85 protein-coding genes, 1 tRNA gene and 2 pseudogenes (1 of these 88 only partly in view) are annotated in these 100,250 nt (G+C 68.0%); 44 read left to right on the plus strand and 44 right to left on the minus strand.

Translation table 11 applies throughout. The features are described 5' to 3' along the window. From AC1RVY_RS02835 to AC1RVY_RS02865, 7 genes are all read right to left on the minus strand, one after another. A protein-coding gene (locus tag AC1RVY_RS02835; RefSeq protein ID WP_492805215.1) for a hypothetical protein crosses the window boundary here: on the minus strand, positions 1 to 387 show its 5' portion. Its footprint begins 123 nt before the window's first position; the window shows 387 of its 510 coding nt (coding positions 1-387); the start codon lies at positions 385 to 387; its stop codon lies beyond the left edge, outside the window. Between the two features lie 58 nt (positions 388 to 445). After that, a complete protein-coding gene (locus AC1RVY_RS02840) occupies positions 446 to 1,042 on the minus strand; it encodes a DUF3299 domain-containing protein (protein ID WP_492805216.1) in 597 nt (198 codons plus the stop codon). A 223-nt stretch (positions 1,043 to 1,265) separates the two neighbouring features. Then, entirely contained in the window at positions 1,266 to 1,520 is a 255-nt protein-coding gene (locus AC1RVY_RS02845) for a hypothetical protein (RefSeq protein ID WP_218295037.1), read from the minus strand. Between the two features lie 37 nt (positions 1,521 to 1,557). Continuing rightward, positions 1,558 to 2,796 carry an ABC transporter permease gene (locus AC1RVY_RS02850; RefSeq protein WP_492245946.1) on the minus strand — a complete coding sequence of 413 codons (1,239 nt, stop codon included), beginning with the start codon at positions 2,794 to 2,796 and terminating at the stop codon, positions 1,558 to 1,560. Then, a complete protein-coding gene (locus AC1RVY_RS02855) occupies positions 2,793 to 3,473 on the minus strand; it encodes an ABC transporter ATP-binding protein (RefSeq protein WP_218295039.1) in 681 nt (226 codons plus the stop codon). Before AC1RVY_RS02855 ends, AC1RVY_RS02850 begins: the two co-directional genes overlap by 4 nt. Beyond that, positions 3,470 to 3,895 (minus strand): Fur family transcriptional regulator, encoded by a 426-nt coding sequence (locus AC1RVY_RS02860; protein WP_218295321.1) that lies wholly within the window; start codon positions 3,893 to 3,895, stop codon positions 3,470 to 3,472. Before AC1RVY_RS02860 ends, AC1RVY_RS02855 begins: the two co-directional genes overlap by 4 nt. A 219-nt stretch (positions 3,896 to 4,114) precedes the next feature. Further along, complete coding sequence (locus tag AC1RVY_RS02865; RefSeq protein ID WP_492253199.1) at positions 4,115 to 4,951, minus strand: DUF6597 domain-containing transcriptional factor; 837 nt, start codon at positions 4,949 to 4,951, stop codon at positions 4,115 to 4,117. A gap of 163 nt (positions 4,952 to 5,114) precedes the next feature. Between AC1RVY_RS02865 and AC1RVY_RS02870 the strand changes: the two genes are divergently transcribed. Next, complete coding sequence (locus tag AC1RVY_RS02870) at positions 5,115 to 6,089, plus strand: class I SAM-dependent methyltransferase (RefSeq protein ID WP_218338601.1); 975 nt, start codon at positions 5,115 to 5,117, stop codon at positions 6,087 to 6,089. 32 nt (positions 6,090 to 6,121) lie between these two features. Here AC1RVY_RS02870 and msrA read toward each other — a convergent pair whose 3' ends face one another. Continuing rightward, positions 6,122 to 6,661 carry a peptide-methionine (S)-S-oxide reductase MsrA gene (gene msrA / locus AC1RVY_RS02875; RefSeq protein ID WP_218295042.1) on the minus strand — a complete coding sequence of 180 codons (540 nt, stop codon included), beginning with the start codon at positions 6,659 to 6,661 and terminating at the stop codon, positions 6,122 to 6,124. A 93-nt stretch (positions 6,662 to 6,754) separates the two neighbouring features. Here msrA and AC1RVY_RS02880 point away from each other — a divergent pair, with 93 nt between their 5' ends. The 6 genes from AC1RVY_RS02880 to AC1RVY_RS02905 all read left to right on the plus strand — a co-directional run bounded on the left by AC1RVY_RS02880 (position 6,755) and on the right by AC1RVY_RS02905 (position 14,409). Then, positions 6,755 to 7,477 (plus strand): TetR/AcrR family transcriptional regulator, encoded by a 723-nt coding sequence (locus tag AC1RVY_RS02880; RefSeq protein WP_218295043.1) that lies wholly within the window; start codon positions 6,755 to 6,757, stop codon positions 7,475 to 7,477. Between the two features lie 2 nt (positions 7,478 to 7,479). Beyond that, positions 7,480 to 8,646 carry an efflux RND transporter periplasmic adaptor subunit gene (locus AC1RVY_RS02885; protein ID WP_218295044.1) on the plus strand — a complete coding sequence of 389 codons (1,167 nt, stop codon included), beginning with the start codon at positions 7,480 to 7,482 and terminating at the stop codon, positions 8,644 to 8,646. Between the two features lie 15 nt (positions 8,647 to 8,661). Then, the gene (locus AC1RVY_RS02890) at positions 8,662 to 11,862 is read left to right on the plus strand and encodes an efflux RND transporter permease subunit (RefSeq protein ID WP_369642438.1); all 3,201 of its coding nucleotides are present in this window, start codon (positions 8,662 to 8,664) and stop codon (positions 11,860 to 11,862) included. A 25-nt stretch (positions 11,863 to 11,887) separates the two neighbouring features. Further along, on the plus strand, positions 11,888 to 12,601 hold the full coding sequence (locus tag AC1RVY_RS02895) for a protein-L-isoaspartate O-methyltransferase family protein (protein WP_218295046.1): 714 nt from the start codon (positions 11,888 to 11,890) through the stop codon (positions 12,599 to 12,601). Positions 12,602 to 12,648: 47 nt separating this feature from the next. Beyond that, positions 12,649 to 12,990, plus strand: coding sequence for a rhodanese-like domain-containing protein (locus AC1RVY_RS02900; protein ID WP_218295047.1), 342 nt, complete (start codon positions 12,649 to 12,651; stop codon positions 12,988 to 12,990). An 84-nt stretch (positions 12,991 to 13,074) separates the two neighbouring features. Continuing rightward, the gene (locus tag AC1RVY_RS02905; RefSeq protein WP_218295048.1) at positions 13,075 to 14,409 is read left to right on the plus strand and encodes a TolC family outer membrane protein; all 1,335 of its coding nucleotides are present in this window, start codon (positions 13,075 to 13,077) and stop codon (positions 14,407 to 14,409) included. Here the strand turns inward: AC1RVY_RS02905 and AC1RVY_RS02910 are convergent. The 3 genes from AC1RVY_RS02910 to AC1RVY_RS02920 all read right to left on the minus strand — a co-directional run bounded on the left by AC1RVY_RS02910 (position 14,402) and on the right by AC1RVY_RS02920 (position 18,009). Further along, complete coding sequence (locus tag AC1RVY_RS02910; protein WP_369642437.1) at positions 14,402 to 15,763, minus strand: 3-deoxy-D-manno-octulosonic acid transferase; 1,362 nt, start codon at positions 15,761 to 15,763, stop codon at positions 14,402 to 14,404. The genes AC1RVY_RS02905 and AC1RVY_RS02910 overlap by 8 nt on opposite strands. Then, entirely contained in the window at positions 15,760 to 16,545 is a 786-nt protein-coding gene (locus AC1RVY_RS02915) for a carbon-nitrogen hydrolase family protein (protein WP_218338605.1), read from the minus strand. Before AC1RVY_RS02915 ends, AC1RVY_RS02910 begins: the two co-directional genes overlap by 4 nt. A gap of 75 nt (positions 16,546 to 16,620) precedes the next feature. Continuing rightward, entirely contained in the window at positions 16,621 to 18,009 is a 1,389-nt protein-coding gene (locus tag AC1RVY_RS02920) for a phosphomannomutase/phosphoglucomutase (protein ID WP_492805372.1), read from the minus strand. Positions 18,010 to 18,153: 144 nt separating this feature from the next. Here AC1RVY_RS02920 and AC1RVY_RS02925 point away from each other — a divergent pair, with 144 nt between their 5' ends. From AC1RVY_RS02925 to AC1RVY_RS02940, 4 genes are all read left to right on the plus strand, one after another. Continuing rightward, positions 18,154 to 19,743, plus strand: a complete 1,590-nt coding sequence (locus tag AC1RVY_RS02925; RefSeq protein WP_492805220.1) for a DNA-3-methyladenine glycosylase 2 family protein — start codon at positions 18,154 to 18,156, stop codon at positions 19,741 to 19,743. A gap of 62 nt (positions 19,744 to 19,805) precedes the next feature. Continuing rightward, positions 19,806 to 20,375: a methylated-DNA--[protein]-cysteine S-methyltransferase gene (locus AC1RVY_RS02930; protein ID WP_492245938.1), complete on the plus strand. Its 570-nt coding sequence runs from the start codon at positions 19,806 to 19,808 to the stop codon at positions 20,373 to 20,375. Further along, entirely contained in the window at positions 20,372 to 21,307 is a 936-nt protein-coding gene (locus AC1RVY_RS02935) for a DMT family transporter (protein ID WP_218295053.1), read from the plus strand. Before AC1RVY_RS02930 ends, AC1RVY_RS02935 begins: the two co-directional genes overlap by 4 nt. A gap of 163 nt (positions 21,308 to 21,470) precedes the next feature. Next, positions 21,471 to 25,325, plus strand: a complete 3,855-nt coding sequence (locus AC1RVY_RS02940; protein ID WP_492805222.1) for an EAL domain-containing protein — start codon at positions 21,471 to 21,473, stop codon at positions 25,323 to 25,325. Positions 25,326 to 25,420: 95 nt separating this feature from the next. On the opposite strand, the gene AC1RVY_RS02945 is transcribed toward AC1RVY_RS02940, so the two are convergent. Together AC1RVY_RS02945 and AC1RVY_RS02950 are read right to left on the minus strand one after the other, a co-directional pair. Next, the gene (locus AC1RVY_RS02945) at positions 25,421 to 26,587 is read right to left on the minus strand and encodes a pyridoxal phosphate-dependent aminotransferase (protein WP_492805223.1); all 1,167 of its coding nucleotides are present in this window, start codon (positions 26,585 to 26,587) and stop codon (positions 25,421 to 25,423) included. 215 nt (positions 26,588 to 26,802) lie between these two features. Beyond that, positions 26,803 to 28,698, minus strand: coding sequence for a propionate--CoA ligase (locus tag AC1RVY_RS02950; protein WP_492805224.1), 1,896 nt, complete (start codon positions 28,696 to 28,698; stop codon positions 26,803 to 26,805). Positions 28,699 to 29,037: 339 nt separating this feature from the next. Between AC1RVY_RS02950 and chrA the strand changes: the two genes are divergently transcribed. Next, positions 29,038 to 30,414 (plus strand): chromate efflux transporter, encoded by a 1,377-nt coding sequence (chrA, locus tag AC1RVY_RS02955; RefSeq protein WP_218338611.1) that lies wholly within the window; start codon positions 29,038 to 29,040, stop codon positions 30,412 to 30,414. 118 nt (positions 30,415 to 30,532) lie between these two features. On the opposite strand, the gene AC1RVY_RS02960 is transcribed toward chrA, so the two are convergent. Next, positions 30,533 to 31,138 carry an isochorismatase family protein gene (locus tag AC1RVY_RS02960; protein ID WP_218295058.1) on the minus strand — a complete coding sequence of 202 codons (606 nt, stop codon included), beginning with the start codon at positions 31,136 to 31,138 and terminating at the stop codon, positions 30,533 to 30,535. A 74-nt stretch (positions 31,139 to 31,212) separates the two neighbouring features. Continuing rightward, positions 31,213 to 32,352 carry a PQQ-dependent sugar dehydrogenase gene (locus AC1RVY_RS02965; RefSeq protein ID WP_492805226.1) on the minus strand — a complete coding sequence of 380 codons (1,140 nt, stop codon included), beginning with the start codon at positions 32,350 to 32,352 and terminating at the stop codon, positions 31,213 to 31,215. 218 nt (positions 32,353 to 32,570) lie between these two features. Between AC1RVY_RS02965 and AC1RVY_RS02970 the strand changes: the two genes are divergently transcribed. Next, positions 32,571 to 33,146 (plus strand): C40 family peptidase, encoded by a 576-nt coding sequence (locus AC1RVY_RS02970; RefSeq protein WP_218295060.1) that lies wholly within the window; start codon positions 32,571 to 32,573, stop codon positions 33,144 to 33,146. Between the two features lie 54 nt (positions 33,147 to 33,200). On the opposite strand, the gene AC1RVY_RS02975 is transcribed toward AC1RVY_RS02970, so the two are convergent. Further along, positions 33,201 to 33,587, minus strand: coding sequence for a hypothetical protein (locus tag AC1RVY_RS02975; RefSeq protein ID WP_492805228.1), 387 nt, complete (start codon positions 33,585 to 33,587; stop codon positions 33,201 to 33,203). A gap of 257 nt (positions 33,588 to 33,844) precedes the next feature. Between AC1RVY_RS02975 and AC1RVY_RS02980 the strand changes: the two genes are divergently transcribed. Both AC1RVY_RS02980 and AC1RVY_RS02985 read left to right on the plus strand, forming a co-directional pair. After that, entirely contained in the window at positions 33,845 to 34,096 is a 252-nt protein-coding gene (locus AC1RVY_RS02980; RefSeq protein WP_218295062.1) for a GlsB/YeaQ/YmgE family stress response membrane protein, read from the plus strand. 80 nt (positions 34,097 to 34,176) lie between these two features. After that, positions 34,177 to 34,677 carry a hypothetical protein gene (locus AC1RVY_RS02985; RefSeq protein ID WP_218295063.1) on the plus strand — a complete coding sequence of 167 codons (501 nt, stop codon included), beginning with the start codon at positions 34,177 to 34,179 and terminating at the stop codon, positions 34,675 to 34,677. Positions 34,678 to 34,693: 16 nt separating this feature from the next. On the opposite strand, the gene AC1RVY_RS02990 is transcribed toward AC1RVY_RS02985, so the two are convergent. The 3 genes from AC1RVY_RS02990 to AC1RVY_RS03000 form a co-directional block, all read right to left on the minus strand. Next, entirely contained in the window at positions 34,694 to 36,403 is a 1,710-nt protein-coding gene (locus AC1RVY_RS02990; RefSeq protein ID WP_492253190.1) for a tannase/feruloyl esterase family alpha/beta hydrolase, read from the minus strand. Positions 36,404 to 36,591: 188 nt separating this feature from the next. Continuing rightward, positions 36,592 to 37,611, minus strand: a complete 1,020-nt coding sequence (locus AC1RVY_RS02995; RefSeq protein ID WP_492805231.1) for a Bug family tripartite tricarboxylate transporter substrate binding protein — start codon at positions 37,609 to 37,611, stop codon at positions 36,592 to 36,594. A 68-nt stretch (positions 37,612 to 37,679) separates the two neighbouring features. Beyond that, a complete protein-coding gene (locus tag AC1RVY_RS03000; protein WP_218295066.1) occupies positions 37,680 to 38,156 on the minus strand; it encodes a DUF3237 domain-containing protein in 477 nt (158 codons plus the stop codon). Positions 38,157 to 38,303: 147 nt separating this feature from the next. On the opposite strand from AC1RVY_RS03000, the gene AC1RVY_RS03005 reads away from it, so the two are divergent. Then, complete coding sequence (locus AC1RVY_RS03005) at positions 38,304 to 39,236, plus strand: helix-turn-helix transcriptional regulator (RefSeq protein WP_492805233.1); 933 nt, start codon at positions 38,304 to 38,306, stop codon at positions 39,234 to 39,236. 26 nt (positions 39,237 to 39,262) lie between these two features. On the opposite strand, the gene AC1RVY_RS03010 is transcribed toward AC1RVY_RS03005, so the two are convergent. Continuing rightward, a complete protein-coding gene (locus AC1RVY_RS03010; protein ID WP_492805235.1) occupies positions 39,263 to 39,706 on the minus strand; it encodes an Lrp/AsnC family transcriptional regulator in 444 nt (147 codons plus the stop codon). A gap of 135 nt (positions 39,707 to 39,841) precedes the next feature. Between AC1RVY_RS03010 and AC1RVY_RS03015 the strand changes: the two genes are divergently transcribed. The 5 genes from AC1RVY_RS03015 (at position 39,842) to alkB (ending at position 46,602) form a co-directional block, all read left to right on the plus strand. Next, on the plus strand, positions 39,842 to 40,750 hold the full coding sequence (locus AC1RVY_RS03015) for a DMT family transporter (RefSeq protein ID WP_492805237.1): 909 nt from the start codon (positions 39,842 to 39,844) through the stop codon (positions 40,748 to 40,750). A 50-nt stretch (positions 40,751 to 40,800) separates the two neighbouring features. Next, positions 40,801 to 43,644 carry a DEAD/DEAH box helicase gene (locus tag AC1RVY_RS03020; RefSeq protein ID WP_492805238.1) on the plus strand — a complete coding sequence of 948 codons (2,844 nt, stop codon included), beginning with the start codon at positions 40,801 to 40,803 and terminating at the stop codon, positions 43,642 to 43,644. A 247-nt stretch (positions 43,645 to 43,891) separates the two neighbouring features. Further along, on the plus strand, positions 43,892 to 45,019 hold the full coding sequence (ada, locus tag AC1RVY_RS03025; RefSeq protein ID WP_492805240.1) for a bifunctional DNA-binding transcriptional regulator/O6-methylguanine-DNA methyltransferase Ada: 1,128 nt from the start codon (positions 43,892 to 43,894) through the stop codon (positions 45,017 to 45,019). Then, on the plus strand, positions 45,016 to 45,753 hold the full coding sequence (locus AC1RVY_RS03030) for a 2OG-Fe(II) oxygenase (RefSeq protein ID WP_218295070.1): 738 nt from the start codon (positions 45,016 to 45,018) through the stop codon (positions 45,751 to 45,753). The genes ada and AC1RVY_RS03030 overlap by 4 nt, the downstream gene beginning before the upstream one ends. Before the next feature lie 156 nt (positions 45,754 to 45,909). After that, positions 45,910 to 46,602, plus strand: a complete 693-nt coding sequence (gene alkB, locus AC1RVY_RS03035; protein WP_492805242.1) for a DNA oxidative demethylase AlkB — start codon at positions 45,910 to 45,912, stop codon at positions 46,600 to 46,602. On the opposite strand, the gene AC1RVY_RS03040 is transcribed toward alkB, so the two are convergent. Further along, positions 46,599 to 48,458: a DUF3592 domain-containing protein gene (locus AC1RVY_RS03040; RefSeq protein WP_492805244.1), complete on the minus strand. Its 1,860-nt coding sequence runs from the start codon at positions 48,456 to 48,458 to the stop codon at positions 46,599 to 46,601. The two genes, alkB and AC1RVY_RS03040, sit on opposite strands and share 4 nt — an antisense overlap. A 269-nt stretch (positions 48,459 to 48,727) precedes the next feature. On the opposite strand from AC1RVY_RS03040, the gene AC1RVY_RS03045 reads away from it, so the two are divergent. Continuing rightward, positions 48,728 to 49,240, plus strand: coding sequence for an EVE domain-containing protein (locus AC1RVY_RS03045; RefSeq protein ID WP_218295072.1), 513 nt, complete (start codon positions 48,728 to 48,730; stop codon positions 49,238 to 49,240). Positions 49,241 to 49,258: 18 nt separating this feature from the next. On the opposite strand, the gene AC1RVY_RS03050 is transcribed toward AC1RVY_RS03045, so the two are convergent. Continuing rightward, on the minus strand, positions 49,259 to 51,067 hold the full coding sequence (locus AC1RVY_RS03050; RefSeq protein WP_492805245.1) for a GGDEF domain-containing protein: 1,809 nt from the start codon (positions 51,065 to 51,067) through the stop codon (positions 49,259 to 49,261). A gap of 300 nt (positions 51,068 to 51,367) precedes the next feature. Between AC1RVY_RS03050 and AC1RVY_RS03055 the strand changes: the two genes are divergently transcribed. After that, positions 51,368 to 51,766 (plus strand): nuclear transport factor 2 family protein, encoded by a 399-nt coding sequence (locus AC1RVY_RS03055; RefSeq protein WP_218295074.1) that lies wholly within the window; start codon positions 51,368 to 51,370, stop codon positions 51,764 to 51,766. Between the two features lie 45 nt (positions 51,767 to 51,811). Here AC1RVY_RS03055 and AC1RVY_RS03060 read toward each other — a convergent pair whose 3' ends face one another. From AC1RVY_RS03060 to AC1RVY_RS03075, 4 genes are all read right to left on the minus strand, one after another. After that, positions 51,812 to 52,450 (minus strand): exosortase H-associated membrane protein, encoded by a 639-nt coding sequence (locus AC1RVY_RS03060; protein WP_492255349.1) that lies wholly within the window; start codon positions 52,448 to 52,450, stop codon positions 51,812 to 51,814. Beyond that, the gene (gene xrtH, locus AC1RVY_RS03065) at positions 52,440 to 52,961 is read right to left on the minus strand and encodes an exosortase H (RefSeq protein WP_218295076.1); all 522 of its coding nucleotides are present in this window, start codon (positions 52,959 to 52,961) and stop codon (positions 52,440 to 52,442) included. The genes AC1RVY_RS03060 and xrtH overlap by 11 nt, the downstream gene beginning before the upstream one ends. 185 nt (positions 52,962 to 53,146) lie before the next feature. After that, positions 53,147 to 54,100 (minus strand): class I SAM-dependent methyltransferase, encoded by a 954-nt coding sequence (locus AC1RVY_RS03070; protein ID WP_492805247.1) that lies wholly within the window; start codon positions 54,098 to 54,100, stop codon positions 53,147 to 53,149. A 165-nt stretch (positions 54,101 to 54,265) separates the two neighbouring features. Further along, positions 54,266 to 55,381 carry a helix-turn-helix domain-containing protein gene (locus tag AC1RVY_RS03075; protein WP_492805249.1) on the minus strand — a complete coding sequence of 372 codons (1,116 nt, stop codon included), beginning with the start codon at positions 55,379 to 55,381 and terminating at the stop codon, positions 54,266 to 54,268. 139 nt (positions 55,382 to 55,520) lie between these two features. Here AC1RVY_RS03075 and AC1RVY_RS03080 point away from each other — a divergent pair, with 139 nt between their 5' ends. Further along, positions 55,521 to 57,893 (plus strand): penicillin acylase family protein, encoded by a 2,373-nt coding sequence (locus tag AC1RVY_RS03080; protein ID WP_492805251.1) that lies wholly within the window; start codon positions 55,521 to 55,523, stop codon positions 57,891 to 57,893. 309 nt (positions 57,894 to 58,202) lie between these two features. Next, positions 58,203 to 58,454, plus strand: a complete 252-nt coding sequence (locus AC1RVY_RS03085; protein WP_218338630.1) for a GlsB/YeaQ/YmgE family stress response membrane protein — start codon at positions 58,203 to 58,205, stop codon at positions 58,452 to 58,454. 74 nt (positions 58,455 to 58,528) lie between these two features. Here the strand turns inward: AC1RVY_RS03085 and AC1RVY_RS03090 are convergent, their stop codons facing one another. After that, positions 58,529 to 59,161: an NUDIX domain-containing protein gene (locus tag AC1RVY_RS03090; protein WP_218338631.1), complete on the minus strand. Its 633-nt coding sequence runs from the start codon at positions 59,159 to 59,161 to the stop codon at positions 58,529 to 58,531. Further along, positions 59,158 to 59,568: a DUF4406 domain-containing protein gene (locus tag AC1RVY_RS03095; RefSeq protein WP_492805254.1), complete on the minus strand. Its 411-nt coding sequence runs from the start codon at positions 59,566 to 59,568 to the stop codon at positions 59,158 to 59,160. The genes AC1RVY_RS03090 and AC1RVY_RS03095 overlap by 4 nt, the downstream gene beginning before the upstream one ends. 63 nt (positions 59,569 to 59,631) lie before the next feature. Here AC1RVY_RS03095 and AC1RVY_RS03100 point away from each other — a divergent pair, with 63 nt between their 5' ends. Further along, positions 59,632 to 60,396, plus strand: a complete 765-nt coding sequence (locus AC1RVY_RS03100) for a DeoR/GlpR family DNA-binding transcription regulator (RefSeq protein WP_492805256.1) — start codon at positions 59,632 to 59,634, stop codon at positions 60,394 to 60,396. 5 nt (positions 60,397 to 60,401) lie between these two features. Here the strand turns inward: AC1RVY_RS03100 and AC1RVY_RS03105 are convergent, their stop codons facing one another. Continuing rightward, positions 60,402 to 61,304 carry a LysR family transcriptional regulator gene (locus AC1RVY_RS03105; RefSeq protein WP_218295085.1) on the minus strand — a complete coding sequence of 301 codons (903 nt, stop codon included), beginning with the start codon at positions 61,302 to 61,304 and terminating at the stop codon, positions 60,402 to 60,404. Positions 61,305 to 61,508: 204 nt separating this feature from the next. Between AC1RVY_RS03105 and AC1RVY_RS03110 the strand changes: the two genes are divergently transcribed. Both AC1RVY_RS03110 and AC1RVY_RS03115 read left to right on the plus strand, forming a co-directional pair. Further along, on the plus strand, positions 61,509 to 62,492 hold the full coding sequence (locus AC1RVY_RS03110; RefSeq protein WP_369642416.1) for a DMT family transporter: 984 nt from the start codon (positions 61,509 to 61,511) through the stop codon (positions 62,490 to 62,492). Positions 62,493 to 62,633: 141 nt separating this feature from the next. Beyond that, positions 62,634 to 63,116, plus strand: a complete 483-nt coding sequence (locus AC1RVY_RS03115) for a hypothetical protein (RefSeq protein ID WP_492805257.1) — start codon at positions 62,634 to 62,636, stop codon at positions 63,114 to 63,116. 302 nt (positions 63,117 to 63,418) lie between these two features. On the opposite strand, the pseudogene AC1RVY_RS03120 reads toward AC1RVY_RS03115, so the two are convergent. Next, a pseudogene (locus tag AC1RVY_RS03120) lies at positions 63,419 to 64,820 on the minus strand (IS1182 family transposase). Between the two features lie 1,698 nt (positions 64,821 to 66,518). Between AC1RVY_RS03120 and AC1RVY_RS03125 the strand changes: the two are divergent. The 3 genes and pseudogenes from AC1RVY_RS03125 to AC1RVY_RS03135 form a co-directional block, all read left to right on the plus strand. After that, a pseudogene (locus tag AC1RVY_RS03125) lies at positions 66,519 to 66,887 on the plus strand (hypothetical protein); the annotation flags it as partial. 345 nt (positions 66,888 to 67,232) lie between these two features. Next, entirely contained in the window at positions 67,233 to 70,214 is a 2,982-nt protein-coding gene (locus AC1RVY_RS03130; RefSeq protein WP_492805373.1) for an RHS repeat-associated core domain-containing protein, read from the plus strand. Positions 70,215 to 70,225: 11 nt separating this feature from the next. Next, complete coding sequence (locus AC1RVY_RS03135) at positions 70,226 to 70,690, plus strand: tetratricopeptide repeat protein (RefSeq protein WP_492805258.1); 465 nt, start codon at positions 70,226 to 70,228, stop codon at positions 70,688 to 70,690. Between the two features lie 295 nt (positions 70,691 to 70,985). Here AC1RVY_RS03135 and AC1RVY_RS03140 read toward each other — a convergent pair whose 3' ends face one another. Both AC1RVY_RS03140 and AC1RVY_RS03145 read right to left on the minus strand, forming a co-directional pair. Beyond that, positions 70,986 to 71,213, minus strand: coding sequence for a hypothetical protein (locus tag AC1RVY_RS03140; protein WP_492805259.1), 228 nt, complete (start codon positions 71,211 to 71,213; stop codon positions 70,986 to 70,988). Between the two features lie 252 nt (positions 71,214 to 71,465). Beyond that, entirely contained in the window at positions 71,466 to 72,533 is a 1,068-nt protein-coding gene (locus tag AC1RVY_RS03145) for a LacI family DNA-binding transcriptional regulator (protein WP_492805260.1), read from the minus strand. Positions 72,534 to 72,799: 266 nt separating this feature from the next. On the opposite strand from AC1RVY_RS03145, the gene AC1RVY_RS03150 reads away from it, so the two are divergent. The 7 genes from AC1RVY_RS03150 to AC1RVY_RS03180 all read left to right on the plus strand — a co-directional run bounded on the left by AC1RVY_RS03150 (position 72,800) and on the right by AC1RVY_RS03180 (position 79,167). Continuing rightward, positions 72,800 to 73,483 (plus strand): amino acid ABC transporter permease, encoded by a 684-nt coding sequence (locus AC1RVY_RS03150; RefSeq protein WP_492805261.1) that lies wholly within the window; start codon positions 72,800 to 72,802, stop codon positions 73,481 to 73,483. Further along, entirely contained in the window at positions 73,480 to 74,169 is a 690-nt protein-coding gene (locus tag AC1RVY_RS03155; RefSeq protein WP_492805263.1) for an amino acid ABC transporter permease, read from the plus strand. The genes AC1RVY_RS03150 and AC1RVY_RS03155 overlap by 4 nt, the downstream gene beginning before the upstream one ends. Positions 74,170 to 74,183: 14 nt before the next feature. Beyond that, positions 74,184 to 74,966: an amino acid ABC transporter ATP-binding protein gene (locus tag AC1RVY_RS03160; protein ID WP_492805264.1), complete on the plus strand. Its 783-nt coding sequence runs from the start codon at positions 74,184 to 74,186 to the stop codon at positions 74,964 to 74,966. Between the two features lie 62 nt (positions 74,967 to 75,028). Beyond that, a complete protein-coding gene (locus AC1RVY_RS03165; RefSeq protein WP_492805265.1) occupies positions 75,029 to 75,823 on the plus strand; it encodes a transporter substrate-binding domain-containing protein in 795 nt (264 codons plus the stop codon). Between the two features lie 87 nt (positions 75,824 to 75,910). Next, entirely contained in the window at positions 75,911 to 76,453 is a 543-nt protein-coding gene (locus AC1RVY_RS03170) for a VOC family protein (RefSeq protein WP_492805267.1), read from the plus strand. A 98-nt stretch (positions 76,454 to 76,551) separates the two neighbouring features. After that, a complete protein-coding gene (locus AC1RVY_RS03175; RefSeq protein WP_492805374.1) occupies positions 76,552 to 77,829 on the plus strand; it encodes a ribulose-bisphosphate carboxylase large subunit family protein in 1,278 nt (425 codons plus the stop codon). 3 nt (positions 77,830 to 77,832) lie between these two features. Continuing rightward, the gene (locus tag AC1RVY_RS03180) at positions 77,833 to 79,167 is read left to right on the plus strand and encodes a four-carbon acid sugar kinase family protein (protein WP_492805268.1); all 1,335 of its coding nucleotides are present in this window, start codon (positions 77,833 to 77,835) and stop codon (positions 79,165 to 79,167) included. An 85-nt stretch (positions 79,168 to 79,252) separates the two neighbouring features. Here AC1RVY_RS03180 and AC1RVY_RS03185 read toward each other — a convergent pair whose 3' ends face one another. From AC1RVY_RS03185 to aceE, 5 genes are all read right to left on the minus strand, one after another. After that, the gene (locus tag AC1RVY_RS03185) at positions 79,253 to 80,674 is read right to left on the minus strand and encodes an aspartate kinase (protein ID WP_369642409.1); all 1,422 of its coding nucleotides are present in this window, start codon (positions 80,672 to 80,674) and stop codon (positions 79,253 to 79,255) included. A 215-nt stretch (positions 80,675 to 80,889) separates the two neighbouring features. Then, positions 80,890 to 81,114, minus strand: a complete 225-nt coding sequence (locus AC1RVY_RS03190; RefSeq protein ID WP_492805270.1) for a DUF3079 domain-containing protein — start codon at positions 81,112 to 81,114, stop codon at positions 80,890 to 80,892. Positions 81,115 to 81,159: 45 nt separating this feature from the next. Beyond that, positions 81,160 to 83,019, minus strand: a complete 1,860-nt coding sequence (gene lpdA, locus AC1RVY_RS03195; protein WP_492805271.1) for a dihydrolipoyl dehydrogenase — start codon at positions 83,017 to 83,019, stop codon at positions 81,160 to 81,162. A gap of 19 nt (positions 83,020 to 83,038) precedes the next feature. Beyond that, complete coding sequence (gene aceF / locus AC1RVY_RS03200; RefSeq protein WP_492805273.1) at positions 83,039 to 84,724, minus strand: dihydrolipoyllysine-residue acetyltransferase; 1,686 nt, start codon at positions 84,722 to 84,724, stop codon at positions 83,039 to 83,041. 17 nt (positions 84,725 to 84,741) lie between these two features. Next, positions 84,742 to 87,465, minus strand: a complete 2,724-nt coding sequence (gene aceE, locus AC1RVY_RS03205) for a pyruvate dehydrogenase (acetyl-transferring), homodimeric type (protein WP_218338646.1) — start codon at positions 87,463 to 87,465, stop codon at positions 84,742 to 84,744. A 168-nt stretch (positions 87,466 to 87,633) separates the two neighbouring features. On the opposite strand from aceE, the gene AC1RVY_RS03210 reads away from it, so the two are divergent. From AC1RVY_RS03210 to AC1RVY_RS03230, 5 genes are all read left to right on the plus strand, one after another. After that, complete coding sequence (locus tag AC1RVY_RS03210) at positions 87,634 to 90,195, plus strand: PAS domain S-box protein (protein WP_218295104.1); 2,562 nt, start codon at positions 87,634 to 87,636, stop codon at positions 90,193 to 90,195. Further along, positions 90,192 to 90,818: a response regulator transcription factor gene (locus AC1RVY_RS03215; protein ID WP_218295105.1), complete on the plus strand. Its 627-nt coding sequence runs from the start codon at positions 90,192 to 90,194 to the stop codon at positions 90,816 to 90,818. Before AC1RVY_RS03210 ends, AC1RVY_RS03215 begins: the two co-directional genes overlap by 4 nt. Before the next feature lie 72 nt (positions 90,819 to 90,890). After that, on the plus strand, positions 90,891 to 91,745 hold the full coding sequence (gene folD / locus AC1RVY_RS03220; protein WP_218295106.1) for a bifunctional methylenetetrahydrofolate dehydrogenase/methenyltetrahydrofolate cyclohydrolase FolD: 855 nt from the start codon (positions 90,891 to 90,893) through the stop codon (positions 91,743 to 91,745). A 72-nt stretch (positions 91,746 to 91,817) separates the two neighbouring features. Beyond that, positions 91,818 to 93,863: a M3 family metallopeptidase gene (locus tag AC1RVY_RS03225; protein WP_492805276.1), complete on the plus strand. Its 2,046-nt coding sequence runs from the start codon at positions 91,818 to 91,820 to the stop codon at positions 93,861 to 93,863. Positions 93,864 to 93,936: 73 nt separating this feature from the next. After that, positions 93,937 to 94,596: a glutaredoxin domain-containing protein gene (locus AC1RVY_RS03230; RefSeq protein WP_369642402.1), complete on the plus strand. Its 660-nt coding sequence runs from the start codon at positions 93,937 to 93,939 to the stop codon at positions 94,594 to 94,596. Between the two features lie 115 nt (positions 94,597 to 94,711). Here the strand turns inward: AC1RVY_RS03230 and rpiA are convergent, their stop codons facing one another. Then, entirely contained in the window at positions 94,712 to 95,401 is a 690-nt protein-coding gene (rpiA, locus tag AC1RVY_RS03235; protein ID WP_218338650.1) for a ribose-5-phosphate isomerase RpiA, read from the minus strand. 37 nt (positions 95,402 to 95,438) lie between these two features. Here rpiA and AC1RVY_RS03240 point away from each other — a divergent pair, with 37 nt between their 5' ends. Further along, positions 95,439 to 96,491 (plus strand): quinone-dependent dihydroorotate dehydrogenase, encoded by a 1,053-nt coding sequence (locus AC1RVY_RS03240; protein ID WP_492805278.1) that lies wholly within the window; start codon positions 95,439 to 95,441, stop codon positions 96,489 to 96,491. Positions 96,492 to 96,614: 123 nt separating this feature from the next. On the opposite strand, the gene AC1RVY_RS03245 is transcribed toward AC1RVY_RS03240, so the two are convergent. The 6 genes from AC1RVY_RS03245 to AC1RVY_RS03270 form a co-directional block, all read right to left on the minus strand. Then, on the minus strand, positions 96,615 to 96,944 hold the full coding sequence (locus AC1RVY_RS03245) for a hypothetical protein (RefSeq protein ID WP_369642401.1): 330 nt from the start codon (positions 96,942 to 96,944) through the stop codon (positions 96,615 to 96,617). Then, positions 96,944 to 97,339, minus strand: coding sequence for a phage holin family protein (locus AC1RVY_RS03250; RefSeq protein ID WP_218295112.1), 396 nt, complete (start codon positions 97,337 to 97,339; stop codon positions 96,944 to 96,946). The genes AC1RVY_RS03245 and AC1RVY_RS03250 overlap by 1 nt, the downstream gene beginning before the upstream one ends. A gap of 42 nt (positions 97,340 to 97,381) precedes the next feature. Next, on the minus strand, positions 97,382 to 97,684 hold the full coding sequence (locus AC1RVY_RS03255; RefSeq protein ID WP_010458410.1) for a DUF883 family protein: 303 nt from the start codon (positions 97,682 to 97,684) through the stop codon (positions 97,382 to 97,384). Between the two features lie 141 nt (positions 97,685 to 97,825). Next, positions 97,826 to 98,923, minus strand: a complete 1,098-nt coding sequence (locus AC1RVY_RS03260; protein ID WP_492805280.1) for an NAD(P)/FAD-dependent oxidoreductase — start codon at positions 98,921 to 98,923, stop codon at positions 97,826 to 97,828. A 30-nt stretch (positions 98,924 to 98,953) separates the two neighbouring features. Next, entirely contained in the window at positions 98,954 to 99,991 is a 1,038-nt protein-coding gene (locus tag AC1RVY_RS03265; RefSeq protein WP_492255333.1) for a histone deacetylase family protein, read from the minus strand. Between the two features lie 182 nt (positions 99,992 to 100,173). After that, positions 100,174 to 100,248, minus strand: a tRNA-Val gene (locus AC1RVY_RS03270). Between the last annotated feature and the right edge of the window lie 2 nt (positions 100,249 to 100,250).

Here is a 100,250-nt window from a genome sequence, read left to right on the forward strand (position 1 = left end):
GTGCAGGGCATCGCCCAGCGCGAGCTGGTCGAGCACGAGGCAATCGACGGGAGCGTGGTGGCCCAGGAGCAGCGGCAGCAGCAGGCCGTGGCCGTGCCCGTCGCCGCTCGCCGAAGCGGCGGCCCCTGGTGCAATGGACGCCGCGGATGCGGCGGAAGACAGCGCCTGCCCCGCATGCACCCGGTCCAGCGCGCCGCCGTGCACCACCTGGTGCAGGCGCCCGAGCGTGGGCACGGCCACCAGGGCCAGCAGCAGCCAGGCCAGCGCCAGCCGCACCACCTGCGACGGCAGGCGGTGGCTCCCCCGCCCTTGCCCGCGCGCACCCTGCCCCGCGCCGCGCAGGGCATGCGGCCGCGTGGCTGGTCGGGGGCGGAAGGTGGAGGTCACGGTAAAAAAAATAGGGGGCGGGGGCGGCGCGGACAGGCAAAGCGCCGGCAACCTGCGATTATTTCACCGGCACGGCCTCGACCACGCGGTAGTACAGGCCGTACTGGTCGTTGTGGAGCACGGTGAACCTGCCTTCGACCACCACGGGCTCCAGCGAATAGCGCACGGGCGTCTTGGCCTTGACCTCGACCATGCTCTCGGGCCCGCCGGGCAGGCAGAACGAGCAGGTCAGCGGCACCGAGGTGAGCAGGAAGTGCGTCTGCGTGGCCTTGGCGTCCAGCGGCATCATGAAGCCCTGGATGCGCTGCGTGGTCTTGTCCATGCCCTTTTGCGCGTCGTTGAACACGGGCAGGATGCCGTCCTTGGTCGTTTTCTTGGTCAGGTCGGTCAGCACCGACCAGGGGACCACGTCATTGCGCTGCGGCAGCGGCGCGATGGGACTGTTCGGGCTGTGGTAGCCCGCACCGGAGCCCGACGGCACACCCGCCACCGGCGCACCCCCAGCCCCCGCCGGCAAGGGCGAACTGAGCGCAGGCGCCGCGGAAGGCTGGCCCTGTGCCAGGGCGGTGCCGGAGATGCCGACACCCAACGCCAGCGCCAAAGGCAGAGCGACAGAGCGCCCGGGCACAAACCGAGGCAACAAACGATGGTGCATAAAAATCCCCTTCCGTGAACGCCCCGTGCGCACAGGGCCAACTGTTCCATGACCGCATCAACGCCGTCGAGGAACCACTTGACTCCACCCGACCTTATTTGCGGCTGCGCCCGACAAAACCGGCGCGCCCCCATGCCAGTGCCCCCGTGGAACCGGCTCCGCCGGGCCACCGGGGGCGTCCCCCCCTCAGGGGGGAAGGCGCGCAGCGCCTCAGGGGGGAGCTTTAGTGCATGTGGCGCATGCCGCAGTATTTGCCAATGCCCAGACCCTTGCACGCGGCCTGGAGTTCCTTCTGGCAGGTGTCGTGGCCCTTGCCGGCCTCCAGGCACTTGGCGGCGGCCTCGTGCGCGGCGGCCATGGCGCGGTGGCGCTCGGCATCGGCCTTGGTTTCCTTGTCGGAATGCGCGCCCTGGGCATGCGCCAGCGCGCCCGCCAGCAGCAGGGGCGCCAGGGCCAGGGCGGTGAAGAGCTTCTTCATGGTGAACCTTTCGAATCGGTGGGTCGGAAATGGAAATTCAGGGTTGGCTCAGCAGGTCCGCGACCTCGGTGCGGTAGGCCTGCATCGCTGGCAGCAACGCCGCCAGGGCCGCCACGCCGGCGGCCAGCAGCGGCACGCCGGCCTCCGCGGGCAGCCACACCAGGCCGCTGACGGGCAGCAGGCCCTGTGCCTGCAGTGCCCAGCCCAGCGCGTGGGCCAGGCCGTGGCCCAGCAGCAGGCCCAGGGCGCAGGCCATGGCGGCCAGCCACAGGGCCTCCCACAGCACCAGCCCGGCCACGCGGCCCGGCGGCGCGCCCAGCATGCGCAGCATGGCCAGGTCGGCGCGGCGTTCGCGCACCGCGTTCCACAGCGCGATGAACACGCTGAGGGCCGCCACGGCCAGCAGCACGCCGCCAAAGGCGCGCAGCACATCGGCACCCACGCCCAGCAGGCGCAGCAGTCGCGTGACCTCGATGGCGGGCGCGGCCGCCTGCATGCCCGTGTCGGCATTGATCCGGCGCGGCAGCGTGACGGCGGCGAGCGGCGTGCGGTAGCGCACCAGGGCCACGGTGACCTCGCGGTCGTCCTTCAGCAGTTCCAGGTCCTCGTCATCGGTGGCCATGGCGCTCTCGTGCACCATCCAGACGGATTCGGTGCTGGTGAGGATGAGCCGGTCGAGCACGCAGCCGCAAGGCGCCAGCACACCGCTCACGCGGTAGGGGTGGTCGCCGTGCGCGTGCCCTCCCCCGCCCAGCCCGTGGCTGCCCACAAAGGTGGCGCCCACCAGCGGCGCACCGCCATGGCCGGCCCTGGCAATGCCGCGCACCACGGTGGCGCCCAGCACCGCATCCATGGGCTGGCGCCACAGCGCGCCTTCGGCCAGCGCGGCCTCGTAGTGCGCCACGTAGTCGGGCGTGGTGCCCACAATGCGAAAACCCTGGTAGCTGTCGCCCAGGCTGAGCGGGATGACCTGCGCCACCAGCGGGTTCTTCTGCAGCGCCTGCACCTCCTGCAGCGGAATGTTGCCCGTGGGCACGTCGATGTGGAACACCCCCGCCAGGATGAGCTGCAGCGGGCTGCCCTTGGCGCCCACCACGAGGTCGATGCCCGCGAGGTCGCGCTCGAACGCCTTGTCCAGCTGCGTGGCCACCAGCAGCACCAGCGTGATGGCCGCCAGGCCCAGCGTGAGCACCAGCAGGTTGAGCACGGCCGCCAGGGGGCGCGACCACAGGTAGCGCCAGGACAGGCGGGCCAGCTTGATTGCTACTGAATTCATAGCTTTTCGCGCTTGTCCTGCAAGCGCCCGGGGCCAATTTCGTTCAAATCCAGCATCTGCGCGCTGGCCAGGGCCTGCACCACGCGCTGGTCGTGCGTGGCAATCACCAGGCTGGCATCGCAGGCGGCGGCGCTTTGCCGCAGCAAGTCCAGCGCATCGGCGGCGGCCTCGTCGTCCAGGCTGGCCGTGGGCTCGTCGGCCAGCAGCAGCTCGGGCGACAGCAGCACGGCCCGCGCCAGCGCGACGCGCTGCGCCTGCCCGCCCGAGAGCTGGTGCGGCCGGCGCGTGGCGAGTTCGGCCACGCCCACCTGCGCCAAGGCACGGGTGATGGCGGCATCGTCGCGCGGCAGCCCGGCGGCAAAGTAGACCAGCGCCAGGTTGTCGGCCACCGTGAGCGCGCTGGAGAGGTACAGCTTCTGCGGCAAAAAGCCGATGCTGCGCGCGCGCCAGGCGTCAATCTCGGCGCCCCGCTGCGTGCCCAGCTGGGTGCCCGCCACGAACAGATCGCCGCCGCTGGCACCCCGCAGGCCGGCGATGAGCGACAGCCAGGTGGACTTGCCGGTGCCCGAGCGCCCCCGCAGCAGCAGCGTGCCGCCCTGGCGCAGGTCCACATCGGGGAAGCGCAGCGGCGCGTCGCCGCCTGGGTAGGCATAGGAAAGGCCCCGGGTGCGGATCATGCGGCGGCGCCCTCGGCAGGGTGCGCGCAGCCCGCGCAGCGGCCGCGCACCGCGATGTCCACCGCCAGGCTCTCATGCCCCGCCGTGGCCAGTGCCTGCAGCACCTGCCTGAGCGCGGTCCGCACCTTGGCCGAGCCCTGCGACAGGCGGAACTGGCGGTGGCAGTCATCGCATTCAAAGCGCGGCGCCGCGCCGTCGTCGCCCTGCGGCGCGAGCGCGTAGCGCGTGACGCGGGCGGCATCCACCTGCTTGTGCAGCAGGCCCGCGGCGGCAAACCGGTCGAGCATGCGGTAGACGGTGACCTTGTTGACGGGGGCGCCAGCGCCAGCCAGCGCGGCTTCCACCTCTGCCTCGGACAACGCAGCCTCGGGGCGCGCCGCGTACAGCGCCGCCAGTGCCCGCGTGGCACGGGTGGCGCGCATGCCGGCGGGCAAGGTCCAGGTGGCGGCGGGCACTGTGGCGGGGGAGCGGCGGGGTGTGGGCATGGCGGGTGCGGGGCGGCGGCGCCTGTAACGCAATCAGCTTGCATTATGCAGGCAGCCGGCACCCCGCGGCGGCAATCACCGCCCGCTGGCACGGGCCATCCCGCCTCTTCAGTGCCTTCTGGCCGCCGCGCCAGCACCGTCCCGGGGCGCGAGGCCTCAGGACCAGAGGCGGTAAAGCCAGTAGCTTTCGTCCTCGGCCTGCACGCGCCGGGCCAGCTCGGAGGGGCTTTGTCCCGTGACGCGCTGCGTCTCGCGGCACAGGTGGGCCTGGTCGGCATAGCCCGCGCCCAGCGCCACGTCGTGCCAGCGTGGCGCGTGCCCCGACTGTTCGCTCTCCAGCCGGGCCCGCGTGAGCGCGGTTTCCGCCCGCGACAGCCAGCCAAGGCGCCGCAGCGACTGGCCGGCCCAGGTCCGCACGTGGCGCTCCAGGCTGCGCAGGCTGCCCCCCAGGCCCCGGGCGGCAGCGTGGGCCTGCAATTCGCGCATCCAGCGCACGGCCGCGGCGGCGCCCGCCGCAGGGGCCTCGGCATGCGCAGGTTCCTGGCTGGCCACGAAGTCCTCCAGCAGCGCCATCCGCTGCGCATCGCTGGCGGCCGCGCGCACGCCGTCGCACAGCGCGAGCCAGGCGGGCGACAGAACGTCCTGCACGGGCAGCAGTCCGTCTACCAGGGTGCTGATGTCCAGGCCCGTGAGCCGGTGGAATGCCTGCGGATGGAAGACCACGCCAAAGGTGCGCACCGGGCCGGGGTTGCGGGTCACCAGCGGCCGGGTCTGGGGCCCCAGCAGCAGCGTGGCCGGCAGCGCCCGCACCGCCTGCTGGCCGGGGCCGAGCTGCTCGGAGCTGCCCTCCAGGTACCAGGCGATGCCGCAGTACACCGAGGCCGGATAGCGGTTGAGCTGTGGGCCTTGCGCCGTGCCGTGCGCCCGGCGCGTGGTGTCCTTGGTGATGTACGCGCGGATGCACCCCGCCAGCGGCGCAGGCGGCAGGACCACGGTGGCAAAAGGGAGCTGGAACCGGATTCGCACAGGCACGCATCGTAAACAGGTCCGCCCCGGATCCCAACGCTGGACCACCAGGCGCCAGGCCTGCGGCACGCCGCGCCTGGCGAAAACGTTCAAGACGGCACCGCCGGTGCGCGCCAGAATCACCCGCACCATGACACCCACGACCCGCTCCGCCGCACCTGCCCCCTCCACCCCGCAGCAGCCGCTGCTGGCATCGGCGCGGCCCAGCCATACCGCCCTGCTGTGCGGCATCGCACGCGCCCGGCACCAGTTGATCGAGGGCGGCGAGATCTTCGCCGACCCGCTGGCGCTGGACATCCTGGGCCCCGCCGGGGCCGCGCAGGTGCGGCAGGCGCTTGAGGGCGATGGCCCCCAAGGCCTTGCGAGGGACGCGGGGAGCTTTTCGCAGGCCATGCGCGGCGCGCTGGCAGTGCGCAGCCGCATTGCCGAGGACACGCTGCGCGAGGCCGTGGCCGCCGGGGCCACCCAGTACGTGGTGCTGGGCGCGGGCCTGGACACCTTTGCCTTGCGCGGTGAATGGCCGCGCGGCCTGGCGCGCGTGTTCGAGGTGGACCACCCGTCCACCCAGGCATGGAAGCGGGGCCTGGCCGCTTCGGCGGGCTTGCGCATGCCTCCGGGGGCTGCCTATGTGCCGGTGGACTTCGAGCGCCAGGATTTCATGGAGCAGCTGGCGGCTCAGGGCCTGGACGCGGGCCAGCGCACGGTGTTCTCCTGGCTGGGCGTGACGATGTACCTCGCCCCCTCGGCCGTGCAGGCCACGCTCGCGCGCATCGGTGCCGGGGCGGCGCCGGGGAGCGTGCTGGTGTTTGACTACGTGCGCCGCCCGGGGGCGCTGCAATGGGGCCGCAAGCTGGCGCTGGGCCTGATGGCGCGGCGTTTCGGCCGCATGGGCGAACCCTGGCGGTGTTTCCTGCGCGATGCCGAGCTGCGGGCCCTGCTGGCGGGCCATGGCTTCGAGCCCGCCGAGTTCATCACGCCCGCCATGATCCGCAGCACGCTGCTGGCCCACCGGCCCAGCACGCGGCGCCAGCGGGTGCTGGGCGGGCTGCTGGGTGGCGTCGTGCGGGTGCGTGTGGGTGCGCGGGCCCCCGCGGCGGCCCGGTGACCACCGCCGCGGCCTGCGTCACCGCCGCTCCGTCACGCCGGCTTGAGATAGCGGGCGAAGGTCTTGCGGAACTTGTCCACCTTGGGGCCCACCACGAAGGCGCAGTAGCCCTGGTTCGGGTTGTTCGCGAAGTAGTCCTGGTGGTAGGCCTCGGCCGCGCTGTAGTTGGCCAGCGGCTTCACCTCGGTGGTGATGGGCGCGCCGAACAGCTTGTCCTGCGACATCTGGCGGATCATGCCGTGGGCGATGTCGCCGTGCGCGGGGTTGTCGTAGTAGATGCCGCTGCGGTACTGCGTGCCCACGTCGTTGCCCTGGCGGTTGAGGGTGGTCGGGTCGTGGGTATGGAAGAAGATCTCCAGGATCTCCTCCAGGCTGATCTCGTCGGCGTCGAACGTCAGGCGCACCACCTCGGCATGCCCGGTGTCGCCCCGGCAGATCTGCTCGTAGCTGGGGTTCAGCGTGTGGCCGTTGGTATAGCCGCTCTCCACGTCGGTGATGCCCCGCACGCGGTCGAACACGGCCTCGGTGCACCAGAAGCAGCCGCCGCCCAGAGTGATGGTTTGCAAGGTCATGGTGGTCCTTTGGTTGTGCTTTGCGATTATGAATTGACGCTCCGGCAGGTGCTTGCTACATTACTAACCGGTCAGTCATTAACAGAATTTCCCTTGTCCCCCACGCCCAACCCCTCTTCCGCCCCCCCGGGCACCAAGCGCGAGCGCCGCAAGGAAGCCCGTCCTGGCGAGCTGCTGGAAGCGGCGCTGGACCTTTTTGTCGAGAAGGGCTTCGCCGCGACCCGTGTGGATGAGGTGGCGGCGCGTGCCGGGGTTTCCAAGGGCACGCTGTTCCTGTATTTCCCCAGCAAGGAAGAACTCTTCAAGGCCGTGGTGCGGCACAACATCGCCGGCCGCTTCGAGGAGTGGACGCAGGAGCTGGAGACCTTCGAAGGCACCACCGCCGAGCTGCTGCGCTATTGCTACGAGGTGTGGTGGGAGCGTATCGGCTCCACCAAGGCCTCGGGCATCACCAAGCTGATGTTCAGCGAAGCCCAGAACTTCCCCGAGATCATGCAGTTCTACCAGCAGGAAGTGATCCAGCCGGGCCAGGGGCTGATCCGCCGCATCATCCAGCGCGGCATCGAGCGCGGCGAGTTCCGGCCGGTGGCGCTCGACTACATCGTGCACGTGGTGCTGGCCCCCATGATCTTCCTGATGATGTGGAAACACTCGCTGGCGGTCTGCATCCCCGACGGCCTGGGCCTGCAGCCCGAGCTGTTCATCCAGGCGCAGATCGACAACGTGCTGCATGGGCTGCTCGTGCGGCCCGATGCCCCCCCGTGCGCCCCTCCCTCCTCCTCCCCTTCTTCTTCTCCGCCCGTGCGCGGCGCCTGACCATGAAACGCTGGATTCCCTGGGTGGCGGCAGCCATCGTCGTTGTGTTGCTGGGCGGCGGCGCGTGGCGCGCCATGGCGGCCCGCCAGGCGCAGCAGAAGGCGCTGAGCGAGGCCAGCGCCCAGAAGGCGCAGGCGCCGCTGCAGCTGGCCGCGGACGAGATCGTCACCGTGCGGCGCCAGAGCCTCACGCTGGAAGTGCCGGTGTCGGGTTCGCTGCGGGCGGTCGAGTCGGCCATGGTCAAGGCCCGCGTGGGCGGGGAACTGCAGGGCCTCATCCTGCGCGAGGGCGACAGCGTCAGGGCCGGCCAGGAAATCGCCCGCATCGACCCCACCGAAGCCCGCGCACGGCTGCGCCAGGCGCAGCAGCAGGCCGATGCCGCCAAGTCCCAGGTGGACATCAACCAGCGGCAATACGCCAACAACCGCGCGCTGGTGGACCAGGGTTTCATTTCGCCCACGGCGCTGGTCACCTCGCAGGCCAGCCTGGAGGCGGCGCAGTCGAGCCACCAGGCCGCCGTCTCGGCCGCCGACGTGGCGCGCAAGGCGCTCGACGACACCGTGCTCAAGAGCCCGATCACCGGGCTGGTGGCCCAGCGCCTGGCCCAGCCCGGCGAGCGCGTGGCCGTGGACGCCCGCATCATCGAGGTGGTGGACCTCTCCCGCCTGGAGCTGGAGGCGCTGCTGAGCCCCGCCGATTCGCTGGCCGTGCGCGTGGGCCAGAAGGCCCTGCTCACCATGGAAGGCTCGGCCGTGCCCGTGCCCGCCACCGTGGCGCGCATCAACCCCAGCGCACAGGCCGGCAGCCGCACGGTGCCCGTCTACCTGCGGGTGGAGCAGGCCCGGGGCGAAACGCCGCTGCGCCAGGGCCTGTTCGTGCAGGGCACGCTCGACACCGGCCGCGCCGAGGTGCTGGCCGTGCCGCTGGATGCCGTGCGCACCGACAAGCCAGCGCCCTACCTGCAGACGCTCAAGGACGGCCGCGTGGCCTACGTGGAGGTCAAGACCGGTGCGCGGTCGGTGCTGAGCGGCCAGACCTGGGTCGCCATCGAGGGCGTGGCCGAGGGCACGCCCGTGATCGCCGGCCGCATCGGACAGCTGCGCGAGGGCACCGCCGTGGCGGCTGCCGCGCCCGCCGCCCCGGCCTCCGTGCCCCGCACCGCCCCCTGACCGCGCCGCACCGCCATGTGGTTCACCAAAGTCAGCCTCAAGAACCCCGTGTTCGCCACCATGGTGATGCTCGCCATCGTGGTGCTGGGCCTGTTCTCGTACCAGCGCCTGAAGGTCGATCAATTCCCCAACATCGACTTCCCGGTGGTGGTGGTCACCGTGGACTATCCCGGTGCGTCGCCGGAAATCGTCGAAAGCGAAGTCACCAAGAAGATCGAGGAAGGCGTCAACTCGATCGCCGGCATCAACGCCCTCACCTCGCGCAGCTATGAGGGCACGGCCGTCGTCATCATCGAGTTCCAGCTGCACATCGACGGCCGCAAGGCCGCCGAGGACGTGCGCGAGAAGGTGGCCACCGTGCGCCCCCTGCTGCGCACCGAGGTCAAGGAGCCGCGCGTGCTGCGCTTCGACCCCGCCAGCCGGGCCGTGTGGTCGCTGGCCGTGCTGCCGGACGACACGGCGGGCGCCACGGCCCGCAGTGCCGTGGAGCTGACCACCTGGGCCGAGCAGACGCTGAAGAAGCGCCTGGAGAACGTGCGCGGCGTGGGCGCCGTGAACCTGGTGGGCGCCACCAAGCGCGAGATCAACATCTACCTGAACCCGCAGGCGCTCGAAGCCTTCGGCGTGACGCCCGACCAGGTGGCCAGCGCCGTGCGCAACGAGAACCAGGACCTGCCCGTGGGCTCCATCCGGTCCCTCGCGCAGGAGCGCGTGGTGCAGATCGACGCACGCATGCAGCGCCCCGAGGACTTCGGCAGGATCATCGTCGCCCGCAAGAACGGTGCGCCCGTCCGCCTGGACCAGGTGGCCCGCGTGAACGACGGCGCGCAGGAAGTCGAAAGTCTGGCCCTGTACAACGGCCAGCGCACGCTGCTGCTGTCGGTGCAGAAGTCGCAGGGCGAGAACACCATCGAGGTAGTGGACGGCCTGACCGCCGCCGTGGCCGAACTCAAGAGCCAGTTGCCGCCCGGCGTGCGGCTGGAGACCATCGGCGACAGCGCCCGCCCCATCCGCGTGGCGGTGAACAACGTGCGCCAGACGCTGATCGAGGGCGCCATCCTCACGGTGCTCATCGTCTTCCTGTTCCTGAACTCCTGGCGCTCCACGGTGATCACGGGCCTCACCTTGCCCATCGCGCTGATCGGCACGTTCCTGTTCATGAACATGTTCGGCTTCACCATCAACATGATCACGCTGATGGCGCTGAGCCTGTGCGTGGGCCTGCTGATCGACGATGCCATCGTGGTGCGCGAGAACATCGTGCGCCACGTGCAGATGGGCAAGGGCGCTTACGACGCGGCGATGGACGGCACTCAGGAGATCGGCCTGGCGGTGCTGGCCACCACGCTGTCCATCGTGGCGGTGTTCATGCCCATCGGCTTCATGGGCGGCATCATCGGCAAGTTCTTTCACGAGTTCGGCATCACCATCGTCGCGGCGGTGATGATCTCGATGTTCGTGAGCTTCACGCTCGACCCCATGCTGTCGAGCATCTGGCACGACCCGAGCATCCACGCCCACGGGCAGCGCACCGAGCCGGTCACGTTCTACGACAAGACCATCGGCCGCGTCACGGGCTGGTTCGACCGGGCCACCGATGCGCTGGCCGAAGGCTACCAGCGCATCCTGCGCTGGTCGCTGGTGCACAAGCTGGCCACCATGGGCATTGCGCTGGCCATCTTCGTGCTGAGCATCTTCATGGTGCCGCTGCTGGGCACCGAGTTCGTGCCCAAGGCCGACTTCTCCGAAACCACCGTCAATTTCTACACGCCGGTGGGCTCCTCGCTGGAAGCGACCGAGGCCAAGGCCCGGCAGGTGGAAGGCATCCTGCGCGAGATGCCGGAAGTGCGCTACACCCTGGCCACCATCAACACCGGCAGCGCGCAAGGCAAGATGTACGCCAATCTGTACGTGCGCCTGGTGGACCGCAAGGACCGCAGCCGCAGCGTGGACCAGATGTCGGACGTGCTGCGCGAGCGCCTGAAGCAGGTGCCCGGCATCACGGTGACCCACGTGGGCCTGCTCGATGCCGTGGGCGGCCAGAAGCAGGTGGAGTTCTCGCTGCAGGGCCCCGACCTGCAGGAGCTGGAGCGCCTGACCAGGATCGTCACGGACAAGATCCGCGACATCCCGGGCCTGGTGGACCTGGACACCAGCGCCAAGCCCGACAAGCCGGTGATCGCCCTCGATGTGCGCCGCGAGGCCGCCTCCGACCTCGGCCTGGCCGTGGCCCCCATGGCCGCATCGCTGCGCACCTTGGTGGCAGGCACCACGGTGGGCAACTGGCGTGCTCCGGACGACCAGACGTATGACGTGAATGTGCGCCTGGCCCCCGAGGCCCGCACCGCCCCGGCCGACCTGGAGCGCCTGCCCTTCGCTCTGACGGCCGCCGACGGAACCACGCGCATCGTGCGCCTGAACCAGGTGGCCCGCGTGACCGAATCCACCGGCGCCAACCAGATCAACCGGCGCGACCTGACCCGCGAGGTGGCCGTGAACGCCAACGTGGCCCAGCGCTCGGCCGGCGAGGTGTCCAACGACATCAAGAAGGCGCTCGAGAGCGTGAGCTTCCCGCCCGGCTACCGCTACCAGTTCGGCGGCTCCACCAAGAACATGGCCGAGTCCTTCGGCTATGCCATCTCGGCCCTGGCCATGGCCATCATCTTCATCTACATGATCCTGGCGAGCCAGTTCAAGAGCTTTTTGCAGCCGCTGGCGCTCATGACCTCGCTGCCGCTCACGCTCATCGGCGTGGTGCTGGCGCTCCTGATGTTCCGCTCCACGCTGTCGATGTTCTCCATCATCGGCGTGGTGATGCTGATGGGCCTCGTGACCAAGAACGCCATCCTGCTGGTGGACTTCGCGATCCGCGCCCGCGAGGAACACGTGAACGACGAAGGCCGCACCGTGCCCGGCCTGCCCCGCGCCGACGCCCTGCTGCTGGCCGCGCGCGTGCGGCTGCGCCCCATCCTCATGACCACGCTGGCCATGATCTTCGGCATGGTGCCGCTCGCGTTCGCGCTGTCCGAGGGTTCCGAGCAGCGCGCGCCCATGGGCCAGGCGGTGATCGGGGGGGTGATCACCTCCTCGCTGCTCACGCTGGTGGTGGTGCCGGTGGTGTATTGCTACATGGACGATCTGGCGCAATGGGCCCTTCGCCGCATGGGCCGCGGCCGCCCCCTGGCCGGGGCCTCTAAAATCGAGGGTTTGTCCTGACCCACGCCTCCCCTGGAGAAATCCCATGAACATGCCTCTGAACACGTCCGCCAATACCAGCGACCCCGTCGCCCAGGCCCGCTACAACATGATCGAGCAGCAGATCCGCCCCTGGAACGTGCTGGACGCCGACGTGCTGGACCTGCTGGCGATCGTTCGCCGCGAAGATTTCGTGCCTCCGGCCTACCGCAACATGGCGTTCATGGACATTGAAGTGCCCCTGCTCGGCAACGACGCCGAAGAGGCCGTGCGCCTAGGCCACAGCATGCTGCAGCCGCGCGTCGAGGCGCGCATCCTGCAGGACCTGCAAATCAAGCCCACCGACCGCGTGCTGGAGATCGGCGCGGGCTCCGGCTACATGGCCGCCCTGCTCGCCCACCGCGCCGAGCGCGTGGTGTCCCTCGAGATCAACCCCGAGCTGGCCGAGATGGCCCGCGAGAACCTGCGCGACGCGGGCATCCAGAATGCCGACGTGCGCCAGGGCGACGGCGCCCGCGATGCCATCCCCGATGGCCCGTTCGACGTGATCGTGCTCAGCGGCTCGGTCGCCGAAGTCCCCACGGCCCTGCTGTCGCACCTGCGCGATGGCGGCCGCCTGGGCGCCATCGTCGGCGGCGAACCCGTCATGCGCTTCACCGTGACCCGCCGCGCCGGCGACCGTTTCGAGACGGTGTCGCCCTGGGACACCATCGCGCCGCGCCTCGTGAACTTCCCCGAGCCGTCCGGCTTCACGTTCTGACCCCGGCTCCCCGAGCCTTGCATCCTGAGTCCCCTTCGGAGTCCTGCATGATCGATCACGTCCGTCCCGCCCAGCTGTCCGCTTGGTTCGCCGCCGCCCCCGAAGGCGGCCAGCCCCTGGTGCTGGACGTGCGCGAGCCCTGGGAGCTGCAGACCGCCAGCGTGCGTGCGGACGGCTTCGAGCTGGCCGCCATCCCCATGGGCGAGTTGTCCGGGCGTCTGGCCGAGCTGAACCCCGCCCGCCCCATCGCCTGCCTGTGCCACCACGGCGCCCGCAGCCTGCGCGTGGCGGCCTTCCTGCAGCACCACGGTTTTGAGCAGGTGGCCAACATCACCGGCGGCATCGACGCCTGGTCGCAGGAAAGCGACCCCGCCGTGCCCCGCTATTGACGACGGCGGCGGCCGGACCGCCCGCAGCCACCGCGCCTGTTTTGCCCCATTTTCGACACGCAGACTCTTTTCCGAAGGACCTCCATGACACCGCTACGGCCCCTCTCCCTGTCCCTTCTGTCCCTGGCGCTCGGCGCGGCACTGTGTGCCCCGGCGCAAGCCCAGAGCCTGCTGGAACTGGTGGAATCGGCCCGCACCTATGACACGGCGTGGCAATCGGCCCGCGCCCAGCTCGATGCGGCGGCCCGCCGCGCCGACCAGGCCCGCGCGGGCCTGCTGCCCAGCGCCGGGCTCACGGCCGGGCTCAGCCGCGCCAATGTGGAGCTGAGCCGCCCGCCGGTGGAAAACACCGGCACCACGCAGACGCTGGGCGTGCAGGCCTCGCAGCCGCTGTACCGCCCCGCCAACCGCATCACCCTCGAACAGGGCCAGCGTGGCGTGGATGTCGCCCAGGCGCAGCTGGATGCGGCCACGCAGGACCTGCTGGTGCGTGTGAGCCAGGCTTACTTTGACGTGCTCGCGGCGCAGGACACCCTGGCCTTCGTGCAGGCGCAAAAGGCTGCAGTGTCGGAACAGCTTGCCTCCGCCAAGCGCAACTTCGAGGTGGGCACCACCACCGTCACCGACTCGCGCGAAGCCCAGGCCCGCTACGACCTGGTGGTGGCGCAGGAAATCGCCGCCGAAAACGACCTGCGGGTGAAGCGCCTGGCGCTGGACCAGCTCGTGGGCATCACCGGCACCACCCCCAAGCCCCTGGCGCTGCCCGTGCCGCTGCCCTCCGTGCAGCCCGACAACGTGACCACCTGGGTGGATACCGCGCGCGACCAGCAGCCCGGCGTGCGCCAGGCCGCGATCGCGCTGGACATCGCCCGCCTGGAAACCAGGAAGGCCGAAACCGGCCATCTGCCCACGGTGGACCTGCAGGCGGGATACAACATCACGCGCAACCCGAACGGCACCATCACGTCGCCCGGCGTGAACAACCGCACCAACAGCGCCAGCGTGGGCGTGGCGTTCAACCTGCCGCTGTTCGCCGGCTTCTCGGTGCAAAACCGCATCAGGGAAACCCTGGCCCTGGAAGAAAAGGCCACGGCCGACCTGGAAACCACCCGCCGCAACGTGGCCCAGGCCACGCGTGCTGCCTTCTTTGGCGTGCAGTCCGGCCAGGGCCAGGTGCAGGCCCTGGAAGCGGCCGAGGCCTCCAGCCAGAGCGCGCTGGACGCGAACAAGCTGGGCTACCAGGTGGGGGTGCGCATCAACATCGACGTGCTGAACGCCCAGAGCCAGCTCTTCCAGACCAAGCGCGACCTGGCCCAGGCCCGCTACAACGTGCTGCTGGGCACGCTCAAGCTGCGCCAGGCGGCGGGCACGCTGACGCAGCAGGACGTCGAGGCGATCAACGCGCTGCTCGTCAAGTAGAGGGAGACAGGGAAGCCCCGGCGGGCTGCACGATCGCGCGCACCGCCCGGGCCGTTGCCAGCGCGGCCCCGCGGTGGTCGCTGGCGAAACGGCCCGCACGTTCGCTGGCGGCCCGCTGGCGGCTGGCGTCCAGTGCCAGCGCCGCAGCGCACGCGATGCCGGCGGCCATGTCGGGCACGCGCTGCGCGGCGCCCGCCGCGCAGGCCAGCTCGGCCGCCTCCGCAAAATTGAAGGTGTGCGGCCCCAGCACCACCGGGCACCCGCCAGCGGCGGCCTCGATGAGGTTCTGGCCGCCCAGCGGCGCAAAGCTGCCCCCCAGCAAGGCCACGTCGGCCAGGCCGTAGTACAGCGCCATCTCGCCCAGCGAATCGCCCAGCCACACATCGGCCGCCTCGGGCCCGGCCGCCCAGGTGCTGCGGCGCGACACGCCGAGCCCGGCGCGCTGGAGCAGCTGGTGCACCTCGTCAAAACGCTGCGGGTGGCGCGGCACGATGAGCCACTGCACGTTACCTGCTTCGCTATTGATAGCTGCTGGCGCTTTGTCAGCAAGCGCTGGAGCCTGTTTTTGCCTGAAATTTTCCAGCCACATCGCCTCCTCGCCCTCACGGCTGCTGGCCAGCAGGACCACGGGGCGTCCCGCGCGCGCGCGCCAGGCGCGGCCCTGGGCGGTCTGGGCGGCGTCGGGCACCACATCGAACTTGAGGTTGCCAAACACGCCGCGCACCGGGGCGCCGATGGCCCGCAGGCGGGCCGCGTCGTCCTCGGTCTGGGCCCAGACGGCGGCCAGGCCGCCATAGGCCGGGCGCGCCAGCGGCGCCAGCCGCTGGGCCTTGCGCAGCGACGTGGCGTTGAAGCGCGCATTGGCCAGCACCAGGGGCACGCCGCGCCGCTGGCAGCCGGCCACCAGGTTGGGCCAGACCTCCGTCTCCATGAGGATGCCGATGGCCGGGCGGAACTTGCGCAGAAAACGTGCGACCGCGCCCGGCGTATCCCACGGTTGCCACACCTGCACGTCACCGGGGTGCAGCAGCCGCTCGCCCTCGGCCCGCCCCGTGGCCGTGCCGTGGGTGAGCAGCAGGCGCATGCCCGGCAGCTGTTCGCGCAGCTGCCCGAGCAGGATGCCGGCGGCGCGGGTTTCGCCCAGGGATACGGCATGGATCCAGACAAAGCGGCCGAGCGGGTCGGAGCTGCTGTGCGGCATGAGGCTGTCCATGGGCGCCGGGTAGCGGCCAAACCGCTCGCCCACCGCATGCCCATAGCCGGGCTCGGCCACCGCGCGGCGGCGCAGCTTGCGGCGCAGCAGCGGCTGCGCGCACCAGGTCACCAGCGAATACAGGGCCCGCGCGGCGTTCATACCGGAAGGGGCAGGTCCAGCACGCCGCCGCTCCAGCCGCTGTCGCCGCGCGCGGCCCAGACCAGGCAGGGCCGGTCGTGCGTGGCCGCGGCCACGCACCCGCCCCCAGGCTCCCAGACCGCGCTGCGGCCGGCGCTGGCGTAGCCGCCCGAGGCCCCGCTGTAGTTGGCCAGGAGCACGGCCATGCCGTGGTCCCGCGCATAGCCGCGCAGCAGGTCTGACTCGGGCCCGTAGCCTTTTTCGGAAATCAGCGCGCTGGCGGCATAGAGCACCGCGCCCGCCCCGTGCGCGGCGCGCGCATGCTCGGGGTGGGTGATGTCGGCGCAGATGGCCAGCCCCGTGGGTTCGCCGGCGAGCAGGTGCACCTGCGCGTCGTCCATTCCCGCGCTGGCGAATGACGCTTCGCTGGCATGCAGATGGCGCTTGCGGTACAGCGCCGCGCTGCCATCGGCGCCCAGCACCCATGCGCCGATGGAGGGCAGCAGCGCGCCCGGCGCCACGGGGGCCGCGGGCGCGCCCACCACCAGCGCCATGCCGTGGTCGCGCGCCGCCTGCCGCAGCGGCGCCAGCACACCATGGTCGGCATCCAGCACCTGGGCGGCCAGCACCGCCGGCTCGTAGCCCGTGAGCGACAGCTCCGGAAACACCAGCACCTGCACCCCGTGGTGCGCCGCCACCCGCGCAAAGGCCAGGTGCGTCTGCACGTTGCGCGCCACGTCCCCGGGCACGGACGGCGACTGCGCGGCAGCGATGCGCAGGGGGGTGGACAGGTGCGAATTCACGGTCGGCGGATGGGCGAAAGGGTCAGGGAAAGTCCGGCGGGGCGAATGCGCCGTGTGGGCATCATCGCGCCCGGCTCAATGGCTCGCGGCCCCCACGTGCGCACCAGGCTTCACGCGGTGCAGCAGGGCCAGCATGGCCGATTCGATGCGCGCCAGCGCCTCGCTCGTGTGGCCTTCGAAGCGCAGCACCAGCACGGGCGTGGTGTTGCTGGCACGGATCAGGCCAAAGCCGTCCGGCCAGTCCACGCGCAGCCCGTCGATGGTGCTGACCGTGGCGGGCGCCGCGAAGGTGCCGGCGGCCAGGGCCTGCAATTCGGCCGTCAGGCGGTGCGGCTCACCCTCGGCGCAGGCCACGTTCAGCTCGGGGGTGGAGAAACTCGTGGGCAGTGCGTTGAGCACGGCGCTCGGGTCGCTGCTCCTGCTCAGGATCTCCAGCAGGCGGCAGCCCGCATAGGTGCCGTCGTCGAAGCCGTACCAGCGCTCCTTGAAGAAGATGTGGCCGCTCATCTCGCCGCCCAGCGGGGAGTTGGTCTCCTTCATGCGGGCCTTGATGAGCGAATGACCGGTCTTGAACATCACCGGCACGCCGCCGGCGGCCGCAATGGCGGGCGCCAGGCGCTGGGTGCACTTCACGTCGAAGATGATCTCGCCGCCGGGCACGCGCGAGAGCACGTCCTGCGCGAAAAGCATCATCTGGCGGTCGGGGAAGATGTTGGTGCCGTCCTTGGTCACTATCCCTAAGCGGTCGCCATCGCCGTCGAAGGCCAGGCCCAGTTCTGCATCGCTGGCCTTCAGGGCCTCGATCAGGTCGCGCAGGTTCTCCGGCTTGCTCGGGTCGGGGTGGTGGTTGGGGAAGTTGCCGTCCACCTCGGAAAAGAGCTCGATCACCTCGCAGCCCAGCGCGCGGAAGATGGTCGGCGCCGACGCACCGGCGATGCCGTTGCCGCAGTCCACCACGACCTTGAGCGGACGGGCCAGCTTGATGTCGCCCACGATGCGCGCGGTGTAGGCCGGCAGCACGTCCACGTGGCGCACCGAACCGCCGGGCAGCAGCTGCCAGCTTTCCTGCTCCATGGTGCGGCGCAGGCCCTGGATCTCCTCGCCGTAGATGGCGCGGCCATTGAGCACCATCTTGAAGCCGTTGTAGTCCTTGGGGTTGTGGCTGCCCGTGACCTGGATACCGCTCGCGCACAGCGTGCTGGCTGCAAAGTAGAGCAGTGGCGTGGTGACCAGGCCCACGTCGATCACCTCGATGCCCGCCTCCACCAGCCCCTGGATCAGCGCGGCCGACATGGCCGGGCCCGACAGGCGCCCGTCGCGCCCCACGGCCACCGTGGTCTGCCCTTCGGCGCGGGCGGCGGTGCCAAAGGCCCGGCCCAGGCCCAGGGCCACTTCTTCATTCAGGGTGGACGGCACGATGCCGCGGATGTCGTAGGCTTTGAAAATGGCGGGCGTGGGCTGCACGTAGGGGCCTTTCACGAAGAGGGTTGAAACGTCCGCAGCATTGTAGGCGGCCCCTTCCGCCTCCTTGCGCACGCCGCCCGGGGGCGCCGAGGCACATGTCCGAAAACGGCCAGTGCACGCGCCGCCGGGGCCTATCATCCCGCCATGACCTCGCCCCACCTGCCCTCCTCCACGGACACCGACATGGCCTCGGACGAGGGCCGCTATCTCGCCGTGCTGGCCCGGGACGCGCGCTTTGACGGACGCTTCTTCACCGGCGTGACCTCCACCGGCATCTACTGCCGCCCGGTGTGCGCCGTGCGCACGCCGCGCCGCGAGAACTGCCGCTTCTTCAGCCTTGCCGCCCAGGCCGAGAGCGCGGGCTTCAGGCCCTGCCTGCGCTGCCGGCCGGAGCTGGCGCCGCAGGCGCTGGTGTGGTCGGTGCAGGATGCCAGCGGCATCCTGGTGCAGCAGGCCGTGCGGCTGCTGGATGCGCCCGACCTCTGGCCGGCCCGGCCCACGCGGGGCGACAGCGGCGCCACCGTCGCCCGGCTGGCCGAACGCCTGGGCGTGAGCGACCGCCACCTGCGCCGCATCTTCGAGGCCGCGCTGGGCGTGTCGCCCCTGCAGTACCTGCAGACCCGGCGGCTGCTCACGGCCAAGCAGCTGCTCACCGACACCCCGATGCCGGTCACGCAGGTGGCGCTGGCCAGCGGCTTCGCGAGCGTGCGGCGCTTCAATGCGGCGTTCGCGGGGCACTACGGGCTCAATCCCACCCAGCTGCGGCGCAGCGGCGCGGGCCCCCTCAAGGCGGACGCGTCCGGCACCGGCAGCACCTTGCGCCTGGCCTGGCGCCCGCCCTTCGACGTGGCGGCGCTGCTCGCGTTCTTCGAGCGGCGGCAGTTCCACGGCGTCGAATGGGTGCTGCCCCACGAGGCCACGCTGCGCCGCACCGTGCGCCTGCCGTCCGCCTGCACCGGCATGGCGCAGGAGACCACCGGCTGGTTCAGCGCGCGCTTCGACGTGGTCCGCCACCAGGTGCTGCTGCAGACCAGCGACAGCCTGTACCCGGTGCTGCCGCTCGTGATCCGCCGCGTGCGCGCCATGCTGGACCTGGACGCCGACCCGGCGGCCATCAACGCCGTGCTGCACCCGCGCTTCCCGGACGGCGACGGCCTGCGCGTGCCCGGTGCGTTCGACGGCTTCGAGCTGGCCGTGCGCGCCGTGCTGGGCCAGCAGATCACCGTGGCGGCCGCGCGCACGCTGGGGCAGCGGCTGGTGGAGCGGCTGGGCGAGCCCATCGCCACGCCCTGGCCCGGGCTGAACCGGCTGTTTCCCACGGCCGCCACGCTCGCCGTGGCCGACGGCGACACCCTGGGCCAGCTGGGCATCGTGCGCCAGCGCCAGGCCGCCATCGTGGCGCTGGCCCGCGCCGTGGACAGCGGGGGCCTGGCCCTGCATGCCGGCGCCGATGTGGCCGCGACCACGGCCGCCCTGTGCGCCCTGCCCGGCATTGGCGACTGGACGGCGCAGTACATCGCCATGCGCGTGCTGCGCTGGCCCGATGCCTTCCCTGCCGCCGACGTGGCGCTGCACAAGGCGCTGGGTGTCCAGGGCCAGAAGAACCCGGCGCGCGCCGCCAGCGCGGCGTCCGAGGCGTGGCGCCCGTGGCGCAGCTATGCGGTGCTGCGCGCCTGGGCGGCGGGCACGGCGGAGCCCGCCATCCCGGCGCCTGAAACACTATCAAAACAATAGCTTTTCGCGCTGATCCAGCAAGCGCTGGCGGCTTGTTTTATTCAAAATCACCGAGATTCCCCATGCAATACCACCCCCACACCGTGCAGGCGCGGGCCAGCACCGCCCTTGGGCCGGTGCGCCTGGCCGCATCGCCCGCCGGCCTCTGCGGCGTCTGGTTCGAAGGCCAGCGCCACGAACCCGCCAGCTTTCTCCACGGCGGGCACGCCTGGGCCGAGGCGGCCGGCCATCCCGTGCTGCAGGCCGCCGCCAGCCAGCTGCAGCAGTACCTGCGGGGCGATCGGCAGGACTTCGATCTGCCGCTGGATCTCTCGGGCGGCACGCCGTTCCAGCAGGCGGTGTGGCGCGCCCTGCTGGCCATCGGTCGCGGCGGCACCACCAGCTATGGGCGCCTGAGCCAGCAACTGGGCCGGCCGCTGGCCGTGCGCGCCGTGGGCGCGGCCGTGGGGCGCAACCCGCTGAGCGTGGTGGTGCCCTGCCACCGCGTGCTGGGCGCGGACGGCAGCCTGACAGGCTACGCGGGCGGGCTGGACCGCAAGACGGCCCTGCTGACCATGGAGAATGCGCTCTTCGCGCCCCCGCGGCCGCCCGTGCCGGCGGGCGCCCTGCCCCCAGAGAAAGGCCATGAATGAACAGCCCGAACAGCCCGGGAACCCAACCCGTCACCACCTGGATCGGCGAATTCATCCTGCTGGCGGCGCTCTGGGGCGCCTCGTTTCTTTTCATGCGGCTGGGGGCGTCCGAGTTCGGCCCGCTGCCCACCGCCGGGCTGCGCGTGGCGCTGGCCACGGTGTTCCTGTGGCCCATCATGCTGCGCCAGGGCCATGGGCCCGCGCTGCGCAGGCACTGGCGGCCCATCATGTTCGCCGGGGTCATCAATTCGGCGATTCCGTTCGCGCTGTTTTCCTGGGCGGTGCTGCACCTCGCCACGGGCCTGACCTCGATCCTGAATGCCACCGTGCCCCTGTTCGGCGCGCTGGTGGCCTGGCTCTGGCTGGGCGACCGCATCAACCGCCTGCGCTGGGCGGGCCTGGCCCTGGGCTTCGTGGGCGTGGCGCTGCTCGCGTGGCGCGCGCCGGCCGGCACGGGTTTCAAGAGCGACAGCGCCGAATGGGCGATCGCGGCGTGCCTGCTGGCATCATCCTTCTACGGCCTGTCGGCCAGCTTTGCGCGCCGTTTCCTCACGGGCATACCGCCCCTGGCCACCGCCACGGGCAGCCAGCTGGGCGCGGCGCTGGGCCTGGCCGTGCCCACCCTGTGGCTGTGGCCGGCGCAGATGCCGGGCCCCCGCGCCTGGGGCTGCATCGTCGCCATCGCGGTGCTGTGCACGGGCATCGCCTACATCCTGTACTTTCGCCTCATCGCCAGCGCGGGGCCCAGCCGGGCACTGGCCGTGACCTTCATCGCGCCCGTGTTCGCGGTGCTGTATGGCGCGATCTTCCTGGGCGAGCGCATCACGCCGTGGATGCTGGGCTGCGCGCTCGTCATCGTGTGCGGCACGATGCTGTCAACGGGGCTTATCAGGACACTGCGGCCGGGCCGGACGGCGCCGGAACAGCCATAAACTCGGGGAATGGTTTTTTCCCCGGGCCGCTGCGATCTGAGTCTTGCGTTGGACGGCGCGGGGCACCGCGCCGCCGCACACCACCCGGGCCGGTCGGCGCGGGCAGCGGTTTGCGCTGAAGCCGTCCCGGCCCCCTGGCCCTGCCTTTGCAGCGCGCTCCGCCATGGGTAACAACACGCTCCTGGCCGGCACGGTACTGATGACGCTGCTCCTGGTGCTGGAGTGGCTCCCGCCCCAGGAGGCGCTGCGGCCATCGCGGCGCACGCTCTGGCTGCTGGGCGTGGCGGGCGGCGCGGTGTCGGCGGTGTCGTTCACCGCGCTGCACTGGAATGCGCCCGAGCTGAGGCTGGTGGCCTATCCCACCGTGGCCGCCTTCATGGGACTTTATTTCGGCGGCCTGCCGGCCGCCATCACCGCCCTGGTGGCGCTGCTGGCCGTGGTCGCGACGGCCCCCTCCGCCACCCCGCCCGCCGTGCTGGTGCTGGGCGCCACGTGGCTGCTGGCATGGCTGTGGCGGCGCATGGCCCGGCGCCTGCCCCTGCGCCCGGCGGCATGGATCGCGCTGGTGGGCCTGGCCATCACCCTGCCCCTGGTGGTATCGGCCTGCCTCTGGCTCGCGAACCTCGCGCCGCCGGCCGGGGCACCGTGGCCGACAAGCCTTCCCTGGCACCATGGCGCGGGCGTTCTGATGCTGGGCGTGGGCCGCCTGCTGCTGGCCAGCAAGGCCCGCGCGGAGCTGGCGCGCACCAGCACCCAGCAAGCCCTGGTGCAGCGCGAACAGCAGTTGCAGCTGGCCATGGACTCCCTGGGCGGAGGCCGGTGGGAGTGGGACGTGGTCCAGCGCCAGTTCCGCTGCCACGGCCGGTTCTACGAGGCGTTTGGCATCAGCTGCGACGACGCGGACGCCCAGGGCCTGTGGGAGCGCTGGTATGCGCTGCGCCACCCCGCCGACGCCCAGCGCAACGCCTCCCGGCTGGCGCGGGCCATGGACGGGCTGGACGAGACGTACGAAGCCGAATTCCGCGTGATGGACACGCGCGGCCAGTGGCGCTGGCTGATGTCGCGCGGCGCCGTGGCCCGCCGCGATGCGGGCGGGCGCCCGCTCAGCCTGATCGGCATGGACGTGGACATCACGGCCCACCGCGAGGTGGAGGACGCTCTGCGCTCCTCGGAGGCCAAGTACACCACCTTCTACCAGACGCTCCCCGATCCCGCGGGCATCTCGCGCATCTCCGACGGGCGCTACATCGACGTGAACCCCGCCTTTTGCGAGGTGCTGGGCCGCCCGCGCGACGAGGTGATCGGCCGCACGTCCTCCGAGCTGAAGATCTGGGCCTCCGAGCAGGAGCGCGCACGGCTGGTGGACACCTTCCGCCGCGAGGGCAAGGTGGACCGCCTGCCCCTGGTGGCCCAGCGCGACGGAATCCGCATACCGGGGCTGATGTCGGCACGCTCCGTGCTTGTGGATGGCGAAAACTGTTTTGTCTTCGTTTTCCACGACATGACCGAAGCCCACCGCGCCAGCGACGAACTGCGCGCCCTCAACAGCCTGCTGCAGCAGGCGGGCCGCCTGGCCCGTCTGGGCGCCTGGGAGGACGAGCGCGGCAAGGGCCTGGTCTACTGGTCGGACGTGTGCTTCGACATCCATGGCCTGGCGCCTGGCTCCCCGCTGCCGCACGACTACATCGACCGCCACGTGGCCCCCGCCTACCGGGAACCCCTGCGCGACCGTTTCCGCCAGAGCATCCTCGAGCGCGCCGAGTGGAGCATGGAGATGGAGGTGCTGCACACCGACGGGCGGCTGGTCTGGGTGCGCGCGCGGGGCGAGCCCGTCATCGAGAACGGCCGGGTCACCCGCGTGCGCGGCGTGATGCAGGACATCGACGAGGCCAAGCGCGCCGAGCAGCGCCTGCGCCAGTCCGAGGAGCGCTTCTCGCGCATCTTTCACCTCATGCCCTACCCCATGGGCCTGTCGCGCCGCATGGACGGGCGCTACGTGGACATCAACCCCGCCTGGGTGGAGATGCTGGGCATGCCGCGCGAGGAGGCCATCGGCCGCACCGCCATCGAGCTGGGCATCTTCACCGCCGACGACCGCCAGCGCCTCATGGATGCGGTGGCGCGCTCCGGCCAGCTCAACAGCTACGAGGTGAAGCTGAACGTGCGCGGCGGCCCGCCGCGCACCGTGCTGCAGTCCATGCGGGCGACCGAATTCGACGGCGAACCCTGCTGGCTGTTCTCTGTGCACGACATCACCGACCGCAAGCGCGAGGAAGAGCAGGTGCGCGAACGCGAGGCGCTGCTCTCGCTCACCATCTCGGCCGCGTCGCTGGGCCTGTGGGACTGGAACCTGCAGACCGGCACCGTCACGGGCGACAGCCGCTGGCGCGCGATGCGCGGCCTGCCCGCATCGCAGGGCCCCTTCGGCGCCACGCAGTGGACCAGCGGCATCGCCCCCGACGACATCGACCGCATCACCACCGAGGTCGCCCGCCACACCGCCCACCCCGGCACGCCGTTTGACGCCACCTGGCGCGTCAACCAGAGCGAGGCCGGCGACGATGCCGTCCGCTGGGTGCGCAACCTGGGCAAGATCGTCGGCCTTGACGCCATGGGCCGCCCCGAACGCATGCTGGGCGTGGCGATCGACGTGACGCCCCAGCGCGAACAGGAAGTGCTGCTGCAGCGGCTGGCGCTGTTCGATGCCCTCACCGGCCTGCCCAACCGCGTGCTGCTGGCGCGCAAGCTGCAGGAATGCATGGACCAGGCGCGTGCAAACGGCACGCAGCTGGGCGTGGCCTACCTGGACCTGGACGGCTTCAAGCCCGTGAACGACCGGCTGGGCCACGGCGCGGGCGACCGCCTCCTGGTGGTGGTGGCCGGCCGGCTTACGCGCGCGCTGCGCCCGCTCGACTGCGTGGCCCGCCTGGGGGGCGACGAGTTCGTGATCCTCATGCCCGGGCTGGACTCGGCCAACGGCTGCGAAGCCATGCTCCACCGCGTGATGGAAAGCATCTCGGCCCCCTACACGCTCGACGCCGAGCGCGTGGTGGTCACGGCCAGCATCGGCTACACGGTGTTCCCGCAGGACGACGCCGATGCCGATGCCCTGCTGCGCCATGCCGACCAGGCCATGTACGCCGCCAAGCAGGCCGGGCGCAACCGCTTCCACCAGTTCGATGCCGCCCAGGAGCGCGCCCTGCAGCTGCTGCGCGCGCAGGGGCGCCACCTGCGCGACGCGCTGGCCGATGCCCAGTTCACCCTGTACCTGCAGCCCAAGGTGGACATGAAAAGCGGCGCCGTGGTGGGCGCCGAAGCCCTCGCGCGCTGGCAGCACCCGCAGCGCGGCCTGGTGCCGCCCGGCGAATTCCTGCCGCTGCTGGAGGGGACCGAGCTGGAGATCGGGTTCGGCGAATGGGTGGTCGAGGCCGCGCTCTCCATCCTGGAGGAGCTGCAGGCGCGCGGCATGGCCCTGCCGCTGAGCGTCAACATCGCCGCCCAGCACCTGCAGCGCCCCGACTTCGCCGACTGGATGGCCCGGTGCATCGCGCGCCACCCCGGCGTGCCCGGGCACCTGGTGGAAATCGAGATCACCGAAAGCGCCGCGCTGTACGACCTGGCGGCCGTGGCGCACACCCTGACCGCGCTGCGTGGGCTGGGGGTGGTGGTGTCGCTGGACGACTTCGGCACCGGCTACTCGTCGCTGACCTACCTGCGCCGTCTGCCCATGGACACGCTCAAGATCGACCAGAGCTTCGTGCACGGCATGATGGGCGATCCGGGCGATCTGGCCATCGTGCAGGGCGTGATCGGCCTGGCGCGCTCGTTTGGCTACCGCGTGATCGCCGAAGGCGTGGAAACCATCGAGCAGGGACAGATGCTGCTGCAGCTGGGCTGCACCCAGGCGCAGGGCTATTGCATCGCGCGGCCCATGCCGCTGGCGGACTTCACCGGCTGGGCGGCCCAGTGGCAGCTGCCCTCGGGCTGGCAGCGGCAGGCCCAGGGAAGTTTCAGGTAAAAACCGCGCAAGCGCTTTCCAGGCAAGCGCATGAAGCTATTAAAAATATAGCAAACTGCACTGGGCACGCTGCTGCCACGTGCACTCTGCCCCCATCAACCCCGGCTGGACCCCGCCAGCCAGGCCTGCAGGCGCTCCACGCCCGCCTCCAGCCGCGCGGGTTCCCTGGAGGCAAAACACCAGCGCAGCCAGCCCTGGGCCTCGGGCGCGAACGCATTGCCCGGCGCCAGGCCCAGGCCGGCCTCGCTCACCAGCCGCTGGGCGACCGCCAGCGAATCGTCAAAGCCGTGCAGGCGGAAGAAGGCGTACATGCCGCCGAGCGGGCTGGCCACCTCCACCTGCGGCAGCGCGGCCAGGCGGGGCAGCAGCGTGTCGCGGCAGCGGCGCATGCGCGCCACCAGGGGCGGCGTGAGCTCGCCCGCATGCTCCAGCGCCGCCAGGCCCGCGCGCTGGGTGAACACGCTGGCGCAGGAGGTGTTGAATTCGATCAGCTTGCCCACGGCGTCCACCAGCGCGGGCGGCAGCACGAGCCAGCCCAGGCGCCAGCCGGTCATCAGGAAGCTCTTGGAAAAGCTCTGCACCACGATGAGCCGGTCCTCGGGCGCGGCGATGTCCAGGAAACTCGGCGCGCAGCCGTGGGGGGTCGCCCCGTAGTACAGGCGTTCGTACACTTCGTCCGCCAGCACCCAGGTGCCGGTGCGCCGGCAATGGTCCAGGATGGCCTGCTGCTCCGCGCGCGTGAGCGTCCAGCCCGTGGGGTTGTTGGGTGCGTTGACGATGAGCAGTCGTGTGGCCGGCGTGATGGCGTCGAGCAGCACCTGCAGGTCCAGCGTCCAGGCGCCGCCCTCGGCGCGCAGCGGCACGCACCGCACACGGGCACCCAGCACGGCGGGCTGGGCCGTGAGGTTGGGCCACACGGGCGTGACGGCCACGACCTCGTCCCCCGCATCGAGCAGCGCCTGCATGGCCACCATCAGCGCGCTCACGCCCCCCGAGGTCACGGCGATCCGTTCCGCACCGATGGGGCCATGCAGCGCGCTGGCGTAGGCGGCTATCGCCTGGCGCAGCTCGGGCAGGCCGAGGTTGTGGGAGTAGAAGGTCTCGCCCCGCTGCAGGGACTCGATGGCCGCCTGGCGCACGGGCTCGGGCGTGACCTCGTCGCTTTCGCCGAACCAGAAGGCCAGGACGTCGGCCCGGCCCATGCCGGCGTTGGCGACTTCACGGATCTTGGAGGCTTCGAGGTTTTCTACGGCGAGGCGCATGGGGTGGTCCTTGGAAAGCGCAGGAGTGGCGATGGTCGAGCATAGCGCCAGCTGGAGCGGGGCGGCGCCTTGATGGGAGGCGGCTCGGGTGCAGGGGCGAAAGCCGGGATGTCGCCCCGGCCTCCGCCCTTAGCCCAGGCACACAGCCAGATCAGCACACAAACCCAGGCTCCGACAAGCTCAGCCCAAACAACCAGAAGAACCGTCGAGCCCGTTCACTCCCCCACCAGTTCCCGCACCTGCTGCAGCGCCGCCGGATCCTCCATCGTCGTCAGGTCCCCCGGATCCCTGCGCTCGGCCACCGCCTGCAACGCCCGCCGCAACAGCTTGCCGCTGCGCGTCTTGGGCAGCACGCTCACGAAGTACACGCGCGAGGGCCTCGCCACGGCGCCCAGCTGGCTGTCCACCTGCTTCATGACCTCGCCCTCGAGCTTCAGGCGCGCGGCATCGGTGTCGAGTCCGCTCGCATCGCGGGCCACGGCAAAGGCCATGGCCACCTGGCCCTTGAGCGCATCCGCCACGCCCACCACGGCCACTTCGGCGATGTTGGGGTGCGCGGCAATGCTCTCCTCGATCTCGCGCGTGCCCAGGCGGTGGCCCGCGACGTTGATCACGTCGTCGGTACGGCCCAGGATGAAGTGGTAGCCATCGGCATCGCGGATGCCCCAGTCGAAGGTGCTGTAGATCAGCCGGCCAGGGATGCTCTTCCAGTAGGTGTTGACGAATCGCGCGTCGTCGCGCCACACGGTCTGCATGCAGCCGGGGGGCAGCGGGCCCTCGATGGCGACCACGCCCTTCTGGTTCTCGCCCGCCAGCTCCTGGCCCGTGGCTTCGTCGATGAGCTTCACGTCATAGCCGTACATCGCCTTGCCCGGGCTGCCGAAGCGCGTGGTTTGGGGTTCCACGCCATTGGCCAGCGTCAGGATGGGCCAGCCGGTTTCGGTCTGCCAGTAGTTGTCGATGATGGGCACCGAGAGCGCGTCGCTGATCCACTGGGCCGTGGGCTCATCGAGCGGCTCGCCGGCCAGCCACAGGGCCTTGAGGCTTTTCACGCTGTATCTGGCCAGGTAGGCAGGGTCCTGCTTCTTGAGCACCCGCACCGCCGTGGGTGCCGAGAACATGTGGGTGACCTGGTACTTCTCGACAATGCTCCACCACACGCCCGCGTCGGGGCGCGTGGGCAGGCCCTCATACATGATGGTGGTCATGCCCGCGATGAGCGGGCCGTAGATGATGTAGCTGTGCCCCACCACCCAGCCGATGTCGCTGGTCGCGAAATACACCTCCCCCGCCTTCGCGTCAAAGATGTGCTTCATGCTGGCCGCCAGCGCCACCGTGTAGCCACCGGTGTCGCGCTGCACGCCCTTCGGCTTGCCCGTGGTGCCGCTGGTGTAGAGCGTGTAGCTGGGGTGCGTGGACTCGACCCATTCGCAGGGGACCACGGTGGCCAGGTGTTTTTCGCGCAGCGGCGCCCAGTCGTGGTCGCGGCCGGGCTGCAGGTGCATCGGCGCCAGGCCCCGGTTGACCATGAGCACGGCGGCGGGCTTGTGCCTGGAGAGCGCGATGGCCTCGTCCAGCAGCGGCTTGTAGGGCACGACCTTGCCGCCGCGCGAGCCCGCATCGGCGCTGACCACGGCCACGGGTTCGGCGTCCTCGATGCGCGAGGCCAGCGAGCCCGAGGCAAAACCGCCAAACACCACCGAATGCAGCGCGCCAATGCGCACGCAGGCGAGCATGGCGAACGCCGCCTCGGCGATCATGGGCATGTAGATGAGCACGCGGTCGCCCTTCTTCACGCCCAGCGACAGCAGCACGGCCGCCATGCGCTGCACCTCGGCGTGCAGCTCGGCAAAGCTGTAGCTGCGCTCTGTGCCGGTTTCGGTGGAGATGGCCACCAGCGCGGGCTGGCTGGCGCGCGTGGCGAGGTGGCGGTCGACCGCGTTGTGGCACAGGTTGGTGGTGCCGCCCACGAACCACCGGGCAAACGGCGGGTTGCTGTAGTCGCACACCTGCAGGGGCGGGGTCTGCCAGTCGATCAGCCGGACCTGCTCGGCCCAGAAGGCGTCGCGGTGATCAATGGACTGGCGGTAGAAATCGGCGTAGCGGCTCATCGTGGTGTCTCCTCGGCATCTCTTCCGGCCCGCCTGGATGGCAGGTTTTGAATTCATAATTATTCATGACGGGCTTGCGGCAAACTGACGCAACCGGCAGGGAACACCGCGCCACGCCCTGTGCACCCTCCCATCCAGGCCCCTCCCATCCGCTGTGCGCAGGGGTCAGGGCGCAGGAAGAACCCCTCGGCGGCAGGGACGGCGCGCCACCGAATGGCGGCGCGGAAACAACGGTGGGCCCCGGACCGTCATGGGTTGGGCGGATACTCGCGCGCTGCATGCATTCGCGCATGCAGCGCGCAACCCCCATCGAGACGTCCCGCCCAGAACTTTCATGCCATGACCTCCGCGCACCCTGCCCCGCCGCCGGACGAGACGGCCGCCACCAGCCCTGCCCCGGTTCCTTTCGCCGAGGCTTTCCGCTTCTGGCTCAAGCTGGGCTTCATCAGCTTTGGCGGGCCCGCCGGACAGATCGCGATCATGCACACCGAACTGGTGGAGCGGCGGCGCTGGATCAGCGAACAGCGCTTTCTGCACGCACTCAACTACTGCATGCTGCTGCCCGGCCCCGAGGCCCAGCAGCTGGCGACCTACATCGGCTGGCTCATGCACCGCACCTGGGGCGGCATCGTGGCGGGTGCGCTGTTCGTGCTGCCCTCGCTGTTCATTCTGGTGGCGCTGTCGTGGGTGTACCTGCGTTTTGGCGATGTGCCGGCGGTGGCGGGCGTGTTCTATGGCATCAAGCCCGCCGTGACGGCGCTGGTGCTGCATGCCGCGCACCGCATCGGCACCCGCGCGCTCAGGAACCGGTGGATGTGGGGCATCGCGGCTGCGTCCTTCGTGGCGATTTTTGCGTTCCACGCCCCCTTCCCCGCCATCGTCCTGGCGGCGGGCCTCATCGGCCACTTCGGTGCCCGGCGCTGGCCGGCGGTGTTCGCCCTGGGGGGCGGGCATGCGGGCGCGGCCAGGGGCTACGGCCCGGCCCTGATCGACGACGACACCCCGACACCGGCGCACGCCCGCTTCTCGCGCGGCCACCTGGCCAGGGTGCTGGGGGCGGGCCTGGCCCTGTGGCTGGCGGCCATGGCGGTGCTGGTGGCCACGCAGGGCTGGGAAGGCACGCTCACCCAGATGGGCTGGTTCTTCACCAAGGCCGCGCTGCTGACGTTTGGCGGCGCCTACGCCGTGCTGCCCTATGTGTACCAGGGCGCGGTCGAGCACTACCAGTGGCTCAATGGCCCGCAGATGATCGATGGCCTGGCGCTGGGCGAGACCACTCCGGGTCCGCTCATCATGGTGGTGGCCTTCGTCGGTTTCGTGGGAGGCTGGCTGCAGCAGGTGTGGGGGCCCGATGCGCTGTTCGCGGGCGCGGCGGCTGCGGCCGTGGTGGTGACCTTCGTCACCTTCCTGCCATCGTTCATCTTCATCCTGGCCGGCGGCCCGATGGTGGAGGCCACCCATGGCAGGCTGGGCTTCACCGCGCCGCTGTCCGCCATCACCGCCGCCGTGGTGGGCGTGATCCTGAACCTGGCGCTGTTCTTTGCCTACCACCTGCTGTGGCCCCAGGGCTTTGGCGGCGCGTTCGATGCGATCTCCGCCGTGATTGCCCTGGGAGCGGGGGTGGCGTTGTTCCGCTTCAAGGCCGGCGTGCTGCCATTGCTCGGCGGCTGCGCGGCGGTCGGGCTCGCGGTGACACTTCTCAAGCCGTGGCTGTGACCTGAGCCCATGGGAGGCTGGCGCGCCCCCGGCTTCGGCGCCGCTGATTTGCTATGTTTTTTATAGCTTCCGGCGCATGAAGGGAAAGCGCCAGCGCCCCAAAAGACCTGATGCCGGGCTACTTGATCAGACCGAGCACATCCTTGAAGGCCGGGTGCTCGCAGCTGCCCAGCCATTCAAACGCCACCATCTCGGTCGTCACCAGTTCCGCCCCCGCGCCGGCCAGGCGGTCGAAGGCCGCGTCGCGGTTGCGCTCCGTGCGCGAGCCGCAGGCATCGGTCACGACCCAGACCTCGAATTCGTCGTCGATCAGGTCCAGCGCGGTCTGCAGCAGGCAGACGTGCGCCTCGCACCCGGCGATGACGATGGTGCCGCGCTCGGCGCCCTGTGCGGTGGCGGGTTTCTGCAGGTGCTTGGGCAGGCTGCGCGCGTTGCCGCCCTGGGGCTTCGCGGGCGGGCGCAGCCATTCGCCCAGGCCTTCCTCGGCCGCGCTGAAATGCATCTTGGCCAGCGTTTTCTGGCACAGGGCGCGCAGCGCGGCATCATTGGCGCCCAGGCGTGAGGGATTCTGCTCCGTGCCCCACACGGGCACCTCCAGCATGCGCGCGATCTCGGCCAGGCGGCGGGCATTGGCCAGCACGGCAGGGCCCTCGAAGATCGCGGGCATCAGGCGCTCCTGGTAGTCGACCAGGACGAGTTGGGATTCAGTGGCGTCAAGCAGCATGGTGTGGACCGCTCCGGGCGGCCGGATTCTCTGGAAGTGGGGCATTGTCGCAGCCCCGCCGGCGCGCCCGCCGATCAGGAGGGCTGCAGGCGCAGCAGCTGGCCCTGCGGGCTGTCGGTCAGCAGGTAGATCAGGCCGTCTGGCCCCTGGCGCACGTCGCGGATGCGCTCGCCCTGGCCCTGCAGCAGCTTTTCCTCGCGCAAGACCTTGCCCGGGGCGACTTCCAGCCGGTGCAGGGTGCCGAACTTGAGAGACCCCACGAACAGGCTGCCCTGCCACGCCGCGCCGTAGCGCGCGCTGGTGAGGAACGCCATGCCCGAGGGCGCAATCGACGGCACCCAGTAGTGCAGCGGCTGCTCCATGCCCGCCTTGGCCGTGCCTTCACCCATCCTGCCGCCCCCGTAGTTCTCGCCGTAGGTGATCACGGGCCAGCCGTAGTTGCGGCCGGGCCGGGGCAGGTTGATCTCATCGCCCCCCTGGGGGCCGTGCTCGTGCATCCACAGCTGGCCGTCAGGGCCCAGGGTGGCGCCCTGGGGATTGCGGTGGCCGTAGCTCCAGATCTCCGGCAAGGCGCCCGCGCGCTGGCGAAACGGGTTGTCGGCCGGCACCGCGCCGTCCGGGGTGATGCGCACGATCTTGCCGTGGTGGTTGTCGAGCCTTTGCGCATCGTCCTTGCGCTGGTAGCGCTCGCCCAGCGCCAGGAACAGGTTGCCGTCCGCCGCCTGCACGATGCGGCAGCCGAAATGCTGGGCGCTGTCCACCTTGGGTTGCTGGCTGAAGAGGACCTTGACCTCCTGCAGGCTGCGCGCATCCGCGGACAGCGTGGCCCGTGCCAGCGCCGTGCTGTTGCCGGACGCGCCACCCGGGGCGGGCTCCGAAAAGCAGAAGAAGATGCGGCGGTTGCGGGCGAAGTCGGCATCGGTCACCACGTCCAGCAAGCCGCCCTGCCCGCCCGCGGCGACGGCCGGCACGCCCGCCAGCGCTGGCCCCACCTGCCCGCCCGCGCTGACCACCCGCATCCGGCCCCGCCGCTCGGTGACGAGAAACTGCCCTTCGGGCAGGAAGGCCACGGCCCAGGGGTGTTCCAGCCCCCGTGCCACGGTTGCCACGGACACGCCCGGCGGCGTGCCCTGGGCGGAAACACCGCCATGGTGGGCGCCCGCCACGGCCCAAAGCGCCGCCAGGCAGGCCCGCGCGGCCCGCGAAAGGGGCATTTTCCGTGTCCATTCCATCTCGTGGCGCTCCTGAAAAAGTTGAACACCATACCCCCAGAGCCGCCGCCCGGCCAGGCCTGGCACGGCGGCCCTCCACGGCGGTGCAGCCGCGGATTCCCTCCGGCGAATCCCTGTTCGGGATTTACTTGAACGAAATCAACGGCTTGCACAGGTGATTATTTTTGATAAGTAAGCATACCGTGGTACCCTTCGCCCCCATGTCCCGATGGCTTTGCACCCTCCTCCTGGTCTGCGCAACCTCTGCCCAGGCTGCGCCGCAAGCGGCAAACCCCGACGATATGGACCGGTTCATCACCGACAAAGGCCTGCTCACGCGGCTGGAGGATGTGAGCCACCGGGTAGCCGACAAGGCCCATACGGTGGCGGACCGCGCGTCCGGGCTCGTGGTGAACGCCATGGGATTCCTGGGCGTACCGTACAAGCGGGGCGGAAACAGCGCGGAAACCGGCTTCGACTGCAGCGGCTTCGTGCGGGCCATGTACGAGCAGACCGTGGGCCTGCTGCTACCCCGCCGGGCCGACCAGCAGGCTGCCGCCACCCAGGTCATTGACAAGAAGGAGCTTCAGCCCGGGGATCTGGTGTTCTTCAACACCATGCGCCGCAACTTCAGCCATGTGGGCATCTACGTGGGGGACAACAAGTTCATCCACGCTCCCCGCAGCGGAGCCGAAATCCGCGTGGAAGACATGGGCGTGGCTTACTGGGCACGCCGCTTCAACGGCGCCCGCCGCGTCGCGGGCTCCGGCAGCGACGACCTCGCGCAAGCCAAATAGCAACCACGCCGCTCGCCCGGCCAGGATGTCCCCTCGCAGGCGCCCTGCCTGCGGCTAGCGTTTGATCTCGTACACCGTCTCGGTGCTGCGGATCGGTCCCCCCACCACATTCACCGGGCCTATCGACGGGTCGCGCAGCATGGCCTTGGCCTTGGCCATATCGGCCTGGTACGTGGCGCGTGCCTGGGATTCGCAGCTGCGGCGGTCCGCCGAGGGCATGGCCCGGCATTCCTCCAGGCTCACCTTCAACCCACCGCCGGCTTCGCGGATGGCGGTCTGGTAGCGCTGCTGGGGCGTGGTGTCCGGTACCGCGCCGCGGGACAGCGAGGCCTCGTCGCCACTTTGGGCCGCGGCGGTCGTGGGCCCCGCCAATGCCGCCCCCAGCGCGAGCACCGCCACAAACACCAGGCGGAAGGAACGGGTCTTGAAATTTGTTGTCATCGGTCTTCCTTTCAGTGGAGACGCTTCACTGTACGGCGCCGCCGGTCCCGCAGGCGGCAAGTACCCGCCGCGCCGTGGTGTCGGACGGGACCCACAGCCGGCCCCTTCATGACGCCGGACCTCGCTTTCCACCCTCACCCGTGTCGGGAACGCGCGCCCCGCAATGGGACGCGCACAGTGCGCGTTGTCCGACAAGCTGGCGGCGCGCGCGCTCCTTAGAGTGGGCAGATCGCGTCGCAGCATGCAGGGGAAACATCATGGGAACATTGCTAGGAACATTGCTGGTGGGTTTGATGGTCGGGCTTCTGGCCCGTGCCCTGAAACCCGGGGAGGACAAACTCGGATGGATATTGACCGCGCTGCTGGGGGTGGCGGGCTCGTTTCTCGCCACCTATCTGGGTTTGGCGATGGGCTGGTATGCACAAGGGGAAGCCGCTGGCTGGATCGCGTCGGTCGTGGGGGCCATGCTGCTTCTGGCCGCGTTCACCCTCGTCAAGGGAAAAACCTGAAACGGCCGCTGAAGAATCTCCTTGCGCGGCCACGGGCGTTGCCCTTTGCCAACCACCACCGCATCAGGTACAACCCGCCCATGCCCACTTCCTTGCAAATGGCGGCCGGCAACGCGGCCCTCACCGCTGCCGTGCAGCGCAGCCGCAAATTGCTGCATCGGCGCGCATTGGTCGCGGCGGCCGCCAGTTCCCTGCCCGTGCCAGGGCTCGACTGGGCCGTGGACGCGGCGCTGCTGTCCCGCCTGCTTCCGCAGATCAACGCCGAGTTCGGCCTGTCCGCGCAGCAGATCGACCAGCTCGATCCGCACAAGCGCGAGCAGGTGCAGAAGGCCGTGGCCCTCGTGGGCTCCGTGCTGATCGGCAAGCTGGTGACGCGCGAGCTGGTCATCCGGGCCACTCAGACCGTGGGCGTGCGCCTGACCGCCAAGCAGGCGGCGAAGTACGTGCCGCTGGCGGGCCAGGCGGTGGCTGCGGGTATCGGCTATGCCACGCTGCGCTACCTGGGCGAGCAGCACCTGCGCGACTGCGTGCGCGTGGTGCGGGAGGTCGGCCTGCAGCTGCCCGCCCCCGCCCGCACCTAGCGTGGCCTGACCTCGCTTACTCCGCCGCGCAGACGAAGCTGCTGGCATCCTCCACGCTGCCCGAGCCCTTGTATTTGGCGAACTTCGGGTAGGCACACAAGGGCCGTGTGCGATTGGGCATGTCGGTACTGGCAGGCAGTGCCTTGGCGGCAAGGGTCTCGGGTGCCACGCCCTTCTCCACCCAGTCCACCATGGCCTGGATCGAATCGAAATTGTCCGTGGCCGGGCCGCCCGAGCAGTGGTTCATGCCGGGCACCAGGAACGTGCGCGCGAAACCCTGCGTGGCCGCGATACCTCCGTGGTGGGACGCCAGGCGCTCGTAGTAGTCCAGGGTGTCAAGCGCCGAGAAGATCGGGTCGGACATGCCATGGATGAACAGCATCTTGCCGCCGCGCTGCTTGAACGCGGCGAGCTTGTCGTCGCGGTACGTGTCGTAGATGGCCGAGTAGGCCTCCATGCGCGCGGGGTCGGTGTCGAAGTTGAACGTCAGCGGGTTGAACGTGAGGTCCGGCGGGGTGAGGAATTCGTTGACCAGAGCGTCCACCATCAGCGTGATGTAGCGCGCATCCGGCGTGGCGGTGGTGGAGCTGCCCAGCGTCCAGCTGCGCCAGCCCGGGGCGGCCAGGCCCGGGTCCCACGGCTGGCCCGCATACAGCGCCTGGCCGGCCGAGTTGCGCGGGCCCGCGAACACGCTCTTGAGCGCCCCGACCTGGGCGCTGCTCAGGCAGTCGGCCTGCTTGCCGCCGCGGCACTGGAGCACGGCGGGGTCGAACTGGCAGGCCTTGACGTTGTTCACCATGCCGTCGGCCACGCCATCGGCGGCATCGCACGACGCCTTCACGCCGTTGGCCACCAGCTGGAGGTCGGCATTGCTGAAGGCCTGCGACAGGATGCGCTTGCCCGCCGCGTCCTGCGGGGCGATGGCGTTGAACTGAATGGTGTTCCACATCGCCGCCACCGTGGCGCCGCTCGACACGCGCATGGCGGGCGCGCCGGCGGTGATGGCGTCGAAGTAGTCCGGGAACCGCTGCGAGAACATCATGCCCTGGCGCCCGCCGCCCGAGCAGCCCGAGAAGTACGAATGGTCGGGCCTGCGGCCATACAGGGTCGAGATCAGCGACTTGGCGGCCACGGCCGTCTTGTCGTAGGAGTTGTAGGCATGGTCGATGCGCGCTTGCGGGTCCGCCCCGAAGCTGGCCGAGGTGCCGCTGTGCCCCGCGTCGGTGGAGACCACCGCGAAGCCCTGCCCCAGCGGCGACGGCGTGCCGCCCGAGATGCTGGAGCTGAGGGAGGTGTCGCGCAGGATGCCGTCATTGCCGCCGCCACCGATGAACAGGAAACGCCCGTTCCATTGGTCCGGCAGGCTCAGCTGGAAGCCGATGGCGTAGTTCTTTCCATCGACGCCCACGCGGGGGTTGATGCTGCCCGTGACCACGCAGTGGCCGGGCAGGAAGGCGCCGGTGCTGGCGCCGCCCGGCCGCCTGGTGTCCGCCGCCACGTAGCTCGCCGTGAGCGTGGTGGCCGCGAGGCCCGCCTGGCTGGGCAGCGCAGCGCAGGCCGCCGCCGGGGTGGCGGGCTGGGCCGAGGCATCGCCATTGCCGCCGCCGCAGGCCGCCATCAACAAGGGCATGGCAAGCGCGGCGGGGACGACCTGGCGGCGCAGCCGGGATGGGCGCGCGGCCGTGGAGGCGGGTGGCAGGGCCCGCGAGGCATGGGCAAAAGGCATGGCGTATGTCTCCTGAGGTGGTGGGTGGGGTGTTTGTGCTGTGTGGCGCCGGAGATGCAGGGCGCAGCGCTGACAGGGCGCGGGTGCGCCGTGGCGCCGGCCGCCCGCGTGCGCAGGTGCAGGAGTGCTGGAGGTGGCCTGGGTTGGGGCCTGAGCGGCGTCAACCGCTCTGCCGCGCTGTCAGCCCATCAATCCGCCTTGAAGCCCGTGGCGGCCACGGCCTTGCCCCAGGTGACCGTGTCGGCGGCGATGGTGCGGGCAAAGTCCTGCTGGCTCGTGCCCGTCACGCGGAAACCCGCCTCCTCCATCTTGGCCCGGCCCTCGGGCGACTGCACGGCCTTGACGATGTCGGCATTGAGCCTGGCGATGATCTCCGGCGGCGTCTTGGCGGGTGCCACGATGCCGAACCACGAGGAGAACTCCAGGTTGGCGTAGCCCTGCTCCTTGATGGTGGGCACGTCCGGCAGCGTGTTGGTGCGGGTGGCGCCGGTGGTGCCCAGCGCGGCCAGCTTGCCGGCCTTCACGTTGGGGGCGGCCAGGCCCACGCTGGCGAACACCCCCTGCACGTCGCCGCTGAACAGCCCGCCCAGCGCATCGGCCGTGTTCTTGTAGTGCACCGGCTCGGGCTTGAGCTTGACCGCATCGCCGAACATGAAGGCGCCAAAGTGGCCGGGCGTGCCCGCGCCGAAGGTGGCCAGGAACAGGCCCTTTTGCTGCTTGGTCCAGTCCACGAACTCCTTCACGTTGCGCGCCGGCACCTTCTGTGGATTGACCAGCAGCACGAAGTCGGAGGTGACCACCTGGCTCACGGCCGTGAAGTCCTTGGCCGGGTCGTAGGGCAGCTTGTTGTAGCTGCTGGGCGCAATGCTGAGCTGGCCCGTTTCACCCAGCATCAGCGTGTAGCCGTCGGGCGCGGCACGCGCCGCTTCGCCCGCCGCGATCAGCCCGCCCGCGCCGGGCTTGTTGTCCACGATCACGCCCGCGTTGCCCCAGCCTTCGGACAACTTTTGCGCCAGTAGGCGCGCCACGATGTCCGGCCCCGTGCCCGCCGGAAAGCCCACGATGATGCGCACGGGCTTGCTGGGGTACGTGGCTGCCCCCTGCGCCTGGGCGCCGGCCCAGGGCATCAGCCCTGCGAGCATGGCGGCGGCCAGAAGGGCGCGGCGTGGCGTGGCGACGAAAGAGGTGGGCTTGGCAGTGGTCTTCATGGATGTCTCCAGGTTTCTTGTACGTTGGGAAGATTCAAAAATTCAGAAATTGCCCGGGGTGCCGGACGCTAGCGCAGCTCAAAAAAGCGCATGGCCACCGCATCCGGGTAGCGCGCGCCGGTGCCGACGAACATGCGCTCGGCGATCCAGGCCAGCGCCGGGGACGCGGTCTCGAAGCTCGGGCTGCAGCGGAAATAGACTTGCGCCGGGTCCACCGCCTCGCCGCGCACCAGGCGGGCGATCAGCTCGGCCGGGCCGGAGCGCACGGCCCGGTTTTGTACGTAGATGAGATCGCCACCATCGGTTTCGAGCACGTAGCGGGCGTCCAGCTCCGACAGCCGGTCGTTCACGATGAGCTGGAAGTCCGCACCGCCGGGCAGCACCCGTGCGCGCCAGCCGTCGCCAGAGGCGCTGCCGCCCAGGATGGGAATCAGCCGGCGCAGCCCGTGCACGGTGTGGCCCACCTCCTGGGGGGTGCCGACCTCCACGCGCAGGTCGGCAAAAAATCTGAATTGCGGGTCGGGCAAGGGGATGAGGTCAGGCATGGGACCTAGCGTAAGTCCCGTTGCCACCCAAGCCTGTCATCCCAGAGGATGACGGGATAACCCGGGCTTTCGGCAACGGAATCGGGGGCGTTTTCAGCGCACACTCCACGCTTTCGGCAACGAACACTCCAATTTCCGACTTTTCCCATGCGGCAGTGGCTCCCCCCTTCCCTGCAGAAAGCACCCGGCCGGCAGGTGCTGCAAAACCCCGCCAGCGAGACCCTGGCGAGCATGGTCCACCGCCTGGGCGGCAACGGCTTTGCCAAGGGGCTTCTGCAGGACCTGGAGCCCGTGCTGCCTGCAGCCTCGTGGTCGGTGTACCGGACGGGCCACCGCTGCAAGCCCACGCTGTTCATGTCGGCCAGCCGGGGCGTGCCCGACACCACGCAGGATTGCTGGTGGGCGTACCTCTCGGGCCCCTACCGCAGCGATAGCACCTGGGGCCGGGCTTTTGATGAAGCACCGTTTGCCCAGCCCGAGACGCGGCTGTGCCACGTCACGGCCACCGAGGTGGAGGGCGAACACCGTGCCCGGGTGTATGAGGCCCACGGCGTGGCCGAGCGCGTGTCGGTGGTCGAATACGAAAGCGATGGCTCGGTGTTCGCCGTCAACTTCTACCGCCACCAGCACCAGCGGGCGTTCAGCGACCGGCAGATCGGCGCGTTCGAGTCCGTGGCGCCCGTGCTGCTGGCCCTCACGCGCAAACACATTGTTCTGTCGCACCCGTTTCCACCCACAGCCACGGCTGCCTGGCGAACAGAGGACAGCCGCCCAGGCCCGGCAACGTTGACCGTGAATACATCGGGCGCCCCCGCACTCCTGCCAGCCGGCGCCGCACTCGCCCCGCTGGCCGCCGATGGGCTGCCGGTGCTGCGCATGCGCCTGGTGCGCCTGCAGGCCGAGCTGACCGACCGCGAACTGGACGTGTGTGCCCGGCTGCTGCAGGGCATGACGCACGAGGGCATCGCCAGCGACCTGGGCCTGAGCGTGCCCACCGTCAAGACCTACCGCAACCGCGCCTTCGCGCGCCTGGGCATCCACTTTCGCAACGAGCTGTTTGCGCGGGTGCTGGGCGGATAGAAAGGGCCTCCCCCGCTCTCAAAATCTCAGACGCCCGGCGACCATGGCGGTGGCCGCCGCCGGATGGTCTGCGCCTTCACGATGGCCGTGCTCGTCTGCGCCTTGTCGGCAATGCGGTCCAGCACGCCGTCGAGCTGCTCGATGGAACGCACATACACCCGGGCGACAAAGCAGTCGTCGCCGGTGACCTTGTCGCACTCGCAGAACTCCGGCGTCTCCTGGATCAACTTCTCCACCGCCGCCAGCTGGCCCGGCAGCGGCTTGATGCGCACGATGGCCTGCAGCTGATAGCCCAGCGCGCGCGGTTCGATGTCCACCGTGAACGCGCGGACCACCCCGCGCTCTTCCAGCCGCCGCAGCCGCTCGGACACGCTGGGTGACGACAGCCCCACGCGTTCGCCCAGCACCTTGAGCGAAGTCCGGGAGTCCTGGTGCAGCACGGTCATGATGGCCTGGTCGATGGAATCCATGGCAAGCAGCTCCTCAGAATCAATGGTTGCCTCAGATTATGAGGATTTATTGAGCAGATGCCTTTTTTCATCCATTCCACGCACGGGCCCGTTTTCCTATAGTCATTCCATCAACTCACGGATGGAATGACACCCATGGACAAGAAAACCCAAGGCACGCTGGAGATGGGCACCGCCATGGCGATCTCCGGCACGATCGGCTGGTTTGTCGTGGAATCCGGCCTGCCGGCACTGAACGTGGTGTTCTGGCGTTGCGTGTTCGGCGCGGCCACGCTGGCGGCCGTGTGCGCCGCCATGGGCCTGCTGCGGGGTGTGCTGACCTGGCGCACGGCAGCGTGGGCGGCCTTGGGCGGCGTGGCCATCGTGACCAACTGGCTCCTGCTGTTTGGGGCGTATTCGCACGCTTCCATTTCGATCGCCACGGCGGTCTACAACACCCAGCCCTTCATGCTGGTGGTGTTTGGCGCCCTGCTCTTTGGCGAGCGCATCACCCCGGCCAAGCTCGGCTGGCTGGCCCTGGCATTCGGCGGCATGCTGCTCATCGTGCAGGCCCGGCCCGGCGCGAGCCAGGGTGGCACACACTATGCGCTGGGCATCGCCATGGCGCTCGGGGCGGCCTTCTTCTGGGCCATAGCCTCGGTGATCGCCAAGCGGCTCACCGGCACGCCGCCCCACCTCATCGCCCTGGTCCAGGTCTGCATGGGCGTGCTCCTGCTGGCGCCGTTTGCCAACCTGGGCACGCCACCGCAGGATGCCCGCACCTGGCTGCTACTGGTCACGGTGGGCGTGGTGCACACGGGCCTCATGTACATCCTGCTGTACGGCGCGGTGCAGAAGCTGCCCACCTACCTGCAGGGCGCGCTGTCCTTCATCTATCCAGTGGTGGCGATTGGCGTGGACTTTGTCGCGTTTGGTCACCGGCTGCAGCCTGCCCAGTGGCTGGGAGCCGCCGCCATCCTGCTCGCTGCGGCCGCCATGCACCTGCAAGGCAGCCGGCCCCGGGCGACGACCGCCGCACAACCGGCGGCACAAGGGGCCAAATAGCGCCGCATCCCGCCAGGCCCAGCCCACGGGCACGGCACAATCACCGGCCAGTGACACACCCCGGTGACCTCCCTTCCCCCGCCGAGCCGCCCGCACCGCCGCGATCCGACCGCCAGGCGGTGATCGCCGCCTGGGTGACCGCCCTGCGCCGCCAGGCCAATGCAGTAGCGCTGAAGGCCCTGCCCCCGCTGACGGACGCCGAGGCCGCGCGCGTGATGGCGCTGATGCGGGGCGACGAGACCGACACAGAGACCGCCCCGCCGCCGGCCGGGCGCACCGCGCCACCGCCCGGCATCGCCACCGGGCACTTCCGCCCGCGCATCACGCTGATGACGCTGGGCCGGGGCGACGGCCTGCTGGGCCTCAAGCCCCAGGGCAAGATGGGGCCGCGTGGCGACAGCGTGACGCTGGCCCAGATCGACTGGACCTACCGCACCGACGACACACTCCCAGGCGCCATCGCCTGGCAGGCGCCTGCGCCCACGTCCATCCTCAACTCGCGCCCCGCCCCGCTGCAGGACCTGTACGACACCGGCGGTCCCGTGGTGCGCATGCAGCGCGATGTGGCGGCCGAGTCGGACGCCATGGACCTGGTGTGGGACCTGGGCCTGCTGCCCGTGGACGCCCGCTCGCTGCAATGGCGCAACCGCGATGCCGCAGCCAGCCTGGGCCCGCTGTGGACGCTGGCGCAGGAGGCCTTCTTTGGCGACTTCTGGGCCGAACAGATCCCCAAACTCCGCGCCAGAGGCTGGAGCGTGGTGGTGCAGCCCGGCTTTGCGCACGAAAGCGTGCCCGTGTTGCGCTGGAAGCTGCACATCGCCCCCGACACCGGCGAACTGCTGGGCAAGGAAGTGGATGGCCCACTCGGCCCACGCGAGCGCCCCGTGCAAAAACTGCAGCTGCCCGAGCGCGAAGGCGCCTGGTTGCTCAGCCTGGGTATCGAGATCGACGGCGAAACGCTGGACCTGGCCCCCATGCTGGCCGACCTGCTGCGCCGCGACGCGCGCTGGCTCAATGCCCGGCAGATGGCCGCCATTGACGACATTGCCATCATTTCGCTGCGCGCCCCGGGCGGCAAACGCATCGACGCGCCCGCCGGGCCGCTCAAAGCCATCGTGGGGGCCATGGTCGATCTGCTGACCGACCCGACCCGCAACCAGCGCAAGGACGGCGACCCGCTGCACCTGGGTGCGTGGGAGGCCCGCCGCATCGAGGCCCTGCGCGCCGGGCTGGTGCTGGCCCACCGCGTGGGCACGGTCAATGGCTGGAACAACGACTGGCAGCTGCAGGGCGACGTGGGCCTGGCCCAGCTCGCCAAGCGGTTGCGCACCATCGGCGCCCCGCAAGCGGTGGCTGCACCGCAAGGCCTGCAGGTGCAACTGCGCCCCTATCAACTGGAAGGCCTGGCCTGGCTGCAATACCTGCGCGCCCAAGGCCTGGGCGGCATCCTGGCCGACGACATGGGCCTGGGCAAGACCGCGCAGGCGCTGGCCCACGTGCTGGCCGAGAAGGAGGCCGGGCGCCTCACCCGCCCCGCCCTGGTGGTGCTGCCCACCTCGCTGCTCTTCAACTGGCAGGCCGAGGCCGCGCGCATGGCACCCGGCCTGCGCGTGCTGGCGCTGCATGGCGCCAGCCGAGGCCAGCGCTATCTGCAGATGGCCGACCACGACCTGGTGCTGACCACCTACCCGCTGCTCTGGCGCGACGTGGAGGCGCTGGCGGCACAGCCATTCCACCTGCTGATCCTGGACGAAGCGCAGATGGTGAAAAACGCCGGCAGCCGCAGCGCCCGCGCCCTGCGCCAGCTGCAGGCCCCGCACCTGCTGTGCCTGACGGGCACTCCGCTCGAAAACCACCTGGGCGAGCTGTGGGCCCAGTTCGACTTCCTGATGCCCGGCTTTCTGGGCGATGTGCGCAGCTTCAACGCCCGCTGGCGCAAGCCCATCGAAGAAAACGGCGAAACCCTGCGCGCCCAGCTCCTGTCGCAGCGCGTGCGCCCGTTCATCCTGCGCCGCCGCAAGCAGGACGTGGCCACTGAGCTGCCGCCACGCACCGAGGTCATCCAGCGCGTGCAGTTGCAAGGCAGGCAGCGCGAGCTGTACGAGGCCGTGCGCACCACGGCCGACAAGCAGGTGCGCCGCGCGCTCGAGCGCCAGAGCTTCGACGGCGCGCAGATCACCATCCTCGACGCCCTGCTCAAGCTGCGCCAGGTCTGCTGCGACCCCAGATTGGTCAAAGGCACCACAAAAACGGCGCAGACGATGGAACGCGCCAAGCTCGAACTGCTGGCCGACATGCTGCCCGCCCTGGTCGACGAAAGGCGCCGCGTGCTGGTGTTCTCCCAATTCACCGAAATGCTCGCGCTGGCGGCCGAGCTGCTCGACACCCTGGCCCTGCCCTACCTCACCCTCACGGGCCAGACACCGCCCCGCCAGCGCGGCGCGGTGGTGCGGCGGTTCCAGGCACGGGACGCAACCAGCGCCCCCATTCTGCTCGTCAGCCTCAAGGCCGGGGGCCTCGGCCTGAACCTCACCGCCGCCGACACCGTGATTCATCTCGACCCCTGGTGGAACCCCGCCGTGGAAGAGCAGGCCACCGCCCGCGCCCACCGCATCGGGCAGGACCAGCCGGTGTTTGTCTACAAGCTGGTGGTGGAAGGCAGCATCGAAGAACGCATGCTGGAACTGCAGGCCCGCAAGGCCGCGCTGGCCCAGGGTGTGCTGGGCCATGACGCCGAGGGCGCGGTCAAATTCAGCGAGGCCGACCTGCACGCCCTGCTGGCGCCCCTCTCCGAACCAGCCAACAACCCGCTGGGCATTCCGGGCGAGGACGCGCTGCGCTGGGGCGGCACGGGCAAACGGCGCCCCCGGCCGCTGCAGCCGCCCGAGGCTTGAAGGTTTTTGGCTGTCAGCGCTTTTCCAGCAAGCGCCAGCAGCTATCAAATTGAAAGCAGTCCGGGCCCTGTGCCTGCCTGCCCCGAAAAGTGCAGAATTCAAAAGCAAGCAACGGAGTGCGCCCCGCCCACCCCGTCCCTAGAGTGCATGGCATCGCAACCCACCTTGTGAGCCATCCGCCATGAATCCGAACTCCGCCCACCTCCACGCGAAAGCCCCGCCCCTGCGTTCCACCCGCGTTGCCACCATGCCCCACCGCGCAACACCCTCCGCCAAGGCCGCACAGGCCGCTGCCGCCACCCAGGCCGACCCGCGCTGGGCGGCGGTGGTGGCGCGCAGCGCGGCGGCGGACGGCAGCTTCTGGTACTCGGTGCAGACCACGGGCGTGTACTGCCGCCCCAGTTGCGCGGCGCGCACGCCCCGGCCCGAGAACGTGCGGTTCCATGCCAGCTGCGACGAGGCTGAAGCAGCCGGATTTCGCCCCTGCCAGCGCTGCAAGCCCCGGCAGCGCTCGGCGCTGGCACACCATGCCGAGCTGGTCACGCAGGCCTGCCGCATCATCGAAGCCGAAGAAGCCACCACGCTCGATGCGCTGGCGGCCCGCGTGGGGCTGAGCAGTTCGCACCTGCACCGCGTCTTCAAGCAGGCCACCGGCCTCACGCCCAAGGCCTACGCCGCCGCCCGGCGGGAGCAGCGTGTGCGCAGTGCCCTCAAGCAACAACCCACGGCCTCCGTGACAGACGCCATCTACGGCGCGGGCTACCAGTCGAGCAGCCGGTTCTATGAGAAATCCGCCCAGGTGCTGGGCATGACCCCCACGCGCTACCGCGCGGGCGGCGCGGCGCAGCGCATCCGCTTTGCGGTGGGGCAGTGCTCGCTGGGCGCGATCCTGGTGGCGCACAGCGGCCAGGGCCTGTGCGCCATCCTGCTGGGCGACGACCCCGAAGCCCTGGTGCACGACCTGCAGGACCGTTTTGCCCAGGCCCAGCTGGTGGGCGGCGATGCGCAATTCGAATCGCTCGTGGCCCAGGTCGTGGCCTTTGTCGAAGCGCCCGGCCTGGGCCTGGACTTGCCGCTGGACGTGCGGGGCACGGCCTTCCAGCAGCGCGTGTGGCAGGCGCTGCGTGCCATTCCCCCGGGGCAGACCGCCAGCTATGCCGACATCGCCCGGCGCATCGGCGCGCCCACCGCCACCCGCGCCGTGGCGCAGGCCTGTGGCGCCAACACGCTGGCGGTGGCCATACCGTGCCACCGGGTGGTGCGCAGCGACGGCGCGCTCTCGGGCTACCGCTGGGGCGTGGAGCGCAAGCGGGCGCTGCTGGACCGCGAAGCCGGCGCCGCCGAACCAGCACACGCGCGGGAGAAGGCCGCATGAGTGCCCTGCCCCAGGACACGCACCCCTGGCCTGCCCGCGTGGCGGCCCTCGACTGGGCCCAGGCCACCGACGACCTGCACACGCAGGGGCATGCGGTACTGCCTCGGCTGCTGGGCGAGCACGAATGCACAGCGCTCGCGGGGCTGTACCGCCACGCCGGCCCGCCCCTGTTCCGCAGCCGCGTGGTGATGCAGCGCCACGGTTTTGGCCTGGGCGAGTACCAGTACTTCAGCTACCCGCTGCCGGACGTGGTGGCCGGGCTGCGCGATGCGCTGTACCCCCATCTGTGCCCCATCGCCAACCACTGGAACGCCGCCATGGGCATCGATGCGCGCTACCCGCCGCGCCATGCCGACTTCATCGCGCGCTGCCATGCTGCGGGCCAGTTGCGCCCCACGCCGCTGCTGCTGCAGTACGCGAGCGGCGACTACAACTGCCTGCACCAGGACCTGTACGGCGAGCATGTGTTCCCGCTGCAGGTGGCCATCCTGCTGTCGGAGCCCGGCCGCGACTTCACCGGTGGCGAGTTCGTGCTGACCGAGCAGCGCCCGCGCATGCAGTCGCGCGCCGAGGTCGTCCCCCTGCGCCAGGGCGATGCCGTGGCCTTCGCCGTGCACCACCGCCCGGTGCAGGGCACGCGCGGCGCCTACCGCGTCCACATGCGCCACGGCGTGAGCCGCGTGCGCTCGGGGCAGCGGCACACGGCGGGCATCATCTTTCACGATGCTGCATAGCGATGCTCCCGCTGAGGCGCCTTCGGGGCCTTCACCCCTCTCTCGCTGCGCGGGAGGGCCGCGCCCGGTGGCCTGGCGGAGCCAGTTCCACGGGTGCGCTCGCCCGGATCGCGCCCGTTGCACCAGCCCGGGCCATCACGCTAGAACCATGAATCCATGAACCTCGGTCTTTTTGATGAACTGCCCGCCACGCCCCAGGCGCCCGAATGGCTGGAGCCAGGCGCCGTGGTGCTGCGCGGCTTTGCCCTGGCGCAGGCGGCGCAGCTGCTGCAGGCCGTCGAGGCGGTGGCGGCCCGCGCACCGTTCAGGCACCTGGTCACGCCCGGCGGCAAGCGCATGTCGGTGGCCATGACGAACTGCGGGCCGCTGGGGTGGATCAGCGACCGCAGCGGCTACCGCTACGGCCCCACGGACCCGCTGACGGGCGAACGGTGGCCGCCCATGCCGGAGGTTTTCCATGCGCTGGCCCGCGAGGCCGCCGGGGCGGCGGGCTACCCCGGCTTCGCGCCCGACGCCTGCCTCATCAACCGCTACAGCCCGGGCACGCGGCTGTCACTCCACCAGGACCGCGACGAGGGCAACTACGACCACCCCATCGTGTCCGTCAGCCTGGGCATCCCGGCGGTCTTCCTGTGGGGTGGCGCGCAGCGCACGGACAAGGCCCGCCGCGTGGGGCTGCTGCATGGCGACGTGGTCGTGTGGGGCGGCCCGGCGCGCCTGCGGTTCCATGGCGTGCTGCCGCTGGCCGAGGCCGCGCATGCGCTGACGGGCGCGCAGCGCATCAACCTCACCTTTCGCCGGGCGCGCCAGGAACCTGGGCCGGTCTCTTCAGCAGGCGGCGCTGCCTAGCGCGGGTACCCCGTCTGCGACGCGATGGAGGCCAGCAGGTGGTCGGCCGCCGCGCGCCCGCGCAGGCTGTCGGCCACGGTGAGCCGCTTGCCGTTGCGCAGCTCCACCTCGATGCGGTAGAAGGTCTCCTGCCGCGCCCCCGTCTGGGTGGAATAGCTTTCGGCCACCCGCAGCCGGGCGATGTCCGTGGCGGGCGCCTGGTGGTGGACCAGCATGAGCCCCAGGAGCCGCCGCTCGGTGCGGATGCCCCGGCCGTCCAGTTCCACGCTGAGGCTGTTGGCCACCGCGTAGAAGCCGCCCACCACCGCCGCCCCGCCCAGGCCGCCGAAGGCGATGAGGAAGAGCACCGGCACATCCTGGCCGCCCGCCAGCGCGGCAATGCCCACGAACACGGCCCCGGCGAGCATCCAGACGATGGTCTGCTTCCAGGCGCGCCCATACGGCAGGTACAGCCGCACCCCACCGGGAATGCGCTCCAGCTCGCTCACCGCGGCCACCTCGGCGTGGCGCATTTCCCGCAGCTGCGGATGCTGCGCCGCGTCCGCGCGCGCCCCGCGGGAAGCCGCGCCGGTGGCGTACACCGGCACGTCGAACACACGCAGGAACCTGAGCCCGGGATCGGCCGATTCCACCTGCAGCCGCCATGCGTGGTGTTCGCTGTCCACCGGCTCCGTGGCGGGCAGGCCCGCCGGCACCCGCAGGCGCAAACCCAGCTGGATGCCATCGCCCCGGGGCTCGACCTGGGCCACGCCCTGGCTCTGCCATACCGTGGTTTCGCGCGACTCGCTCTTGCCGCCAGTGCGGCTGCGGTAGTGCCGCACGCAGCTGAGCGTGACCGCGAAGTGTTGCTGCCCGGGCCGGTGCGCCACGGGCAGCGCGAGCGTGGCGCCAAAATCGCCGCCGATGGCGCCTGGAAACGGGTCCAGCACCAGCCGTACATCGCCAAAGCGCCAGGCATCCAGCGTGGCCCGCACGGCCCACACCAGCGTCGCGACAGCCGCCAGCAGCAGGGCCCCGAACACGGCCACCAGCAGGTACTGGGGGCCGTCCAGCGCCTCGTCCCGGTGGGCGATCGCGGACGGCCATGCGATCGCATTGCAGACCAGGGCAAATGTCCATGCGACCCACACCTCATAGCGCTTGTTCGACCGGATGCTGTTGCCCGCCCAGGCCGGCCGCCCCATCCAGGGCTGGGCCGATGCCTCCAGCGCCTGCGTGCCGCGCCCGGCGCGGGGGCCGCGCCATGCGCCATGGAGCATGCCCAGGCCCACGCCGCCGAACAGCACCACGAACAGCATCTTGAACAGCTGCATGCCCGGGCGCAGGCTGCGGTCCAGCACGGCCTCGTGGGGGTTCGACGGGTTCACCCAGGCCTGCACCGGCTGGCCCTGGCGCTGGGCGGCCTCCAGGCGTTCCCCCAGCTGCTCCTGGAAGTCGCCGATGTTGTCCGCGCCGGACCCAATCGCCACGCGCTGGCCTTGATAGTCCCGGCCCCCCACCTGGTAGCGGTAGCTGGCCGACACGCTGTAGGTGGTGGACTTGCTGCCACGCGAGGTCTCCAGACGCGCCGACACCAGCGTGGCCGGCACCGGCTGCCAGCCCTGCATGCGGCCCCAGTCGTACAGCGTGGGCAGCACGCCGAAAAGCAGCATGCCCACGCCCACGGCGGCAAAGGGCAGCGCGAACAGCGCCATCGCCCAGGTGCCGGACTTGCCCCCGCCCTTGCGCGCCTGGGACTCGCGGTGCTTCTTTCTCCGGGTGTTGCTGGTGGCCATCGGTGTGCTGATGAAGTGGCGCATGGTGGCCGGGGCCCTGCCCGCCACCGGCAGCGTGGCGGGCAATGCGCGGCCGGCCACGGCGTCACGTCCTCCTCCCTGTGTTCTTGTGTGCTGGAAAAATTTGCGCCTCCCGTGCGCTGGCAGGGCCTGGACGGGGGCAGGCCTGATTCTGCGACCCGCCGCGCGCACGCGCAATGCATGTGGGGTGGTTGTCGTTTTTTGAATCTTTCAGGGCCCTGGCGTTTCATGGATATGCGCCGATAGCTACATATTCAATAGCAAAAGTACCCCTGCCCCGGCAGCCCATCGGGGCACCAGGGCGAATCGGCCTTTGCCAGAATGGCGCCATGACCACGCCCACCGCATCCCACCGCGCGCCCCGCTACTGGCTCATGAAGTCCGAGCCGGACGAGTGCTCCATCGACGACGCCCTGGCCGCCCCGGACGCCACCGTGCCCTGGACCGGGGTGCGCAACTACCAGGCGCGCAATTTCATGCGCGACGAGATGCACATCGGCGATGGCGTGCTGTTCTACCATTCCAGCTGCCCGGAACCGGGCATCGCGGGCATTGCCCGCGTGGCGTCTTCCGTGCGGCCCGACCCCACCCAGTTCGATCCGCAATCGCCCTACCACGACCCCAAATCCCCGCCGGACAAGCCGCGCTGGCTGCTGCTGGACGTGCAGGCGGTGCGCAAGACACGGCTCGTCAACCTGGCGCAGCTGCGGGCGCGCCCCGAACTGGGGGAGATGCGGGTGCTGCAGCGGGGCAACCGCCTGTCGATCACGCCGGTGGAGCCTGCCGAGTGGAGCCTGATCCTGGAGATGCTGGAGCCGCGCGCGGCGGCCCGCCACGGGTAGCGGGAAACGGCCCCGGGGCTACCCTGGCGAGAGTGGCACGGGTACCGGCCCGTCTTGCGGCACCGGCGCCATGGGCGCCGAGCGCACGCAGTTGCGGCCGTCCGCCTTCGCGCGGTACAGCGCGGCATCCGCCCGTTCCACCAGCTGCGGCCATCCGGCCTCGCCCCGGTAGCCGCACGCCACGCCAAAGCTGGCCGTGACGCGCAGCGCGGTGTCCTCCGCCGAGGTGAAGGTTTCCCGCTCGAGCGCCTGGCGCAGCTTCTCGGCGATCACGAGGGTCCCGGCCATGTCGTCCCCCGCAACCAGCACCGCGAACTCCTCCCCGCCAAAACGGGCCACGATGTCGTTGGAGCGCAGAACCGTGCGCAGCAGCCTGGCGACCTGGATGAGCACGCGGTCGCCGGTGGGATGGCCGTGGGTGTCGTTGACGGCCTTGAAGTGGTCGATGTCCAGGAGGATGAGGCACATCGGGTCCCCCGCGCCCCTTCCGGCCCGCTGGGCCTGCGCGTGCCCGTCGAGCGCCCGGCGGTTGAGCAGCGAGGTCAGGCCGTCCGTCTCCGCCAGGCTCTTGAGCTCGTTGGCCATGGACGCCCGCTCCCTGAGCTTGCCCTGGAGCACCTCGATGGCGCGAAAGAGGCCGGTGACCTCGCCCGCGGCCGTGGGGTGCCCGTAGGGCACGGCGGGCCGGTCTTCGGCCAGCCGCAGGACCGCCGCGTGGGCATGGAGCAGCGGGCGGAAGACGCGGGCCCGCACCGAAAGAATCAGCCACACCAGGATCGCGAAGATGGCGCCCGTCACGACCGCCACCGCCGCCAGGGTGGCCAGCGCCGCGTCCCTGTTGTGCTCGGACCGCTTGACCGCCGCGTCCAGGAAAACGCTGCGGTAGGTTTCAATCGGCCGCATGGTCGGCACGTAGCGCTCGGTGAACTCGGTCGCCGACATCGTGTAGCGGGCGCCCGGGCGCCCTTCGGCGATCAGCCGGTCGATCAGCGCAAAACCATCGCCGAAGTAGCCGCGTTCGATCTCTTCGCGGGTTCTTGCCAGCGTTTCATTGTCATGCAGCCCCCCGTGGGCGCCGATCACCTGCCACAGCGCCCTCAGCCGCCCCTGCGTTTGCCGGCTCTCGATGATGTTCTTGAGCGGCAGGCGCTGCCCCAGGGCGATGGGCGCCATGATCTGCGAGGCGGCCCGTCCCCCATAGTCCCGGAAGTCGTTGAGCATCTGGCCGATCAGGACGGGAGAGGCCAGGCTCGCGTCGTGGTGCAGGATCTCGTTGGCCTGCCACGCGATGATCGCCTGGACTTTGTCGGACGCCTCGAACATGCCCTGGATGGCCGCATCCAGCTCGTCCGGACGCAGCGAGGCCAGGGGCACCGCCGCCGCCTCGTCGACCTGGCGCCGCGCCCGGGCCAGCTGCTGCGTGACACCCTCCAGCAACGCCGGCGGCACGGGGTGGTGGTGCAGGCCCCAGCGCGGCGGCTGCGGCTGCGCCAGCGCCGCCAGCGCGGCGTCCACCCGGGACCGCAACTGTGCCAGGCGCCGGGTTCCCGCGCTGTCGGGCGCGGGCGCTTCGGACATCACGACATTCGCGGGCCCCCGCTCCGCCGCGACCAGGGTGGCGATATCGAGAACGCGCCGGAAATGCTGGATGTCGTGCAGCCCCTGCCGCGCCATCTCGAATTCGTGGAACGTCGGCACCACGATCGTCAGCGCGAGCAGCGCCGTGGCGAGGATCGCGATCGCGACATGGATCGACAGCCTCGTGTTGAAGCTGCGCTCCGGCGACACCGCGGGGCTGGCGTCCTGCGCGGTGTCCGCCGCGTCCATGGCGCCCGCCGCGCCCTCTCCTTCTTCTTTTTTCTCTGTGGAAAACAGTGGAAAGAACAGCTTGAACCTCCTGGAGCCCCGAAATTGCACCCATTGCGCGCAGCGGCATGCCGCCCGGCTGCCAGACTAGGTTACCACCTGCAACCAGAGGCCCAGGGGGGTGATACCCGCAGGGCCCCGCCCCACGGCATGCCGGGCGCCGGTAGGAACGTGCTGACGGCCGCCTGCTTTCCCGTCCGACATCCGGCGGGCCGGCCGGCGCGCAGTGTTGTCCCTTTCACCACCACTTAGGAGCACGACATGCGCACGGCAAGCAATGAGCTCATGCAGCTAGAAAGGAAATTCTGGCAATCGATGGTCGACGAGGACACGGACACCGCCCTCGCCATGCTCGATGAACCGGCACTGATGGTCAGCAGCCACGGCGCCATGCAGTTTGACCACGCCACCTACCGGCGGATGGCGGAACAGGGCCCGATGGTGATCAAGTCCTTCGAGCTGAGCAACATGAACGTGCTGTTCCCCGACGACAACACGGCCGTCCTGACCTACCACGCGCGGCAGGCCCTCACGCCCCGTGGAAAGTCGGAAGAAATCAATCAGGAAATGACGGATTCGTCCGTCTGGACGCGCAAGGACGGCGAGTGGCGCTGCGTGATGCACACGGAAACACCCGTGGACGCCCGCCCGCAGCACTGACCTCCCCGCCCGGGCCCGCCGCGCAACCGGCCACGGCCGTGCGGCCTACTCAGGTTGCTGGGGTTGCTGGGGTTGCGGCGGCTGCTGGACAGCGACCGCCGCGCGCGCCTGGGCGTGCAGCTTGGCCAGGAACTCCCGGTCCAGTAGCAGCCACAGCATCACCGGGGCCAGCGCGGTGAAGATGAACAGGTTGAAGTGGTAGAGGAACGCCACCACGTCGGCCACCCACCCGGGCAGCCCTGTCTGCACGAACACCTCGCGCCCGGCGCGGTTGAAGGCGTCGTTGCACCACTGCAGGGCGACGTTGACCGCCTGGATCGGCAGCATGGCCACCGAGCCGATGAGCAGCTTTCGCACCCAGCCCCGAGGAAACGAGGCAAGCAGCAATGCCCACAGGATCACGATGCCGTAGCCCAGCAGGCGGTAGTCCACCACGGGGGCGAGCTTGCCCGAGCGGAACTGGCCGTTTTGCACCGAGACCACCTTGAGCGTGGTGTTCAGCACCCCGGTGGTCTCCTTCTGGGTGTAGCTCAGCGCCCAGTGGAACACGGCGGAAGACGCCTCGCCCGCCATGAAGAACACGGGCTTGGAGAGTTGCGGCGACAGGTAGTACCACAACGGCATCAGGCACAGCAGGCTGCCAATGGCGACCAGCAGGAAACGTCCGACCGAACTAAGCTGCATTGGCGAGGGGGGGTTGAGGGGGTGAGGGAGGTTGTTGCCGGGCGATCCAGCGGATCCAGAGCATCCAGACCACCAGCACATCCAGCATGATGAGCGCCTGCCAGAGGTACAGGTGGGCAAACTCGAACACGGTCATGTTCCACTTACCCAGGTAGTACAGGCTGATGATGCGCAGCAGGTTGACGGCCTGCACCGCCGCGATGCCGATGGCGATGCCGGCGAGCTTGTGCTTCCAGCTCGAAGGAAACGCGATCATGCCGGCGATGAGGATGATCGCCGCCTCCACCCCGTTGCAGCCCGCCTCGATGGACACCGCGAAGCCCGTGGCCTTGCTCATCAGGATGCGGCCGTGGTGCGCCACGTCGGCATCGAGCGGGGTCATGAGCGCCGCGCTGGCGGTGGCTAGCAGGCTGGTCCAGGGCTCGATGGCGACCCGTTGCACCTCGTCGAGCATGTCGATGCGAAAGAGAACCGCCAGCACCACGATGAAAATGAGAAAGAATCGGACCATACGTCGATGAGAAGAACCTGGTGAGGCGCACCAGCGCGCCAGGATTGCGGCAGGCGGCGAGGCCATGACAATGCGGGCCCGTTCACTCGGGCGCCGCAAAGAATATCAGAAGCCATCCCAAATCCACAAAGCCCGAATGGCATGGGCATGGCGTTGGTCCCCGGCGCATGCCCCGGACACGGCACTTAAAGGTCCGGCGCCGCGTACACCAGCACCTTGAGGGCGCGTTCCGGGTCCAGGTCCGCAAATGCCGCCGGGTTGTCCACCCTCTCCACGAACGATAGCCCGGGCGCCAGCGCCTGCATCTGCTCCCGCAGGAATCCCTCGCCCAGCTCCGGCGCGTTCAGGCACAGCAGCGCGTGTCCGCCGGGCGCCAGCAGGTCCGGCAGGCGGCGCATGAGGCGGGCATAGTCCTTCGTGGCCACGAAGCTGCCCTTCTGGTAGCTCGGCGGGTCCACGATGACCAGGCCATACGGCCCGCTGCGGGTGATCTTGCCCCAGCTGCTGAAGATGTCGTGCGCCAGAAAACTCGCGCCCGTGGCGATGCCGTTGAGCTGGTGGTTCTGCTGGCCCACGGCGATGGCGCCATGGCTCATGTCCACGTTGACCACCTGCCGCGCGCCCGCCTGCAGCGCCACGACCGAGAACGCACAGGTGTAGGCAAAGAGGTTGAGCACCTTCAGGCCGTAGCGGTCCGCGCTGCGCGCGGCGGCAAAGTCGCGCACCCAGCGGCGGCCGCCGGCCATGTCCAGGAACAGGCCGTGGTTCTGCCCGCGCAGCACGTGCACGCGAAAACGTGCGCCGGCCTCGGTGACCGCATGCGGGTCGGGCACGGCGCCCGCCATGAGGCGGGTATCGCTGCGGCCCTCGGCGCGCAGCGCCTCGCCCCGGTGCTGGAACACCCAGTTCAGCGGCTGGCCATCCGGCGCGATCAGCGACCACCGCGCCTGCAGCGCGGCGCCAATGGCGTCGAGCGCTTCCTCGGTGGCCGGGGCAAAGCTGGTGAGTACAAAAACGGGCGGGTACACATCGAGCACCCATTGCTCGCAGCCCGGGTGCAGCCCGCCCCGGCCGTGGAAGATGCGCTGGGCATCGGTGGGCAGGGGCATCGCGGCGATGGCGTCGAGCAGGGCTTGCATGGAGAAAAAAGGCTTCAATGAACGGAAATCAGGAGAAAACGGCCGCATGCGCTGGTGCACTCATGCCGCACAGCTATTATTTCAATAGCAACCATGGATTATCGCCTGTGGCCCGGCGCGGGCGGGCTGCGGCCGGGTGGCTTGTGCACCCGCCGTGCCGGCCTGTCAGGCTTCTCCTGCGCTGTCGGCCCCGGGCGGGGCCTGCCGCGCCAGCCACTGCTTGCGCGAAGTGCGCAGCTTGAAGCGCTGGCGGTAGGCCCCCGGCGTCACCCCGCACACGCGGGCGAACACCTTGCGAAAGCTGCCCGTGTCGCTGTAGCCGCATTGTTGCGCCACATCTTCCACGGTCAGGTAGGTGGTCTGCAGCAACGCCTGCGCCTGGGCGATGCGCAGGCGGTGCAGGTAGTCCTGGGGGCTTTCGCCATGCACCTGGGCAAACCAGCGCAGCAAGGTGCGCGGACTGGTGGCAGCGGCGCGGGCCGTGGCCTGCAGGCTGTAGGGTTCGTTGCGGTGGGCCTGCAGCCAGCGCCGCGCCAGCTCCAGGGCGCCCGCGGCCAGCGGATGGCCGGTGGGGGTTTCCATGGCGGCGGTGGCCGTCAGCTGCCGCTCCCGGTCGAACAGCAGCGCGTGCATTGCCGCCTGCGCCAGTTCGGCGGCGGGCGTGTGGCCGAGCAGGTCCAGCACGGCTGGGAGGGTGTCCTGCAGGGATGCCGTGGTCCACAGGGCGCCATCGCGTTGCCAGGCCTGCTCCCGCTGCCACACCACGTCGGCAGGATGCGCCCCATCGGCGGCACCTGGCCCGCTCTCGCTGGACTGCAGCACGATGGACGGCGCGAACACCCACGGCAGCGCCGCCTTGCGCCCCGCCAGCAACCCACAGTGGGCCAGCAGGCTGGAGCCGTTGAACAGCGCCAGGGCCCTGCCGCCCCCGCGCAGGTGGCTGTGCAGCATGGCGCCGAAGTGCTGGCTGTAGCGGCTGCTGACCTCGCGCAACTGGGGCCCCGTGGGCACCAGCCAGCCGGGGATGACGACCACGTGCAGAGGGCCTTGCGAGCCATCGCCCCCTGCTGGCACGGGGGGCGGGGTGGCATCGCCCTCATGCGGCATCGGCAGCCAGAACCAGCGCAGCGCGGGCTGCGCGCCACCGGGCCGCATGGCGGCCAGCATGTTCATGGCACGCAGGGCGTCCACCACCGCGGTGGCCGTGCTGGCAATGCTGTCGCGCCCCCAGAGGATGCCCACATTCACGCAGGACGAAAGGACGGTGGTGCGGGTGGACATGGTGGCGATATTGCCACCATTCGTGGCCAGACCACCACCCCGTTGAGGTGTTACCGGGCAGTAGCATGGTTGCGCGACCACAGCACCCCGCCGGCGATGCGAACCGCCCGCGGGTCCAACACCCAGGAGACCTGAACCCATGCGACAGACCCCAGCCACCGCCGGCCAGACGACGGCATTGACCACCCTCGCCGCTGCCTGCGCCGCCCTTTTTCTGGCGGGTTGCGCCATCCAGCCCGGCGCGGCGGGCAGCGACCGCGGCGTGACCATCGAGCGCACCACCTACGGCATTCCGCACATCACCGCGCAGGACCCCGAATCGCTGGCCTACGGCGTGGCCTATGCCTATGCGCAGGACAACGTCTGCATGACGGCCGACCAGCTGGTGACCGCGCGCGGCCAGCGCAGCAGCACCTTCGGCGGCCAGGCCATCGGCCTGCTGGGGCGCCGCTACATTTCCAACGAACAGATCGACCTGTTCATGGCCGCCCACATGGACGACGCCGCGCTGGAGCGCCACTGGGCGGCCACGAGCCCTCAGGTGCAGGCCATGGCGCGCGGCTACGTGGCGGGCTACAACCGCTACCTGACCGACAACGCCGCCGCGCTGCCCGATGCCTGCCGCGGCAAGCCCTGGGTGCAGCCCATGACGCTGGCGCAGTACCGCCGCATGGCCGAAGTGGTGGCCGTGCAGGCCGGCATCGCCGCGCTGGCCGACGGCATGCTGGGCGCCCAGCCGCCCGCCGCCAAGGCCGCGCAGGCCCCCGCCCCTGGCGTGGAGCTGGCCGACGCCGCCCAGGCGCTGCGCGAGGTGGGCCTGCTCGACTCGCCCCTGGGCTCCAACGCCTGGGCTTTTGGCAAGGACGTGACGGCCAACGGCAGCGGCATGCTGCTGGGCAATCCGCACTTTCCGTGGAGCGGCCCCAACCGCTTCTATGAAATGCACCTCACCATCCCCGGCCAGATGGATGTGATGGGCGTGGGCATCGGCACCTACCCCATGGTCTCCATCGGCTTCAACAAAGATGTAGCCTGGTCGCACACGGTGTCCACCGGCAAGCGTTTCACCTTCTACGAAGTGACGCTGGCCGAGGGCGACCCCACGACCTACCTGGTGGACGGCAAGCCGGAGAAGATGACGGCCCGCAAGGTCAGCGCCCAGGTTCCCGGCCCGGACGGCAAGCTCCAGGCGCGCGAGCACACCGTGTGGTCCACCCGCTGGGGCCCGCTGGTGGTGGTGCCCCGCGCCGGCCTGACCTGGAACGCCAGGACCGCCTACGCGCTGCGCGACGCCAACACCGGCAACACCCGCATGATGGACGCGGCCCTGGCCTTTGCGCGCGCCCGCTCGGTGCAGGACCTTCACAAGGCGCACGCCAACCTGGGCCTGCCCTGGGTGAACACCCTGGCGGCCGACCGCAGCGGACAGGCCATGTACGCCGACGTGAGCGTGGTGCCGGACATGGACGCCGCGCAGCTCGCGCGCTGCGCCCCCAGCCAGCCCGCCGCCGCGCTGCGGGCCGCCGCAGGCCTGGTGGTGCTGAACGGATCGCGCGCCGACTGCGACTGGCACCGCGACAGCGCATCGCCCGTCCCGGGCCTGATCCCCATCGGCCGCATGCCCGTGGCCTTCCGCACGGACTGGGTGCACAACAGCAACGACAGCTTTGTCTACACCCACCCGGGGCAGAAGTTCGACGGCATCTCGCCCATGGTGGGCGACGCCAGCCTCACGCGGCCCCGCACGCGCGCCGGCCTCGCGGAAATCCCCGAGATGCTCGGCCGCGGCAAGGTCACGCTGCAGGCCATCCAGGACCAGCTGTTCCAGAACCGCAACTTCATGGCCCAGGTGGTGGTGCCCGACCTGCTGGCCGCCTGCGACAAGGCGCCCTCGGCAGAGTCGCGCGGCGGCTGCGCCGCCCTGAAGGGCTGGGACCGCCGCAACAACCTGGACGCGCGCGGCGCCCATGTGTTCCGCGAGTTCTGGCGCACCGCGCGCAACATCCCCGGCGTGCACCGCGTGCCGTTCGATCCGGCACAACCCGTGGCCACGCCCGCCGGCCTGAAGATGGACGACGCCGCCACCGCCGCCAAGGTGTGGGAAGCCCTGGACGGCGCCGTGAAGACCGTCCGCGCGAGCGGCTTTGCGCTGGACGCCACCCTGGGCAGCGTGCAGCGCCCGGACATCACCGAAGAGCCCATCGCGCTGCATGGCGGCGAGGAGTTCGAAGGCGTGCTCAACAACCTGGGCCGCCAGGAACCCGCGCCGCTCAATGCGCGTGGCCTGCGCATCGACTACGGCACCAGCTACGTGCAGACGGTGACCTTCGACGCCAAAGGCCCGGTGGCCCAGGCCATCCTGACCTACGGCCAGTCCACCAACCCGGCATCGCCACACGCCAACGACCAGATGCGCCTGTTCTCGGCCAAGCAGTGGCACACCCTGCCCTTCCACCGCGAGGACGTGGTGAAGGCGCGCATCGGCGAGCCGCTGCGGCTGGTGAGGCACTGAGCCTGTTCGAGGTTTTCTAGAAGTCGCGCAAGCGCCTGGCCGCAATGGGATGCCAGGCGCGGCGCGCCGCCCCGATAGCCCGCACCGAGCCCGCCGACAGCCCGGCTACGGGCAAGCGCCGCAACGCCGCAGGCCACCCGGCAAAAGGCGCTTGCCCGGAGGCTGGAATGACCTCGGGCGATTGCACGCCAATGCGATCCCCGAAAAGACCTGGAACGGGTTCCGAGGGCCGCCGGCTCCGTAAATGCCATTACAGTCATTGCCGGAGCCCACTGCCGGGCCTGCGCACTCTTGATTGAAAGGAATTGCATGCTGTCCATCCTCGGAACCATCATCGTCGGCTTCATCGTCGGGCTGATCGCGCGCGCCGTGAAGCCCGGCGACGACAAGCTGGGCTTGATCATGACCACCGTGCTGGGCGTTGCCGGGTCGCTGGCGGCAAGCTATGTGGGCAGCGCCATGGGCTGGTACGCACCCGGCGCGCCCGCCGGATGGATCGCGTCGGTGGCCGGTGCCATCGTGCTGCTGGTGATCTACGGGCTGGTCAAGAAGAAGGCCTAGCCACCGCGCCCGCTGGTGCACCGGCTTGAAGAAAATCGGCCTCCAGCGCCCATGGATAAAGCGCAAGCAGCTATCTAAACAGTAGCAAATTGCTGCTGCAGCGCCACATGCTGCAGCAGCATGATCGTCTTGCCGTCCTGGATGGCGCCCCCGGCGATGCCCGCCAGGGCCTCGGCCAGCGGCATCTCGATGACCTCGATGTCCTCGCCCTCGTTCACCAGGCCGCCTCCGGCCCGCACGCGGTCCTGCGGCTCGTACTCGGCAATGAAGAAGTGCAGCTTCTCGGTGACCGAACCCGGGCTCATGTACGCCTCGAACACCTTGCGCGGCTGGCGCACGCGGTAGCCGGTTTCCTCCTGCGCCTCGCGGCGGATGCAGGTCTCGGGGTCGTCCCCGTCAAGCAGCCCGGCGCAGGCCTCGACCAGCAATCCGTCCGCGCACCCATTGAGGAAGGCCGGCAGCCGGAACTGGCGCGTGAGCACCACCGTGCCCCTGCGCGGGTCGAACAGCAGCAGCGCCGCGCCGTTGCCCCGGTCGTAGGCCTCGCGGCTCAGCGTCTGCCACTGGCCGTCGCGCCGGCGCAGCGAAAAACTGACCTTGCGCAGCACGTACCAGTTGTCGGACAGCAGTTGCACGTCCAGCAGCTTCACGTGCTCCGCGCGGGCATTGAGCTCGGCGATGGGCACGGCGGGCACCGGGCGGCTCATGCGGCATGCCCCCGGGCGCCAGCCTGGCGCCGGGGCAGCTCATCGACGTGGTGGAACACGGGCAGCCCGCGCGCCCGGGCCCGCGCCACGTCCATGTCCGCGCCGCGCGACGCGCCGGGCAGGCGCAGCACGGCATCGCAGCGCGCCAGCAGCCGCTCTGACACGGGGTACTGGTAGGCATGGAAGACGGCATCGCCCGGCTCGCGCCCGCCCGCCGCATGGATGATGGGCAATGCCAGCCACTCCCCCAGCAGGGGCAGATGGCCGCGCTCGTAGATCGGCAGCGCGGCCGCCTCCAGGCGGGCCCGGTTGGCGGCGATGCGGTCCGCGTCGCCGTCGGTGCCAGAGAGGTACGGGCCGGCGATCAGGACCAGCAGCGGAAAGTCGGTGTCGGAAGGGGCGGGCATGGTGTTGCAATATTCAATACGTGCAATATCATGCACAAACATGCAAATTCACGCAACCCACCCATGCTGACCACACAACGCAAGAAACTCCTGCTCGACCGCCTTCGGCGGGACGGACAGATCGTGGCCAAGGCTTTCAGCGAAGAGCTGGGCATTTCGGAAGACACCGTGCGGCGCGACCTGCGCGAACTGGCCGCCGAGGGCCTGCTGCAGCGCGTGCATGGCGGCGCCCTGCCCGCCTCGGCCGCCGTGGGCAGCCTGCGGGCGCGTGAACAGCTGGCCCCTGAAGACAAACGCGCCCTGGGCCGTGCCGGGGCGGCCCTGGTGCGGCCCGGCCAGGTGGTGATCCTCGACGGGGGCACCACCTCGCTGCAGGTGGTGTTGCACCTGCCGCTGCACCTGCGCGCCACCGTGGTCACGCACAGCCCCGCCGTGGCCGTGGCATTGGCTGGACACCTGCAGATCGAGGTACTGGTGCTGGGCGGCCGGCTGTTCCGCCATTCGATGGTGAACGTGGGCGCCAGCGTGGTCGAGGCCGCCGCGCAGCTGCGCGCGGACCTGTATCTGATGGGCGTGACCGGCGTGCATGCCGAAGCGGGCCTGACCACGGGCGATTTCGAGGAGGCCGCCGTGAAACGCGCCCTGCACCAGCGCGCGGCCGAGACGGTGGTGCTGGCATCCGCCGACAAGCTGGGCGCGGCATCGCCCTTCACGATTGCGCCCCTCGGCGAACTGGCGGCCCTGGTGGTGCCCGCGTCCACGCCCGCCGCACTGCGCAAGAAGCTGCAGGCGGGCGGCGTCACGGTGACCACCGCAGCCGCCGCCTGATCTGATCAGCCCAAGGGCCCCGCGCCCAGGCGCAGGTGCGCCACCAGCGCCTGGGCAAAACCCGACAGCACCGCCCCCTTGCGCACACAGATCTGCAGGTCGCGCTGAGCCCAGGGCTCGTCCATCTCGACCACCACCGGCGGCTCGCTCAGCCCCGCCACCTGCAAGGCCGCGCCGCGCGGCACCAGCCCGATGCCCACGCCCGCCCCGACCATGCGGCACACCGCCTCGAAGCTGCGCACCTGGATGCGCACGTCCAGGTGCCGGCCCAGTTCGGCGGCGGCATTCATCGTGAAGGTGTGGATGGCCGAGCCCGCGTGCAGCATGACAAACGCGTGGTCGAGCACCTCGGCGAACCCCACCTTCGCCCGCCCGGCCAGCACATGGCCCGCCGGCACGATGAGCACCAGGCGGTCCTGCCGGTACGGGGCCAGCTCCACCCCCGCGCCCGAGCCGCTGTCGGCCAGCACGCCCACCTCGATCTCGCCGCTGGCCACCGCCACCACGATGTCCGCGCTGGTGCGCTCCTCCAGGCTCACGCTCAGCTGCGGATGCCGCTTCAGGAAACCCGCCAGGTCGTCGGGCAGGAAGGTGTGCGTGGCATGCGTGTTGGCCCACAGGCTCACGTGGCCGCGGATGCCAGTGGCAAACGGCGAGAGGTTGGCATGCATCTGCTCGATGCTGGCCAGCACCTGGCGGGCATTGCGCAGCAGCGCCTCGCCCGCACGGGTGAGCACGAGGCCCCGGGTCTGGCGCTCGAAGAGCGCGGTGTTCAGCGCCTCCTCCAGGCGCCGCAGCCGGTGGCTGGCCGACGACGGCGCCAGGCAGGCGCGCGCGGCGCCGCGCGTGAGGTTGCGCTCTTCGGCAATGGCGACAAAAAGGCGCAGATCGATCAGGTCATAGGTCAATGGAGGCCCCTTGGCATTCGTCCACAACGAACGAACGGTTGCGGCAATAACAATTGTGCCCGCCGCGCCCGGCAGGCACCATCGGGCGCATCGATCTTTCTGGGCCCGCCTTTGAGCCTGCATGGCGTTCGCTTTTTTTACATGCCCTGACCGCTTGCAGCGCGCCCTTTCCACCCCCGCGCCCCCACCCTCTGCCCGCATCCCATGCCCTGGAAACACTGGTCCGCCGAACGCCTCGGCCTCATCCTCGCCATCCTGGCCGCGCTGGGCTTCTCCTTCAAAGCCATCTTCGTGAAGCTGGCCTATGCCGTGCCCCAGGCCGTCCCTGTGGATTCCGTCACCCTGCTGTGCCTGCGCATGGCGTTTTCCGTGCCCGTGTTCGCCTGGGTGGGCTGGCGCGCCAGCCGCAACCTGGCCCCGCTCACCCGGCGCGACTGGCTGCTGGTGATCGCGCTGGGCCTGCTGGGCTACTACGGCGCGAGCATCCTCGACTTCATCGGCCTGCAGTACATCACCGCCAGCCTGGAGCGGCTGATCCTGTTCACCTACCCCACGCTCACCATCCTGATCGGCGTGCTGTTCATGGGCAAGCGGGCATCCCGGCGCGAGATGGGGGCGCTGCTGCTGTCCTACGCGGGCATCGGCCTGGCCTTCGCGCACGACTTGCACATTGTGGGCGACACGCACGCCGTGCTCATCGGCGCGGGCTTCGTGTTCGGCTCGGCCGTGTCGTACGCGTTCTACCAGGCGGGCAGCGAGCCCGCCATCCGGCGCCTGGGCGCGGCACGCTTCACTGCGCTGGCGATGCTGGTCTCCACGGTCGCCACGCTGGCGCATTTCATCGTGTCCCAGCCCGCGGGCTCCCTGGTGCAGCCTGCCCCGGTCTACCTGCACGCGCTGGGCATGGCCATTTTCTCGACCGTGCTGCCGGTATTCATGACCTCGGCGGCCATCCGCCGCATCGGCGCAGCCCAAACCGCGCTGGTGGGCACGCTGGGCCCCATCCTCACGATCTTCTTCGGTTGCTGGCTGCTGGACGAGCCCTTGTCGTGGCCACAGATGGCCGGCGCGGGGCTGGTGCTGGCGGGGGTGTTGTTGATCGGCCAGCGGGGCGCCCGGATGGTGCCGCTGCCACCTCAGGGCATTCCTTCACACCCGACTGCACAGCCGAGCGCCAAGTCGGTCTGAGTCCATGCAGCGGTGGGCAGGTTCGGGCTACGGAATCAGCGCAAGCCCGGCCGTGTCAGCTTCTTGGCTAACCCCACCCGCGAAATCCCCAAACGCCGCGCCGCCTCGCTGCACGCATCGCCCGACGCGTCGATGGAGCCCTTGGACGAAACCGCCCCACCCCGCCCGGGCGAGTTCCAGTCCGACCTGTGCGCGGCCATCGAACACGAGGCGCGACGCGCCGAAGCCTTGGGCGTGCGGGTAGTGCGGATGCGGTTTGGGGTGGTGCTGGGGCACGGTGGTGGCGCATATCCGATGCAAGCGCTGGCCGCACGCCTGGGCCTGGGCGCCGTGCTGGGGCATGGTCGGCAGCCTGCTCCGTGGATTTATCTGGCGGATGCGGTGGGCCTGGTGCGGTTTGCGATGGCGCACCAAACTCTGCAAGGCAACATCAATGCCGTGGCGCCTGATGCGGTGACGCAGGCCACGTTTGCGCAGGCTTTGGCTGCATCGTTTGGCCGGCGCGCCTGGCTGCACATGCCGGGACTGCCTTTGCGGTCCCTACTGGGGGAAATGTCGACCCTGTTGCTGGACGGGGCAGAACGCTGTGCCGCGTGCCGCGCCTGCGCAGGGATGCCGGTTTGAGCACCCGCGGCTGAGCGGTGCGCTGGCAGACCTTGCGCTGGCTGATGCGGCGCGAACGGGTTTGGCTCGCGCGGAAAATTAGTCAAAATAGGTCATGGCGCATATTGGTAAAGCGCCAATAGCTATAAATTCAGTAGCAACTACGATTCGCTATGTCAGCTGTGCAGCTAGGCCGTGTGATAACGCGCGGAGAACTTGCCCGGCAGCAGCGCTACTCCGGCCCACAGTGGCTTACTCGGATTGGTTGGGCCTGCGATTCGTCTGAGGGGTCTTTGAGGTGCCTTCGGACGGCCGATTCCCGCTTACAGCGACCATTTCGGGCTCCTAGCACCCGAAAGGCGCATTGCCTTCATTGTGTTTTCGAAGCCCAGGATGCTGAGGACGCGTTTGAAGTTGTACGCCAACACGCTCAGGCTCATTTCGGTGGACACATTCTCGATGCCTCGGGTCAGGAAGTGCGTCCAGCCCATCCAGTGCTTGAGGGTGCCGAAGACATGCTCGACGGTGCTTTTGCGCACCGTCATGGCGTGAGGCATCCGGTCCAACCGTTGCTGAACCCTGTCCATGACCTCCTCGTGTTCCCATCGCCTGATGCGCCGGTACTGGCTCGTTGTGCATTGCGCTTTCATGGCGCAGGTGGGGCAGGCGCTGGACCAGTAGATGCTGATCTGCAATCCAGCTTCTTCTCGGTTGAAGCGGCGGATCGCTCGCTGGCCTGCTGGACATTGGTACTCATCGTCGCGAGCGACATAAATGAAGTCGGTTTTATCGAACCGGCCTTCGAATCTGGCATTGGATGTCATGGGCTTGGGAACCAGCGCGGCAACGCCGGCATCCTCGCAAGCCTTGAGTGCAGGGCCGCTGTAGTAGCCGCGGTCGGCGATAGCCTTCAATCGCCGCTTGCCCATCGCATCGCGTGCCGCCAGGGCTATCGGGCTGAGCTGCGCCCGGTCACTGCCGTTGTTCGTGACCTCGTGGGCAACGATGAGATGGTTCTTGGTGTCTACCGCGGCTTGCACGTTGTAGCCCACCATGGCCGTGCCCTTGGCGCTGTAGGTGGTCATGGCGCAGGCCTTGCAGGCGTTGGCGCATCTTTTGGATCTTGCCTTGCAGCCGCTCGGTCTTGGCCTGCATTTCCACAGGCTGCGTCCGGTCTGCCGTCTCCAAGGCATCGAGGTAACGTTGGATGCTCTCCTCCAGCTCGCGTTCTCGGCGCTCGATCTTGCCGGGCGTGAAGTTGCGCTCCCGGTTATTGACGGCCTTGAACTTGCTGCCGTCGATGGCCACGACGGAATCAGTGAACAGCTTCAATTCGCGGCACAGCACCACGAAGCGCCGGCAGACGTTACGGATGCCCTTGCCGTTGTCGCGCCGGAAGTCCGCAATCGTCTTGAAGTCGGGAGCGAGTCGGCCGGTCAGCCACATCAGTTCCACGTTGCGCTGGCACTCACGCTCCAGCCGACGACTGGACTGGATGCGGTTTAGGTAGCCGTAGAGGTACAGCTTCAGGAGCACTGCAGGATGGTACGAGGGCCTGCCGGTTGCAGCCGGTGTTGCACCATGGAACCCCAGGGCCACCAGGTCCAACTCGTTGATGAAGGCATCAACGATTCGAACCGTGTTGTCCTGTGCAATGAAGTCATCCAGGCTCTCTGGCAGCAATGTGACCTGATGCCGGTTATCTCCCTCGATGTATCTGGGCATATTGATCTCGATGTTCAATATGTCGCCAGACATTACTGGCGCACGCGGCAGCCCGCGAGAGGGTTTTCACACAGCCTCCAGCGGCTGCGGTCGTTCGTTGCAGGGGGTGGGAACGGCAGCTGTTGATGGCGGCTCTTCGTGCAACCCGATCAAGCACCCCAACGCGCCTGATCAGCCCCGCCTCCGTGCTGTCCTAAGTCCTGAGACACCAGGGACATTCTCGCGGGCGCTGCTGGGTACCGGCCTTTCGGCAGCGGTCATCGCTGCTGGCGTATTGACAGGGGCGCCGATGCCGACTTCGAGTCCCTGACCGGTGAACCCTGCATCAGCAGTGTATGAACTGACCCGCTGCGTGGCAGTGCTCCGACTGACACAGCAGATCTTTTAAGTTCTTTTGCGCTTGATCCTGAAAGTCACCGACTATCGCCTCTCAGCTGTGACGCGACACAGTTTTGCCCCGCCGCGCCTGCGCCGTCATTGTTCGCGATGGAACTACAGGTTTGTCCAACTCCGAAGTCCAACGCGAACTGAGTAAAAAGTTGCGCGGCTGCGATTTTTTCTTGCCCTACCTTCACCAGAGAAGTGGCAAGAGGCCCAAATTCATAAAGCAACATGCACTTACAAATTGCTTTGTGCATCTTGTTCGTTTGCCCGCCCCCCTCGGTAGAGTGCCATATTGCGGAGATGTGATTGGGCTTTGGCGTCTGAACAATGTGGGGGCACTGGGCAGCCCTCAAGCAAAGAGGGCGACCTTGGAGCATTTTCAGCCAAAAATATCCAAGCAACATCAAAATCATAATATTGATTATATTGCGAGGAGGCTTAATGCTTATTAAGTGTTTGGTTGTATTTTTTGCGACTTGCGCGCACTTTTCCATATTTGCCCAGATTGCTCCCATGCAGGCTGCGTCGCAACCACAATCTTCGCCATATCAGAGTCAAGGTGCTACCACCTCGCAAATTTTCCGCAATTTCACAAGATCCGCATCATACAAATCCTTTCCAGGTGAGCCTAATGGAGTAGAGTACTGTCGATTTGATCTATGTGCACCCACCAAAGAGGCGCTGTGCCCGATATTAAATAACAGATTGGGAGCAATTCCAGGTGGATGGTATATTGATGTCAACCCCGCTCCGCCGCAATATTGCTGCTTTAGTGCAGCTTACGGGGTTACATGGTGGTGCTTTGGAGAAGTGCCAAAATATCAGTGCCCAGAAAATTCAAAACTTATAAATAACGCAGATTGCGAATGCGTAGATGGTTTTGAAAGGGACGAAACAGTACCATACAACCCAACCGACTCTAGCAATCATGACAGGGTCTGCAAAATAAAAACGCCCCCTCCCGATCTGCCCCCAGATGTGCCGCCAGATTCGGGTCCGGGTGGTAGTCCTCCTGAGTCCAACCCACCAGGGACCGATCCTCCGCCTGCAGATGAGCCTGATTTGGGGTCGCGGTGCTCCAAAGACGGCATGTACGGAGGGAATCCCATTGTATTTCCCCTTGCCAAGAAAATTCAGACCGAGACGGACTATATAGACATCCGCAACGGCGCACTAACATTTAATCGCTACTACGATAGCGCATTGGTCTCGAGTGCGCCGCCCTACGGTGTACAGCCGGTGGATGCGGTTGCAGGTTTGTGGCGGCACAGCTTTCAAACGAATCTTCAAATAAAAGGGCAGTACGCATTCGTAATGCTGCCAAACGGGCAGTTAAGATCTTTCCAGATAACAACTGGTGCGAGTTTCTGGCCAAGTCTAGATACACCCCAAGATGGCATTCATTTAAGCGCAAATGAGCGTATTTATCGCCGAGCAAATGAAGGTGATGCATGGCACTTCAGAAGCGATGGGCTTGTCAAAGCTTACTACAAACGAAATGGAATCTGGCAAAGCTACGAATATGATGGTTTTAATAGATTAATTTCTGTTAAAAATAAATTTAATCAACAAATTTCGTTTTCCTATGACACATCTGGAAGGCTGAGCTCTCTCGCCGTGCCTGACGGACAGAATGTTTTTTACACATACGATATTCAAAATCGACTTTCGTCTGTTTCGTACCCCGGCAATTTCACTAGAGGCTATCTTTACGAAGTAGCGGCGCTCCCACACCTGCTTACAGGCATATTGGACGAAAATGCAAATCGCTTTGCGACATTTAACTACGACAGTTTTGGGCGAGCAACTAGCACGCAACATAGTGGTGGCGTAAATAGTTATGGTGCCACGTACACGTTCGCAGCCGATGGGAGCGTCAATTCTGTGTTGGTAGCGGATCCACTTGGCGCAACTCGCAGCTACACCTACGGCAAGCAAAATGGGAAATTCATCGTGGCCGCTGGCTCAAAGCCATCTGCTCATGGTCAAGCAGATGCATACAGCCGCACTCAGAGCGCATTAGGTTTGTTGGAGTCAAGAACTGACTTTCTCGGCACCAACACCACCTACGCCTGGGACACGAATCGCCGACTGCCCCTGTCCGTCACCCAGGCCGCAGGCAAACCCGAAGAGCGCACCACCAACACCACCTGGCATGCCCAGTGGCGCCTGCCCCTCACCGTCACAGAAGCCGGCCGAACCACCACCTACACCTACGACAGCGCGGGCAACCGCCTGAGCCAGACCATCACAGACACTGGGGCCGACAGCACCGCCCGCACCACTAGTTGGACCTACCACCCCTCGGGCTTGGTCGCCACCGAGACCGCAGCGAATGGCGGCGTGACCAGCTACCAATACGACAGCGCAGGCAACCTCACCAGCACCACCAACGCCCTGGGTCACACCGACACGTACACTCATGACGCCGCGGGTCGTGTGCTCACCCGCACGGCCCCCACGGGCCTGGTGACCACCTACACCTACGACGCGCGGGGCCGCGTGCTCACCGCCCTCACAGGAGGACAAACTACCACCTTCTCCTACCGCCCCAGTGGCCAGATCGCCACCGCCACGCTGCCCAGCGGCCACGTTTTTACCTACACCTACGACGCAGCCCAGCGCATCACAGGCTGGAGCGACAACCGCGGCAACTCCGGCATCTACACCCTGGATGCCATGGGCAACCGCACGCAGGAAGACGTGCGCAATGCCCAGGGCCAGCTCGCATGGAGCCTGGCGCGCGGCATGAACCCTCTCAACCGCGTGGTCAGCACCACCGTTGGCGGCCAGCAGACCACCACTTACGGCTACGACGCCAACGGCGAGGCCAACCGCACCACCAACGGCATCAACCAGAGCACCCAGCTCGGCTTGGACGCGCTGCGCCGCATCAAGACCATCACCAACGCAGAAAACGCCACCGCATCCCTGAGCTACAACGCCCTGGACGCCACCACCCAGGCCACAGACTTCAAAGGCGTAGCCACCACCTACACCCGCGACGCCCTGGGCAACGCCACCAGTGAGACCAGCCCCGACACCGGCACAGAAACCACCCAGTACGACGCCCTGGGCCTGCCCGCCACCGTAACAGACGCCCTGGGCCAGGCCACCACCATTGAGCGTGACCTGCTCGGCCGGCCGACCTTGATCACGTATGCCGATGGCCGCACCACCACCCTGCGCTACGACCTCACGCCCACCAGCAAAGGCCACCTCAGCGAGATCGTTGACGCCAGCGGCACCACCACTTACCAGCGTGATGGCCACGGTCGCGTCACCAGCAAGACCCAGACACTGATCAACGGCGACACCCGCAGCGTCAGCTACGGCTACAACGCCCAGGGCCTGCTCGCCAGCACCACCTACCCCGGTGACCAAGTCCTGCAAAACATCTACGACACTACCGGCCAACTCACCGGCCTCACCTGGGCTGGCCAGCCCCTGGTCAGCGGCATCACCTGGAACCCCCTGGGCCAGCCCACCGGCTGGAACTGGAACCTGCCCGGCGCTGCCAGCGCCATCCCGGCCACCCGCAGCTACAACACCGCAGGCCAGCTCACCGCCACCGAGTTCAGCAGCTACCAGTACGACGCGGCAGGCCGCATCCACACCCTGAGCCAGAATCTCTGGCAACCGGCCAGCGCCAACCCGCAAGACAGCACCATCACCCAGGCCACCAGCACCTGGACCGTGCAGTACAGCCCCGCAGGCCGCATCATTGGCTTTACCCGCGCCACAGGCAGCGGCAACCCTGCTGACAGCGCCACCTTCCAGTACGACGCCAACGGCAACCGCACCGCCAGCACCCGCGACGCAGCAGGCACCACCACCAGCCGCAGCTACGGCGGAGACGCCAGCCACAACCGGCTGCTAGGCTTCAGCCAGACCACCACGCAAGGCACCAACACCTCTACCGCCAACGTCACCTACCAGTACAACAATGCAGGTGATTTGCTGGGCGACGGCCTGATCAGCTACCAGTACGACAGCGAAGGGCGCATGGAGAGCGCCACCACGGGCCAAGGAACAGACGCCCCCACCACCAAATATGCCCACAACGGCCTTGGCCAGCGCGTGTTCAAGACAGAGCCGCTGTACAGCAGCGCCGCTGCCAAACCCGCCAGCACCAAGACCCTGGCCAACCTGTTGGCCGACGACGATGATGAAGGCCAGGAACAGCTAGGGTTCATCGAGCAACTGAAGAACTTCTGGAACAAGCTCTGGAGCCCTAATACCAGCGACGCAGAGAAACTGGGCTTCAGCTACGTGTACGCAGAAGACGGCAGCCTGCTGGGCGAATACGGCTCGGGCGGCAGCAACAGCTCGGGCACGGCGCAATACCTGTACCTGCCCACTGCTTCAGGCCCCATGCCCATTGCTGCGGTGATCAAAGGTCAAACCTATGCCATCCACAGCGACCACCTGAACACGCCTAGAAAGCTCACGCAGGCCGATGGGCAAGCTGCGTGGCAGTGGGCTTACAGCGCGTTTGGGGATGAGCAGCCCACAATTGCGTCGAAGAGGTTTACCAGCGAGACAACAAACCCGACGACGGGCGCAACGAGCATTCCGGAAGTCACGTTCAACCTGCGGTATCCGGGGCAATACTATGACCAAGAGACAAAGCTGCACTACAACTACTTCCGCAGCTATGACAGCAGGACGGGGCGGTATACGCAGGGGGATCCGATTGGGTTGGATGGGGGGTGGAATCGGTTTAACTATGCCGACGGCGAGCCGATAAATTGGAGCGATCCAGAAGGATTGGCCGCAGAGCATACTAGTGGTGCACGACCAAGCACTTTAGGCAAGCATCAAAAAGGCCAAGCGCGCAAGGGAAAGGATGCCGGAGGAGAAAAGGGAGACAAAAGTAGACGACCTCCTAGCCAAAGACCGCCAGGTCATAAAGGCCCCTGGCCTGTCATACCGGGCATATTGCCATTAGTTTGCCCCTTGTGTGAGGTGGCGGAGCCGCCTCCAATACCAGGGCCTGAACTCTGTTGATGATATCCAACATGAATACTAAGAAAGACCGCAAACCAGATGACTCATATGAACGTGCTTTAAAGGCCGCAAGGAGTAAGAATCCGGATTTGAGTTTTGTTAGATTATTGCTAGAAAATGCACGCCGAGACGGAGATCATCGTGCTACCTATGCATTGGCAACTTGGCATCTCTTTGGGCACGGCGGCTGCCCCCGCGATCCGATTAAAGCAACCCAGCTGCTCAAAATTGCGGCGAAGGCGGATATAGCTTTAGCACACTTTGATCTTGCAGTTAGTTACGAGACCGGCGTGGGGTTACGAAAAAATGCACGTGCAGCCTACAGGCATTTCCTGGCAGCCGCCCTGAATGGAGATAATGATTCATATGCGGAGGTTGGTCGCTGCCTGTACTATGGAATTGGGATTGATCGTGATCGTCAGACCGCCGAAGTCTGGTTTCGCCGTGCGGATGTCTTGGGTGTGCTTGTGCGTTAGCTACTGCCGCCAAGTGAAAACCACACGTAGGAAGAGATAGCCCAATCGTTGTGCGAAAACGGTTTGCAGCTTAGTCGCCCTGGATAATTTTTTCCAGGTGAGATTGCTTTCAAAAAAATTGGGGCGATGGGCTGCAGAAAAAACGACTAAGGGTCAGGTCTTGCATCTTGCACCCTGAGCAGCGAGCAAGACCCCCATAGCTACTAAACAGGAAAAAGCCACCCGCCACCCCTGCCAGCCGCTAAAGCTGTGGGGTTCCGGGTGGCTTTCTCTTTAGCCGCTGGGTGGTTGCGCGCTACGTCTTTTTGCGCGGCCCTGACTTGAGCGCCTTTGCCGCCTTGGCGCTCCCCTTGGGCTTGTCGTGCTCCAGCGGCAAGAACCCGATAGGCCGCTTGCATGGTGGCGGCTCTGCAGGAGTCACCTTGTGGGCCAGCTCGCGCAGCGCCTCAAACACCTGGCGCAATTGCAGCCGGGTATTGCGGCTAAAGGTATCGTGGCTCAGCTCCAGGCTCTCCGTACTCATCTCCAGCTCAGCCAGCCGCTTGAATTACCCCCTACCGCAAACATGCTAGCCGCGTTGAGTCTTGAATCCGTAGGGTCGTTCGGCGGTGATGTTCAATGACTGCTACCGAAAAGAGCAGCCTTTCGTCGAAAGCGGGATGAGCGGCTGCTGTCAGCCTTGAACGGTCAATGAGCCAGCTCTCTATAGGGTTCCAATATAGAGCACGCCTTTGCCCGCCTGTTGGCCTGCCTCCAACGCGGCGCAGCACCTCTCCTACGGCAAATTCTCCCGAAATATCACCTGACTCCGCATCGTCTCCACCCCACTCGTCGGCTCCCGCCCATCCCTTAAATTCGCAAAAATCCGCACGCAGTTCATCACCGCGCCCTGCGGGTTCTGCGTGATCACCGCATCCATCGTCCCGTCGATGAGCAGCGCCCGCGTATCCGGCGTGAGCCCATGGCCGATGAACACGATCTTGCGGTCGGCCCCGGCCTCCTTCAGCGCACGGCCGATGCCTTCGGCCCCGCCACCGATGTTGTAGATGCCTGCCAGGTCGTCGTGCTGCTCCAGCAGCGCGCGGGCCTGGCGGTAGTTGCGTTCGGCGTCGTCCTGGCCTTCGCGCACGCCCACCACCTGCACCAGGGGGAACTGCTCTTCGAACAGGTGCAAAAAGCCCGCCTCGCGCTCCTCGTGGGCGCGGTAGCGCAGTGATCCAACAATCATCGCCACATGCGCCTTGCGGCTGTGAGCCAGCGGGCCCATGAAGCGGGCGATCAGGTAGGCGGCGGTGCGGCCTGCGGCGCGGTTGTCCAGGCCCACATAGGCCACGCGGCGCGAGTTGGACAAGTCCGAGATCAGCGTGACCGTGGGCACGCCCTGCTCTGCCAGCTGGGCCACGGCCTCGCGCACCACGGGGTGTTCCAGCGCCATGAAGGCGATGCCGTCGCAGCGCTTGCCGTAGTGCAGCAGCGCTTTGGCCAGCGCGTCGGGGTTGAAGCTTTCGATGTACGCCGCCTGGCAGCGCACGTTGAACGGTGCCCAGTGATCTTGCGCGTAGCCGATCACGTCGCCCAGCATTTGCAGAAAGCGGTTGCTGCCCTCGGGGATCAGCACCATCAGGCGCAGGGGCTGGGGCTGCAGCGCCGCGTGCAGCTCCGCCTGCGGTAGGTAGCCCAGGGTGGCTGCGGCCTGCAGCACCCGCTGCGCGGTGGCGTTGCGCACGCCCGACCGCTGGTTCAGCACCCTATCGACCGTGGCGGTGGAGACGCCGGACAGTTGGGCGATGTCGGGGATGCGCGGGCTGCGGGGACTGCTTGGGTGGGGCGGGGTTTGGGCCATGTGCAATTCAATCAAAAACCATCATCTAGTTTGCTGGTATTTGATGGATTCCGCGGATAGTATCACTGGGCGTTCGGTGCTGAAAGGCATCAGAAACAATCAGTACAAACCCTAGGTTGTGACGGTTGGCACCCTGCCAGACCGATCATGCAGGAGACAAAGACATGCCTGGTATTTCCGCTCACGTTCGCCTGCGTCCACAGGTCAAGCCGCCAGTGTTTGGCCGCGCCAGCACCCGCTGACTGACGCGCACCGCTGCCCCGCTCATGACGTACGAGTTCGACTTTGCCAGCGTGCTGGCCAACTGGCCCCAGTTTCTGGAAGGGGCCTGGATGACCATCCTGCTGTCCTTCCCGGCCACGGTGATCGGTTTTGTGGGCGGCACGCTGCTGGCCATTGGCCGGCGCAGCGACCAGCGCTGGCTGGTGCGGGCCTGCGGTGCGTATGTAGAAGTGCTGCGCAACACGCCGCTGCTGGTGCAGGTGTTTCTGGTGTTCTTTGGCCTGGCCAGCCTGGGCTTCAAGGTGTCGGGGTTTGCTGCGGCGCTGCTGACGCTGGTGATCAACGTGGCGGCCTATACCTGCGAAATCATGCGGGCGGGCATGGATTCGATCCACAAGGGCCAGATCGAGGCGGCCGAGTGTCTGGGCCTTACGCGCCGGCAGGTGTACTGGCATGTGGTGCTGCGCCCGGCGATGGAGAAGGTGTACCCCGCGCTCACCAGCCAGTTCGTGCTGCTGATGCTGGCCTCGTCCATCACCTCGCAGATCTCGGTGGAAGAACTCACCGCCGTGGCGGCGCGGGTGCAGTCCGAGACCTTCCGCCCGTTTGAGGCTTACATCCTGGTGGCGGTGGCTTACCTGGCGTTGTCGCTGCTGATGCGGCTGGGGCTGTGGGTGTTCGGGCAGATCGTGTTCACGCGCCAACGCAAATTGGGGAGCGCCAAATGATTGACGGTGGACTGAACTCGTATCACCTGCAGTACCTGATGTGGGGCGCGCTGTGGACCATCGGCCTGTCGCTGATTGCGTTTGTGGGCGGTGGCCTGGCCGGGGGCGTGATTGCGCTGTGCCGCGTCAGCCCGATCAAGGCGGTGCGCTGGGCGACGATTGCGTGGATTCAGATCATCCAGGGCACGCCGCTGCTGGTGGTGCTGTTCCTGTGCTACTTCGGCCTGTCCATTGCGGGCTTGGAGCTGCCCGCCATCGTGGCGGCCAGCATCGCGATGATTGTTTACGTCAGCGCCTACCTGGGCGAGATCTGGCGCGGGTGCATCGAGTCGGTGCCGCGCACGCAGTGGGAGGCGGCCGAATGCCTGGCCCTGTCGCGCACCCAGCGCATGCGCATGGTGGTGCTGCCGCAGGCGGTGCGCATTGCCACGCCGCCCACGGTGGGCTTCATGGTGCAGATCGTGAAGAACACTTCGCTGGCGTCCATCGTGGGGTTCATCGAGCTGGTGCGTGCGGGGCAGCTCATCAACAACTCCATCTTTCAGCCTTTTACCGTGTACCTGCTGATCGCCATCGTCTACTTTGCGATGTGCTACCCGCTGTCGGTGTGGAGCCGCAAGCTGGAGCAGCGCCAGCAGTTTGGAAACAACCGTGGCACAGCCACCCCCTCTGTGACCACCGCATGAAACGAGAAGACACCATGAACCTCGCCCGAGACGCTGCCGCGCAACCCTTCCAGCCGGCGGCCTCGCCTGCGCAGCCCGTCGTTGAACTGAAGGACGTGCACAAGAGCTTTGGCAGCAACCAGGTGCTCAAGGGCGTGTCGTTTGCCATTCCCCGGGGCCAGGTGGTGGCCATCATCGGCAAGAGCGGCTCGGGCAAGAGCACGGCGCTGCGCTGCATCGACCGGCTGGAGATCATCGACAGCGGCACCATCAACGTCTGCGGCCACGCGGTGCACGACCCCGCCATCGACCTGCGCCAGCTGCGCCAGGACGTGGGCATCGTGTTCCAGAGCTACAACCTGTTCCCGCATCTGACGGTGGAGCAGAACATCACGCTGGCCCCCAAGGCCGTGAAGAGCCTGCCCACGGCCAAGGCGCGCGAGATTGCCGCCCGCACGCTGCAGCAGGTGGGCCTGGCGGACAAGGCGCAGGCCTACCCCGAGCAGCTCTCGGGCGGGCAGCAGCAGCGCGTGGCGATTGCCCGGTCGCTGGCGATGGAGCCGCAGGTGATGCTGTTCGACGAGGTGACCTCTGCGCTGGACCCGCAACTGACCGGCGAGGTGCTGCGCGTGATCGAAGCCCTGGCCCAGGGCGGCATGACCATGGTGCTGGTCACGCACGAGATGGAGTTCGCCGCCAGGGTGGCCGACACCATCATCTACATGCACGAGGGCAAGGTGTGGGAGACGGGCCCGGGCGACATGCTCAAGAACCCGCAGACCGCAGAGCTGCGCGACTTTCTTTCTCACGGGCTTTGAGTTTCAGCTTCAGCCCTGCCCCTTTCGATTCCGTACTCAAAAACCACCAGGAGACAACCACCATGACCGCTTCCCTCTTCTTCCGCCGCACCTTGCTGGCTGTGGGCGCCGCCGCTCTGTGCATGCCCGCCATGGCCGAGCTGGCCGACATCAAGTCCGCCGGCAAGCTGCGCGTGGGCATCGACTTTGGCGCGCCGTTCTACGGCTACGTGGACGACAAGATGAAGCCCGTGGGCTCGGACGTGGAAGCGGCCGAGTTGCTGGCCAAGGACATGGGCCTGACGCTGGAGATCGTGAACACGACGAACTCGGCACGCATCCCCAACCTGCTGTCCAACAAGGTGGACCTGATCATCTCGTCGCTGTCGATCACGCCCGAGCGCCAGAAGGCGGTGGACTTTTCCATCCCCTACGGCGCCATCCAGGCGGCAGTGGGCGCGCCCAAGAGCTTGAAGCTGACCAGCATCGAAGACCTGGCGGGCAAAACCGTGGCCGTGACGCGCGGTGGCCCGCAGGACAAGATCGTGACCGAGCGCGCACCGCAGGCCAAGGTGGTGCGGTTTGACGATGAATCCGCGTCCATCACCGCCGCCGCCACCGGCCAGGCCGACATCGTCGCAATCACGCCGCCGATCATTGCTGCCATCGCCAAGAAGAACCCGGCGCGCGATTTCGAGACCAAGTTCATCCTGCAGTCGTACCAACTGGGCGTGGCCATGCGCAAAGGCCAGCCCGAGCTGATGGCCGCCGTCAACGGCTGGATCAAGACCAACCTGGCCAACGGCAAGCTCAACGACATCCACGTGAAGTACGCGGGCGTGCCGATCCCCAAAGAAATCATCGACGGCGCCAAGTAAGCAAATAAGCCTGCAACCTGGGCGGCGCCTGATGGGCCCCGCCCGGCTGCGCCCTGCCCTGACGCATCACCACCAAAGGAAATTTTTATGAGCCGTCATTTCGGCGCCATCCGCCAACTTGGCTACGTGGTCCACGACATCGAAGCCGCCATGGACTACTGGAGCAAGACCCTGGGCGTGGGCCCCTGGTTCTACAACCCCAAGGTTCCGATCAAGAACTACGTTTACAAAGACGAATCGTACGAGCCGCACAACTCGGTGGCTCTGGCCAACTCGGGCTATGTGCAGGTCGAGCTGATCCAGACGCGCAACGACGTGCCGTCGATGTACCGCGACTTTCTGCAGGCCGGGCGCACCGGGCTGCAGCACGTGGCGTACTGGACGAGCGACTACGACGCCGACCTGGCGCGGCTGACGGCCCAGGGCTTCAAGACGGTGATGAGCGGCGAGGTGGGCGAAAAGGGCCGCTTTGTCTACTTCGACACCGAGTACCACCCGGGCACGGTGATCGAGCTGTCGGAAGTGGCGGGCCCCAAGGGCCGCATGTTCGACCTGATCCGTGCGGAGTCGGAAACCTGGGACGGCACGACGGACCCGGTGCGGCCGTTCCCGGATCTCTCCAAGATCTGATGAAGGCTTGAAGAGGGTCTGAATTTTAAGCCAAATTGGCCTCTAGCGCTTGTCCCATAAGCGCTAGCAGCTATCAAAACAGTAGTATCACCTTGACCATGTCCCCAGACCGCTTTGAAGCCACCTACCTGATCGAAACCCCGCTGGACCCCGCCCATGTGGCCGAAGTGCTGGCGGGCGAACAATCGTGTGGCACCTTCACCCGGGTGGAGGGCGAGACCGACGCGCTGCGCGAACGCGCCCGCGCCACGGTCGAATCGGTCGAGCTGCTGGACGTGGCGCCCGCCCCTTCGCTGCCCAACGGCTGGATGCAGCGGCGCGGCATGTTCGACACGCCGCAGACCTGGCAGCGGGCCCGGCTGCGCGTGAGCTTTCCGTGCGACAACATTGGCCCCAACCTGCCGACGCTGGCCGCCACGGTGTCAGGCAATCTGTACGACCTGGGTGAGGTCACCGGCCTGCGCCTGGAGTCGATGAAGCTGCCCAGTGCCTACCGCTCGCAGTTCGACATGCCCCGCCACGGCATCGCCGGCACCCGCGCACTGACCGGTGTGCAGGGCCGCCCGCTGATCGGCACCATCATCAAACCCAACGTGGGCTTGTCGGCCGAAGAAACCGGCGACCTGGCCGGCCGCCTGTGCGCCGCCGGGGTGGACTTCATCAAGGACGACGAAGTCTGCGCCAACCCGGTTCACGCGCCGCTGGCCGACCGCGTCAAGGCCGTGATGCGCCGGGTGCGCGCCCACCAGGACAAGACCGGCAAGCCGGTGATGGTGGCCTTCAACATCACCGACGAGACCGACGCCATGCGCCGCCACGCCGACCTGATCGCCGCTGAAGGCGGCAGCTGCATCATGGTCAGCCTGAACTGGTGTGGCTACTCGGCCGTGCAAACCCTGCGCCGCCACAGCCCGCTGGCGCTGCACGGCCACCGCAATGGCTACGGCGCGCTGTCGCGCCACCCTCTGCTGGGCTTTTCATTCAACGCCTGGCAGACACTGTGGCGCCTGGCGGGCGTGGACCACATGCATGTGCACGGCTTGCAGGGCAAGTTCTCGCAGACCGACGAAGAAGTGATCGAGTCGGCCCACGACACGCTGGCCCCGCTGTGTGATGGGCTGGACGACCGCGTGTTGCCCGCCTTCTCCAACGGCCAGTGGGCCGGCACCGTGCCCGCCACGTGGGACAGCATCCAGTCCAACGACCTGCTGTTCATGTCCGGCGGCGGCATCCTGGCCCACCCCGATGGCCCCGCTGCGGGCGTGGCCAGCCTGCAGCAGGCCTGGGACGCGGTGCAAAAGGGCGAGACCCTGGCCCAGCGCGCCAGCCAGGCCTCCGAGCTGCGCCGTGCAATCGAATTCTTCGGCAAGAAATAAACGATGACGACGACGGCCCCTCTGTACGGCTGGTACGGCGACGACTTCACAGGCGCCACCGACACGCTGGCCGTGCTGGCCCAGGCCGGCCAGCGCTCCATGCTGTTCATGGGCGTACCCAGCGCAGAGGCCCTGGACGCTGCCGGGCCGCTGGATGCGGTGGGCATTGCTGGTGCCGCGCGCGCCACGCCTCCAGAGGCCATGCGGGCCGAGATGTCTGCCGTAGGCCGCTTCTTTGAAAAGCTGGCGCCGCCGGTGCTGCACTACAAGGTGTGCTCCACCTTCGACAGCGCCCCGCATGTCGGCAACATCGCTTGCGGCATTCAGACCCTGCACCCGTTCGTGAGCAACCGCTGGGTGCCCATCGTGGGCGGGCAGCCCAGCCTGGGGCGCTACTGCGCGTTCAGCAACCTGTTCGCTGCCGCGGGCACGGGCGGCGCCGTGCACCGCATTGACCGCCACCCCACCATGCGCCAGCACCCGGTCACGCCCATGGGCGAGGCCGATCTTCGGCTCCACCTGGCGCGCCAAGGGCTGGAGGACATCACCGCCCTGCACTACCCGCTGTACGACGCCACCACCGACACCCTGGACGCCGCCCTGCAGGCCCTGCTGGCGCATGGCGCAGCGTCCCACGCCATGGCGCCCACCTTGCTGGACCTGACCATGCCCGGCCAGTTGGCCACCGTGGGCCGCCTGCTGTGGCAGCAGTCCCAACACGCCCGGTTGCTGGCCGTGGGTTCCAGCGCCGTGGCCCAGGCGCTAGTCGCCCACTGGGGCAAGCCGGCGTCCACGGCCGCTGCACCGCTGCCACCCGCCGACGGGCCGGTGTTGGCCTGGGCGGGCAGCTTGTCCCCCCTGACCGCCGCGCAGGTGCAGGCCGCCACCGCATACCACCGCATCGCAGTGGACGCCCAACGGCTGTGCAGCGACACGGCCTACGCGCAGGGTCTGCAGGACAACCTCTGCGCGGGGCTGCACAGCGGGCTGAACGTGCTGGCCTTCACCGGCCCCACGGACGGCGCGCCGCTGGCCGCTGCGGCCTCGTCCACCGACGTCGCCCAGGCCAGCGCCGATCTGATCGCCCGCGTGGTGCAAGCCCGCGCAGAGCGGGGCGCGCCACTGCGCCGCATCGGCATCGCCGGCGGTGACACGTCCAGCCACGCAGTCCAGGCGCTGCAGTTGTGGGGGCTGTCGTACAAGACCACGGTCTGCCCCGGGGTCACGCTGAGCAGCGCACACAGCGCAGACCCGTCACGCCACGGGCTCGAGTTGATGCTCAAGGGCGGACAGATGGGGGGAGCGGATCTGTTCGAAAGGCTGCTCGGCACTGCCTGACGGAGACATCCAGGCGATAAAAAGCCCGCGCATGGCGGGCTCCTTATGGAAAGGCTTAGCGGCAGGCAAGCCTGCAGCTATTCCTTTAAACGCGTGGAACGGGAGTTCCTGAGTTCACGCACAGCGCCAAGTTCAGCGCCTTGATGGCCGTCTTGTAGTCCTCGCGCTCGATCACGAACTGCATGTTCACCTGCCGCAGGGTTTGGGACACGCAGTTCACGTTGACCCGCGCATCGGCCAGCGCCTGCGCGGCCTTGGCCAGCACGCCAGGGATGCCGATGTTGGAGCCGATGGTGCACACGATGGCGCTGGGCTTGATCGTCACGATCTGGTAGTCCTCCTGCAGCTCCGCCACCAGTTCGGGGGTGACCTGGTTGTCCCACACCAGGTGGGCGATGGAGTTGGCGTTGGTCGCCTTCAGGATGTAGCTCACATCGTGCTTGCAGAACACGTTCATCAGGCCCGCATCAAAGCCCACCGTGCCCACCATGCTGGGGTCGTGGATCTCGATCAGCGTGACCTTGTCGGTGCCGGTCACGATCTCCACGCGCGCGCGCTCACCCACGAAGTCCTTGGTGATCAGCGTGCCGGGATGGTCGGGCTCGAACGTGTTCTTCAGGCGGATCGGGATGCCCGCCAGTTCCATGGGCTTGGCGGCCTTGGGGTGGATGGCTTCCATGCCCACGTCGGCCAGTTGGTCGGCCACGTCGTAATTGGTGGCGCCCACCACGATGGCGTTTTCCAGGCCCACGAGGTTGGGGTCGGCGGACGAGAGGTGGAATTCCTTGTGGATCACGGCCTCTGCGGGGCGCACTTCCACGGCGATCTTGCTGAACGTGACCTCGGAATAGCCGCGGTCGAACTCACGCATGATGCCTTCGGTGCCCTTGGTGTAGCCGGTGGCCACCACCACCTTGTCGCTCAGGTCCAGGCCCTTGAAGCTCTGCGCGATGCGCTCGTCAATGGTCCAGGCTTCGTTGTCGTCAAAACCGGCCAGGTCCATCAGGATGGCGTTGACGCCACTGGCCTTGAGGATCTCGACCGAGTTGAACGCGCTGTGCGACTCGCCAATGGAGGCCAGCACTTCGCGCGCGGCCAGAAGCACATCCTTGCGGCTCAAGTAGCCGCTGGCCAGCACGTGCTGCATGGCGTTCAGGTACTCACGCGCCTGGCCAATACGCTGGTCGATGAAGGCATCGGCCACATCCAGCGGCAGGCCCAGGTCGGCGTAGCCCGCGTTCAGCTTTTTCAGGCTGGCGGCCAGCTGGGTCAGGGCGTCCTGGTAGCCCTTGCCCTCTGCAAACAGGGCGTAGATGCCGCGCTCGCCCGTCTTCTTGTGCTCCAGCAACTGGTTCGTCACGCCCGAGTAGGCGGACACCACATAGATCCGGCCATAGATGCGCTTGGGATCGTGCAGCATGATGTGGCGCAGCACATCGCCAAAGGCGGTCATGGAGGTGCCGCCGATTTTCTCGACAGAGATCTTGGAGGAGTTGACGTCTGACATGGACAAGCTCAGAGGAGCAAAAAGGATTGGGAGGCCGGGCGGATGTCCTGCCCCATGGGTAGCGGCAGAAAACTCTCTATTTTCCACCACTTTTGTCGGGGTACCCTGGCGCAGGCATTGTGGCTGGGGCACATGCAGCGTCGCGTTGGCGCGGCTTCTGTGTATGGGGGGCCGCCTGGCATGGCCCCGCGCAGGACCCTGTGGTCAAGCCCGTATCAAGATCGGGTCATGTTTCCCGCCACGAGGGGCGGTGCTGGCAATGCATCTTCGGCTGCCAGACCCCACTGGTCCCAGTCCTCGCCAAACAGCTCCGCCGGGTGCTGGGTGCGGTCCGAACCGTTGCCACAGCGCATGGCTTTGGCCGGACAGTACAGATCGCAGCCCCAGCACACCCGCTCGGGGTGAGCGGGTGCCTTGGGGAACCTTTTAGCAGCGGCCATGGGGCGCTCAGGTGGGCTGGCGACTGCTGCCGTCGGATCGTCAGATCACTTCTTCTGCGGCGGCACGTCGGTGCAAGAGCCGTGGGCAATCTCCGCCGCCATGCCGATGCTCTCGCCCAGCGTGGGGTGCGGGTGGATGGTCTTGCCGATGTCCACAGCGTCGGCGCCCATCTCGATGGCCAGCGCAATCTCGCCGATCATGTCGCCGGCATGCGTGCCGACCATGCCGCCGCCCAGGATCTTGCCGTGGCCGTGGGCCTCGGGCGAGTCGTCGAACAGCAGCTTGGTCACGCCTTCGTCGCGGCCGTTGGCGATGGCGCGGCCGGAGGCCGTCCAGGGGAACAGGCCCTTCTTGACCTTGATACCTTGGGCCTTGGCCTGGTCTTCGGTGAGGCCCACCCATGCCACTTCAGGGTCGGTGTAGGCCACGGATGGGATCACGCGGGCGTTGAAGGCGGCGGATGCCAGCTCCTTGTTGCCCTGCAGTTCGCCGGCGATGACTTCTGCCGCCACGTGCGCCTCATGCACCGCCTTGTGCGCCAGCATGGGCTGGCCCACGATGTCGCCGATGGCGAAGATGTGCGGCACGTTGGTGCGCATCTGGATGTCGACGTTGATGAAGCCACGGTCCGTGACGGCCACGCCCGCCTTCTCGGCGGCGATCTTCTTGCCGTTGGGCGTGCGGCCCACGGCCTGCAGCACCAGGTCGTACACCTGGGGTTCGGGGGCGGTGCCGCCCTCTTCCGCTGCTGCAAACGTGACCTTGATGCCCTCAGGTGTTGCCTCGGCGCCAACGGTTTTTGTCTTCAACATGATGTTGTCAAAACGCTTGGCATTCATCTTCTGCCAGATCTTGACGAGGTCGCGGTCGGCGCCCTGCATCAGGCCGTCCATCATTTCGACCACATCGAGGCGCGCGCCCAGCGTGCTGTACACGGTGCCCATTTCCAGGCCGATGATGCCGCCGCCCAGGATGAGCATGCGCTTCGGAACACCCTGGAGCGCCAGGGCTCCGGTGGAGTCGACAACGCGTGGATCGTCGGGCATGAAGGGCAGGCGCACGGCCTGGCTGCCGGCGGCGATGATGGCGTTCTTGAAGGCGATGACCTTCTTGGTGCCGGTCTTTTCCTGCGCCGTGCCGCTGGTCTCTTCCACTTCGAGGTGGTTGGCACCGACGAAGCTGCCGTAGCCGCGCACGGTGGTCACCTTGCGCATCTTGGCCATGGCGGCCAGGCCGCCGGTGAGCTTGCCGATGACCTTTTCTTTATGGCCGCGCAGCTTGTCGATGTCGAGCGAGGGCGCACCGAAGCTCACGCCCAGGTCGGCCATGTGGCTGACCTCGTCCATGACGGCTGCGACGTGCAGCAGGGCCTTGGACGGGATGCAGCCCACGTTCAGGCACACGCCGCCGAGGGTGGCGTAGCGCTCGACGATGACGACCTTGAGGCCCAAGTCGGCCGCGCGGAAGGCGGCGCTGTAGCCGCCGGGGCCGCCGCCGAGCACGAGCACGTCGCAGTCCAGGTCGGCCGTGCCAGCAAAGCTGGATGCTACTGGATTGATAGCTGCTTGCGCTTGTGGTGCGGGCGCTGGAGCCGATTTTGGTGCAGATGCTGCAGCCACGGGTGTCGCAGGGGCCGGTGCGGCTGCCGGGGCCGCCGCGCCAGCACCCTCCACCTCCAGCGTCAGCACCACCGAGCCTTCGGCAATCTTGTCGCCGAGCTTCACTTTCAGCTCCTTGACCACGCCAGCATGGCTGGAAGGGATCTCCATGGAGGCCTTGTCGGACTCCACGGTGATGAGGCTCTGCTCGGCCTTGATGGTGTCGCCGGGTTTGACGAGCACTTCGATGATGGCCACTTCGGCGAAGTCGCCGATGTCGGGCACCTTGATGTCGATGATTGCCATGGTGTGTCTTGCCCTTTCGTTACATCACGATGCGGCGGAAGTCCGCCAGCAGCGAGGCAAAGTACACGTTGAAGCGCGCAGCGCTGGCGCCGTCGATCACGCGGTGGTCCCAGCTCAGGCTCAAAGGCAGCATGAGGCGCGGCGCGAACTGCTTGCCGTCCCATTTGGGCTCCAGGCTGCTCTTGCACACGCCCATGATGGCGACTTCAGGCGCGTTGATGATGGGCGTGAAGTAGCGCCCGCCAATGCCGCCCAGCGAGCTGATGGAGAAGCAGCCGCCGGTCATGTCGGCCGGGCCGAGCTTGCCGTCGCGGGCCTTTTTGGCCAGATCGCCCATCTCTTGCGAGATCTGCACGATGCCCTTCTTGTCGGCGTCACGGATGACGGGCACGACGAGGCCGTTGGGCGTGTCGGCCGCAAAGCCGATGTGGAAGTAGTTCTTGAGCACCAGCTGGTCGCCGTCGAGCGAGCTGTTGAACTCGGGGAACTTCTTGAGCGCGGCCACGGCGGCCTTGATCATGAAGGCGAGCATGGTGACCTTGACGCCACTCTTCTCGTTTTCCTTGTTGAACTGCACGCGGAAGGCTTCGAGGTCGGTGATGTCCGCGTCGTCGTGGTTGGTGACGTGCGGGATGACGACCCAGTTGCGGTGCAGGTTGGCACCGCTGATCTTCTTGATGCGCGAGAGGTCCTTGCGCTCCACGGGGCCGAACTTGGTGAAGTCCACCTTGGGCCAGGGCAGCAGGTCCAGGCCCACGCCGGAACCGCCCGCCGCTGCCGGCGCCTTGGCAGCCTGCGCCTTGGTCTGGGTGGCACCCGCCATCACCTGCTTGGTGAAGGACTGCACATCGTCCTGCGTGATGCGGCCCTTGGGGCCGGTGCCCTTGACCTCGTCGATGGGCACGCCCAGCTCGCGGGCGAACTTGCGCACGGAAGGGCTGGCGTGGGGCAGGCCCACGGTGGGCGTGCCGGGCTGGTGGGCGGGCACGGAGGCCGTGGCGGCGACCGGTGCAGCGGCTGCAGCAACCGGTGCGGGGGCGGCAACAGGCGCAGCAGCGGGAGCCGCCGCCGGCGCTGCGGGTGCTGCAGCTGCAGCAGGCGCACTGCCCGCCACGCCTTCCAGCAGGGCCACGAGGTCGCCGATGTTGACGGTGTCGCCGATCTTGACCTTGAGCGCCTTGAGCACGCCGGCGGCGGGCGAAGGGATCTCCATGGAGGCCTTGTCGGATTCGACGGTGAACAGCGACTGCTCGACCTTGATGGTGTCACCCACCTTGACCAGCAGTTCAATGACGGCCACGTCCTTGAAGTCGCCGATGTCGGGCACGCGCACCTCCACCGGGCCCGCAGCCACAGGGGTTGCGGCGGGCGCAGCCGGCGCAGGCGCGGCTGCGGCCACGGGGGCTGCAGCCGGGGCGGCAGCGGGTGCAGGTGCCGCCGCCGGGGCTGCGGCCGCAACGCCCGCGTCGGCGGCTTCGACCACGGCGATCACGGAGCCCTGCTTGACCTTGTCGCCCAGGGCGATCTTGAGTTCCTTGACCACGCCTGCGTGGCTGGATGGAATCTCCATGGAGGCCTTGTCGGACTCCACGGTGATGAGCGACTGCTCGGCCTTGACCGTGTCGCCCACCTTGACCAGCAGTTCGATCACGCCCACTTCGTCGAAATCCCCGATGTCCGGGACTTGAATGTCTACCAATGCCATTGTTGTCTCCGTTCGGTTTATGCGTAGAGCGGGTTGACCTTGTCGGCCTGGATGTTGTACTTGGCAATCGCCTCGGCCACCTTGGTGGCGGGCAGCACGCCGTCTTCGCTCAGCGCCTTGAGTGCAGCGACCACGATGTAGTGGCGGTTGATCTCGAAGTGCTCGCGCAGCTTGCTGCGGAAGTCACTGCGGCCAAAGCCGTCGGTGCCCAGCACCTTGTAGGTGCGGCCCTTGGGGATGAAGGGGCGGATCTGCTCGGCATAGGCCTTCATGTAGTCGGTGGACGCGACCACGGGGCCTTGCGATGCGGACAGTTGCTGCGTGACGAACGGCACCTTGGGCGCTTCGGTCGGGTGCAGCAGGCTCCAGCGCTCGGCGTTCTGGCCGTCGCGGGTCAGTTCGTTGAAGCTCGGGCAGCTCCACACCGAGGCGGCCACGCCCCAGTCCTTTTCGAGCAGCTCCTGTGCAAAGAACGATTCGCGCAGGATGGTGCCGCTGCCCAGCAGTTGCACCGTGGGCGCATCCTTGGGCAGTGCGGGCGCCTGCTTGCACAGGTACATGCCCTTGATGATCTGCTCCTCGGTGCCGGGCTGCAGGCCGGGCATGGGGTAGTTTTCGTTCAGCAGCGTCAGGTAGTAGAAGACGTTCTCCTGGCGCTCGACCATGCGCTTCATGCCGTCGTGCATGATCACCGCGACTTCGTGCGCGAAGGTCGGGTCGTAGCTCACACAGTTGGGGATGGTGTTGGCCAGGATGTGGCTGTGGCCGTCTTCGTGCTGCAGGCCTTCGCCGTTGAGCGTGGTGCGGCCCGAAGTGCCGCCCAAGAGGAAGCCACGCGCCTGCATGTCGCCCGCCGCCCAGGCCAGGTCGCCGATGCGCTGGAAGCCGAACATGGAGTAGTACACGTAGAACGGGATCATGATCCGGTTGTTCGTGCTGTAGCTGGTGGCCGCCGCGATCCAGCTGCTCATGCCGCCGGCTTCGTTGATGCCTTCCTGCAGGATCTGGCCGGCCTTGTCTTCCTTGTAGTACATGACCTGGTCCTTGTCGACCGGGGTGTACTGCTGGCCTGCGGGGTTGTAGATGCCGATCTGGCGGAACAGGCCTTCCATGCCGAAGGTGCGGGCCTCGTCCACCAGGATGGGCACCACGCGCGGGCCCAGGGCCTGGTCGCGCAGCAGCTGGGTGAGGAAGCGCACGTAAGCCTGCGTGGTGGAGATTTCGCGGCCTTCGGGCGTGGCTTCCAGGATGGCCTTGAAGGTGTCCAGCGCGGGCACGGTGAAGCTCTCGTCGGCTTTCACGCGGCGGTGCGGCAGGTACCCGCCCAGGGCCTTGCGGCGCTCGTGCAGGTACTTCATTTCCGGGGTGTCGTCGGCCGGCTTGTAGAAAGGCAGCTCGGCGAGCTGGCTGTCCGGGACGGGGATGTTGAAGCGGTCGCGGAAGGCCTTGATGTCTTCGTCGCTGAGCTTCTTCGTCTGGTGGACGGTGTTCTTGCCCTCGCCGATCTTGCCCATGCCAAAACCCTTCACGGTCTTGACCAGCAGGACGGAGGGCTGGCCGCCGTGGTTCTGCGCGGCATGGAATGCGGCATAGACCTTTTGCGAATCATGGCCGCCGCGCTGCAGGTTCCAGATCTCGTCATCGGTCATGTGCTCGACCATCTTCAGGGTGCGCGGGTCGCGGCCGAAGAAGTTCTTGCGCACGTAGGCACCGTCGTTGGCCTTCATGGCCTGGTAGTCGCCATCGTTGGTTTCCATCATGAGCTTGCGCAGCGCGCCGTCCTTGTCGGCGGCCAGCAGCGCATCCCAGCCCTTGCCCCAGATCAGCTTGATGACGTTCCAGCCAGCACCACGGAACTCGCCTTCGAGCTCCTGGATGATCTTGCCGTTGCCACGCACGGGGCCGTCCAGGCGCTGCAGGTTGCAGTTGATGACGAACACCAGGTTGTCGAGCTTCTCGCGCGCGGCCAGGCCGATGGCGCCCAGGGATTCGACCTCGTCCATTTCGCCGTCGCCGCAGAACACCCAGACCTTGCGGTTCTCGGTGTTGGCGATGCCACGGGCGTGCAGGTACTTGAGGAAACGCGCCTGGTAGATGGCCATCAGCGGGCCCAGGCCCATGGACACGGTGGGGAACTGCCAGAACTCGGGCATGAGCTTGGGGTGCGGGTAGCTCGACAGGCCCTTGCCGTCCACTTCCTGGCGGAAATTGAGCAGCTGGTCTTCGGAGAGGCGGCCTTCGAGGTAGGCGCGGGCATAGATGCCGGGGGATACGTGGCCCTGGATGTAGAGCAGGTCACCGCCGTGGTTCTCGCTCTCGGCGTGCCAGAAATGGTTGAAGCCGGCGCCGAACATGCTGGCCAGCGAGGCAAAGGAGCCGATGTGGCCGCCCAGGTCGCCGCCTTCGGGCGGATGGTGGCGGTTGGCCTTGACGACCATGGCCATGGCGTTCCAGCGCATGTAGGCGCGCAGGCGCTGTTCGATTTCGAGGTTGCCGGGGCTGCGTGCCTCCTGGCCGGGCTCGATGGTGTTCACGTAGCCGGTGTTGGCCGAGAACGGCAGGTCCACGCTGTTCTGGCGGGCATGTTCCAGCAATTGCTCCAGCAGGTAGTGGGCGCGCTCGGCCCCCTCCTTGTCGATGACGGCGGACAGCGCATCCATCCACTCACGGGTTTCCTGCTGGTCGGTGTCGGTGGCGGGCGCGGCGCCGTTTCCGGCCTGGGGGTCGGGCTGAGCTGACATGCTTTGTCTCCTGTAGGTGTGGCAGCAATTTAGTACGTTGGCTCTAGTTTCGCATATTTTTTGATAATTTCAAATGGTGCTTATGCATTTCACATTACAAGAAAATGCTGCAAACGCACATTGACCCGCCGTCCCGACACCGGGCATCGCCTCCCCTACACTTGGAACATGGACTCCCTGCCCCCCACGTCTTCCCCCACCGCCATGGTCGTGGCCGCGCCCGCCCGCTGGTGGCGCAAGTGGTGGCGCGGGTTGTCGCCCACACGGCAGGACCGGTTCGCGGCCCTGGCGCCGCTGGCCGCCGTGCTGATGTTTCTCGCGGCCATCGTGGCCGCGTTCTGGTATTTGCGCGCCGAGGAGGCCGAGCGCGAGCAGGAAGCCCTGCGGCGCGATGTGGAATATGCGCAACAGCGCGTGCGGCTGCGGCTGCTGGAGCGGCAGGAACAGCTCATGCGCATTGCACGCGACCTGTCCAACCAGGAGCTGGAGCGCACGGAATTCGTGAGCCGCGCCGAAACCCTGATCAGCCAGTACCCCGAGCTGCAGGCCATCACCTGGATCGACGAGCGCCGCCGCATCCGCGCCAGCCACGCGGCCCCCACGCTGGCGAGCAGCGAACTGCGCATCGCGGGCGAAGTGCTCAAGCCGGGCGACACCGCCGACACCTTCGGGCTGGCGCGCGACCTGCAGCAGCCGGTGTACGCCCAGCCGGCCGCCACCTCGGGCGACTCGACGCCGCTGCTGCAGCTGCAGGTGCCCTTGAACAACCAGGGCAAGTTCAGCGGCGTGGTGCTGGGCGAATACTCCATCGACAGCCTGCTGCGCTATGGCACGCCCACCGAAGTGCTGGCGCGCTATGCCGTCACGCTGCTGGACGGCAAGAACCAGGTTCTGGCGGGCACCCCCCTGGGCCCGCGCAACACCGCCACCCAGCTCCTGCCCTGGACGCCCCGCGCCAATGAATACGAGGTGCCCGTGTCGCCCGTGGGCAACGGGCTGGTGCTCAAGGCCCAGGCCTACCGCACCTCGCTGGGCGTGGTCGGCAGCGGGCTTTTCTGGCTGGTGGGCACGCTTTCCGCCATGACGGCATGGATGCTGATCGCCACCTGGCGCCACACCCGCCGCCGCATGCAGGCACAGCAGGCCCTGGTGGCCGAGACGAATTTCCGCCGCGCGATGGAGAACTCCATCCTCACCGGCATGCGTGCGCTGGACATGGAAGGCCGCATCACCTATGTGAACGCCGCCTTCTGCCAGATGACCGGCTGGAGCGAGGCGGAACTCGTGGGCCTGAAGGCGCCCTTCCCTTACTGGCCCGACTCCGACCACGAAGCCCTGCACGCCAAGCTGCGCGACGAGCTGTCCGGCAAGACCATCGTGGGCGGCTTTCAGGTGCGGGTGCGGCGCAAGAGCGGCACCTTGTTCGATGCCCGCCTGTATGTCTCGCCCCTGATCGATGCGCATGGCCAGCAGACGGGCTGGATGACGTCGATGACCGACATCACCGAGCCCAACCGCATCCGCGAGCAGCTCTCGGCATCGCACGAACGCTTCACCATCGTGCTCGAATCGCTGGACGCGTCGGTGTCGGTGGCCCCGCTGGGCAGCGAAGAGCTGCTGTTCGCCAACAAGCTCTACCGCCAATGGTTCGGCTCGCAGACCGGCGGGCACCTGCAGCTGGTCGCCCAGGCCGGCGTGGTGCCCGTGGCGGGCACCGACCACCGGGGCATGGACGACGAGGACGGCCTCATGGGCCTGCCGACCGACCCGCTGACCAGCGCCCGCACCGAGAACGCCGAGATTTACCTGCCCGACCTGGGCAAGTGGCTGGAAGTGCGCTCGCGCTACCTCAACTGGGTGGACGGGCGCCTGGCCCAGATGGTGATCGCCACCGACATCACCCCCCGCCGCCAGGCCGAGGAGCAGGCGGCGCGCCAGGCCGAGCGCGCGCAGTCGGTCAGCCGCCTCATCACCATGGGCGAAATGGCCTCCAGCGTGGCGCACGAGCTCAACCAGCCGCTCACGGCCATCAACAACTACTGCAGCGGCATGGTCTCGCGCATCCAGAGCGGCCAGCTCACCGAGGAGGCGCTCCTCACGGCGCTGCAGAAGACGGCCCACCAGGCGCAGCGCGCGGGCCAGATCATCCAGCGCATCCGCGCCTTCGTGAAGAAGAGCGAGCCCAACCGTACCCTGGCCGACGTGCACTCGATGGTCAACGAAGCCGTGGAGCTGGCCGACATCGAGCTGCGCCGCCACAACGTGCGCCTCACGCATTACGTAGCCGCCCGCCTGCCGCCCGTGATGGCCGACACCATCCTGATCGAACAGGTGCTGGTCAACCTCATGAAGAACGGCGCCGAGGCCATCCAGCACGCCAGCCGCCCCCCGTCCGGGCGCAGCGTGGAGCTGCGCGTCGTGCCCAAGCACATCGAGGACCGCGAGGTGGTGGAGTTCTCCGTGCAGGACACCGGCAAGGGCCTGGCGCCCGAGGTGCTCGAACGGCTGTTCGAAGCCTTCTTCTCCACCAAGGAAGAAGGCATGGGCATGGGCCTCAATCTGTGCCGCAGTATCGTCGAGTCGCACCAGGGCCGGATGCAGGCGGAGAACCTCTACAATGGATCGGAGGTCACAGGCTGCAGGTTCTCCTTCTGGCTGCCGCTTGCCAAGCCTGCTGATGCCACTACAAATTCTGTAGCACACGTACGAAACCCAAGGACAATTGCATGAGCTTGATTCCGAAAAAAGGCACTGTTTACGTTGTAGACGACGACGAAGCAGTTCGCGATTCCCTGCAGTGGCTGCTGGAAGGCAAGGACTACCGGGTGCGTTGCTTTGATTCGGCCGAAACGTTTCTGTCGCGCTACGACCCGCGCGAGGTGGCCTGCCTGATCGTGGACATCCGCATGGGCGGCATGACGGGCCTGGAGCTGCAGGACCGCCTCATCGAGCGCAAGTCGCCCCTGCCCATCGTGTTCATCACCGGCCACGGCGACGTGCCGATGGCGGTGAACACCATGAAGAAGGGCGCGCTCGACTTCATCCAGAAGCCCTTTGACGAGGAAGAACTGGTCGGATTGGTCGAGCGCATGCTGGACCACGCCCGCGAGGCCTTCGCGGGCTACCAGCAGGCCGCCAGCCGCGATGCCCTGCTGTCCAAGCTCACCAGCCGCGAAGCGCAGGTTCTGGAGCGCATCGTCGCCGGCCGCCTGAACAAGCAGATCGCGGACGACCTGGGCATCAGCATCAAGACGGTGGAGGCGCACCGCGCCAACATCATGGAAAAGCTCAACGCCAACACCGTGGCCGACCTGCTCAAGATCGCGCTGGGCCAGAACGCGCCCAAGGCGTAATACTATTTTTTTGATAGCTACTCGCGCTTTCCAATAAAGCGCCAGAGCCCGATTTGACGGATATTTTTTGACATGACCGCCCAACTCATCGACGGCAACGCCCTTTCCCGCCAACTGCGCGCCGACGTGGCGCAACGCGCCGCCGCCCTGAAGGCCCGGGGCACCACGCCCGGGCTGGCGGTGGTCCTGGTGGGCGACAACCCCGCCAGCCAGGTGTACGTGCGCAACAAGGTCAAGGCCTGCGAAGACGGCGGCCTGCATTCCGTCCTTGAAAAATACGAGGCCGACATGACCGAGGCCGCCTTGCTGGCCCGCGTGGAAGCCCTCAACAACGACCCCGCCATCCACGGCATCCTGGTGCAACTGCCCCTGCCCCGGCACATTGACGCGCAGAAGGTGATCGAGGCCATCTCGCCCGCCAAGGACGTGGACGGCTTCCACATCGCCAGCGCCGGGGCCCTGATGACCGGCATGCCCGGCTTCTGGCCCTGCACGCCCTACGGCTGCATGAAGATGCTGGAGAGCATCGGCTACGACCTCAAGGGCAAACACGCCGTGGTCATCGGTCGCAGCAACATCGTGGGCAAGCCGATGGCGCTGATGCTGCTGGGCCAGAACGCCACCGTCACCATCTGCCACAGCGCCACGCAGGACCTCAAGGCGCAAACCCTGCAGGCCGACGTGATCGTGGCAGCGGTCGGCAAACGCAATGTGCTGACCGCCGACATGGTCAAGCCCGGCGCCGTGGTGATCGACGTGGGCATGAACCGCAACGACGAAGGCAAGCTCTGCGGCGACGTGGACTTCGACGGCGTCAAGGAAGTGGCCGGCTGGATCACCCCCGTGCCTGGCGGGGTCGGCCCCATGACCATTACCATGCTGCTGGTGAATACCATCGAAGCCGCCGAGCGCACCGCAGCGCACTGACCTGGGTCAGTGCGGTCGATGCCGGCTGCTTTGCAACTTGAACCCGCGCCATCTGGCGCCATCTGATTTCGCATGAGCAACGCCCTCCTCGACTTCTCGGACCTTCCCCATTTCGACCGCATCGCACCGCAGGACGTGGCCCCTGCCGTCGACGTCCTGCTGGAGCGCGCCAACACGGCGCTGGAAACAGTCACCGCACCGGACTTTCCGGCGCGCTGGGACGCGATCGCCAAGGTACTGGACGTGGCGACCGAGCAGCTGGGAACCGCGTGGGGCAGCGTCAGCCACCTCAACAGCGTGGCCGACACGCCGGAACTGCGCGCGGCCTACAACGCCGCCCTGCCACGGGTGACGGAGTTCTGGACCCGCCTGGGTGCCGATGAACGCCTGTATGCCAAGTACAAGGCCATCGACCCTGCCACCCTGACGGGCGAGCAGCGGCAGGCCCACCGCAATGCCGTGCGCAATTTCGTGCTCAGCGGCGCGGAGCTGACGGGTTCCGCCAAGGAGCGCTTCGCGCAGATCCAGGAACGCCAGGCCGAGCTGAGCCAGAAGTTCAGCGAGAACGCCCTTGATGCCACGGATGCATACGCCTACTACGCGAGCGCCGAGGAACTCGACGGCATTCCCGCCGATGTGCAGCAGGCCGCGCGGGCGGCGGCGCAGGCCGACGGCAAGGACGGCTACAAGCTCACGCTCAAGATGCCCTGCTACCTGCCGGTGATGCAATTCGCCACCCGCAGCGATCTGCGCGAGAAGCTCTACCGCGCCTACGTCACCCGCGCTTCCGACCAGGCCGAGGGCGATGCGCGCAAATTCGACAACACGGCGCTGATCAGCGAGATCCTGGCACTGCGCCGCGAAGAAGCCCAATTGCTGGGCTATGCCAATTTCGGCGAAGTCTCCGTCGTGCCCAAGATGGCCCAGTCGCCGGACCAGGTGATCGGGTTCCTGCGCGACCTGGCGCGCCGCGCCCGCCCCTATGCCGAGAAGGACGTCGCCGACCTGCGTGCGTTCGCGGCCGAGAAGCTGTCGTTGACCGACCCGCAGGCCTGGGACTGGCCCTACGTCTCCGAGAAGCTCAAGGAGGCGCGCTATGCCTTCAGCGAGCAGGAAGTCAAGAAGTACTTCACGGCGCCCAAGGTGCTGGCGGGCCTGTTCAAGATCATCGAAACCCTGTTCGAGGTGTCCATCCGCCGCGACAGCGCGCCGGTGTGGAACCCCGCCGTGGAGTTCTACCGCATCGAGCGCGGCAATACGCTGGTGGGCCAGTTCTATCTGGACCAGCCCGCCCGCACGGGCAAACGCGGCGGCGCCTGGATGGACGACGTGCGCACCCGCTGGCTGCGCCCCGACACCGGCGTGCTGCAGACCCCCGTGGCGCACCTGGTGTGCAACTTCGCCAGCGGCGTGGACGGCAAGCCGCCGCTGCTCACGCACGACGACGTGATCACCCTTTTCCATGAGTTCGGCCACGGCCTGCACCACATGCTGACCCAGGTGAACGAGCGCGACGTCTCGGGCATCGGCGGCGTGGAATGGGATGCGGTCGAGCTGCCCAGCCAGTTCATGGAGAACTTCTGCTGGGAGTGGGACGTGCTCAAGCACATGACGGCCCACGTGGACACGGGCGAACCCCTGCCCCGCGCGCTGTTCGACAAGATGATCGCCGCCAAGAACTTCCAGAGCGGCATGCAGACGCTGCGCCAGATCGAGTTCTCGCTGTTCGACATGCTGCTGCACACCGAGCACGACCCGGCACAGGACATCATGCCGCTGCTCGACCAGGTGCGCCGCGAGGTGGCCGTGCTGCAGCCGCCGGCCTTCAGCCGCACGGCCCACACCTTCAGCCACATCTTCGCGGGCGGCTACGCCGCCGGCTACTACAGCTACAAGTGGGCCGAGGTGCTGAGCGCCGATGCCTATGCGGCCTTCGAAGAAACGGCCGGCAGCGATGGGCTGCCCAGCACCGAAACGGGCCGCCGCTACCGCGAGGCCATCCTGGAGGCCGGCGGCAGCCGCCCCGCGATGGAGTCCTTCAAGGCCTTCCGGGGCCGCGAGCCCAGCCTGGATGCCCTGCTGCGCCACCAGGGCATGGCCGAAGAGTCGACGGCCTGACCGAATCCATGGCGCCGAGGGCAGTTTGCACTGCGCCCGGGGCCAACGATCGATCCTGTATGGAGTGAGAAAAATGAAGATGCACAATCCGCTGACCACCCCCCTGCTGGCATCCTTGCTGATGGTGCTGGCCAGCGCCAGCGTCCAGGCGCAAGGCGTCTACCGGATCGTTGGCCCGGATGGCAAGGTGACGTTTTCGGACCGCCCGCCGGCCGACGCCAGCGCCCAGCCCGCGCGGGCAGCCGCTGCGCCGCCCGCAGCGGCCAACGCCGCGCTGCCGTACGATCTGCGCCAGACCGCCAGCCGCTTTCCCGTCACGCTCTATACGGGCAACGATTGCCCGCCGTGCACCTCCGCGCGCAATCTGCTCACGTCGCGCGGCATACCGTTCACCGAGCGCACCGTGTCCAGCAACGAGGACATCGCAGCACTGCAGCGCCTGAGCGGCAACTCCAGCCTGCCCTTTGGCACCATCGGCGGCCAGCAGCTCGCGGGTTTTTCTGAAGGGGAATGGACGCAGTACCTGGATGCTGCAGGCTATCCCAAGCAATCGCAGCTGCCCGGCAACTACCGCCAGCCTGCCCCCACCCCTCTGGTGGCCATCAAGGCCGTGGAGCCTGCAACAGCAGCGGCTGCAGCGTCGGCCCCGGCGTCCGCAGTACCCAGGGTGCGCCCCCCGGCTCCGGCCAATGAGGGGCCGTCGCCCAGCAATCCGGCGGGCATCAGATTCTGAGCGTCCCTCTCCCTGGGAACGGGCGGGCCGGCGGCCGCCAGGACAAAGGGGCCTTTTCAGGCCCCTTTGTCCATTCCGGCGGACATGCGTCCGTGCCCGCCGCCAGGCCCCGGGCTCAATAAGTGAGCGTCTTCACCCCTTGCGCCGTGCCCAGCAGGCAGACCGACGCCTTCTGGTGGGCAAAGACACCCACCGTCACCACGCCCGGCCACTGGTTGATGTCGGACTCGAACGCCAGCGGGTCCGTGATCGAGAGCCCCCGGACGTCCAGGATGTGTTGGCCGTTGTCGGTCACCAGGGGCTGGCCATCCCGCAGCCGCAGCTGCGCCTGGCCGCCCATCGCCGCAAAACGCCGCGCTATGTGGTTGGCGGCCATCGGAATCACCTCGACGGGCAAAGGAAACTGCCCCAGTGCCTGAACCAGCTTGGATTCGTCGGCGATGCACACGAAACGGCTGGCCAGCGCTGCGACGATCTTCTCGCGCGTCAGCGCCGCGCCGCCTCCCTTGACCATGTGGCCCTTGCCGTCGATTTCGTCGGCACCATCGATATAGACCGAAAGGGCCTGGACTTCGTTGGCATCGAACACCGCAATGCCCAGCGCCTTCAGGCGCTCGGTGCTGGCCACGGAGCTCGATACCGCCCCCTTGATCTGGTCCTTGATGGTGGCCAGCGCGTCGATGAACTTGTTGACGGTGGAGCCGGTACCCACCCCCACAATCTCGCCGGGCACCACATATTGCAGCGCGGCCTGGCCTACCAGGGTCTTGAGTTCATCTTGGGTCAGGGAGGTGGAGGTCGTCATGGGAGAAAATCAGGGGGAAACCTTGAATTATCCCCTCATGTCCCTGATCCCCTACGCCCTCACCCGCCCCTTTCTCTTCGGCCTGGATGCCGAGACCGCCCACGAGCTCACCATGGACATGCTGGCGCGCGGACAGCGCACGCCATTGCAATGGGCCTGGTGCAATGAAACCGTGGACGACCCTGTCGAATTGGCGGGCCTGACGTTTCCCAACCGCGTCGGCATGGCGGCGGGGCTGGACAAGAACGCCCGCTGCATCGACGCACTGGGCGCCATGGGCTTCGGCTTCGTGGAAGTGGGCACCGTGACACCCAAGGCGCAGCCCGGCAACCCCAAGCCACGCATGTTCCGCCTGCCCGAAGCGCGCGCGCTCATCAACCGCCTGGGTTTCAACAACGAAGGGCTGGATGCGTTCCTGTACAACGTGCAGCAGGCCCGCTTTCGCTCGCAGAGCCGCAAACACCCCCTGCTGCTGGGCCTGAATATCGGCAAGAACGCCACGACCCCGATCGAGAACGCCACCAGCGACTACCTGGCCTGCCTGGACGGCGTGTACCCGCACGCGGACTACGTCACGGTCAACATCAGCTCGCCCAACACCCAGAACCTGCGCGCGCTGCAGAGCGATGCGGCGCTGGACGCACTGCTGGGCGCGATCGCCGAGCGCCGAGAAGCCCTGGCGGCCCGGCACGCGCGGCGCGTACCGGTGTTCGTGAAGATTGCCCCGGATCTCGATGAAGCCCAGGTGTCCGTGATCGCCTCCACGCTGCAGCGCCATGGCATGGACGGCGTGATCGCCACCAACACCACCATCAGCCGCGCGGCCGTGCAGGGTTTGCGCCACGCGCAGGAAACCGGCGGGCTCAGCGGCGCCCCGGTGCTGGAAGCCAGCAACCAGGTGATACGCCAGCTGCGTGCGGCCCTGGGCAGCCGTTTTCCCATCATTGGCGTGGGTGGCATCATGAGCGCCGAGGATGCGGTGGGCAAGGTCCGCGCCGGCGCCGATGTGGTGCAAATCTACACCGGGCTGATCTACGAAGGCCCCGCGCTGGTGGCGAAGGCCGCGAAGGCCATCAAGGCCATGGGCTGAGCCACGGCACGCCACCCGCGCGCTAGGCCCCCAAAAAAAGAGCCGCCCATCTGGGCGGCTCTTTTGCCGTGGGACAGAACGCAGGCTCCTGCCGGCCGCCCGGCAAGGTGCCGGCAAGGCCGGTCAGCGCCGCAACCGCATCAGCATGGGCAGCAGCACGCCGGCCCAGCGAATCAGCCGGCGCGGCCCCGCCACGACGGCGACGCCGGCCATGGCCGCCACCGCCAGGGGGTGTTCCCGGGCGAATCCCGCGGCGCGCAGCACCAGGGACTCGTCCAGGCCGCCGTCACCCTGTTCCCGCTGCGCCAATGCCAGCGACTGTGCCCGGGCCGCCCTGCGGGCGCGCAAGCGTTCGCGCTGCATGGCGATCCGGTCCAGCACACGCTGCTGGGCCATGGTGGGCTCGAGAACCACGGCTTGCGGGGCAGTGGTCGATGGGTTCGTCGCAGCCATTACAAACGCTCCTTGATGTCACGCCAGTCCTGCGCCAGCTCGCGCCGCGTAAGGGCAAAGCCCTGGCCCGCCTTCTGCACGACGGAAACCAGCGACATGAGCGTGGCGGCCCAGCCGACAGTCCAGACGGCTGCCACGAGCCAGGCCACCAGGGTGCGCTGGGGGGTGTCCCAGAAATGCACCAGCACCGCCAGCGAGAGCATGATCAAGGCCACCACGGTGAGCCCCGCCACCACAATGGTCAGCACCAGCATCTGCTGCAGGCGCTGCTTCTGATCCTGCCACTCCAGGCGTGCGAGGTCCATGCGGTCTTCCGCCGCGATGGCGCCTTCGATCACGTTGGCGCGCCAGCGGGCCACCAGGGCCTCCAGCCCCAGGAGGGAAAGCCAGTTCATGTGCAGCCTCTGCGTTGTGCGGCCGTGCGCGGCAGGCCGGAATCAGCGCCGCGCAAGCAGGAAGCCCACCAGGGCGCCGACGGCCAGCGCGGCCCCGGCCACGCGCCATGGTTCATCATGCGCATAGCGGTCTGCCGCAAGGGCGGCATCCTTGGCCTGGCGGGCCGCATCCTGCGCCGCGCGCACCGCGGATTCGCGCACGTTGTGCATGCCGTCGTCCAGACGCTGGCGCAGCAGCTTGATTTCAGGGACCGCGTCGAGATCCTTGTTGGCGAGAAGCCCCCGCAGATCAGAAACCAGCTTTTCCAGTTCGCCCTGGGTGGTGGTGGTGTCGGAAGCAGTCATACAAGCCTTTCTTGAAGCAACACAAAAAAATCAATCATCCCTGCCGGAACAGGACTCGGGTTCATCTTAGCCACCTGCCCCCGCCCCGCTTCGTAGGACGGCGACGCAAGAGGTTACGGATTGCAAATGGTTTGCCGCAGATCAGACCAGCGTGGCCACATGGTCCGCAATGGCCAGGGCGCTTGTCAAGCCGGGGGATTCGATGCCAAACAGGTTCACCAGGCCCGGGACGCCGTGCACCGCGGGCCCCTGGATCATGAAGTCCGCCGCAGGTTCCCCGGGGCCATGGATCTTGGGGCGGATGCCCGCATAGCCGGGCGCCAGCGCTCCGTCGCGCAGCGCGGGCCAGTACTTGCGGACCTCGGCGTAGAACGCGTCCCCGCGTGCGGGGTCGACCAGCAGGTCGTCCGGCGAATCAACCCACTGCACGTCGGGGCCGAACTTGGCCTGCCCGCCCAGATCCAGCGTCAGGTGCACGCCCAGGCCGGCAGCCTCGGGCACGGGGTAGATCAAGCGGCTGAAGGGTGCCTTGCCAGACAGCGTGAAATAGCTGCCCTTGGCGTAGTGGGCACGGGGCACATGATCCGCTCCCAGCCCCGCAAAGCGGCGGGCCAGCCCGGGGGCGTGCAGCCCTGCGGCATTGACCACGGTACGGGCTCGCAAACGCGTGCCATCGGACGCTACCAAATAAATAGCATTCTGCGCGCATTCCGCTTGCGCCAGGGGCGAATTGAGGGCCACGAGTCCCCCCGCATGCTCCAGGTCGCCCTGCAGCGCGAGCATCAAGGCGTGGCTGTCCACGATACCGGTACTGGGCGAAAACAATGCAGCGACGCATTCCAGCGCGGGCTCCAGCGCCTGCGCTTCCTGGCGGCCGAGCCAGCGCAGATCCGGCACGCCGTTGGCTTGCGCCTGTGCCTGGATGGACTCAAGACCAGGCAGCTGCCCCGACGAGGTTGCCACCAGGAGCTTGCCGCAGCGGCGGTGGGGCACGCCACGCTCGGCGCAGTAGGCATACAGCATGTCCCGGCCTTGGACGCACAGCCGGGCTTTCAGCGACCCGGTGGGGTAGTACAGCCCGGCATGGATGACCTCGCTGTTGCGCGAACTGATGCCGGTGCCTATCGCATCCGCGGATTCCAGCACCATCACCTCGCGGCCCCGCAGCGCCAGGGCCCGGGCCACGGCCAGGCCGACCACGCCCGCCCCCACCACCACACAGTCGACTACATCCGCCATTCGCTCGCCCTCGTCCTTGCCCTTCGGTGCTCAGCCTTGCTCGAAGCCGTCGAGCACATTGACGGCATTGGTTCCCAGCTCGGCTGCCGCGTAGCCACCTTCGAGGACGAAGACAGCGGGCAGCCCCAGACGTGCGAGGCGCGCGCCCAGCCGGGTGAAATCGGACGAGGCGAGTGCGAAGCGGGAAATGGGGTCGCCCTCGAACGCGTCGAGCCCCAGCGAGACCACAAGGGCATCGGCCCCGTGGCTGGCGATCCGCGCACAGGCACTTTCCAGCGCATCGAACCAGGCGGCGGCGCTGGTGCCTGCCGGCAGCGGCAGGTTCAGATTGAAGCCCGCGCCCTCTCCTGTCCCGGTTTCGTCCGCATGGCCCAGGTAAAAGGGGTATTCCGTGCGCGGGTCGCCATGCATGCTGATGAACAGCACGTCGGAGCGGTCGTAGAAGATGCTTTGCGTGCCATTGCCATGGTGATAGTCGACATCCAGCAGGGCCACGCGCCGGGCGCCCTCGTTGCGCAATACCTGCGCCGCCACGGCGGCGTTGTTCAGGAAGCAGTAGCCCCCCATGAAGTCCGGGCCGGCATGGTGGCCTGGCGGGCGTGTGCAGCAAAACGCCGCGCCCACACCCCGCGCCACCCGGGTGGCGGCACTGGCGGCCGCATCCGCGCCTGCCTTGGCCGCCGCCCAGGTGCCGGGGGCCATGGGCGTGCCGTTGTCCATGGAGTACAGGCCAAGCCGCGCCACGAAGTTCTCCGGCTCCAGATCGCTGCGCAGGGTGCGCACGGGCCACACGGATGGAAAAGGCTGCACATCGGCGTTCGCGGGGTCCAGCGCCATCCATTGCTGCCAGGCCGTCTGCAGGAAGGCCAGATAGCGCTGCGCATGCACCTGGGACAGCACGGGCCCGCTGTCCACATCCGGCGCCGTGAGGCCGTGGCCCCGCGCGCGCAGTGCCTCTTCGACATAGTCCACGCGCGCAGGCTTCTCGAAGCAGGGAACGCGTTCGCCGCGAAAGAATTCGTGGGTGGGAGCGTGTCCCTGGTGCAGCGGGTTGTGAAAGGTGATCATGGGTCAGGCGTGTCGGCAAAGGAAGCCCGTGGCAGGCCAGGGTGGCCTTCCCGCGGGGCAGTCCCGCCATGGACTCGAGGCTGACACTGTAGCCGCTTTGCGGCGCCCGGCCGCCGAATGGGCCCGGGAGGCCCCGGTCCATGAAAAAACCCCTGCAGACCAGAGATCTGCAGGGGTTGAATTGGTGGGTGATACATGGATCGAACATGTGACCCCTGCCGTGTGAAGGCAGTGCTCTACCGCTGAGCTAATCACCCGT

It is taken from the genome of Acidovorax sp. GW821-FHT11A03, from assembly GCF_058809075.1.

Bases quoted from the DNA above. Each gene is read 5' to 3' on its own strand.
- AC1RVY_RS02840 (WP_492805216.1), bottom strand. From the start codon at position 1,042: ATGCACCATCGTTTGTTGCCTCGGTTTGTGCCCGGGCGCTCTGTCGCT.
- AC1RVY_RS02845 (WP_218295037.1), bottom strand. From the start codon at position 1,520: ATGAAGAAGCTCTTCACCGCCCTGGCCCTGGCGCCCCTGCTGCTGGCG.
- AC1RVY_RS02850 (WP_492245946.1), bottom strand. From the start codon at position 2,796: ATGAATTCAGTAGCAATCAAGCTGGCCCGCCTGTCCTGGCGCTACCTG.
- AC1RVY_RS02855 (WP_218295039.1), bottom strand. From the start codon at position 3,473: ATGATCCGCACCCGGGGCCTTTCCTATGCCTACCCAGGCGGCGACGCG.
- AC1RVY_RS02860 (WP_218295321.1), bottom strand. From the start codon at position 3,895: ATGCGCGCCACCCGTGCCACGCGGGCACTGGCGGCGCTGTACGCGGCG.
- AC1RVY_RS02870 (WP_218338601.1), top strand. From the start codon at position 5,115: ATGACACCCACGACCCGCTCCGCCGCACCTGCCCCCTCCACCCCGCAG.
- msrA (WP_218295042.1), bottom strand. From the start codon at position 6,661: ATGACCTTGCAAACCATCACTCTGGGCGGCGGCTGCTTCTGGTGCACC.
- AC1RVY_RS02885 (WP_218295044.1), top strand. From the start codon at position 7,480: ATGAAACGCTGGATTCCCTGGGTGGCGGCAGCCATCGTCGTTGTGTTG.
- AC1RVY_RS02890 (WP_369642438.1), top strand. From the start codon at position 8,662: ATGTGGTTCACCAAAGTCAGCCTCAAGAACCCCGTGTTCGCCACCATG.
- AC1RVY_RS02895 (WP_218295046.1), top strand. From the start codon at position 11,888: ATGAACATGCCTCTGAACACGTCCGCCAATACCAGCGACCCCGTCGCC.
- AC1RVY_RS02900 (WP_218295047.1), top strand. From the start codon at position 12,649: ATGATCGATCACGTCCGTCCCGCCCAGCTGTCCGCTTGGTTCGCCGCC.
- AC1RVY_RS02905 (WP_218295048.1), top strand. From the start codon at position 13,075: ATGACACCGCTACGGCCCCTCTCCCTGTCCCTTCTGTCCCTGGCGCTC.
- AC1RVY_RS02910 (WP_369642437.1), bottom strand. From the start codon at position 15,763: ATGAACGCCGCGCGGGCCCTGTATTCGCTGGTGACCTGGTGCGCGCAG.
- AC1RVY_RS02925 (WP_492805220.1), top strand. From the start codon at position 18,154: ATGACCTCGCCCCACCTGCCCTCCTCCACGGACACCGACATGGCCTCG.
- AC1RVY_RS02930 (WP_492245938.1), top strand. From the start codon at position 19,806: ATGCAATACCACCCCCACACCGTGCAGGCGCGGGCCAGCACCGCCCTT.
- AC1RVY_RS02935 (WP_218295053.1), top strand. From the start codon at position 20,372: ATGAACAGCCCGAACAGCCCGGGAACCCAACCCGTCACCACCTGGATC.
- AC1RVY_RS02940 (WP_492805222.1), top strand. From the start codon at position 21,471: ATGGGTAACAACACGCTCCTGGCCGGCACGGTACTGATGACGCTGCTC.
- AC1RVY_RS02945 (WP_492805223.1), bottom strand. From the start codon at position 26,587: ATGCGCCTCGCCGTAGAAAACCTCGAAGCCTCCAAGATCCGTGAAGTC.
- AC1RVY_RS02950 (WP_492805224.1), bottom strand. From the start codon at position 28,698: ATGAGCCGCTACGCCGATTTCTACCGCCAGTCCATTGATCACCGCGAC.
- chrA (WP_218338611.1), top strand. From the start codon at position 29,038: ATGACCTCCGCGCACCCTGCCCCGCCGCCGGACGAGACGGCCGCCACC.
- AC1RVY_RS02960 (WP_218295058.1), bottom strand. From the start codon at position 31,138: ATGCTGCTTGACGCCACTGAATCCCAACTCGTCCTGGTCGACTACCAG.
- AC1RVY_RS02965 (WP_492805226.1), bottom strand. From the start codon at position 32,352: ATGCCCCTTTCGCGGGCCGCGCGGGCCTGCCTGGCGGCGCTTTGGGCC.
- AC1RVY_RS02970 (WP_218295060.1), top strand. From the start codon at position 32,571: ATGTCCCGATGGCTTTGCACCCTCCTCCTGGTCTGCGCAACCTCTGCC.
- AC1RVY_RS02975 (WP_492805228.1), bottom strand. From the start codon at position 33,587: ATGACAACAAATTTCAAGACCCGTTCCTTCCGCCTGGTGTTTGTGGCG.
- AC1RVY_RS02980 (WP_218295062.1), top strand. From the start codon at position 33,845: ATGGGAACATTGCTAGGAACATTGCTGGTGGGTTTGATGGTCGGGCTT.
- AC1RVY_RS02985 (WP_218295063.1), top strand. From the start codon at position 34,177: ATGCCCACTTCCTTGCAAATGGCGGCCGGCAACGCGGCCCTCACCGCT.
- AC1RVY_RS02990 (WP_492253190.1), bottom strand. From the start codon at position 36,403: ATGCCTTTTGCCCATGCCTCGCGGGCCCTGCCACCCGCCTCCACGGCC.
- AC1RVY_RS02995 (WP_492805231.1), bottom strand. From the start codon at position 37,611: ATGAAGACCACTGCCAAGCCCACCTCTTTCGTCGCCACGCCACGCCGC.
- AC1RVY_RS03000 (WP_218295066.1), bottom strand. From the start codon at position 38,156: ATGCCTGACCTCATCCCCTTGCCCGACCCGCAATTCAGATTTTTTGCC.
- AC1RVY_RS03005 (WP_492805233.1), top strand. From the start codon at position 38,304: ATGCGGCAGTGGCTCCCCCCTTCCCTGCAGAAAGCACCCGGCCGGCAG.
- AC1RVY_RS03010 (WP_492805235.1), bottom strand. From the start codon at position 39,706: ATGGATTCCATCGACCAGGCCATCATGACCGTGCTGCACCAGGACTCC.
- AC1RVY_RS03015 (WP_492805237.1), top strand. From the start codon at position 39,842: ATGGACAAGAAAACCCAAGGCACGCTGGAGATGGGCACCGCCATGGCG.
- ada (WP_492805240.1), top strand. From the start codon at position 43,892: ATGCCCCACCGCGCAACACCCTCCGCCAAGGCCGCACAGGCCGCTGCC.
- AC1RVY_RS03030 (WP_218295070.1), top strand. From the start codon at position 45,016: ATGAGTGCCCTGCCCCAGGACACGCACCCCTGGCCTGCCCGCGTGGCG.
- alkB (WP_492805242.1), top strand. From the start codon at position 45,910: ATGAACCTCGGTCTTTTTGATGAACTGCCCGCCACGCCCCAGGCGCCC.
- AC1RVY_RS03045 (WP_218295072.1), top strand. From the start codon at position 48,728: ATGACCACGCCCACCGCATCCCACCGCGCGCCCCGCTACTGGCTCATG.
- AC1RVY_RS03050 (WP_492805245.1), bottom strand. From the start codon at position 51,067: ATGGACGCGGCGGACACCGCGCAGGACGCCAGCCCCGCGGTGTCGCCG.
- AC1RVY_RS03055 (WP_218295074.1), top strand. From the start codon at position 51,368: ATGCGCACGGCAAGCAATGAGCTCATGCAGCTAGAAAGGAAATTCTGG.
- AC1RVY_RS03060 (WP_492255349.1), bottom strand. From the start codon at position 52,450: ATGCAGCTTAGTTCGGTCGGACGTTTCCTGCTGGTCGCCATTGGCAGC.
- xrtH (WP_218295076.1), bottom strand. From the start codon at position 52,961: ATGGTCCGATTCTTTCTCATTTTCATCGTGGTGCTGGCGGTTCTCTTT.
- AC1RVY_RS03070 (WP_492805247.1), bottom strand. From the start codon at position 54,100: ATGCAAGCCCTGCTCGACGCCATCGCCGCGATGCCCCTGCCCACCGAT.
- AC1RVY_RS03075 (WP_492805249.1), bottom strand. From the start codon at position 55,381: ATGTCCACCCGCACCACCGTCCTTTCGTCCTGCGTGAATGTGGGCATC.
- AC1RVY_RS03080 (WP_492805251.1), top strand. From the start codon at position 55,521: ATGCGACAGACCCCAGCCACCGCCGGCCAGACGACGGCATTGACCACC.
- AC1RVY_RS03085 (WP_218338630.1), top strand. From the start codon at position 58,203: ATGCTGTCCATCCTCGGAACCATCATCGTCGGCTTCATCGTCGGGCTG.
- AC1RVY_RS03090 (WP_218338631.1), bottom strand. From the start codon at position 59,161: ATGAGCCGCCCGGTGCCCGCCGTGCCCATCGCCGAGCTCAATGCCCGC.
- AC1RVY_RS03095 (WP_492805254.1), bottom strand. From the start codon at position 59,568: ATGCCCGCCCCTTCCGACACCGACTTTCCGCTGCTGGTCCTGATCGCC.
- AC1RVY_RS03100 (WP_492805256.1), top strand. From the start codon at position 59,632: ATGCTGACCACACAACGCAAGAAACTCCTGCTCGACCGCCTTCGGCGG.
- AC1RVY_RS03110 (WP_369642416.1), top strand. From the start codon at position 61,509: ATGCCCTGGAAACACTGGTCCGCCGAACGCCTCGGCCTCATCCTCGCC.
- AC1RVY_RS03135 (WP_492805258.1), top strand. From the start codon at position 70,226: ATGAATACTAAGAAAGACCGCAAACCAGATGACTCATATGAACGTGCT.
- AC1RVY_RS03140 (WP_492805259.1), bottom strand. From the start codon at position 71,213: ATGAGTACGGAGAGCCTGGAGCTGAGCCACGATACCTTTAGCCGCAAT.
- AC1RVY_RS03145 (WP_492805260.1), bottom strand. From the start codon at position 72,533: ATGGCCCAAACCCCGCCCCACCCAAGCAGTCCCCGCAGCCCGCGCATC.
- AC1RVY_RS03150 (WP_492805261.1), top strand. From the start codon at position 72,800: ATGACGTACGAGTTCGACTTTGCCAGCGTGCTGGCCAACTGGCCCCAG.
- AC1RVY_RS03155 (WP_492805263.1), top strand. From the start codon at position 73,480: ATGATTGACGGTGGACTGAACTCGTATCACCTGCAGTACCTGATGTGG.
- AC1RVY_RS03160 (WP_492805264.1), top strand. From the start codon at position 74,184: ATGAACCTCGCCCGAGACGCTGCCGCGCAACCCTTCCAGCCGGCGGCC.
- AC1RVY_RS03165 (WP_492805265.1), top strand. From the start codon at position 75,029: ATGACCGCTTCCCTCTTCTTCCGCCGCACCTTGCTGGCTGTGGGCGCC.
- AC1RVY_RS03170 (WP_492805267.1), top strand. From the start codon at position 75,911: ATGAGCCGTCATTTCGGCGCCATCCGCCAACTTGGCTACGTGGTCCAC.
- AC1RVY_RS03175 (WP_492805374.1), top strand. From the start codon at position 76,552: ATGTCCCCAGACCGCTTTGAAGCCACCTACCTGATCGAAACCCCGCTG.
- AC1RVY_RS03180 (WP_492805268.1), top strand. From the start codon at position 77,833: ATGACGACGACGGCCCCTCTGTACGGCTGGTACGGCGACGACTTCACA.
- AC1RVY_RS03185 (WP_369642409.1), bottom strand. From the start codon at position 80,674: ATGTCAGACGTCAACTCCTCCAAGATCTCTGTCGAGAAAATCGGCGGC.
- AC1RVY_RS03190 (WP_492805270.1), bottom strand. From the start codon at position 81,114: ATGGCCGCTGCTAAAAGGTTCCCCAAGGCACCCGCTCACCCCGAGCGG.
- lpdA (WP_492805271.1), bottom strand. From the start codon at position 83,019: ATGGCAATCATCGACATCAAGGTGCCCGACATCGGCGACTTCGCCGAA.
- aceF (WP_492805273.1), bottom strand. From the start codon at position 84,724: ATGGCATTGGTAGACATTCAAGTCCCGGACATCGGGGATTTCGACGAA.
- aceE (WP_218338646.1), bottom strand. From the start codon at position 87,465: ATGTCAGCTCAGCCCGACCCCCAGGCCGGAAACGGCGCCGCGCCCGCC.
- AC1RVY_RS03210 (WP_218295104.1), top strand. From the start codon at position 87,634: ATGGACTCCCTGCCCCCCACGTCTTCCCCCACCGCCATGGTCGTGGCC.
- AC1RVY_RS03215 (WP_218295105.1), top strand. From the start codon at position 90,192: ATGAGCTTGATTCCGAAAAAAGGCACTGTTTACGTTGTAGACGACGAC.
- folD (WP_218295106.1), top strand. From the start codon at position 90,891: ATGACCGCCCAACTCATCGACGGCAACGCCCTTTCCCGCCAACTGCGC.
- AC1RVY_RS03225 (WP_492805276.1), top strand. From the start codon at position 91,818: ATGAGCAACGCCCTCCTCGACTTCTCGGACCTTCCCCATTTCGACCGC.
- AC1RVY_RS03230 (WP_369642402.1), top strand. From the start codon at position 93,937: ATGAAGATGCACAATCCGCTGACCACCCCCCTGCTGGCATCCTTGCTG.
- rpiA (WP_218338650.1), bottom strand. From the start codon at position 95,401: ATGACGACCTCCACCTCCCTGACCCAAGATGAACTCAAGACCCTGGTA.
- AC1RVY_RS03240 (WP_492805278.1), top strand. From the start codon at position 95,439: ATGTCCCTGATCCCCTACGCCCTCACCCGCCCCTTTCTCTTCGGCCTG.
- AC1RVY_RS03245 (WP_369642401.1), bottom strand. From the start codon at position 96,944: ATGGCTGCGACGAACCCATCGACCACTGCCCCGCAAGCCGTGGTTCTC.
- AC1RVY_RS03250 (WP_218295112.1), bottom strand. From the start codon at position 97,339: ATGAACTGGCTTTCCCTCCTGGGGCTGGAGGCCCTGGTGGCCCGCTGG.
- AC1RVY_RS03255 (WP_010458410.1), bottom strand. From the start codon at position 97,684: ATGACTGCTTCCGACACCACCACCACCCAGGGCGAACTGGAAAAGCTG.
- AC1RVY_RS03260 (WP_492805280.1), bottom strand. From the start codon at position 98,923: ATGGCGGATGTAGTCGACTGTGTGGTGGTGGGGGCGGGCGTGGTCGGC.
- AC1RVY_RS03265 (WP_492255333.1), bottom strand. From the start codon at position 99,991: ATGATCACCTTTCACAACCCGCTGCACCAGGGACACGCTCCCACCCAC.